The organism is Kordia algicida OT-1 (assembly GCF_000154725.1).
Lineage (GTDB): Bacteria > Bacteroidota > Bacteroidia > Flavobacteriales > Flavobacteriaceae > Kordia > Kordia algicida.
Genome location: NZ_DS544873.1, coordinates 4,291,442 through 4,406,784, shown reverse-complemented (window position 1 = coordinate 4,406,784; position 115,343 = coordinate 4,291,442). Strand labels below are relative to the sequence as shown.

Here is a 115,343-nt window from a genome sequence, read left to right as displayed (position 1 = left end):
TGCTTTCCTGGCTTCATTTTAGGTAAACTTTTAATTACCTTTTCAGCTTCTTTTGCTAATCTTGGGTGCGGTGCTCTTGAACGAACATCTGTAATATTTCCTGATCTATCAATCTTAAATACTACGAAGATTTTTTGCACACCTTCTAAATCTAAGTCAGAAGCAAGTTCTGTATTAAATTTTTTGTTTACGTGTTTTTGTACTTTTTCAGACATACACTTTTTACGTTCCTTTTTGCTGCTGTATTTTTCACAACCTGGGAAAATTGGTGCATCTTCAATTACTGAGAAAGGTACATCTTCAATAATTTCTTCTTCTTCAACAACTTCAACAGTTTCAACTTCTTGAATTACTTCTTCTTCAGTTGTTTCAGTAGATTCAATTACTGTTTCTTCCACTTCTTCTTCATCTTCCACAACTTCGATTATTTCCGGAGCTGGTGGCGGTGGCGGTGGTGGCGGTTGTTGCAATTGTTGTGTCATAATCATTTCCTCATCGTCGTCTTCGATCATGTCAACAACTTCTTCTTTTGCTACTTCATCGTAAGCTGTCCACTCCATACCTTGCCAGATAAGAAATGTCACTAATGCTAGACCAAGGGCAAGATAGAAAAGACTATTTTTCCTTAAATCAACATCTGGATTCTTTTTTGCTTCCATAATAATATAGTTTTAATGGTTGCTAATTTAATTATTTATTAGCAGAAAAAACAATTAATTCTGTGTTTTTAACTTTCTATTGTTTGCAATAAACCATTTTATGAGAAATATTGCAAGTATTGTGCCAGTTGTATTTGCTAGTACATCTTGCCAATCTCCTTGTCGGTTGGTGACTAATGTTTCTTGCATGATTTCGACACAAATACCGTATATAATCGCAAAAATAGCACTTGCTACGATTGCATTATTTTTTAGAATTGTATTGGTTATTCCTTTTGAAAAGGCTAAAAACCAAAGTATAGTAAATACAAAGTATACCAATGCATGCGCTAGTTTATCTGCAAAAGAAAAGCCAAGTTTTGGCACACCTTCTAGCGACATTAAACTCAATATAGTAATGACTATTACCCAAGCAATTGCTGCAAAGGAGAATATGTATTTACGCACCAACAAGCTCTTTATAGGCTTCAAAGTCTAATAAATCGTCAATTTCTGAAGAATCTTTGATCGCAATTTTAATCATCCAACCTTCGCCATACGGATCTTTGTTTACTAATTCTGGATCGTCTTCCAACTTTTCATTCAACTCAATCACTTCTCCCGTAAGTGGCATGAATAAGTCAGATACCGTTTTTACAGCTTCTACGGTTCCAAAAACTTCGTCTTTATCAACTTCTTCATCTAAAGTGTCAACATCAACATATACAATGTCTCCCAATTCGCCTTGAGCGAAATCAGTAATTCCAACCGTAGCAACATCATCTTCAATGGTTACCCATTCGTGGTCTTTTGTATATTTTAAGTTCTCTGGTATGTTCATTATCGTGTGTTATTAAGTGTTATTATTTGAACAAATGTAATTCTTTCTGTTTAAGTTTTCAACCTCAATTATTGTTAATTTCCAAAATTGTATCGCAGTGTAATTCCCGATCTAATGGTTGTTTGTGGAAACGCCGTAGAGACTGCAAATTTTGAGAATGTATGATCGTAGTAGAATAGCGCTGTTAGGTTTCTACTAAGCGCATAATCTGCTGTGAATTTTAATGACCATAACGTTTGTCCCGCAGTTACTTGATTGTTGAATAAATCTAGACTTCTAATAATGGTGATGTTATCTCTTAATGATAAATCTGCTTTTAGGTTTAAGTCACCTTTGAGTGTGGTTTTCTTTCCTGCAATTCGCGTATCTATTCGAACGTCTTTGAAACGATATCCTAATCCCATGATGTATTCGTTTCCTGAAACTTCTGTCAATAAGTTATTATCAAAACTTAAAGACAATGCACGATCACGCTTTACTTCTGCTAAGATTTTGATAGAGTTTTTCATTTCAAAATCAATTCTAATTAATGGATTGAATTGCTCCACCAAGTTGATGTTAGAGAAGATATTTTGATTGTGGAAGTTTCCTCCTTGATCTACGTTTGTATCTGCAAATGGATTCGCCGCATCGTAATCTAAATTATTTCTGAACGAGTTGATGGTATAACTTGAACGATATCCGTGAGATAATGAGAAACGCTTGAAACGTTTTTTGAACCATTTTAATCGCATCAAACCTGTGTATTTTATGGTCCAGTTTGGAATTGGCACATCTCTAAAAGCACCAAGTTTGATGTCGTTAGCATCCGTTCCTGTATATGCTGCCAAGAATGCTGGCAACAATACGGCTTGGTTTGTTTTTCCGTAACCATCTGGGAAACCGTCACCATCTGTATCTGTTAGCGGTTGTCCGTTTGAAACTGCCAAACGACGTGCAATAATTTGCCTATTTTCTTCAAATTGTTCAAAGGTTACAGATCTGTTTTCATCACTTTGCTGGAATGCCGTTCTTAAGAGTAAGGTAGAAATTCCAAAGTTTCCAAAGGTATTTCCTGCACCATTTGGCGATAGTGAAATGTATTCCCCATTTTGAACGTTGAATTGTTCTGAGAAATTTTCTGAATAGTTACGATTGGCAACTACGTCAATTTTTAAATCTCTCATTGGTTCTACCTGCGCCGTTATGTCTAAGTTTTTGTTATGAACTTGCGTAAATTGTTGGTTAAATTCTGTAAATTCTGTCAAATAACCTCTACGTGCCGCTTCGTATCTCACATCTGCTTGACTACCAAATACGAATCCGACAGAAGGTTTTAAGGTTCCAATGAATCCGATAGAAGGTGTATATCCTGGTAAAACTTTACCATTGTTTTCAGAGTAGTTAATGTTGATTCGTTTTACACTTCCTACCACATCTACTAAGGTGTTGAATATTTTTGTTCCGACACTCGCTTTGTTGGAAGTTTTCTTTTTATCCTGATTTGCTGTTGCATTGTCTTTTCCTGGAACTCCTGGTCTTCCTCCACGCAAATTCGTTTTTCTATTTCCTTTACGTTTTCTCACAAAACCTATGTACTTGTAGAATTTTGTCATGTCTAACGAAACATTGATGTTATGCGTGTTTGCGTTTTGAATGGTGTTTAAGCGTTCTCCAGAAACTTCTCGCAACACATCCGAACCACGTTGCCAGTTAAAGTCTCCTGTATAACTATATGTTGCATTTAAGAAACTAAACGTCGGTATTTTATTAAGAGGCAAATCGTATGTTAATTGTAGCGATTGCGTATGTGTGTTCGGATCTCCAATATCCCAGAATCCATCCCAAATTCCGAAATCGACATCTATGTCACCATTTTCATCAAAATAATTGTTGACAATATTATTGTTTGATGCTGTAAAGTTGAAACGCAACGAGTTCGTCAAATTGTAATTGATCGCATACGACCAATCGAATAAGAAGTTACGTTGTTGCAAACGCGGTAAGTTGTCCGTATCTGCATCTGGCAATAATGGATCTCTGTAAATTTGATCGTTAAAACTTCTCGTAATGTTTGAGTTTAACGAAATACTTGTTGGTAATGGATTAAAGTTAAAATCTTTTAACCATTTCCAGTATCTTCCAGTAAATAATGAATCGTTCTTTTTGAAAGGTTCTATTGATTTTGGCTGAAAATTAAAGTTATAATCCATTCCTGCACGAACATTTTGATCGCGTAAAGATTTGATTTCGTAATCGTGGTGTTCCGTTTCGTTGTATGAATAGGAAAGCGTGAAATTTTCTACATCATAGAAACGCGCTTTCTGTTCTGCGCCACGTTCTTTACGAACTCCAATAAAGTTGATGCTTTTTCGTTTCGTATAATCAATTGCTTCTTCAGTGATTCGATCTTTTTCTGCTTGTGTTTCTGCTAAATCCAATCGATCTTCCAAGCGAATATCCTGATAGAATGGATCAAATTCTGGCGTAATAATTTCCTCCCCAACACTATAGTTAAACGGAATTTTGATTCCCCATTTTTTCGGAAGTAATTGTCCAAGACTGATGTTGGTTACTACATCATATTGTTTTACATCTTCCCTACTTCTTTCGTTTGGAGATTGCTCTATGTTTCCAAAACCAACTGTACTGATTCTTCCTGTTGCTGAAACAGTAGCAAAGTCTGCTAAATTTGCATCTAATGAACCAACTGCTGCCCAACCGCCACGGTTTTCTAATTCTGCCAAGCGCAATTCGTTAAACCAAAATTCTCCACAAATTGGAATTCCGCCAATTGGCGTATCGGTTGCATCCAAACCTGTTGCAGTTGAGTTTTTAACACCAACCATTAACGAACGTACACGACCAATTGTTGGATTACCAATAATGGCAATTCGCATGCGCTCATCAGTTCCGTACGGATCAAACTGGTTTGCAATTGGTTCTGCGTTTTCGTTGTAGTACGCTACTTCTGTGGCACCACTCACGTTGTTAAAGTTTGCTGCTTTGATTCGGGTTAATAATGCCAATGGAATGTCGAATTCGTTTTTCCATACATCTTCAGGAGAAGATTCATTATCAAGCGTTACGTTTAGTGGAATTTCTACTTGGTAATAGTTTTGTGTAAAGTCATTACCAAATCGCAAGAAAGCAACTGCTTGCTGGTCGGCAAGTTGTTGTGTTTGTCCCGCTAATGATTCTGCATGCACAAACATTTTAAGATTTTTATATTGTCGTAAATCGATATCAATATTTTTGAACACACCTCTGGAATCTCCTGATTCTAAATCGCAAATTGACATTGCTAGCGATTGTTCATTTTGACGAATTACTGTATTGTTGTTGTTTAATTGTTCACGTACAACTCCTGGCGGAACTACGTATCCAATTGGTGTTTTGTTGGCGTTTTCTTCAATATTTACCGTATTTACATCAAATTGTGTGTTGGCATCTGCTCCATCTTGCGGATCGTCTCCGTTGTCTTGCAAGGTAAGATTGTAACGTCTCCAATCGCCACGAATTAAATCTAACGTAGCAAAACGCAATACTGTTGGCTCTGAAAATCCTGTCATATACATACGTATGAAACGGATAGAACGCAAGTCGTTTAATGGAATTTTCTCATCTGGAGTAACGTTTGCGTCTGGCGATTTGTGGAATTCTGAGATTGGAATTTTGAACTGAATCCAACGTGCATTTACACTTCCACCATCTGGAGTTTCTAACCCTTGTACTTCACGTACATCTGTAATGTAGGTTTGTGATGCTGTACCCAAACCAGCTTGCAACGGAATTCTAAATTGATAGTAATTATCAATAGTATTCATTGTTTGATCTCGGTTGATATCTTCCACATCAGGCACCGTTGTTGATCCTCTGTTGGTGTCTGTTACTGCAATTGGTGAGTTTCCTTGTGTTCCGTTGTAGTTTTTGTATCTGTTTAAAACATCTCCATTGGCATTTAAGAAATATTGATAGTTATCTGCTGCTGGATCGGCTTCTGTTGCATAGTTTGTATATTTTGCTCCTTCTTCATCATCGTCCAAACCATCTAAACCAATATCTTGTGCGGTTCTATTGGCATCATCTGCATCAAACGCATAAACTAACGATTGTGTTTGTGGTACTTCTCCCCAAGCAGTATCAGTAGTTAAAGGATTGACAGCGTCTGCTTCTGGCAAACCATTTTCGTATTGCTTACGACCATCTTTTAAGACATCTTCTGAAATGTTTCCAATGTTTAGTACCAATTCTCCAGAACCTGGAATTGGTGTTCCTGTTTCATCAGAAAAAGGGTCTAATACCCAAAATTGAATGTATTCAACGTTGGCTTGCTCAAAGTTTGTGGTGGTTACTGGTCGCATGATTCCTCCCCAACTTTCTTCGTTTGGCTGCCCTGTAAAGTTTGGATTGTTGTTATACGGACCTCTTTCGCCTGGATAGTATGCTAAATCTAATGTGTTTTGAATGGTAGTTTGTCCACGTGCAATGTCTGTTTGCGGAAATATTTCGTCTACAAATATTCTTCGTGTTTCGTTAGTAGAAATGTCTTCTGGTCCTATTTCGCCTGGTGCTTGGTTTCCGTAAAATACAGGATCAATTGTGTACCAAGCAAGTTTTGCTCTGTTGAATCCGTATTGTAAATCGTCATTTCCAAATTGTCCACCCAAGTTGTCACCGAGTACATCTCCTTGTGTTCCTGGCGTACTTGCTAAGAACCAACCTAATGGTGATTTGATATCGATGGTAGATTGTGCTCCTTCAAAATCATCTACATACGCAGTAGCTTCTCCTTCAAAGTCTGCATTTTTTGGACTTCCTGGTAATAGGTATGCAAATTCTCCACGAACAGATACGTTTGAAGCGACATCAGTATCAACATTTGGAAGTTTGTTTACCAATCGTGTTAGGAAAGGAACTTCTGTTGAGTAGTTTCCGTTAAACCCAAAGATAGAGTTGTTTACAGGTTCTGCTCCGTAGTTTGCTTTTTGCGTTATTGGTCGTTCGTTAAGATTTAAGTATGTTGCTCCAATTAAGAAGTTATCGTTAAATTGATGCTCTACATTAATTCCTGTAAAACGTTTGTTTTGCTGCCCAAATAGCGAGTTATTTTCTACTGAAACGTCAATTGGAGTGTTGGATGCTTTTAGTGCTTCATCTAGTATTTGAACACGTCCTAATTGATAGTTTACCGTATAGTCAATTCCTTCCTGCAATACACGTCCGCCAGCAGTTACCACTACAGAACCTCTTGGTACGTTGAAGGCTCCTAATGGAATTCCGTCGCCACCTTGTGATTTGTAACGTCCTTTTAATTGGAATTTGTTTAAATCGGCATCATCTAAGGCTCCTGCTTTTGTTTCGGTATACATGCTTCGGTATACGTAACGTGTTTGATTGGCATTGTAGTTGGCAGGCGTATCATAATCTTCTGACGCGGCATTTCTTAGTTTTTCAAATAAGAATTCCCCAAAGGGTTCAACCGTTGTAAATATGATTCGTCCAAATTCTTGATCGACAGTAAGTCCTGGATAGTAATCAAAGAAACCATCTCCACCAGCTTGTGGGTTTTGGTATATGTCTAATCGATCTAAATTAAACACTTTTAAAAGTATTTCATCAGCAACATCTGTTGGCAATGCTGGACCACCATCTACGGCAGTGATGTAGTTTACAGGAGAAGGATCGGTATACAGAATGTTTAGTCTGAAATCTTCAGGACTTAATTGATATGCATCCGTTGAATAGATGTTTTTCATCATTAAATCCCAAATTGGATCGTTTACTTCTGTTATTGCGCTTTTTAACAGTTTTACTACTAAGTTTTGATTGTCAATTTGTGTTGGATTCCCGTTGGTATCTGTATTGGTTACCTGCGTTGCGTCAATTCCTCCATTGGCAAATTCACCAACTTGATATACTTGACCATTTGCGGTGTATTGGAAAGCAACTGCTAATACTTCGTCATTACTTAAGCGTTGATTTAAAGAAATGTATCCTAGTTTTGTATGTACTTTGTATTCATTTTCGTTTAGTTTACGAGCATTTTCAAGATATACATAGTCAAATCCTTGTTGCGCATTGATTGTTGCTGGAAATCCATTTTGAATGGTGGCTACATCTCTAATATCGTCAGTTAGTACTGAGTTTGCCGTTCCTATTCCTTCTGGATTGTAATCATTGTTTTCATTATCAGGAAACGCATTTGGATCTGCTGAGTTAAAGAATCCTGGTGGCGCTGGAGTTGGCGGCTGATTGATTCTTGTTTTGTTAGGATCTGCTTCTCCTAAATCCTGCAATCCTACGATGTTACGTACATTTTGAGTTTGCGCCGAACGGTTTGTTACCCAAACTTCTACCCTTGTAATTTCTACTGGAGTGTTTACAAATGGATAGTTTTCTAAGGCTACATTGTATCGATCTCTAAAGTATTGTGATAGGAAAAAGTGACGATCTTCATCATAGTCTAAAGCAAATAAGGCGAATTCTTCAATGGTTCCGCCACCTTGCGCAGTAATGGTTCTTGTCTGTGAACGTTGTTCTGAGAAAACTCCCGTAATACGTGTTTTTCCAAATTGCAATTGTGTTTTGACACCAAATAGACTTTGTGCTCCTGTGATTAGTGAACTGTTGAGCGGCATACTTACGTTACCAATTTCAATTTTTTGCAGGATATCATCTTCTGTAGGCGTGTATTCTAGTTTGATTTGATTTTGAAAATCAAAGGTAGATTCTGTATCGTAGTTGGCGTTAATTTTTAATCGTTCACCTACTTTTCCGAGTAAGCTTAGGCTGATTCGCTGATCGAAATCAAAACTTAGATTACTTCTGTTTCTTGGAGATAACGCTGGATTGTCATTTTTTTGGAAACGAACTCCTAAATCCATTGCTACTGAACCTTGTGGTATGACTTCAATGGTATTTCCGCCAAAGATTGTTTCAAAGAAGTTAGAGTTGATTTCCCATATAGGCAATAGGTTTTTTTGAGCGTCTTTTGAGCCATCTTTTTTTCCATCAATAGCATCTAGTTTTTCTTTAAAATAACCTTTCATGCTTTCCTTTAGCAACAACTCACGATATTGTTGTGGCGTAAGGATTAATGGATATCTGATATCGTATTCACCAACCGTTTGCGTGTAGATGTAGCGGTCAATTTTTGGATCATACGTGTATTTTGAGACAATACTAGAAGGATCTTTTAGTTTTATTTTCCCTATAGCATAACCCGTTTGCGTTTTGGTTGTATCTTGCGGCTGCGTTGTCGGTTCTTGCGCCGTGAGAATGGTGGTAAATAGCAAAGCAAATACGGCAAGCGTATTTTTGAAATACTTTGTTATTAGGTTGGTATTTTTTTTCAAAGTAATTATAAGTTTTTTAACGCCATTTTTATCAACTGTTCTACACTTCCAGCTGGCATTTCTTTAATTATTTTATCGAGGACTCTTTCTGATTGTTTTCGAGTGTAACCCAAGACTTCCAAAGCAGATAACGTTTCTTCTTTGTTTGTATTGTTTTGAGACATCGAAACTTCGTCAAGATCGTATAATTTTAAGACTTTATCCTTTAATTCTATGATAACTCGCTGTGCAGTTTTGGCACCAATCCCTTTTACACCTTGAATGGTTGGTACATCTCCTGAGCCAATTGCTTCACATATTTGTTCGGATGTTAGAGAAGAAAGCATGGTGCGTGCAGTACTTGTACCAATTCCTGAAACAGAAATTAGCAATCGAAATACAGCGCGTTCTGCTTTTTGAAAAAAGCCATACAGGGTTTGTGCATCTTCACGAACATGAAGGTGCGTAAATAGTTTTATGTTTTCTTGATTTGGAATTTGAGAATACGTAGTTAGTGAGATATTTATGAAATATCCAACGCCATTACATTCAATCACTACATCCGTTGGATTTTTCTCTACGAGCTTCCCTTGTATATGAGTAATCATTTATTAGTTGCTAGTTAAAGTTCCAAATGTAATAAATTTATTCACATTTATTTAACCATTTGCACCTTTAATATACTAATATGCTATACTTCTCTTTTTTAGGATTACTCTTTTCGGTGTTGCCACTTTTCTTTTTCTTGTGAGTCAACTACAGCAACAGCTGCCATATTTATGATTTCGTCAACGCTTGAGCCTAATTGCAAGATGTGTACAGGCTTGCTCATTCCTAACATGATAGGTCCAATAGAATCTGCTTTGTTTAGTTCTTTCATCAATTTATAAGTAATGTTTGCAGCATCGAGATTTGGAAATACGAGTGTGTTTACTTCTTTTCCTGCTAGTTTTGAGAATGGAAATTTTTCTGCTAGCATTTCTCTGTTTAAAGCAAAGTCGGATTGTAATGCTCCATCTACGTTGATTTCTGGATAATATCTATGAAGATATTCTACTGCCTCACTTACTTTTTTAGCATTTTCATGTTCCGATGAACCAAAGTTTGAGTATGATAGCATGGCAATATTTGGTTCGAGTCCAAACATTTTTACCGTTAATGCTGTCATTTGTGCAATTTTTGCCAATTCTCGCCCAGATGGATCAATATTTATAGACGTATCTGATAGAAACATAGGTCCACGCTCGGTAATCATTAGGTTGGTGGTTGCTACTCGTTTTACACCTTTTGCCGTTCCGATGAGTTCCAACATAGGTTTTACCACAGTTGGATAGCTTCTGGAATATCCTGAGATTAATCCGTCAGCATATCCATCATTTACCAACATTGCGGCAAAGTAGTTACGTTCGCGCATTTTCTTTTGCGCATCTATAATAGTAACACCTTTGCGTTTTCGTGATTCCCAATAGATATTTGCAAATCGTTCTCTGCGTTCTATTTGTTCGTCGCTTTTTGGATCTATTATTTCTACATCACCATCAAATTCCAACTCATCTCTGAGTTCGTGAATTGTTTTTTCGTTCCCTAATAGGATAGGAATAGCAATTCGTTCATCGTATACATATTGTGCCGCTTTGAGCACGTCTAAATGATCGGCTTCTGCAAATACAATACGTTTCGGATTTGTTCTAGCTCTTTTGTGTAGTAGTCGAATTATTTTATTGTCGGCACCTAATCGGTGTAAGAGTTCGTCTTCATAACGTGCCCAATCTTCTATAGGTTCTGTTGCCACTCCAGATTCCATTGCTGCTTTTGCGATGGCTGGTGGAATTTTGGCAATGAGTCTTGGGTCAAATGGTTTTGGAATGATGTATTCTTTTCCAAAGTTGAGTTTTGTTTCACCATAAGCGATGTTTACTTGCTCTGGAACAGGTTCTTTTGCTAATGCCGCTAATGCTTTGACCGCAGCCATTTTCATTGCTTCGTTAATTTTTGTGGCACGCACATCTAACGCACCACGAAATATGAATGGAAAACCAAGTACATTGTTTACTTGATTTGGATGATCTGAGCGACCTGTTGCCATGATGATATCTTCTCGGGAAGCAATGGCTTCTGCATAAGATATTTCTGGTGTCGGATTTGCCATTGCAAACACAATTGGATTATCTGCCATAGAGCGTAACATGTCTTGCGACACTATGTTTCCTACAGAAAGTCCCAGAAATACGTCTGCATTTTTCATTGCATCTGCTAGCGAGTTGTAGTGTTTTGATGTTCTAAAGCGTGCTTGCATTGGAGATAAGTCCGTTCTACCTTTGTGCAAAAGTCCATCAATGTCAAACATAGCAATGTTTTCCAGTTTCGCACCAAGCGCTACGTATAGATTCATACATGAGATTGCTGCTGAACCTGCTCCTGAAACTACAAAACGTACATCTTCTATGTTTTTTTCTGCCAATTCTAAGGCATTAATTAACGCTGCCGAAGAAATGATTGCCGTTCCATGCTGATCGTCGTGCATTACAGGAATGTCTAATTCTTCTATGAGTCTGCGTTCTATTTCAAATGCTTCTGGAGCTGCAATATCTTCTAAATTGATTCCTCCAAAAGTTGGCGCAATATTTTTGACCGTTTCAATGAATTGATCGACATCTTTTGTATCTACCTCAATATCAAACACATCTATATCCGCAAAGATTTTAAAGAGCAATCCTTTTCCTTCCATGACAGGTTTTGAAGCTTCAGGACCAATATCGCCTAAGCCTAAAACTGCTGTTCCATTTGAGATTACAGCGACCAAGTTTGCTTTGGTTGTGTATTTGTAAACGTTTGCTTTGTCTTTTGCTATTTCTAAGCAAGGTTCTGCAACTCCGGGAGAATACGCTAAGGATAAATCACGTTGTGTAGAATATCTTTTGGTAGGAACAACTTTTATTTTTCCTGGTTGCGGTTTTGCATGGTATATTAGTGCTTCTCTCCTTTTGCGTTCTTTGTTGCTTTTGCTCATATGGATCGGTTTCATCGCTTGTAACTGATTGATGTTTTACAGGCAATATGAATTTACAAATTTAAATGTCTGAGTTTAAAGGAAAAAATTAAATGTGGTTTCTTTCGTTTTATTTAACGTTGATGAGTACGTTTTACTTGCTATTATCATTTTTAAAAAAGCGTTTTCCTAGATAAAATACACTTACAATTAGCGTGAAAATAAGTGTTTTTAGTAGCAATACAGCTATTAATGAAGGAATATTAGTGTATAAGTTTACCGATTCAGGAAGATAATCACGATGTATGTTAATTAGTAACATTGTGATTTTTTCAAAACTAAAGGAAAGAAAGAAGGCAATTAAGATTCTAGGAAAAAGATATTTTGCAATGTATTTTATTCGTAATAACTGCGATAAAATTATCCAAAAGAAAATTTGAAACCACGTTTTTCTGATAAACCAGGATAAATTTTGAGAAAAAGTTGTTGAGCTATCTTCTAATTTCATTTGAACTAAGAATGTGACGATTCCTGTGATTTTGAGAAGAATCCAAATAGTTGCAACCCAAATGGTAAGTTGAATTGCTATTTTATCAAATTCTTTGAGTACTTTTTTGTCTTTATTAAATCTGTAAAGAGTAAAGAATATGATTGAGTATATAGCAAATGGGAGAAAAAAGTTTTCCGATATAAAGCTTACGATATTGTTTGTGTTTTGAACCATTTTTCGAAACTTTAAAATGTCAATTTTCAGTTTTTAAGAACTGAATATTCCGCATCAAACCTGTATATTTTGTTCGTTTTACCGCAGATTTTTTAAAGATTTCACTAAAGACTTCTTGAGTGATTTCTTCCCATTCTTTTTTACTCATGGATAGTAATTCTGGATGCGGATTGAATAAGGGTTCGTTGTGTGGTTTAGAGAAACGATTCCACGGGCAAACGTCTTGACATACATCGCAACCAAACATCCAATTGTCAAATTGCCCTTGCACGTGTGTTGGAATTTCGTTTTTGAGTTCAATGGTAAAATAGGATATACATTTGCTTCCGTCAACCACATACGGTTCTACAATGGCTTGTGTAGGACACGCGTCTATGCATGCCGTACAGCTTCCGCAATGATCGGTGACTGGCAAATCGTATTCGAGTTCTAAATCAATGATGAGTTCGGCAATAAAATAGAACGAACCAACTTTTTGTGTGAGTAAGTTACTGTGTTTTCCAATCCAACCCAAACCACTTTTTGCTGCCCAAGCTTTGTCTAATACTGGTGCTGAGTCTACAAATGCACGTCCTGAAACTTCTCCGATTTCTTCTTGAATGAAGTTTAAGAGTTGTTTTAGTTTGTCTTTTATGACAAAATGATAGTCAGTTCCGTATGCGTATTTTGAGATTTTTGGCGCTTCTGGATCTTTTTGAGTTTCTGATGGATAGTAATTGAGCAATAGTGAAACGACCGATTTTGAGTCGTCTACTAATTTTGTGGGATCTAATCGTTTGTCAAAATGATTTTCCATGTAACTCATTTCGCCATGCATATTTTTATTGAGCCAAGTTTCAAGTCGTGGCGCTTCTTCTTCTAAGAATTCTGATTTTGAGATTCCACACGATAAAAAACCTAAGCGTTTTGCTTCTGCTTTGATGAGTTCCGTATGTTTTTGTGTAGATTTCAAGCGTTTCTTTTGTTGAATTTCAGCGTAACATTGATCGGTTTTAGCGTAATTAATGGTGCGATTTCAACCGTTTCCTGATCGGTTTCTATGCGATATTTTTTTAGCATTTGATAGACAGTTAACATCATTTCGTAAAGTGCAAAACTATTTCCGATACACATTCGCGGTCCGGCGCCAAATGGAAAGTAATAGCCTGCGGTTTCTTTTCGGTTTTCATCGGAGAAACGTTCAGGAATGAAGTCATTCGGATTTTTCCAATAGGTTGGATTTCGATGCAATTCATAGAACGAGATTCCAATCATCGTTCCTTTTTCAATCTTGAAACCTGCAAATTCGTCATCTTCTATTGCAACTCGATCTGTAATCCACGCTGGCGGATATAAGCGCAAGGCTTCTTCCACACAGTTTTTTACATAATTGAGTTTTGCTATTTTTTCCATCGGCGGTAAGCCATCGTCAATTGTATCAATTTCGGCAACAACTTTTTTATATACTTCAGAATTTCTCGCAATGAGATGAAAGGTAAACGTGAGCGCATTTGCTGTAGTTTCGTGTCCTGCTACAAAGAAGATTAGTATTTCATCAATAAGTTGTTCGTTGGTCATTGAAGTTCCATCGTCTTCGTATTTTGCTTTGAGTAGCATGTCTAATAAATCGTCATGTTCTTTGTCGGACACACGACGTTCATCAATAACTTTGTTGATAATGTCTCTACTTTCCTTAACCAATTCCATGTGTTTTTTGACCAAACCACTGATTTGATACCACCATTTTTTGTGTGGCTGACGAATTTCTCGGATGATAAAATCTTGCAAAGTTTCTATAATTTCTTGCAGTCGATGCATGGTATTGTCATCCGAAGAATAATTGAATAGTGATTTTGCTACGACGTGAAACGCCAATTCGTTCATGATTGGATACGAATCGATCACTTTGTTTCGTTGAATGTTTTCGAGTTGTTTTTCGATAGTGCCTTCCATGATCGCGACTAATTTTTGCAGTTTTTCTCTATGAAATGCAGGTTGAATGAGTCGTCGTTGTTTTAACCAATAATCACCACTAGAAGTCAACAATCCTTTCCCAACGTATTTTGAGAGGAATTTCGTTTGAATTTTAGATTTGTTGTAGTTCCGATGATTTTTACGTAGTAAGTGTTTTGTGATTTCAGCATCGCGTGTTAGCATAACTTTTTTTGCAAATGGTGGCGCAATTGCAAATGAATTTCCATGTTTTTCAAAACCACTTTTGTGAAACGGAATTGGGTTTCGCGTGATGGAAGACGATTTTAAGAATAGCTTGAAGAATGGAATTGTATTTGGATAGTTATACATGCTGGGTTTTTGGTGTTGGGTCGCTTTGGATGTTTGTTGTTTGTTGTTTGTTAATGATATATTTTTCAAACTTAGTCGATACCGTTAGGTTTGTAAACTCCTAACTTTCTTATTGATTTTTTGTGTATTTGTTTATGTGATGATTTTATTGCTTAAAAAACTTTTACATTTAAAATTTAGTATTCAGCATCTCGACTGCGCTCGATGTGACACATTTTATATTTATAATTTCAAAACAAACCGCCTTGAATTCCACCTTTTACTCTACCTAGATGTTTGTAAGCAAGTTCGGTGACTTCTCTACCTCTTGGTGTTCGGATGATAAATCCTTGTTGTATTAAGAAAGGTTCGTATACTTCTTCAATGGTTTCGCCACTTTCAGAAACTGCCGTTGCTAAGGTTGTGATTCCGACTGGTCCTCCTTTAAATTTATCGATGATGGTTGATAGAATTCTGTTGTCCATTTCGTCCAAACCATACGCATCTACGTTTAATGCTTTGAGACCGAAACGTGCAATTTCAATATCAATCGTTCCGTTTCCTTTTATTTGAGCAAAGTCACGCACTCTACGGAGTAATGCATTTGCTATACGTGGTGTTCCACGACTTCTTCCTGCAATTTCAATTGCAGCTTCCATACTGATTGGTACATTGAGAATTTGCGCACTTCGCTGTACAATGGTTGATAGCAATTCTGTGGAATAGTATTGCAGTCTGCTTGCGATTCCGAAACGTGCTCGCATTGGCGCCGTGAGCAATCCGGAACGTGTTGTTGCACCTACTAAAGTAAATGGATTTAAGTTGATTTGAACCGTTCTTGCGTTTGGTCCAGATTCAATCATAATATCAATTTTATAATCTTCCATTGCAGAGTAGAGATATTCTTCTACAATTGGGCTGAGTCTGTGTATTTCATCAATGAATAATACATCACGTTCGTCTAGATTTGTGAGCAATCCAGCTAAGTCTCCCGGTTTATCTAGTACAGGTCCAGAAGTTACTTTGATACTTACATCTAGTTCACTCGCTAGAATATGTGCTAAGGTAGTTTTTCCTAATCCTGGAGGTCCGTGAAAGAGTGTATGATCTAATGCTTCTTCACGAAGATTTGCTGCTTGCACAAATACCTGAAGATTTTCTAATACTTGATCTTGTCCTGTAAAGTCTTCAAAGGAAAGCGGGCGCAATGCCTTTTCTATGTCATTCTCCTCAGGTGAATAGTTTTGATTTGTAGGGTCTAAGTTATCATTCATCAAAACAAAGATAAAAAAGAAAAGCCTTTCTATGTAGAAAGGCTTTTTATTATTTGTGAAATCTCTTGGCGAGATTGTTATTTTCGTCTTTATGAGATCTCCATTTTCACGAGATCTCCATTTTCATGGAGATTTTAGTGATGCATTTCTTCTTCACCATCTTTCATTGGAACGTTTTGAGGAACGAAATCGTCATCATGTCCTGGCTTGCTATAGTCATAAGCCCAACGGTGTACATGAGGAATTTCTCCTGGCCAGTTTCCGTGTATGTGTTCTACAGGAGCTGTCCATTCTAACGTATTTGATCTCCAAGGATTTTGTGGTGCTTTTTTTCCATAGAACATGCTTCCGAAGAAGTTGTATAGGAATACTAATTGGAAAGTTCCTCCAATGATAGCAAACATTGTAATTACTACGTTTACGTTTGCTAAATCATCAAATAACGGGAATTCAGAGTTTGTATAGTAACGTCTCGGCAACCCTGCCATTCCGATAAAGTGCATTGGGAAGAATACTCCGTACGCACAGACTGCCGTTACCCAGAAGTGAACGTATCCTAAGTTTTTGTTCATCATTCTTCCAAACATTCTTGGGAACCAATGATATACACCTGCAAACATTCCGTATAGTGCTGAGATTCCCATTACTAAGTGGAAATGCGCTACTACGAAGTATGTATCGTGTACGTTGATATCAAGTGTACTATCACCTAAAATAATTCCTGTTAGTCCACCTGTGATGAACGTTGATACCAATCCGATTGAGAATAGCATCGCTGGATTCATCTGTAAGTTTCCTTTCCAGAGTGTTGTAATATAGTTGAATGCTTTTACTGCTGATGGTATTGCAATTAATAGTGTTGTAAATGTAAATACAGATCCTAGGAATGGATTCATCCCTGAGATAAACATATGGTGACCCCAAACAATTGTTGATAAGAATGCAATTGCTAAGATCGATGCAACCATGGCTCTGTATCCGAAGATCGGTTTTCGAGAGTTGGTAGCAATAATTTCTGAGGTAATACCTAATGCTGGAAGTAGTACAATGTATACTTCTGGATGTCCTAAGAACCAGAATAAGTGTTCGAATAATACAGGCGATCCACCTTGATAGTGTAACACTTCTCCTTGAATAAATATGTCTGATAAGTAGAATGATGTTCCAAAACTTCTATCAAAGATTAATAGTAATGCTGCTGATAGTAATACTGGGAATGATACAATACCGATAATTGCTGTTACAAAGAAAGCCCAAATTGTAAGTGGCAATCTTGTCATAGACATTCCTTTTGTTCTAAGGTTGATAACTGTTACTACGTAGTTTAATGAACCAAGTAGTGACGAAGCAATAAATATTGCCATTGATACTAACCATAGTGTCATTCCTAATCCTGAACCAGGAATTGCTTCAGGCAAGGCACTTAACGGAGGATAGATTGTCCAACCTGATGATGCCGCTCCACCTTCAACAAATAAAGAGATAACCATGATTACACTTGAGATAAAGAATAACCAATATGATACCATGTTTAAGAATCCTGAAGCCATATCACGAGCTCCAATTTGCAATGGAATTAGCAGGTTACTAAAAGTACCACTCAATCCAGCCGTTAATACGAAGAATACCATAATAGTTCCATGAATGGTAACTAATGCAAGGTATTTATCTGCACTCATTACACCACCTGGCGCCCAATTCCCTAAGAATATTTCGAAAATTGTGAATGATTCTTTTGGCCATGCAATTTGCATACGGAAAAATATAGACATCATGATCCCGATAACTCCCATGATAGTACCTGTAATTAGATACTGCTTGGCAATCATTTTATGATCTTGACTAAATATATATTTAGTAATGAATGTCTCTTTATGATGATGTCCGTGATCGTCGTGTCCGTGATCTCCTGCGTGTACTGCTGTTGCTGACATATCTATATATTATATCTTTTAATTATTTTTTTGTTATTTCTTTTCCTCCGAAAGTCTCTTGAGCTGCAATCCACTTGTCATAGTCTGCTTGACTTTCTACGATTACTTTCATTTGCATGTTGTAGTGAGATTCACCACAAATTTTATTACATAGTAAAAGGTAATCAAATTCGTAAGGTTCTAATGCTTCTTCGCTATTAGCTACAAGCTTTTCGCTTTTCGCAGCTCTGATTTCATTGATACGTCTTACTTTATTAATGATTTCAGGCGTTTCACGCATTTGACTCGTTGTTTTTGTTGGAGTCATCGCAAATTCTGTAATCATTCCAGGAACACAGTTCATTTGCATTCTGAAGTGAGGCATGTAAGCAGAGTGTAATACGTCTTGCGAACGCATTTTGAATACTACCTTTTTACCTACAGGCAAGTGTAATTCTTGAACAATGATATCGTCTTGAGCATATTTGTCTTCTCTGTCTAATCCTAAGATATTTGGATTATCACCTAAGTCAATTAAGCGAACGTTTGCTTTTCCTAATACGTTATCTTTTCCAGCGTATCTAGCTTTCCAGTTGAACTGTTGCGCATATAATTCTACTACGATTGGATCATCATCCATATTCACGTCCATAATTTCATTCCAAGTAAATAATCCGTAAAGAATTAAACCTGCTAATGTAATTACGGGAATGATTGTCCAGATAAATTCTAGTTTATCATTATCTGCATAGTATAATGCTTTTCTTCCTTCTTTTCCTCTGTATTTGAAAGCGAAGTAGTGTAGTAAAGCTTGTGTAACTGTTTGTACAAAGAATATCAATACCATTGATATAATCATCAATGTATCTACGCTTGATCCGTGTTCTGAGGCTGAGTTTCCAATTAATGGTAAATCTCCCCATTTTACAAAAGAAATTATCGTGATAATGTATATGAACATCAAGAATCCCATCATAAGGTATCCATTGATATTATTATCCTTGTCATTCGCTACTTGAGTATTATCTGCTTTCGCTTGTGATAAATCAAATATCTTCGTCAGCTGCCAAATTGCGATTGCAATTAGGATAAGTACTATAAACGTTAGTAAACCAGTAGTCATCTTATTTTATACTGTTTTGAAATTAATTAATAATGAAATTGTTTACTTTCCTCAATAAACGGATTTCTTTTTGCCAATAACGGTGCTTTTGTCAATGTTGTAAATACAACAAAGATAAATAGTCCTAAAAACAATAATATTGCTCCTATTTCTGCCAATCCTAGTGACCAGTGTGGTCCAACTGTTGCTGGCATAACCATATTGAATACATCTATGTAGTGACCGAATAAGATCACGATTCCAGCAATTACAATAATCCAGTTAAGTCTTTTGTAATCACTATTCATTAATATTAATAATGGGAATATTAGGTTTAATGCAAGCATTCCGAAGAATGGCAAGTTATAATCTTCAATTCTTGTGATAAAGTATGTTACTTCTTCTGGAATGTTTGAATACCAGATTAACATGAATTGCGAGAACCATAAGTATGTCCAGAAAATACTCACTCCAAACATAAACTTTGCTAAATCGTGTAAGTGACTGTCGTTTACATATTCTAACAATCCTTTAGATTTAAGATATATTGTAATTAAAGCGATTACCGTAATTCCAGATACAAACATGCTTGCAAATACATACCAACCGAATAGTGTACTAAACCAGTGGTGATCGAAAGACATGATCCAATCCCAAGACATCATAGATTCTGAGATTAAGAATAGTACCAAGAATACTGCAGCTGCTCTAAAATTCTTTTTAAAGTTACTATTGTCATTAGCTTCATCTTGACGTAAAGATAAACGTCTAGAGATTTGACGATATGCAATCCAAATTGCACTGTAAATTACTGCTCTGATTAAGAATCCAGTTTCGTTTAACCAACCGCTTTTTCCAACAGTTAGTTTATCATAGTTTTCACTTAAAGGATCTTGTAAACTTGGCTCCATCCAATGGAATAAGTGATTCCAATGCATTGCTGAGATACCAATTAAAACTATCATAATGATTGTCCCTGGAATGATATAAGCAGTAATTCCTTCCATTACTCTAAATAATACAGGAGACCAACCTGCTTGTGCTGCTCTTTGAATAGCGTAGAATGCCAATACTCCAAGCGAGATCATCATAAAGAAGAACGCTGCAATATATATTGCCGCCCAAGGCTTGTTTTGTAGTTGACCTAATTTGTGCGCATCATGATGTGCTGAATCGTGATGACCAGAACCAGCTTTATGATCTGAAGCTAAAGCATGTGCGTCATCGTACGCTGTTTTACTATCGTGATCGCTAGTTGCATGTGCTGCATTTGTTTTATGCTCGTCATGATGTGCTGTTTTACCATCGTCATGTTTAGCATCTCCATGATCTGAACCATGTCCATGTCCATGAGCTGCTTCCATTGCTTTCATATCTTCTACTGAACCTGGCACATTTGCAAAGCTTAGCCCTACCATGATCGCTCCAAGTACGAAGGAGATAATTGCGAAAAGTCTTAATCTATTTGAAAACGTATACATTGTATATAATTTCTATATCGTTATTGGTCTTATTTTAATTCTGCTTTCAATTTTAATACATATTGAGTCACTTGCCAGCGCTCTTTTGTATTTATTTGACTTGCGTGAGATCCCATGTTGTTTTTACCATACATGATTACATGATAAATACTTCCTTCTGTAATCGCTCTAGCTGGATCGTTGTATTTTGGAATTCCTAAGAATTTTTCACGCTTTGCTAAAGTTCCATTTCCATCTCCTTTGGTTCCGTGACAAATTGCACAGTAAATTCCGTACAATTCTTTTCCTGCCATAAGGTTTTCTTCTGTTGCTGGTAACGGATTTATCAATTCTGCTTTTGCAGCTTCATATCCTTCATTAGTATTATCATACTCATATGGCAACCAACCTCTTTTTACACTTCCTTCTGCAGGAATTTGTGCTTCCATGTTGTATTCTGCAAATCCTCCGTAAGGCACTCCATTTACTTCTTGGTAAGCTTCGTATCCTACAGACTCATACATATTTGGAAAATATTGATAGTTTGGCTGCGATTTATTAAAGCATGAAGTCATTAGCAATGCTGCTCCAAAAACGACTCCTATTTTTATAAGGCTCTTCATAATTCTTATTAATGCTTTTCAGTGACTTTAATTTCTGTAGCACCAGTTTCTAACAATAGTGCTTTTAGTACTTCTTCATCTCCATGAACAGATACTTCCATTAAGAAGTGATCGTCTGTTGTTCTTGGATCTGGGTTTTCAGCTTCTTTGAATGGCCATAATTTACTTCTCATGTAAAATGTGATTACCATTAAATGGGCTGCAAAAAATACCGTCATTTCGAACATAATAGGGACGAATGCTGGCATGTTTTCTAAGAAACTGAAACTTGGTTTTCCTCCAATATTTTGTGGCCAATCAACAATCATGATAAAATACATCATTGATATTGCAACTGATAATCCAACACATCCATACATAAATGCTGTAATGGCAAGTCGCGTAGGCTCTAATCCCATAGCTTTGTCTAGTCCGTGTACAGGAAATGGCGTATACACTTCTTCGATATGATGATTTTCTTGACGTACTCTTTTCACTGCTGACATTAGCACATCGTCATCGGTATACATTGCTTGTATTACTTTACTACTCATGGTTACCGTCTCTTAGTTTTTTATATTTTTCTCCTGATGATTTTAAGATAGATTTTACTTCCGCCTGTGCAATTACAGGGAATGTTCGAGAGTATAACAAGAACAATACAAAGAAGAATCCAATCGTACCAATAAATATTCCTATGTCTACAAATGTTGGTGAGAACATCGTCCATGATGATGGAAGGTAATCTCTGTGTAATGATGTAACGATAATTACGAAACGCTCAAACCACATTCCTATGTTTACGACAATAGAGATTATAAAAGAGAACATGATACTTGTTCTTAATTTTTTAGACCACATAAATTGTGGAGAGAACACGTTACATGTCATCATTGCCCAATATGCCCACCAGTAAGGACCAGTTGCTCTGTTTAAGAATGCATATTGTTCGTATTCAACTCCTGAATACCATGCGATGAATAACTCAGTTATATAGGCACATCCAACAATTGAACCAGTAATCATAATTACGATGTTCATTAATTCAATGTGTTGTAATGTAATATAGTCTTCCATATTACATACTTTTCTCATAATGATTAATAGTGTATTTACCATTGCGAATCCTGAGAAGATCGCACCTGCAACGAAGTAAGGAGGGAAAATTGTTGTATGCCATCCTGGAATTACCGATGTTGCGAAGTCAAACGATACAATGGTATGTACAGAAAGTACTAATGGTGTTGCTAAACCTGCAAGTACCAAAGATACTTCTTCAAAACGTTGCCAATCTTTAGCACGTCCACTCCATCCAAAACTTACTAAACTGTATATTTTCTTTTGGAAAGGCTTTACAGCTCTGTCTCTAATCATTGCAAAATCTGGCAATAAACCTGTCCACCAGAATACTAATGACACAGATAAATATGTAGAGATTGCAAATACATCCCAAAGTAATGGTGAGTTAAAGTTTACCCATAGTGATCCAAATTGGTTTGGAATTGGTAATACCCAATATGCTAACCATGGACGACCCATGTGAATAATTGGGAAAAGTCCCGCTTGCACTACTGAAAAGATCGTCATGGCTTCCGCTGAACGGTTAATTGCCATTCTCCATTTTTGACGGAAAAGTAATAGTACGGCAGAAATTAAGGTTCCTGCGTGACCAATACCAACCCACCATACAAAGTTTGTAATATCCCAAGCCCAACCGACAGTTTTGTTAAGACCCCAAACTCCAATTCCAGTAGATACTGTATAGATGATACATCCAATTCCCCAAAGGAATGCTATCAAAGCAATTGAGAATACTATCCACCATTGCTTATTTGCTTTTCCTTCTACTGGAGCGACAATATCAAGAGTTACATCATGATATGATTTATCTCCAGTTACTAAGGGTTTTCTTATAGGTGCTTCGTAATGCGACGCCATAATCCGTTTATAATTGTTTCTTATTAATTATTTTTTATGCTTCTTTAGTGTTTCTAACCTTTACGTGATATTGTACGTTTGGTTTTGTCCCAACATGCTCTAATAAATGATACATACGGTCATCTTCTAATAATTCAGCAACTTTGCTTTCTTTATCATTGATGTCTCCGAATGTCATTGCTCCTGAACTACATGCCGCAGAACAAGCCGTTTGGAATTCACCGTCTTTTACAGGTCTTCCATCACGTTTTGCATCAAGGATTGTTTTTTGTGTTTTTTGAATACACATAGAACATTTTTCCATCACACCTCTAGAACGTACTACTACATCTGGGTTTAATACCATACGACCTAAGTCGTCATTCATGTGATAATCGAACTCATCATTCTTGTTGTATAAGAACCAGTTGAATCGACGTACTTTGTAAGGACAGTTGTTTGCACAGTAACGTGTTCCAACACAACGGTTATATGCCATATGGTTTTGACCTTGACGACCGTGTGATGTTGCTGCTACTGGACATACTGTTTCACATGGTGCATGATTACAGTGCTGACACATTACAGGTTGGAAAGCAACTTGTGGATTTTCTGCTGGATCTTCCATTTCAACAAATCCTCCTAATGAACCATTGTCTCCAAATAGCCCGCCAAAGTTTTCTTTCTTTTCAACATCTTCACTGAAAGTATCTTCAGATGAATAGTATCTATCAATACGCAACCAGTGCATATCTCTACTTCGTCTTACTTCTGATTTACCAACTACTGGCACATTGTTTTCTGCGTGACATGCAATTACACATGCTCCACAACCCGTACAAGCGTTTAAGTCAATAGCTAAGTTGAAGTGATGTCCAATAGAACGATCAAATTCATCCCACATATCCGCACCAGGATCTGTCGCATCAATCATTTCATGATTTTTAGACACATGTGGCATTGGATTCCATTCGTGGTGATCTTTCGTATTGAATATTTCTAATGTTGTTTCTTTTACAATGTCACCTCTACCCATTAGCGTATTGTGCAACTGCACACAAGCAAATTCGTGTGTTCCGCCAGCTAGTGAGATTGAGACGTTTTGAGTTGCATTGAAGTTGTTGTAAATTTTATAAGCGTTTACTCCCGTTTGCATTTCTTCTTTGATTCCGGCTTTTTTACCGTAACCTAAAGCTAAACCAACAGTTCCTTTTGCTTGACCTGGCTGAATGATTACTGGCACATTTTTTATTACCTGACCATTTACAGTAACATCAACATAGCTACCGTTTAATCCGCCATTGGCAACATTCCAGTTTTTGATTTCATTTGCATCAGCATCAGCTTGAGATATGGTTAAGTAGTTATCCCAAGAAGCTCTAGTAATTGGATCAGGGAATTCTTGCAACCAAGGGTTGTTAGCTTGTTGTCCATCTCCCATTCCTGTTTTAGCGTATAAAACCAACTCCATTCCAGAAGCCGCAGGAGTTGAAGCCAATTTTCTAGCTTGCGCACCAACATCTGTGTTTTGCATTGCTGTCGCTCCTACTTCTTCGTCTGTTTGGTTAGCTTCCGCTTCTTCAATAGCAGCATTGGCTTCATCAGCCAAACTTACTTCTGCTGTTGTTTTGAATACACCATCATGAACAGCTATATTCCAAGGAGTTCCTCCAAGAATTTCTGTAGTCCATGTTTCTTTTAGGTATTCGTAGTATGCTTTTTCATTTCCAGTCCACTTTAATAAAGCGTCTTGAAATTGTCTTGTATCAAATAATGGACGAATTGTAGGTTGCATTACACTGTAGTGACCTTTTTTGATCTCTACATCTCCCCAAGATTCTAAATAATGTGGAGCAGCAGCTACGTATTTCGTTTTTAATGCTGTTTCATCTTCTTTTTGCGTGAATGTAACAGCTAAGTCTAATTTACTTAAAGCTTCACCAAATTCTTCTCCATTTGGCAATGTATATACTGGATTTACTCCAGCCATGATGATTCCTCCAACAGTACCAGCTTTCATATCACTGATTAGTTTTGCTACAGCTTTATCATCACCTTGTCTTATTTTACGTGGCGCATCTTTGTCAAACGCTTCACTATTTAAGCTTTCATTGATAGCCAACACTAAGCTTTGCGCATCAACATCATTGATTCCTGATACCACAACTGCTTTAGAATTTGCTTTTTTAAGTTGCGCAACTGCTTTTTTGATCGCATCTTCAACTTTATCAGATAGTTTTCTACCTGAAACACTATTTCCTGTAACTCCTGCATAGATTTTTGCTAAAGCAACTTTTTGATCTGATGGAGATAACGGCACACGCTTATCAGCATTTGCACCTGATAATGTCATGTTTGCTTCAAACTGCACATGTCTAGACATTTTTGCCTGACCATGCTTACCAGTAGGAATTCTACCTTTAGCATAACCATCATCATATCCACCACCTTGCCAATCTCCTAAGAAGTCAGCTCCGACAGACACGATCACTTCTGCTTTAGAAAAGTCGTAATCAGCTAATGCTCTTTGACCGTATTTAGCTTCAAAAGCATCTAATGCTGTAGATTCTGAGATTGCATCGTATACTACATGATTTACGTTTCCATATCTTGCTTTAAATTCTCCAACTAATTTTGCAGTTGAAGGACTTGCAAAAGTTTGTGTAAGTAAAACGATTTGCTTTCCAGAAGCACTTACTTGGTTTAGTTTTTGACCAATTTCAGCATCCAACGTTTCCCAAGAAGCATCTGCACCAGCAATTTTAGGTTGCTTAACTCTCATGCTATCATATAAAGATAATACAGACGCATGAACTCTTGCATTTGCACTTCCTTTAGTTACAGCTTCCTTGTTGTTTTCAACTTTAATTGGACGACCTTCTCGTGTTTTAATTAAAATACTTGCAAAATCATATCCATCAGCAATTGTTGTTGCGTAGTAGTCTGCAACTCCAGGAACAATTGTTTCTGGTTGCACTACATAAGGAATAGATTTAATAACTGGCCCTTCACAGGCTGCCAATGTTGCAGCAGCTGTACTAAAACCAACATATTTAAGAAAGTCTCTACGAGAAGTTGAAGAAGACTCTAAAGTCTGTTTATCCCCTAAGAATTCATCTACAGGAACTTCTTCTACAAACTCATTCTGTCTAAGCGTCTCAACAATAGTGCTATTTTCATTTAGCTCCTCAACACTTTTCCAGTATTTCTTGTTTGATGCCATATTATATATAATTAGCTTCTTATATTACTATTAATAGTGACATTTTCCACATTCTAACGCTCCCATTTGAGACGCTTTGAATGATTCAACACCATATTTTTCTTTTAACTGCTCGTGAATCTTGTCATAGTATGCACTTCCTCTGAAGTTCACATCTGTTTCTCTGTGACAGTTGATGCACCATCCCATTGTTAGTGGAGAGTGTTGCTCAACAATTTCCATTTCTTGAATTTGCCCGTGACATGTTTGACAGTCAACTCCTGCTACAGATACGTGTTGCGAGTGATTGAAGTACACAAAGTCTGGCAAGTTATGAATACGCACCCATTTTACTGGCTTTGGATCATTTACATAATCTTGCTTTGTTGGATCCCAACCTGTTGCCTCATAGAGTTTCTGAATTTCTGCATTGTAGTCAACACCATACTTTACACCTTCTTTCTGAACATCTTCAGATACCTGCGCAATGTTTTTGTGACAGTTCATACATACATTTAATGATGGAATTCCTGAATGCTTACTTACTCTCGCTGACGAGTGACAGTATTTACATTCTATTTTATTATCTCCAGCGTGAATTCTGTGTGAGTAATGGATTGGCTGAATTGGTTGATATCCTTGATCGACTCCAACTTGCATTAGATACCCATACCCAAAATATGCTGAACCTAACAAGAAAAAGATAGTCGCTACAATTACCAAGAATTGATTTTGAACAAATGCTTTCCATATTGGCGTTCCTTTTTCTTCTTCAACAACCAACGTACCATTGGCAACTGCAAATTTGCGAAGTGTTTTATTTACTAAGAACAACCCTAGAGCAAGCAATCCAAATAACACGATTAACGCCCAAAGAATCATTTTGTTTGAGAAACCTCCATTATCTACAACTACTGGAGTCAACTCACCACCACCATTAACCGGCGGCGCTTTTTCCTGAGCAGTATACGCAAGAATATTATCAATATCCTCATTACTTAACTGCGGAAACGCTGTCATTTGACGTTTACCATTAGCTTCGTACACTTTAACTGCATAACGATCTCCCGACTTGATTAGTGCCGAACTGTTTTTGATCCATTTATACAACCACTCACGATCTAAGCCTTCTTCTTCCTCCAAACGTGCTTCCACTCCTCTTAATGCTGGACCCGTAGACATGGCATCCATTTTATGACAAGCAGCACAATTTGCTTTAAACAAAGCTTCACCTTCTTTTATTGCGGCCTCGCCTTGAGCAAAGATAGAAGTTGAAAATGCTAGCATTAGCGCTAGCGCGATTCCTAAAATTCTTGAAATTGAATTACGGTGATTCACCTTTTTCATATTTTAAAGTCTTCTTAATTTGGCATGGTTTTTTCTAAGTTTAGTTTGAACTTAGACGTTCATGCTTGTTCCAAATTTGAGCAAAAATACAAATAGCGTTTAATTTGAGAAATGTTAGTGAACTGTTAATTTGTAATTTATAGTAATTCTAAATAACATTTGTACTCTAAAGTTCGTTAGTATATTTTACATTTGTATAAAATTGTATTCATTATGAGATTTTTAGCTTTAGAAAAGATTGCTATTTTAGCTTTAACAGCTTTTTTTTATTCGGGAGTTGCAACAGCACAACAAGGAGAAATTAACATCTCCAAAGACCCGAAAATTGATAAATTACTTACATATCAGAAAGAAATTAACCAAGAAACGGATAACGACACGCGTTTGAAGATTCAAATCTTCAATGGAAAACTCCGAAATGCTCAAAAAGTGAAGTCTAGATTTGAAGCAAAGTACTATGATATTCCTGCCAATATTAAATTTGAAACTCCAAATTATAAAGTTTGGGTAGGAAATTTTAGAACGAGTTTGGAGGCTGAACGTTATTTAGTAGAAGTACAAAAGACTTTTCCAAACGCTTTTGTTTTTACACCTCCAAAGAAGAAGAAAAAGTAACGATTATTGAATTGATTTAATAATCGTATATCATAAAAAAAGGATCGCAATTGCGATCCTTTTTTGTACATATTTTAGAAAGTTTATTTCAACTTTTTCTTTACTGCAATTTCTTGGAAAGCCTCTACAATGTCACCTTCTTTGATGTCGTTGTAGTTTTTGATTTGCAATCCACAGTCATACCCTTTACTTACTTCTTTTACGTCATCTTTGAAACGTTTTAACGAAGCCAATTCACCAGTAAATATTACAACTCCATCACGAATTAATCTGATGTTAGAGTTTCTAAATATTTTACCATCTGTCACCATACATCCTGCAATTGTACCCACTTTAGAGATTTTGAATGTTTCTCTAATTTCAGCGTTTCCAGTAATTTCTTCTTTCATTTCTGGTGATAGCAATCCTTCCATAGCATCTTTTACATCATTGATAGCATCATAGATGATTGAATACGTACGGATATCGATTTCTTCTTTATCAGCTACCATTCTTGCGTTTCCTGCTGGTCTTACATTAAATCCGATGATAATCGCATCTGACGCACTTGCTAACAACACATCACTTTCTGTGATAGCACCAACCGCTTTGTGAATGATTTTTACTTCAATTTCTTCCGTTGATAGTTTTTGGAATGAATCTGTTAAGGCTTCAACCGAACCATCCACATCACCTTTAAGAATGATATTAAGCTCTTTAAAGTCTCCAATTTTGATTCTTCTACCAATATCACCAAGCGTAGTTCTACGTTGCGTTCTTACAGATTGTTCACGTAGCAATTGTGTACGTTTTGCGGCAATTTGCTTCGCATCTTTTTCATCTTCAAAGACATTGAATTTATCACCTGCTTGTGGCGCTCCATCTAAACCAAGTATTGATACTGGTGTTGAAGGATTGGCAGTTTTTACTTTTTTACCACGCTCATCGTACATCGCTTTGATTTTACCACTGTGCTTTCCAGCCAATAAGTAATCTCCAATTTTTAAGGTACCATTTTGCACAAGAATTGTTGATACATAACCACGACCTTTGTCAAGGAATGCTTCTACTACAGTTCCCACGGCATTTTTATCTGGGTTTGCTTTTAGTTCTAATAATTCTGCTTCAAGCAATACTTTTTCTAACAATTCACCAACACCCAATCCAGTTTTTGCAGAGATATCATGCGATTGAATTTTTCCTCCCCAATCTTCTACCAACAAATTCATTGCTGCTAGTTTCTCTTTAATTTTGTCTGGATTTGCTGTTGGTCTATCAATTTTGTTGATTGCAAAAACAATAGGAACTCCAGCGGCTTGCGCGTGACTGATTGCTTCTTTTGTTTGCGGCATTACATCATCATCTGCTGCGATTACAATAATTGCAATATCCGTTACTTGCGCACCACGAGCACGCATTGCTGTAAAGGCTTCGTGACCAGGCGTATCTAGAAATGTGATTCGCTGCCCATTTTCTAGCTGCACTCCGTATGCTCCGATGTGCTGTGTGATTCCTCCAGATTCACCTGCAATTACATTTTCTTTTCGAATGTAATCAAGCAATGATGTTTTACCGTGATCTACGTGTCCCATTACCGTCACAATTGGTGCTCTTGGAGATAGATCTTCTGGCGCATCTTCTTCTTCTTGGATTGCTTCTTCAATATCAGCAGCGACGAAATCAACTGTAAAGCCAAATTCTTCTGCTACTATTGATAGTGTATCTGCATCCAAACGCTGGTTCATGGTTACCATGATTCCCAACATCATACATTTTGAGATAATGTCATTGATTCCAACATCCATCATTGTAGCAAGTTCACCAACAGTTACGAATTCTGTTGCTTTTAATACTTTGCTTTCTGCTGCTTGTTGTTCTAAATCTTCTTCCGTTTTCTGCCTACGGATGTCACGCTTGTCTCTACGGTATTTAGCTCCTTTAGATTTGTTGCTTTTCCCTTGAAGTTTTTCAAGCGTTTCACGTACTTGTTTTTGTACTTCTTCGTCTGTTGGCTCTACTTTAGCAACAGGTGCTTTTCGCTGTCCACCTCTACGGTTTCCACCACGATTTCCTCCGCCTTTGTTTCCTCCAAATCTATTGTTTCCACCAGAACGGTTATTGTTTCCTGATCCGGTTTTTGAAATACGTTTACGTTTCTTTCTTTTATCTGCTTCCGATTCTTTTTTGGAATCTTCTTTTTTCTTTTTTGCCTTGTTAAATTTTGTCAAGTCAATTTTTTGACCTGTCATTTTAGGACCAGAAAGTTTTTGATATTTTGTTTCAATTACTTTTTTCTCTGGCTCAGATGGCGTTTCCGTTTTAGCTTCCTCTTTTGCAGGAGCTTTTTTTGCAGGCTTTTCTTTTTGTTCAACTTTCTGAACCTGTTTTGGTTTTGAGAAAGTTGGTCTGTTTGAAATTGTCTGCGTTTTTTGCGGTTTTGCTTCTTTTTTAGGAGCAGATTGTTTTGCTTCTTCTTTTTTAGCTTCTTGCTTAGACTCTTTTTGAACAGGAGCTTTTGGCGCTGTTTCAGCTTCTTTCTTTTCTGAAGACGATGTATCTTTTTGAGGGTTTAGATCTATTTTTCCAATCGTTTTCGGTTTAGAAAGGTTTGCTTTTGCGCGCACTACTTTTTCACGTTCTTCACGTAAACGCTGTGCTTCTTCTTGCTCTTTTGCAAGTTGTTCTCTTAGTGCTTCTTTCTCCTTCCTTTTCTCCTCTCCAAGTTCTTTGGAAGCTACTTTTTTACTCTTGTCGGTTTGAAAACCATCAAGTAGCACATTGTATATTTCTTTCGATATTTTGGTCGTAGGTCTTTTTTCCACAGAAAAACCTTTCTGCGTTAAGAAGTCGACAGCTCTATCGATCGAAATGTTTAGTTCGCGTAGTACTTTACTAAGCCTTATTTTGTTTTGTTCAGCCATAAGCTATTTTAAATTTTACCCTCTTTTTAAATAAAAAACTGCTTTTGTTAATCTTCGAATTCTTCTTTTAGAATTCGTATTACTTCCCCAACAGTTTCTTCCTCTAAATCCGTTTGTTTTACGAGGAAGTCCAATTCTTGATCTAGCACACTTTTTGCGGTATCTAAACCAATTTTCTTAAATTCTTCTATTACCCAAGCTTCAATTTCATCAGAGAATTCTGTTAATTCAACATCTTCTTCAACACCTTCACGATATACATCAATTTCATATCCTGTAAGTTGTCCTGCTAATCGAATGTTGAATCCACCTTTACCGATTGCTTTTGATACTTCTTCTGGTTTTAAGAATACTTCTACACGTTTCGCTTCTTCATCAATTTTAAGCGAACTTACTCTTGCAGGACTTAAGGCACGTGTAATGTATAGTTGTAAGTTTGTTGTGTAATTAATTACATCTATATTTTCGTTCCCTAATTCTCTTACAATTCCGTGAATACGAGAACCTTTCATTCCCACACATGCACCCACAGGGTCAATTCTATCATCGTAAGAATCAACTGCTACTTTTGCTTTTTCACCTGGAATTCTTACTACTTTTTTAACCGTGATAAGTCCGTCAAAAACTTCTGGAATTTCTTGTTCAAATAGTTTTTCCAAGAATTCTGGTGCCGTTCTCGACATGACGATCATAGGTTTATTTCCTTTTAAATCTACTCTGTCAATAATTCCTCTTACATTTTCACCTTTGCGGAAAAAATCTGATGGAATTTGGTTTTCTTTTGGCAACACGATTTCATTTCCTTCATCATCTAAGAGTATTACTGCTCTGTGTCTGATATGATGAACTTCTGCCGTGTAAATGTCACCTACTAAATCTTTAAATTGTTTGTAGATGGTTGTATTATCGTGTTCGTGTATTTTTGAAATTAAGTTTTGACGCAAGGCTAAGATTGCTCTCCTTCCTAGGTCGATTAATTTTACTTCTTCAGATACATCTTCTCCAACTTCAAAATCTGGCTCAATTTTTCGAGCGTCTGTTAACTCAATTTCTTGATTTGGGTCTTCTACTTCTCCATCAGCTACTACGATTCTATTTCTCCAAATTTCCAAATCTCCTTTGTCGGGATTTATAATGATGTCAAAATTATCATCTGATCCAAATTTCTTTTTTAATGCATTTCTAAAAACATCTTCTAATATCGCCATTAGCGTTACACGATCTATTAGCTTGTCGTCCTTAAATTCTGAAAACGACTCAATCAATGCTAGATTCTCCATGACATGTCTTTAATTAAATGTTACCATAACTTTTGCTTTTACAATATCTTTATAAGGTATTTCTTGTTCTTTTTGAACCGTTATTTTACCTTTTCCAATGGGTTTTGGCTCGCGCGCTTTCCATTGCAGTTTTACTTTTTCATCGTCAGCTTCTACCAAAGTACCTGTTACTTTTTGGTTATCTGCCATGATGATTTCTAATTTTCTACCCACATTTTTCTTGTACTGACGAATGTGTGTAATTCCTTCAGAGATTCCCGAAGATAATACTTCTAACGAAAAATCTTCTTCTTCTCGATCAAGGTTATGTTCTATATGACGACTCACTTTCATACAGTCATTTAACGTTACACCATTATCGCCATCAATCACAATTACAATCTTGTTTCCAGCTTGTATCTCTTTAGAAATCAGGAACAATGAAGATTCTTCTTCTAGTACTTCCTGCAATAATTTTGTAACTTTTTCTTTAAACATTTTTAGTATGAAAAGAGGGGACTTCTGTCCCCTCATTTGTATTCTTTTCGTCTTATAACGGTGCAAATATACACATTTTTTCTAATCTTAAAAACTATTCAACCAAAGGATTTTATTTGTAACTTTAGTTATTATACTAAAAACTTAATAGTTAGATGAAAAAAATTCTACTTCCAACCGATTTTTCAGAGCAAGCTGATTATGCACTGAAAGTTGCCGCTTCATTAGCCAGACAAAATAATGCAACCATTTATTTGATGCACATGCTCGAAATGCCTTCGCATCTTTTGTCGGGAGACACAAATTTAGATGTGCCCGAACAATTACTTTTTATGAAAATTGCCAATGAGCGTTTTGAGAAAACAATGCAGCAAGATTTTATGCAAGGAATTAATGTAGAAGTTACTGTGGAATCTCACAAAGCTTTTGATGGCATCACGATGGCAATTAGACAGTATGACATTGATTTGGTTGTGATGGGTTCTAGTGGTGTTTCTGGCATTAAAGAAATGTTTATCGGTTCAAATACTGAGAAGGTTGTTCGTACTGCAGATGCGCCTGTTTTGGTAATTAAGAATGATATTGAAAATTTTAATGTGAGCAATTTTGTGTTTGCTTCTGATTTTACCGACGATCAAAAATTGGTATTCGAACAAGCCGTAGATTTTGCAAATAGCTTTAACGCAAAGCTTCATTTGTTGTTTGTAAATACACCAAATCGTTTTGTGACTACTGCTGCTGCAGAAAAGAAAATGAATGATTTTATTGCGAGTTATGATGAACTTGGCGAACATGAAACACATATTTACAACGATGATACTATTGAACACGGAATTTTGAATTTTTCGCGCGCCATTGATGCCGATTTAATTGGAATGAGCACACATGGACGACAAGGTTTGGCGCATTTTTTTAATGGAAGCATTAGTGAAGATTTGGTAAATCATGCGTTGCGCCCTGTGATTACTTTTAAGATTTAAAGATTGAATGATTGAATAACTAAAAATATTATTAAAAAATCCCAATCTGTGACGATTGGGATTTTTACTTTTTCTTTTTCATTTTACTACAACAAATTCGCCATAATATTGAATAAACTTGCTTTGGTTTTGAAATATTTGTTTTCCAAATCAATGGCTTTTATTTTGTTTTCTATTAGCTTTGCTTCTCGCGAATTTACTAGAAACAACGAGCTTTCTCCTAAGAAAAATTTACGTTCTTCCGCTTGCAACATGACTTCATAGTCATTTACCAATTGTTCCGTAAGTTGATTTTGCAATATGTATGAATTTATTTCCTGTGTTACAGCGTCAATTTTGTTTTTGAGCGTGACGCGTGTGGTGGTTCGTTCAAATTCTAAGTCTTGTAGTTTGAGTTTCGCCAAGCGCAAATCTCCGCGTTCTTTTCGTAAGAATAACGGAAAACTGATGTTTAATCCTGCTTTATAGTTTTGCGTATTAAAGGTTCCTACTTCGTCTGGTGTTTGCGACAGAAAGTTGTATTGCAAGTCAATTTTTGGCAATAACATATTTTGTTTTAATCGCCTGTTGAGTTGTAAACTTTCATATTTGAGGTTGAGCGACTGAATTTTTGGATGCGCTTCTACATCAAAATCTTCACTATCAAACGCAGTTACATTCAAAATTTCGTCAATACGTTCAAACGTAGTTGTATCTGGCTGAATATTTTCTCTGAGTTCAACAGGCGTGTTGTTATTTAGCCATAAAAAATTAGAGAGTTCCAATGACGATTTTACATAGTTGATCCGCGCTTTTTCTAAGTCTAATTTTCTGGTGTTTAAGGTCAATCGCGCTTCAAGCGTATCAATTGCGGCTTTTTCACCTTCGCGAAAACTTCTTTTGATTCCGTCAAAACGCAATGCCGCATTCGACAAAAAGGATTCGTATACTTCTTTGTTTCTATAAGATTTTAACCATTTAAAATAGGTTATTGCGGCTTCGTACAGTATTTCATTGACCAATAGTTGCTGATCTACTTGCGCTTGTTGTGTGAATAGTTTGGCTTGTTTGAGCATTGCCATTCGTTCATTAATTAGTAAACCTCTTGCGAGCGAAACCGAAACTCCTGCGCTGTATAAGCCATCGGTTGGCACGGTTAACTCAGGATTTAAGAACTCACCTGTATTTTCTTCAAAATTTGCTTTGAATTCGACACCATACCACGTTGGAATTTTAAATGTCGCATTAAGTTTGTCGTAATATTCTGTGTTTTTGAATTTTTTACGATTGTAATCGACTTCCAATTTCGGGTCAAACGCACCACGAGCTTTTAGCAATTTGGCTTCACTTTCGTTGATAATCAAATTTGCCTGTTTCACGATAGGATGATACGTTTTTACATACCCAAGATATTCATCTAAAGACAATATAGAGTCCAACGGATTTTCTATTTGAGCCGTAACATTTCCACTGAAAAGAAATACAAGTAAAAGAAAGATGTATCTCATAGTTATTTCTTCTTAGCTGTTTTGTTTTTTGCGCTTGTTCCTTCTGGCTGATAGTAGTTTGGTGGAAAACTGTTGAGTTGTCTCCACAATTCAAACCAAATTGGCACATCGTCTAATAGCGCGATTGTTTTTGCTCCTGAACCCACTCGAATTGCCGTTGGCCAATCGTGATCGTTTTCGTCTGGGGCAAGTAATATTCTGTATTTTCCGTTTTCACTGATAAAGTTTTCAATTGCAACTACTTTGGCTCCATAAGTTCCGTAAGATACATTTGGCCAACCACTGAAAATGATTGCAGGCCAACCATCAAATTGTATACGGACTTTTTCGCCAATGTGAATTAATGGCAAATCAATTGGACGCACATAACTTTCTACTGCCAATTCATAACTTGCAGGCATGATTCCTACCAATTCTTCCCCTTCTTTAAAGGTTTCTCCAATTCCACCTTTTAAGGCTTTGTTGATAAAACCATCTTGCGGCGCTAGAATGTACTGCAAACCATTTCGGATTTTGTAATTGGTATATTGATTTTCTAATTTTGTCACTTGCGCTTCTGTATCAAACTGACTTGACTGCGCTGTAAACATATCACTCTGCGCTTTTGAAATTTTGTCTGCGTATGCCGCTTTTGTTTTAGATAATTCGATTTTTGCGTTGATAAGGTCGTTTTTGTTCGCCAAAAATTTATTTTCAAGTGAAATTAATTTTGCCTCCGTTTCTTGCAATTTTAAACGCTTTTCCTCTACATCTTTTACCGCTTTTAAACCTTCTTTTTGCAACGTTAACGTTCGGTCATACTGACGTTGCGCAATGTTTTTATTGATGCGAGCAGCTTCTACATCGATACTATCGCCTTTAATTTTCAGCTTTGCTTGCAAGAGTTTGTTTTGCGTTTGTTCTAGTTTTAAATCACGCTCACGTAACAAAGCGGAAACTTGTCTCTCCAAAGCACTAATTTTTCCTTTGTAAGCAACTACCGAAGAAGATTTCGCTTTGATTTGATCGCCTGTTCTTTCAACCAATTTATCGTCAAAGTATTCACTTTTTACTTCAGATATTTTTAAAATAGTGTCTCCTTTGCGTACTGAATCACCTTCACGAACATACCATTGCTCAATTCGCCCAGGAATTTGTGATTGAATTGTTTGCGGACGCTGATCTGGTCGCAAGGTTGTGACTTGTCCTTGTCCAGAAATATTTTGTGTCCAAGGAAGGAATAGCACAATAATTCCCACAATGGCAAAGGTTAACAAAAACTTATTGAGTTGCTTGTAATATTGTTTATTAAAGACAAGCTTACCAGATGCAAACTGCGTAAGTTTTACTTTTTTATTAAGCTGATTATTTGAAATATTTAGCATGCCTTTCTATCTTTAATTTCTCCTTTATCTAGTGTAATTATTCCGCCACAATTTGTTTTCCAACGTTCGTTGCTACTCACAACAATTAGTGCCCACGGATTTGATTTGTCTGTTATAAAGTCAATAATTCTATTACTTTCATCTTCATTAAATTGATCGAGTGGATCTTCTAGAATCAACACCTTTGGTTTTTTGATGATGGCTCTTGCCAATACTATTTTCTTGGAAATATTGTATGAAATTTGTTTTCCTTCAGGATTTAAAATGGTTCGCAAACCTTGTGGTTGTTCTTTAATGAATTGTGTTAAGCCTACTTTTTCAAGTGCCCAAAAAATTGTTTCATCAGAGATATTTTCGTTTCCAAATGCGAGATTTTCCCTGATTGTTCCTTCAAATGGTGTTTCTTCTGAAAGTGATAATCCTAAGTGTGTTCGGTAATAATTTAAATGTAAACTTTCTATTGAAAATTTATTGACATACACACTTCCTGAAGTTGGCGCATTTACTCCTGCGATCAATCGTAACAAACTCGATTTTCCAGAACCGCTTTCACCTTGAATTAAAATTCTGCTTTTGGGCGTGATTGTAAATGAAATATCTTTTAAGATTGGTTTTTCTCTGTTAGAAACTTCATACGAAACATTGTCTAACTCAATTTCCATTTCTTCTTCAAAATTTGGCGTTTCGCCTTCTTGCGGTTCCAAACCTTTGTCTACTACTTGCCCTAATTTTTCTATAGAAGTTAAAACGTCGTAGAACGATTCTAAACCTACAATTAATTTTTCAACCGAACCAATGACTAATAAGATAATGATTTCGGCAGCAACAAACTGTCCAATGTTCATTTCTTGATTTAGCACCAAAGCACCACCAATTAGTAGCAAAGAAGCAGTTACTAATACTTTAAATGAAATCATTTGAATGAATTGCATTACCAGAACACGGAAATGACTTTCACGAGCTTTGAGATATCCTTCTACCAATACATCATTTTTTTTGAGTGCGAGATTGGTATTTCCTGAAAGTTTGAAACTTACCATGGTTCTGGCAACTTCCTGAATCCAATGAGCTACTTTATATTTATTTTTCGACTCGTCTAAGCTGGTTTGCAAACCTCTCCTTGCGGTGTATTTGAATACGATAAAAATCAACGCAACTAGCAATACACCAAATATGATAAAAAACGGATGATAAAATGATAGTAGAATTAAAGCAAATAAAATTTGTAGCAATGCTGATGGCACGTCTATCAAAATTTTAGAAAGTCCTTTTTGAATGGTTAATGTATCAAAGAAGCGGTTTGCCAATTCTGGCGGATAGTAATTGTGTAATTCGTCCATTCTAATTTTTGGAAAACGATAACTCAATTCAAAAGAAGCTCGCATAAAAATACGCTGCTGAACCGTTTCTATAATTCGCAATTGCATTAGCTGTAAAGCTCCAGAAAAAATTACACCAAGTGTTACCAAAACGACCAATACAACCCATGAAGTAGACACCTGCGCGCCTTGTATAAGGTTGATAATAGACTGAATTCCCAACGGAAGCGACAATGCCACGATTCCTGCAAATATGGCATAATATAGAATCTGCAAAATATCTTTTTTCTCTAATTGAAGTAAGCCAACAAAACGTTGCCAAGGTGATAATTGAGTATTTGCCATTTTTTTTACATTAAAAACGTTCCTTTTTATATTTGTAAATATACTGCGAAACATTTAAGAATTCACTATTTCAATATTTACGAACGCAAAGATAATAGTATTACTATCAACATTGCATATAAACGTATTAATATTAACATTAAATTAATTTATAATATTGATATACAATTACTTATTTGTTAAAGAATTTTAGAAATTTTAACATTTTTATAAAGCACAATACCTTGAATGACAATAATTTCCATGATTTTAGTTTTAAAAAAAATATATAAAACTTAAAAAAATTTATGTTTTCCAGAAGAATTACGGCTTTAACCACTTAAAGAAAAATATTTTAAACGTAATTTATTGATGAAGATATTGGATAAAAAAGTTTTTTCTGCTTTTTAGAGAAGCTTTTCACTTTACCTATAGAAGTATATGACGATATATACTATAAGAACTTATCTCAGCGTTAACAATGTAAATTATTACAAACAAAAAATCCCGATTAAATGATCGGGATTTTGCTTTGTTGGCCTACTAGGGCTCGAACCTAGACTCTTCTGGACCAAAACCAGACGTGTTGCCAGTTACACCATAGGCCAATTGCTGTAATGCGGTTGCAAATTTAAAACAAAGTTTGAGAAGTCCAAATATTTTTTTCATTTATTTTCACAAAATGATTCTTAACGTTTTCCAAAAAAATACACTTCTTATGTGATAAATTCTTAAATTCGCCGTTAGTCTTAATTAAAAGGTATTACATGACTTCTTTGAACTTTAAAAAATGGAACACCATTTTAGGATGGGTAGTTTTTTTAATCGCATTAATCACTTTTAGCTTAACTGTTGAACCAACAGCAAGTTATTGGGATTGTGCTGAATATATTGCAACTTCTGCAAACCTTCAAGTTGGGCATCCGCCGGGAGCGCCTTTTTATCAAATGATGGGCGCCATTTTTGGCACATTTGCTTCCGGACCTGAACAAGTTGCATTGATGGTAAATTACTTGTCTGTTTTTTCGAGCGCTTTTACCATATTATTCATGTTTTGGTCGATTACCAATTTGGTTCGTAAGGTTGCTCTGAAAAAAATAAATACTTCAGATCCTAACAACGAAGATGTAAAATTCACACAAGGAAAAAAGATTGCTGTTTTAGGAAGTGGACTTGTAGGTTCATTAGCTTTTACGTTTTCAGATAGTTTTTGGTTTAGCGCCGTAGAAGCTGAAGTATACGCTATGGCAATTTGCTTGATGGCAGTATTATTCTGGTTGGTATTGCGTTGGGCAGACGAGATGCACAAACCAAGAGGAGACAAATGGCTTGTTTTAATTTCGTTAGTTATTGGACTTGCTTTTGGAGTTCACTTGATGGGATTATTGACAATACCTGCGTTGGGAATGATTTATTATTTTAAAAATTACGAGAAAACCACCATTCCAGGCTTCATCTTAGCAAACGTTATTTCTGTTGCAGTACTCATGTTTGTGTTTAAATTTATTCCGCCAACTACACTGAGTATCTTCTGGGAAATGGAAGTGTTTTTTGTAAATACGTTTGGATTGCCATTTAATTCAGGATATATCATTGCAGGCTTAACCTTTATTGCAGTATTTTACTTTGCGATCAATTATACAAGGAAAAAAAATTACCGCTTACTTAATACCATTACACTTTGTTTGGCGTTTATATTGGTCGGATTTTCTACTTGGTTTATGATTCCAATTCGTGCCAACTCTGATATTGTTGTAAATGAAAATCAACCTTCAAACGCTCATTTATTATTAGCATATTACAATTTAGAGCAATATCCTGAAACACATGTATTATACGGACCTATGTATACCGATATATATGGCGGATTGGACGAAAAGCAACCATATATTGATGACAAACCTAGATACGAGAAAAGTGAAGCATTAGATAAATATGTTATTGTAAACCAATGGAAAGGAGCAAAACAAAACTCCGATAGCCGACACAGAGGCTTTTTACCACGCATGTGGAGTTCCGAACACGCTGTAAACTACATGGAATATAGTGGTTTGTTGGATTTTGAGATTAAACCCGAATATCGTAGTGAGCCACAAATCGTAGAAATTATCAATGATTTCAAAAAACGAGCTGCCAACGGTGAAATTTATGCAGAAGATTTTGAAAAGTATCTAAAAAAGATTCGAGAATACATCAATGTAAAACCACCTACGTTTGGACAAAATCTACATTACCTACTCAACTATCAAATGGGCTATATGTATTGGCGCTATTTTATGTGGAATTTTGTTGGACGACAAGACGATATTCAAGGAAAACTTGACAATCACGGAAACTGGATAAGCGGAATTAAATTTATTGATGAAATTCATTTGGGCGCTTCTCAAGACAATCTTCCATCTGACGTTTTAGAAAACAAAGCAAGAAACACCTATTACTTTTTGCCTTTAATTTTAGGGATTATTGGGTTTGTATTTTTACTGCTGCGCGCGCCAAAACAATTTTGGGTATTGCTAGTATTCTTCCTGTTTACTGGACTTGCCTTAAAAATATTCTTAAGCGAACGACCTTTTGAACCAAGAGAACGTGACTATGCCTTAGTAGGTTCGTTTTACGTATTTGCTATCTGGATAGGTTATGGAGTCTACGCACTTTTTGATTCTTTAAAATCATATCTTGATGGAAAAATTGCCGCAGGAGCAGTTACTTTAGTCACACTATTAGCAGTTCCATTGTTAATGGCAAGTCAAAACTGGGACGATCACGACAGATCAAATCGATATACAGCACAATCTACTGCAAAAGCTTACTTAAACTCCATTCAGGAAGATGTTGGTTCTATCATATTTACTATTGGTGACAACGATTCTTTTGCTCTTTGGTATGCGCAAACTATCGAAAATTATAGAACTGACGTACGAACGATAAATACAAGTTTGCTTGGAACAGATTGGTATATCGATCAAATGAAAAAGAAAGCGTTTGACAGTGAAGCCGTTCCTTCAGAAATGACGCACGATCAATACAAACACGGAACCCGAAATTACCTACGTTACGAACGCCATCCTGCCATTGCAGATAGTACTGTTTGGGAATTAGATCGTTTTATGAAGTGGGTTTTAAGTGATAAAAAAGAAACTAAATACGGGTATTTAATTGATGAAGTATACGAAGTAGATGATACCAATATTCCTGATAGCCAACGAAATATTGTGTATTATCCTGTGACCAAAATCCGAGTTCCTGTCAACAAGGAAAATGCTAAGAAATATGTAAGTCCAGAAGACCACGATAAAATGGTCGATTATATTGACATAGAACTTCCAAAGACAGCGATTTATAAGAACAACCTAATGATGCTTGATATTTTAAACCAAAACGACTGGGAACGCCCAATTTACTTTACAGGTGGAAGTTTTGACAAAGCAGAATACATTTGGATGAAAGATTACCTTCAACTAGATGGTTTGGTGTATAAACTGATTCCTATAGAAACAAAATTGCCTAGCAATTACGATATGGGACGTGTAAATACAGACCTTATGTATGACAACGTGATGAAATGGGATTGGGGAAATTCTGGAAGTGATGATATTTACCACGATCCGCAAACACGTCGTCAGAGTATTTCATATCGTACCAACCTTGCAAAATTGGTGGAACAATTGGTAAAAGAAGGTAAAAATGATAAAGCAGAAGACATCATCGATCTTGCTTTGGAAAAAATGCCAATCAAACATTTTGGATATTACATCTTTACAGAGCCTTTTATTGATGGATATTTTAAAATTGGAAAAACGGAAAAAGCACTCGCAACCTACAATCAAGTAAAAGAGAAATATTTAGAATATCTCGATTATTATAAAGGCGTTCCACTTAGTGAACAGAGTAATGCACTTGAAGAAATTTACGGGTATTTAGAAAAATACAAGAGTCTTACCGAATTACTTGATGCCAACGGACAAAAGGAACTTTTTGAAAAAGAAGTTACCGTTTTTCAAGGATATGTTGAGCAATTCCAGCATCTTTTTGCAGGACTTGAAGAATAAACAAATGAAGTTTTATACTGTAAAAACTCCCAAAATAGTCACTTGGTTATTTCCAAAGCTACTTTGGGAGTTTTCAGTTTCTGAAAAGAAAATTTTTTTAACCTTTGATGATGGACCAATTCCCGAAGTCACACCTTGGGTTTTAGAGCAACTCGCAAATTACAACGCAAAAGCAACGTTTTTTTGTATTGGAAATAATGTGCGAAAACATCCAGATATTTACAACAGGTTGATTGTGGAAGGACACACGATTGGAAACCACACACAACATCATGTAAACGGCTGGAAAGTTGCTGCACCAAAGTACATTTCCAATACAATTGAAGCTACAAAAACCCTTGAAAAGACTGCGGAAGTTTCTTCAACAGCAGTGACAAAACTATTTCGTCCGCCATACGGGAAATTAACACCTCAACTTTCTAGAAAACTTAGAAAACTAGGCTATAAAATTGTCATGTGGAATGTATTGAGTGGCGATTTTGACACTAAATTAACTCCAGAAGAATGTCTTGATAATGTATTGAATGCTACGAAAGCAGGAAGTATTGTGGTATTTCACGATAGTTTGAAAGCATATGACAAACTACACTATGTGCTTCCAAAAGTATTGAAGCATTTTAGCGATTTAGGATATACGTTTGAGCGTATTACGTTTTAAGCGTGTTCAGAAATCAATCCGATCAATGTATTAGCATCTTGTTCTCCACTTTGTCTCCACACCATTTCTCCACCTTTATAAATCATTAAAGTAGGAAGTCCTTTTACACGTAAAGCTTCTGCTAATTCTTTATTTTTATCTACGTCAATCTTAATTACTTTGGCTCTGTCGCCAACCGCAGCAGCAACATCGCGTAACACCGCGTGCATTGCTTTAGATTGCTCGTTCCATTCTGTATAAAAATCTAACAAGATTGGAATATTTGCACTAATTAATTCACCAAATTTTGACATAAGCGAATGTTTTAATTTTTACTGAATTACTATTTTTTTAACTAAAAAATCTTTAATTCTCTACTACAAATGTACTATTTTCTTGCGATTATGCTACTTTCTGACGTTTTTTCAATGTTATCACTGTAATTTCTGGCCAAATTCCGACACGTCCTGGAAACGCCAAAACACCAAATCCGCGGTTTACATGCAAGTATTTTCCAGCTTCTTCATACAATCCTGCCCAACGCGGATATCTATATTTTACAGGGCTCCATTTAAAATTTAAAAACGGAATTTCAATCCCAAACTGCATTCCGTGCGTATGTCCAGACAAGGTAAGCTGAATCTTTTTTTCAAAATTGAGAATATTTGGTTCATCCGTAACTACCTCAGGATCTTTCTTTTCGTGTTCTCTAATTTCCATTTCCTTGTAATCAAAGTGAGAAGGATCATGCGATAATAAAATATTGAATTCTCCATCTACAACACCTTCCGTCGCTTTTCGTAAACTTCCTCGCTTTGGAAAATGACGTGAAGCTCCCCAATTTTCAACACCCAAAATATGTAGTTTTTCACCATTTCGTTCAAGCGTACGCTTTTCGTTCAACAATAAATCAAATCCAATGGCTTTGTGAACTTCTTCCATTTTTCGATGATTTTCATCAATTTCTTCTTGACTATTATATGCATAATAACCATAATCGTGATTTCCCAACACAGAATATGCTCCATCTCTGGCTTCAATTCGTTTAAATGTATCAATCCATGGATTCATTTCTTCTGCTACAGCATTGACTATATCTCCCGTAAAAAGCACCACATCACTTTTTTGCTCGTTAATCAAATCTACAGCATATTCAATCTTTTCTTTATTGTCAAAACTTCCTGAATGAATGTCTGAAATTTGCGTGAGCGTGTAGCCATCAAAAGCTTTAGGAAGGTCATCAAAATACATGGTGTGCTTTATAACTCTGTAGTCGTATCTTCCTTTAAAAATTCCATATAAAAATCCAGCAAATGGCACAGCGGCTATTCCTAATGCTAATTGACTTATAAATTTTCGTCTTGACGGAATGGCTTCTCCAACGGTCATTCCATTATGTTGAAAATAGTTGAATAACGACGCAAAAAAGCGTAAAATATCTTCTATAAATAAGATCGCAAAAATGAATAGTTTAGGCACTACAAACGTGAGCGCTAATGCAATCGCATATCCTGTAGACAAACTAAAACGACCTTCGCGCTGTGTGAGACTCATTTGGTAAAAAAAGATTCCGTACACAATAATCGTAACTAGCCAAAAACCTATGAGGATGAACTTGTTTGTTGTTAAGGCGCGTACAGAAAAGAAGGTATACAACTCTAAAATGAGCAATATCACAATTGGAATTAAAAATCGTAGCATTGATATAATTTTAACAAAAATACTTGTTATTTACGTATTGATTTGGCGTTTTACGGGAATTTTAACATTGAAGTGATTTAAACTTTTAGTTTTGAAGCGAAAATTTAAGATTTTTTGGGGAGATGAAGTCTTTTTTGAGTGGCATAGCTGTAGCTACGACAGGAAAAAAAGTCAAAATCAGCGCAAAACAAGATGAATTTACAGCCAGAAGAAAAAGTTTAAACCACTTCATTCCTAAAAAAAACTCCCGAAGGTTTTCGAGAGTTTTTAAATTTGTTGTTATGGTAAGTTCGGAATGTCGTCAGGTGTAAAATCATACAACTCATTCGATTCTTCTTCTTTTAGTTTTTTGACTAAATCTAGCGCATCTGGTACTACATCACTACATAGCACAATTAGAGTGCCTTTTTTTGCATTTTTTACTGCGTGTAGAATGGCTTTTTTTTCTGATGGAATAATGGTTGTTTTCTTGTTTGGATCGTGCATTTTTATTCCATCATCCAACATTTTAATCAATTCTTCTTCCGTTTTTCCGCGCAAGCGTTTGTCTTGACGAATGATTACTTCATCAAACATTTCTGCTGCCAATGCGCCCATTTCGTTGTTATCTTCCACTCGCCTATCGCCAATTCCTGCAATGATTCCAATTTTTTCAGTCGCGTTTAAATTGTCTACAAATTGTTTTAAAGCACGCATTCCTGCTGGATTGTGCGCGTAATCGACTAATATTTGGAAATTTTTAAACTTAAACAGATTTAAACGTCCTGGTGTTTGTGAAGCAGATGGAATAAAGGTTTCTAACGCAGCACGCATATCTTCTAAGGTAAATCCTTTTAAGTATGCAGTAATAACGGCTGGCAATACATTTTGAATCATAAATGTAGCTTTTCCACCAAAAGTTAACGGTACATTTACGGCTTTGATGACACGCATTTTCCATTCGCCTCTACATAAAGTTATATATCCATTTTCGTAGATGGCACAAATTCCACCACGTTTTTGCATGGCTTTGATGTGCGGATTGTTTTCATCGAGTGAAAATAACGCCACATTACATTCAACATTTTTACGCATTGCATACACCAATTCGTCATCTGCATTTAAAATTGCGGTGCCATCTGGCAATACCGTTTCTGGAATGACACCTTTTACTTTGGCTAATTGTTCTATGGTGTGAATTCCTTTGAGTCCTAAATGATCGGCAGCTACATTGGTTACGATTCCAATATCACAATTTTTAAATCCTAAACCTGCACGTAATAATCCGCCACGAGCACATTCTAACACAGCATAATTTACAGTTGGATCTCTCAGTACGAACTCTGCACTTGCTGGACCTGTACAATCGCCTGTCATTAACAATCTATTTTGAATGTACACACCATCACTTGTCGTGTAACCAACTCGGTAGCCTTTCATTTTCGCCATGTGCGCAATTAGACGCGTTGTTGTTGTTTTTCCATTCGTTCCTGTTACGGCAATGATTGGAATTCGTGACGTTGATCCTGGAGGAAATAATTTGTCTATTACAGGAGAAGCTACGTTTCTTGGCAATCCTTCTGTTGGCGCCAAGTGCATACGGAATCCTGGACCTGCATTTACTTCTAAAACAGCGCCGCCAGTTTCTGCAAGCGGCTTGCTTATGTCAGACGTCATTACATCAATTCCACAAATATCTAAATCAATGATTTTGGAGATACGTTCTGCCATAAATACATTGGCAGGATGCACGATATCTGTAACATCCTCGGCAGTTCCACCAGTACTTAGGTTTGCCGTGTCTTTTAACACCATTACTTCGTCTTTTTCTAAGACAGTTTCTAAGGTATATCCTTTGGCAGCAATTAAGGTTTGTGTTAAATCGTTTACCTTAATCATGGTTAAGACCTTTTCGTGTCCGTAACCTCTGCGTTCATCTTTGTTTACTTCATCGATCAACTCTTGAATGGTGGATGTTCCATCTCCAACAACATGAGCAGGTGTACGTTTTGCCGCAGCGACCAATTTATTATTAATGACAAGCAAACGGTAATCGTCTCCTGTAATGTATTTTTCTACAATCACTGATCGAGATACTTCTTGTGCCGCTTTAAAAGCAACCAAAGCTTCATCGTATGTATTGATATCAACTGTAATTCCACGTCCGTGATTTCCGTTGATCGGTTTTATCACCAAAGGAAAACCAACATAATCACACGCACCTTGCAGGCTTCTTTCTCTACGGATAATATCGCCACGTGGCACTTCAACCTCAGCTTGTTCTAATAAGTATTTTGTGTCTTCTTTATCGCAGGCAATTTCAACACCAATATTACTGGTTTCGCTGGTTACAGTTGCCTGAATGCGTTTTTGATTGGCGCCGTAACCTAATTGACAAAGTGAATATCTGTTCAGGCGAATCCATGGAATTCCTCTGCTTGCTGCTTCTTCTACGATAGAACCTGTACTTGGTCCAAGACGTTCTTCTTCACGAATTTCGCGCATATCCTGAATGTCACTAGCTAAATCGTATTCTTCCCCAGCAATTAAGGCTTCACAAATTCGCACCGCTGATTTTGCTGCATAACGACCTACTTTTTCTTCCATATAAGAGAATACCACATTGTACACACCTTCTTCTCCATAACCGCGTGTTCTACCAAAACCTGTGTCCATTCCCGCCAAGGTTTGTATTTCTAGTGCAATGTGCTCAATTACGTGTCCCATCCAAGTACCATCATCCACACGCATAAAAAAACCACCTTCACAACCTTCCGAACAACGATGTGAATACATGGAAGGAAACATGGCTTTTAACCGATCTCCGAAGCCATCGACTTTATTGGTAGGATATTCTTCCATTTCTTGAAGATCCAATACCATTACGATTAACTTATGTCTTCTTACAGACCAATAGTTTGGTCCGCGCATTGCGTTTATACTTCTTATTTCCATGTGTTGTTGGTTTGGTTAATTGAAAGATTTGTTTTTATAACAAGTCCGATCATAAATATAGAAAAATTTCACAGACTTATGTCTTCTTTTCAATATTCTATATACATCATTTAAGATTACATTAAAAAAAGATACACAGACAGAAAATTATTTTACTTTTGCAATCACAAAAAATCATAAGAACATGCAGCAGATTAAAGGTACTTTGATTCCAATTGGAGGAAATGAAGATAAAGGTATTGAAGAAAATGAACAATATACACTAGAGTTTATTGATGATGGAATTTTATTTCATGTTGTAAAAGAAGCCGGAGGTATTGATGCAAAAATTGTGGTAATTCCGACAGCTTCAAGCATTCCTGTAGAAGTTGGAGAAAATTATTTGAATGCTTTTGATAAATTGGGTTGTACAGATGTTACCGTATTGGACATAAGAAGCAAAGAAGATTCTGAGAAAGAGACTGCTATTGGATTGGTTAAGACCGCAAACTGTATTATGTTTTCTGGTGGCGATCAGTCAAAGATTACAAATAAAATTGGCGGAACAACGATTCATAATATTTTAGCTGATCGTTACAAAAATGAAGAAGGTTTTGTAATTGCAGGCACAAGTGCTGGCGCAATGGCAATGGCAAATGAAATGATAGCTGGCGGAAGTGCTTCGGAAGCATTTATTAAAGGTGCAGTAACGATGTATAAAGGATTAAGCCTGATTCCTGAGTTGGTTATTGACACACATTTTATTCGCCGTGGACGTTTTGGGCGTCAATCGGAAGCTGTGGCAAAATTTCCAAATTTGATCGGAATCGGATTGGCAGAAGATACTGGAATGATTATCAAAAATGGAAACGATTGTACCGTGATTGGTTCTGGAATGGTGATTATTTTTGATGGTGCAACCTTAACGCACAATAATGAAAAAGTATTGAAAGAAGGAACGCCAATGACGATGGCAAATATGACGATTCATGTATTGTCTAATGGAGATCAGTTTGATATTAAAAATCGTAAAGTTTCTGTATTACCGATTGAAGCACCTTTTATTTAGGCCGCTTCATTTCGACTTCGCTCAATGTGAACGCTTTTAGATGCTTACTCATACTTTAAAATTGTTTTTACTCTTATAAGAAACGTCTTGATTCTTGATTCTAAAAATCCTGATTCTTTTTTTAGATCGCTTTGCTGCTAGACCGCTGCGCTATTGGATATTAGATCGCTAACGCTTATTAGATATTAGACCGATTCTAAAATTATCAGAGGTTTTGTTTAAAAATTTATTAACACATTTTCAAATTATCAAATTAGAAGAACTCCTATTTATAAATAGCCACTTCTTCCATTCCATTTGAAGATTTACACGCTCGGTACATGCCTTCGGTATTAAATGGCATCGCAATGTTTCCTTTGGCATCAACCGCGATCAATCCGCCATCACCACCAATTTTTAGAATACGCTTATTGATAACCTCATCAGCTGCTTTTTCAAGTGAATAGGCTTTGTGTTCTATTAAAGCAGATACATCATACGCCACAACTCCACGAATGAAATATTCGCCACTTCCTGTACAAGACACAGCACAAGTTTCGTTGTTTGCGTAGTTTCCTGCTCCAATCATTGGAGAATCGCCCACACGACCAAAACGTTTGTTGGTCATTCCGCCTGTAGAAGTTGCTGCCGCAATGTTTCCGTTTTTATCGCAAGCAACTGCGCCCACAGTTCCGAATTTTGAATCTTTTTTAAGCGAATGATCTAATTGAAAAGTATCACTATCTTTTATTTCTTGCCACTGATTGTATCGTAATTCATCGTAAAAATACGATGAATCTTCTATTTTGTAGTTGTGCATTTTTGCAAAATACATCGCGCCTTCGCCCGCCATAAACACGTGTTCACTTTTTTCCATGACATCGCGTGCCAATAACACTGGATTTTTGATTCCTGTAATAAGTGAAACCGCACCTGCATTCAAAGTTTTTCCTTCCATAATAGCCGCATCCATTTCGTGTGTTCCTTGCGCGGTAAACACACTTCCTTTTCCAGCGTTGAACAAATGCGAATCTTCTAACAAACGTACAGCTTCTTCTACGGCTTCTACCGAAGATTTTCCTTCTTCCAATAGTTGGTAACCTGCATCCAAGGCTTTTTGTAAAGCTGCTTTATATTCCGCTTCTAGTTGCGGCGTCATCATTCCTTTTACTAATGTTCCTGCGCCACCGTGAATGGCAAGTGAAATGGTTTGCATTTTTGTTGAATTTAAAGCACGAAATTACAAATTGTAATTCAATTAATTTTAATTCGAGCTGTAAGTTTCACAGTTTTAATTTTAGAATTCATTTTACTTAGATTTAGTAGAGAAAAGATCATAAAAAAAGCGCTTTTGTTACGTAACAAAAGCGCTTTTTTTGAAGTAAATAACGATTACCAGTTTTCTAATTCTTTCTTTAATTCTTCTTTCGTTTTTCCATATTTCTCTTGCACTTTACCAGCAAGTTTTTCCAAACTTCCTTCTGCTTCATTATACTCGTCGTCTGTTATTTTTCCGTATTTCTTCTTAAAGTCTCCTTTAATTTGTTTCCATTTACCTTCAAATTGATCTTGATTCATAATAGCTATTTTTTTGATTATTATTGATTTTACTTAAAGTTATGAATAATAGCATGGCTTTTAAAAAGATAGCCCAAGATTTAGCATACTTTAACGATTGTAAGTTGCATTTTAACATTTTTGTTAAATTGACTATCAAGCGTATTTAAACACGAATGAGTAATCGCCTAAAAGGTTATAAAAGTTCTGAATGAAGAAGTTATAAAAGAAGTATGTTCCTTCTAAAAGAATAGTAATTGCTGTTTATTTTGAAGCGTCTTCAATAAAAATTATATTCTGAAACCTAACATATAATAATTCACTTAATCTACTAGCTAAAATTTCTGAGGCATCAAACCTATTTCCATTAAAAGTACTGGCTTTCCATTCTTTACCATTCATAAATGTCTTGATGGTAATTTCATAATCTAATTTCAAGAGTATCTCAAATGTAATATTTACCTGTTTACACAGCACAAAGATTGCATCGTATTTAGTAAAACCCTTAGAAATTAAATCTTCAAAAGTAGCTCGAATTCTAAAACATGCTGTACTGGTTTGTTTATCATGATACCAACCTTCAGGACCATAACAATCACAAATGTACATTTCAAATGTTTCAACAAATTTTTCTTTATGCAAATAATCCATAACTCTGAAAATAAATTATAATCCAAATATAGAAAACTTGTGGAGCTTTTGTAAAAAGAAAAAACGAACCGAAGTTCGTTTTATATACTAATTTTTCTTCGGGAAAACTTAGAAAGGAATACAAACGGAAAACTTACATGATTCTGATCCGCAATTCTTCCCAATTGAGCAAAAGAAATGCGACGGACGTGCTCCTCCGTTAATGTCGTTTTTAAACTTTTCATTTAACCTAGATACTTTTGATTTTTGTAAAGACAGTTTTGAAATCTTTTTTTTCATAATTATAGAATTTTAAGTTTATGTGAGAAAGTTCAAAACAGCAAACTTTGTTACCCAGAATATTTTCTGAATTTTATGAAAAAGCATTCTCCTTGTGAATAATTAGTCTATTTATGATAGAATTTAGCTAATATTCTTAAATTTGGATTTCCATCAAATTTACGATACATGGCAGCTCAAAAACGACTTTTTCTACTCGATGCGTATGCACTTATTTTTAGAGGATACTACGCTTTTATTAAAAACCCTAGAATCAACTCGAAAGGATTTGATACCTCAGCAATTTTAGGTTTTACAAACTCATTACTAGATGTCATAAAACGTGAACGTCCAGATCATTTGGCGGTTTGTTTTGATAGAGGCGGTAGTGTAGATCGTGTAGAAGTATTTCCTGAATATAAAGCAAATAGGCAAGAAACACCAGAGCCAATTACGCTGGCAATTCCATATATAGAAAGTATTTTAAAAGCCATGAAAATTCCTGTAATCGTAAAAGAAGGTTATGAAGCCGACGATATTATTGGAACACTTTCTAAAAAAGCAGAAAAAGAAGGATACCAAACCTTTATGGTAACGCCCGATAAAGATTTTGCTCAATTGGTTTCTGAAAATATCTTTATGTATCGACCAAAATTTGGTGGTGGTTATGAAACGTGGGGAATTACCGAAGTACAAGAAAAATTTGGCGTAGAACGCCCAGAACAAGTCATTGATTTCTTAGGAATGATGGGCGATTCTGTCGATAATATTCCTGGATTGCCTGGTGTAGGAGAAAAAACAGCTAAGAAGTTTTTAGCCGCTTACGGAAGTATGGAAGGCTTGCTTGCCCATACACACGAACTGAAAGGAAAGATGAAGGAAAAAGTAGAAGCCAATGGCGAATTGGGCATGCTTTCCAAACAATTGGCAACAATTATGCTCGATGTTCCTGTAGAATTCAACGAAGAAGATTTTGAAATGTGCGATCCTGATTTGGAAGCTGTCACAGAAATTTTTAACGAATTGGAGTTCCGTAGATTGCTTGACAATTTAACCAAAACGTTTGCGAAATCCGATGAAAATTCCGCGGAAGCGAACACAAAAACTACATCAAAAGCAAATCAAAAAGCATCTACCACAGGACAATTTGACTTATTTGCCACGCCAGGAGGAGGAAATGCTACAGAAGCAACCAACATTTCAGGCTACCAAACAATAAAAACAACCGATCATTTTTACCAATTGGCAAATACGCCGTTGTCACGAAAAATGTTGCTTCAAAAATTATTGAAACAGCAAAGTGTGTGTTTTGATACCGAAACTACAGGTTTAAAAGCACTCGAAGTTGAGTTGGTCGGAATTGCATTTTCATGGGAAAAAGGCAAAGGATATTATGTTGCTTTTCCAGAAGATCAGTCAGAAACAACAGCAATTTTAGAAGAATTCCGCCCATTTTTTGAAAGTACTACGATTGAAAAAGTTGGACAGAATTTAAAATATGATATTAAAGTATTGTCAAATTACGACATGCCTGTAAAAGGGCAACTATTTGACACCATGATAGCACATTATTTGATAAATCCAGATATGCGTCATAATATGGACGTTTTATCAGAAACGTATTTAAACTATCAACCCGTTTCTATTGTGGAATTGATTGGTAAAAAAGGAAAAAACCAGCTTTCTATGCGACAAGTTCCGTTGGAACAACAAACAGAATATGCGGTGGAAGATGCAGACATTACGTATCAGTTGAAGGAACATTTTATCAAAGAATTGGAAAGTGGTCATTTGACTAAATTATTTTCGGATGTAGAAGTTCCGTTGGTCAGTGTACTTTCGGCAATGGAAATTGAAGGAATCAACTTAGATCCAGACTTTTTAGGCGAATTGTCAAAAGCATTGGCAGTAGACATTGATCGTTTGGAAAAAGATATTTACGAACAAGCTGGCGAAGAATTTAATATTGGTTCGCCAAAACAATTAGGTCCAATTTTATTTGATAAATTAAAGTTGGTCGACAAGCCAAAGAAAACGAAAACTGGGCAATATTCTACCGCAGAAGATGTATTATCATATCTTGCAAAAGATCATCAAATTGTTGCTGATATTTTAGAATGGCGTCAATATCGAAAACTACAAAGTACGTATGTTGATGCCTTACCAAATGAAATCAATCCGAAAACAAATCGTATTCACACGGTATACGCGCAAGCGGTTGCAGCAACGGGAAGATTGAGCTCTAACAATCCTAATTTACAGAACATTCCAATTCGTACAGAACGCGGACGACAAGTTCGAAAAGCCTTTGTGCCAAGAGATGAAAATTATGTGTTGCTCGCTGCCGATTATTCTCAGATTGAACTCCGAATTATTGCAGCTTTAAGTAAAGAAGACACCATGATGCAAGCCTTTAAAGATGGCGCAGATATTCACGCTTCTACAGCTTCTAGAGTATTCAATGTTCCATTGGAAGAAGTAACGCGCGAACAACGTAGCAATGCAAAAACGGTAAACTTCGGAATTATTTATGGTGTTTCTGCTTTTGGATTGAGCAATCAAACCGATTTGACTCGAAGTGAATCTAAAGAATTGATTGACACGTATTATGAAACTTATCCAAAACTAAAAGCATATATGTCCAATCAAGTTGCGTTTGCTCGTGAAAACGGTTATGTGGAAACAGTTTTAGGAAGACGTCGTTATTTAAAAGATATCAATTCAAGAAACGCGATTGTGCGTGGTGCCGCAGAACGAAATGCAGTAAATGCTCCAATTCAAGGAAGTGCAGCAGATATTATAAAACTTGCCATGATAAACATTTACAATCGTTTTGAGGAAGAAGGTTTCAAATCGAAAATGCTGTTGCAAGTACATGATGAATTGGTGTTTGATGCACACAAAGACGAATTGGAAATTATAAAACCAATCATCAAAGAAGAAATGGAAAATGCCTTTAAAATGGAAGTTCCTTTAGATGTTGAAATTGGTGTTGGGCAAAATTGGCTAGAAGCGCATTAAACGAAGTGTCATTCCGCACCAGATGCGGAATCTTTTTGTTTGGTTGACGATTGTTGAATTATTATAACAATAAAGAAGGGTAAAAAGAAAGCGAACCGAAGTTCGCTATAATGTTAACATCCAATTAAAGTGTCGTAACATGGAGTCTCGTGTGGATACTGTTGCTCAGGACCATCACACTGACATTCGAATCCGCCTCTTATGGTAGATTGCTTTTTTTTATTCAATAATTGAACTCCTTCAAGTTTTAAAATGTTGTTTAACATAAATTATAAATTTTTGGTTAAAAACATAAGATAACACAACAAATTATAAATCAAATACGGTTTTACCATACTTAACAGTAAGACAGTAGATTTCTATCATCATAATAAGTAAGTAGTGACACATGATGTTAAATGACAAAGTAAATCATAGAACCATAAACACCGAGCGAAAACGAGTAAACTTATAAACTCATAAACAATGAGCATAACGAGTAAACTTATAACCTCATAAACCAATAAACATCAAAGTACAAAGCGATACGTAAACTTCATCAAGAAGATATTTTCAGGTTGTTGCCCTAATATCTGATTGTCTAAACTTCGTAATAAATGATCTCTCGTGTTTCCAAAACCTGTCGTTCCTTGCGACCAAACTAAGAATAATTCTGAACCAGGAATGTATTCCCAACGCAAGACTAAATTTGAACGAAATTGCACAAAAGCAAAATCAGGATTTCCAATAGAATAGTTTACATTTCCATCTGCATTTTCTTCAATCATGTATGAATCTGAAGCAGCATCATAGGAAATTTCATTAGGTTGGTATTGATAAAAACGATCATTTAAATCGTCTGCAATCGAATTGGTCACATATTTAAAATCTTTATAACGTCCGATAGACACAAAAGGTTGCCCGTAATACTGAATCGACAAATTTGGATTGATCGTATAATTGAAACGAATGGACGCACTTAACGTCTGATTGTCAATATCTCCCAAAATATAACGCGTAGTTCCGTTGTTATCTGCCTGCGTAACATACTGCGTTTTATTCGGATTGTAATTGTATTGCGGACTGATAGAAATTCGCATCGCATCCGTTGGTTGATACGTTACATCGCCACTAACTTCAATAAATGTAAAGTTGTCTTGTTTTGCTTTTGAATACACCATTCCCCAACTTGTACGGAGTTTTTTACGTTCGTCTGTTCCAAAAAAAGCATAGCCAAAATTTTCTTGCGAATAACGCCAACGCGGTCCGCCACGTAAAAAGGTATTGATAAAAATTCGAGGTTTGTGCGCGGCACCAAAATCAATCCACCAATTGTTTAGAAAGCGTAAATTTCCGTTGATTTCATATTGAATGCGATTAAAGTTTCCTTCAAAATCATACGTTGAAAATTGTGAAAATCGACCTGAGATTCGTCTAAAGTTTCCAACTGATTTTGTCGTTTGATACCGTATATTGGCATACTGACGAACTTCATCCGCCTGACGCAGAAATCCAATATCATTCAATTCCAATTCTGGCGAACGCCAAATCATTCCTGCATCATAACGCCACGTTCCGCTTCCAGCTTTTCCAAACTCCATTCGTCCTCCAGTTCCTGTCAGCGACGTTCTATTCGGATCAACATTTACATGTCCTGCATCTACACGTTGAAACAAATGTGTTAACGAATTTTGTGTAGCTGTAATCGCTTCTTTGCTTCCTTCTATATGACTTGCCACGATATTTCCCTCCACATAATACGTTCTGTCTTTCCAATTGTGTCTAAAGTCCAATCCGCCAGTATACGCAGCGCGATGCAAGAAATTTAAGTTGTCTTCCAAACGGCGATTGGTAGCTGTAAAAATTCCGCCAATAAACGTATTTCGTTCGTTGAAATCTTTTTGCAAACGACCCACAAAATAATTCGTCAACGGTTCTACCAATTCTTTTCGACGCGCTCCATTGGCATCAATTTCAGCAAATTCTTTTCCTGTCACACTTTCCAACACACCAATTGACCAACCATTTTTGGTTTTTCCACTAAACTTTGCGGCACCTAAAATGGTAGAATTTTGTGGCTGATCTACAAATTCGCCCGAAGCTAAGTTTGGAAAACCTTGCGGATTTCTTCCAATACGGCGCGAATAGAACACATTGTCTTGTCCGTTGGCAAATTCGTAATCGAAAATATTCTTATTTTCCACAAAAAACGGTCGTTGTTCTCGGAAGAAAATCTGAAAACCATCCAACGCAATTGCCGCAGGATCAGCTTCAACTTGTCCAAAATCTGGATTGATGGTAAAATCTAAAGTTAAGTCGTTTGTGACTCCAATTTTCCCATCAATTCCGCCATTTAGAGTAAAATCGTCACCATCGCGAAACGGATTTCCGTTTTCTTCAGGATACGTATCATATTGTGTGACCACATACGGTTGAATTTCCAATTGTCGTTGCGGTTCTATATTTTTTAATCCGTGTAATTCTCCAAATTCACTTACCCAACCTGGCGCATCTAGTGGAATTCGTTGCCATGTAGATCGTTCTTCTTTTCTAAAAAAACGACGTTGTACTTGCAATCCCCAAATTTGTTCGGCACTTTTTCCAAAGCGTAATTGACTGAACGGAATTTTCATTTCGGCTGTCCAACCTTCACTATCTACATTTGTTTTAGTATACCAAATTGGATTCCAGCTTCCATCCCAATTGTTACCATTACTCGAGATAAATTCGTCTCCTTTTACACCAGCAGCAGTTACTGTGAATGAAAAACCAGTTCGTTTATCGTGATAACTATCAATATTAATTTCGACCCAATCGCCATCAAAACCATCACGGCGCGATAAACGTCGTACAATTTTATCAGGATCTTTGTCAAAGGCACGAATTGCCACATATAAAAACTTGGCATCGTACATAATTTTAAACTGCGTTTGTTCGCTTGGTGGTGTATTTTCATCAGGACGATTTTCTATAAAGTCGCTCGCCCACATAACAGAATCCCAACTGGCATCATCGAGAATACCATCAATTTTAGGAGATTCGCCTTTTACTAAGTTTGTGGTGTAAATTCTCTTAGGAATAGTTGTTGAAGATTCTTGTGAAAACCCCACAATGGGAATACACAAAAGACCAATAATTGGCCATAAGATTGATTTCATTAGTCGTTTTTTGATTGATTGATTGTTATAAATGTAAGAAACCTAGTAAAATCATGTTTACATTTATATCAAAATTAACATTTATTAAGAAGTAAGATAAATAGAAAATACGCCATTTTTTATTGAAAATACATACCTTCAAAAGTATTATTTTAAGTATTTTTGAAGCTAAACACCAAAACTACGTGAGTGCCTTAAAAACCATATTATATTTTTCCCTTTTTAAATATCCGTTGACGAGAACTGAAATTTTTCAATTCACTGATACAACAGATCAGAAGGTGATTAATAGCGAAATTGATATGCTACTCGACAAAGGTGTCATTTTTAATTTTGATGGTTTTTATATTGATGTCAATGATCCTGATCGTATAGAGCGCAGATTGAAAGGAAATGAAATGGCGAGAAACATTATGCCAAAAGCAGTAAAAGTCTCTAAAAAAATAGCCAAGTTTCCGTATGTAGAAGGTGTTTGTTTGTCTGGCGCACTTTCTAAAGGTTTTTATGATGACGATGGTGATTTTGACTTTTTTATCATTACCAAACCCAATCGTTTGTGGGTTGCAAGAACGCTACTTGTGTTGTACAAAAAGATATTTCTGCTGAATTCTAAAAAATATTTTTGTGTCAATTACTTTATTAGCACAGATCAATTGGAGATTTCAGAACAAAATCTTTTTACGGCAACAGAAATTGCCACCTTAATTCCGTTGTACGGTAAAGATACTTTTAAAGCATTTTTGGAATCAAACCCATGGGCGCATCCGTATTTCCCTAACAAACCTTCTCATAAGTTAAGTACCATCAGAGAAACAGAAAAAAGTGGTCTATCGAAGTTGATTCAAAAATTATGCAATGGTTCATTGGGATTAAAGTTAGATCATTTTTTACAAAAGCTAACGATAAAAAAGTGGCGTAGAAAGTTTACACATTTGGCAAAAGAAGATTTTGATATTGCGATGAAATCTACCAGACATGTTTCTAAACATCATCCGCAAAACTACCAAAATAAAGTTATAAAACGACTTGGCGAACGTTACAGTGAAGTTGTAGCGCAGTACAATTTGAAATATCCAGAAACAAATGCTTGATGTTGTTTTTTCACATTCGTATTATTATAAGTTTGATGCCAAACAATGGAAAAATCAAACACCTTATCCGCCATTAGGAACACTGTATGCTGCTTCTTATTTACGTGAAAACGGTTATAAAGTTGGTGTGTTTGATGCGAATTTATTGGACGATCCAAAAACCATTCAACCATATTTAGAAACGCAAAAACCTTCCATATTTGTGTTATATGACGACGGTTTTAATTATTTGACAAAAATGTGCCTAACTACCATGCGTGAAGCTGCTTTTGAAATGATTAAAATTGCCAAAAACCTAGACTGTCAAGTAATTGTTTGTAGTTCAGATTCTACCGATCATTATGAAAAATATTTGGCGGCAGGCGCAGATTTTGTCATTCAAGGTGAAGGCGAAATTTCGTTGAAAGAACTCGTAGATGCATTATCCAATAATGAAGATACTTCACAAATAAAAGGACTCGTTTTTGAAAAAGATGGTGAGTTTGTCAAAAACCCAAAACATCCTGTATTACGCAATTTAGACGAATTGCCAATGCCTGCGTGGGATTTGATTGACATTGAACCATACCGAAAAATTTGGGAAGCTGGCGGCAACGAATTCACGCTGAATATGGCAACCACACGTGGTTGTCCGTTTAAATGCAATTGGTGCGCCAAACCAATTTATGGAAATCGTTACAACTCGCATTCTCCAGCATACATTACAAAACACATTAAATATTTAAGCGAAACCTATGGTGTACATCGTTTTTGGATGTGTGATGATATTTTTGGCTTAAAACCGAATTGGGTTCAAAATTTTAATAAAGAACTCAAAAAAGAAAACCTTACTATTTCGTATTACATACAAAGTCGTGTTGATTTATTATTAAAAGAAGACACGATTGAAGCACTAGCGGAAAGCGGATTGGAAGAAGTTTGGGTTGGTGCAGAAAGTGGCTCGCAAGCTATTTTGGACGCGATGGATAAAGAAACCAAAGTAGAACAAATTTATGAAGCAACACGTTTATTGAAAGAAAAAAACGTACGTGTGGCGTTCTTTATTCAGTTTGGTTATTTGGAAGAAACCAAAGAAGATATTCAAAAAACAATTGATATGATTAAGGAATTAGTTCCTGATAATATTGGTGTTTCGGTATCCTATCCGCTCCCGGGGACGAAATTTTATGACAAAGTAAAAGATGATTTGAAATTGAAAGCAAATTGGACAGATTCTGACGATTTGGCAATGATGTTTAAAGGAACGTACAACACACAATTCTACAGAAAATTACAACGTTACGTTCATAAGGAATTTCGAAAAAGTCAAGCGACTCAGAATTTTAAAAAATTCTTTAAAAGTCCGTTTTCAATTTCAAAAGCAGAATTGCGTTCCATGATTTTATTGGGTTATTATGTTCCTGCGGCTTTTTTAGATAAAATGCAACTTAAAAATATGGAGAATACTAATGCATAGTGATTTTGATGTAGCCGCGCCACAATACGATGATATTTTTACGTATTCTAACATTGGAAAAGCGCAACGAAAATTCGTTTTTAAGTATATAAATCCAATCATAAAACAAGGAAAAAAACTTTCTATTTTAGAGTTAAATTGCGGAACTGGCGCAGATGCCATCGAATTTGCAAAACAAGGTCACGATGTGATTGCAACAGATATTTCCGAAGGAATGATTGAAGTTGCCAACGCAAAATCGCATCCTGAAAATCTTCAATTTAAAGTGCAAGATATTAACAAGCTTACGAAAGATACGTTCAATAAGAAGTTTGACTATATATTTTCAGATTTTGGCGGCATCAATTGTTTATCAACAGAACAACTAGAAAAGTTCTTTCAAAATGCTTCTGATTTGTTGCTTCCTAACGGAAAAATGACCATTGTATTAATGCCAAAAAACTGTTTGTGGGAACGTTTCTATTTTACGTTAAAAGGTGACAAAGCAAAAGCCAATCGAAGAAATACGACAGAAAGTGTTGTCGCCAATGTAGATGGTGTTGGTGTAGCAACTTGGTATTACAATCCGCAAGACGTTTCTGCGGCAGCGAACAAATTTTTCAACACAACAAAAGTAAAACCTATTGGAGTAACCATTCCGCCATCATATTTAGAAAGTTCGTTTGTGGCAAAATTTCCAATCTTGAATATTTTCAAAGGATTGGACACGTTATTAACCGCTTCTTCCCTAGCAAAATACGCCGATCATTTTTTGATTACTTTGGAGAAGAAATAGTTGGTTGCTGGTTGCTGGTTGCTGGTTGCTAACTGCTAGTTAGTTTATTGATTTTCGGTAAATTTATTTTCAAACTCCCTATTTATAGGGACTTACACTTATTTTCTTAAAATCGTATTTTCTTGATTTTTATGAGAGTACCGCCAAAGAGTACCGTTTTCTAGTTTTTTAATCTTCAAATATATCTAATTCTTTGATAGCTTTGTCTACGATTCGCTCGTCAATATAGTGCTTTTTTAAGACTGTATCTGTTGCGTGCGAAGATAGACGTTTTGCATCTCCTTTCAAAGTAGATGATAGATAGGTCAAGTATGTTTTTCTAAGGCATTTAAACTGTAATTCTCTACCTGTGTTTAATTGCTTGTAGAAATGTGAAAATCCTAATGATAAAGCGTCATTCATTGATTTGGTGGACGATGCCGTTCTTTTGTCTGGATTTAATAGATATCTATCCTTTCCTTTGTTCATATCATATCCTAAGCGATATAAGATATTCTTTAGACTTTTTGTTACAGGAACTATCTTTGGTGGAACGTTCTGATTGAAGTATTCTCCTTTTTTTCTCTTTACTTTGAGATTGGGAACTTCTATGTAGACTGGTTCGCCATTCTTTTCGCGAATCATATTCCATTTGAGTCCTACTACTTCTTCACGTCTTCCGCCTGTATGCAACGCTAGTTCTAAAGCATCTTTTAAATACAGCTTGTATCTGTTTCGTTTGTACTTTCCTTGAATTTCTATTCCATTTTCGGGTTTTATGATTTTTAATAGGTTTTTAAATTCTTCTTTTGTAATCGTATCACGTTTGACCATGACAGGAATCATTCTAACCTTTTCAAAAGGGTTTTTCATGTTTATATTATACCGATCAATTGCCCAGCTTACAAACGTTTTTAAAACGCTCATTTTACCGTTGTAGGTGTTTCCCTTGTAATTCTTATCAACTAATAAGTAATCATGGAATAAACCTACGTGTGCATCGTTAAGACGATTAATAATAAATAGCTTTTTATTGATATTGTATTTTGCTAATGCCTGATTAAATATTTTTAAACAGTTTACAATTTCATTTTTACGCTGTTCAGACAGCGTGTTTTTTTGATGTTCAGGAACATCTATATTATCTAAAAAATCAATGTACCGTAATTGTATATCAAATAAATATTGCCTATTTCTGATTTCAATCGGTTGCCCCCATCCCTGTAATTCGGCTTTGAATTCTTTTTCAAAATCAATTGCTTGAATTACTGCATCGACATAATTAGTAGCATCGTGTGTTTTACTCGCTTTACGTCCTTCACTTCCTGGAACGTGCAATCGAGATTTGTAACGATGCTTTTCAAAATGTTTGCAGGTAGAATAATTTTTGCCCGATTCTCCACAAGTAGGTTCTTCCTTTACTTTTTTGGTGTTTCGTAAAACTGTTTTTCTAGTCCATGAGAAATGCTTTTTACAGACATGACAGTAAATAAAGAGTCCTTTGTGTTTGTTGTTAGGCATGTGCTTTCGTTTTGCCATATAGTTTTCTCCTTTGTTTTTAAATTTTAATTGCGTTATTAAATTCTTTTTGGGAATAGGAAGTAATTCATGTATTATCTAAATATTGAATTACTGTGCTAATCACTCATCGCTGATGCTCTCTAAAACATCACGAAAACAAAGTTTTGAAATAGTGGTCAAATATCATTTGTCAGCTTTTGTCACTCGGACAATTAAAAATCATAATGTTCTAATTTTTAAATATTTATATTTTTAAAGTGCGACAATTGAGAACAAATCGGTATCGCTTTGGTTAATAAAAAAGCCTTTCTTAATTAGTTACTATTTCAATTCGATGATTGGAGATACTCTCTAAAGTATCACAGTAGTAAAGTTTTGAAATACTTTTGAATAAACATTTGTAAAAAATTGTGGAATACACACAAAAAGTAAGAATAAATTGTAGGAATCAATGAAAAGAAAGATTTTTCCTTTATAAGAAGAAGTGTATTTATAGGCTTTTATTCAATTAATTATGAAAAAAAAGTTGATTTAACAAGTATTTTACGATTCCAACTTTTTCCACCTGTTTTTTGCAAGAATCTAAATTACAGGCAATTAATTATTTTGATGAAAAATTTTTGTGAAGTTTTTTTAAATTTTCGCTTGCAATTTTCACAATGATTAAGCGAGGTAATTCTCTTGAAATAGGTTTTACAATATAACTGCTCACCTGTTCATGTTCTTTGGCTATATGGATATTCGGAATAAATGGATCAGGAGACTATAAATAGCTTTATTTTTTTCTTGTTTGGAATTTTGACAAACTCATCTAAAAATTTCCAACCATCTATGACAGGCATCTGGAATGCCAACATCCCATTCTATTATTTCCTTTAAAGTTTAAATCGCTATTTGTCAATTATTATAAACCAAAAAACTATTACAGAATTTCAAATTAAGATTTCTCAATTGGTTTCTAAAAATAAATTGATCGTTTAGCAATTTGTGGAAAAGAAAAAAATTGTTTGCTTCATGGAATTTGAAAATCTACAACTAAAAATTCGCTCATGACTTAGCGATTAGCTGGAAAATTGAACTTATCGTTTAGCAACTAGTGAAAAAGAAATAAATTATTTGCTTCATGAAAATTTGAAAATCTGCTTCTAATAATCTGCTCATCACTTAGCGATTAGTTGGAAAATCGAACTTATCGTTTAGCGACTAGCGAAAAAGAAACAAATTATTTACTTCTTGAAAATTTGAAAATCCATCATTAAAAATCTGCTCATCACTTAGCGATTAGTTGAAAAATCGAACTTATCGTTTAGCGACTAGTGAAAAAGAAACAAATTATTTACTCCATGAAAATTTGAAAATCCATCATTAAAAATCTGCTCATCACTTAGCGATTAGTTGGAAAATCAAATTTATCATTTAGCAGTAAGCTAAAAATCTGATATAAAAAAACAACTAATCATTAAGTGATTCGTTTAAGGATAATATTTTCTTTTGCTCAACTCATTGCTTAGCAGTAAGCTGAAAATATTTGCTAATCACTGAGCAATCAGCTAGAAAAAATATAGATTTATATTTGCTTTTTTCATAGAACATGATGAGAAAAAATTAACTTACCGCTTAGCGATAGGTTGATAATTGATTTCAAAAATTCCGCTTATTATTTAATGATTTATAAAAAAATTAATTTACTACCCAACAATTATTAAATAATACTTAATTGAAAAAGCTCCAACAATTACAGTTGAAGCTTTTAGCATACAGATAATTCTAGTTTTACGATAATTTAGGGTTTCTAGGAAATTATTCTGTTTATTTTAAATAGAAAAAATACACAGCGATAAAAAAGAGAACTTCTACAATCATTGCTGATATAAAACCAACTATAAACCATTTTAAGCGCTCTAATTTTTGTTTACTCATCATTATTTATCATACTTTTGTTAAAGTAGCAAGACGATGATTGTCTGCATAGAATCTATCAATCGTCTTGCCCTAAACAGCGAAGTCAATGAAAACTTCACAAATAACACGTCTTGAATATTAGCACTTTAAAAAGGGAAAGTGCTTCTAGTAGTAGCTTAATTGAAAAAATGATACTTTCTTGACGTGTTATTTCTTCCTCCATATCAGAGATCAACCAAAAAATTATTATGAAAAAAAGTCTTTTCCTTTTTTACTAAAATCATATTCATCATTTATCAGTACACGAAGTTTTCTAAAAACTTTGAAAAATTTATACAAGAAAATCAAAACTATTACCGTCAAAAAAACGTTTATTGACGCAGTGATTAGTATTAAAAATTCAGTCATTATATTGCTTTAAAATTCAAATAAAATCAATGGCTATTTCTATCAATTTGTGTTGAATTTTGATAAATAAACTTAGTTATAAACCTAATGTATAACAGGGTTTACGTAGCTTTTAATATATTTGGTTTAAAGGCTTAGCTAATATAGTAAAAGTTAATTAAAATAACTAAAAAGTTTATTATAAATATAAAATAAGTTTTATAAAAATATGATTGATCGCATCCTTCAGATAATTAAAGAACAAAAAATCACGTCCTACAAAATTGAAAAAGGGACTGATCATCATATTTCAAGTGTAGCTGCCAGAAAAATAATGATTGGTGAGACTACAAAACCTAGACGTGCTACTATTGATATTTTGGTGGATTTTCTTTGTGCTGAATATAATGTTTCGCGACAATGGATTAATGATGGTACAGGAGATATGTATTTGAAAGATGAAGCTGATTATTATATTGAAAAGCAAGGAGTGCGATTTGAACTTGATGAACTAACCACACATTTTATTGATAATCAGGAAATGTATTTAGAAAAATCAGATACGATTCGCTTACTAATTATTGATAATATTGTCAGGAATAAGGATTTTTACTTGAATAATTCTGAATATTTTAGACTGTTTGTGGATGACTTAGTAGAGAAACGAATTGAGAAGCGCTTACAAGAGTTGAAAGATTTAGGTGTAATCGTAAAGGCTAATAAAAATACTTAACTTTAGGTCATGTTTGTATTTCAAAATTACCCAGTTGAATAATTAAACCTTTTGGTAATTTGCTAAACTCATCGTTGTTGGAACTTTTCCTTTTATTAATTTCTTGAGATAGCTTTCTTTTTTGCTTTTCTACTTTAGCAGAAATATCTTGATGTGCTTTTTTAACGTCTTTATCAATTAATTCGTCATTAAGAAGCTTGTCTAAATTTTTATGTATTTCATCACTCATATCAATCTATTTCTTTGGCTACTTTATTAATGACTTCATTATTTGAATCTGTAAATTCAATCATTTTATCTTCTTTCACATAACCTTTCTTGGGAATTGTGAATAATAGTTGTCTAAATAATAATCGAATGATTTTCTTATATTTTTCTTTTTCGAGAAAATCTACATTGAATAGATAACGCGTAAGCTTATTTAATCCAAAAGTTGCAAAAATACTCGCAAAGATTAAGCCAACTATATAATACACTTTGTGAATCTCTAATGAATTTGAAAACGCCCATATTAGATATACAGAAGCAACAAATAAATACATTAAACCTAAATAGATAAAAGCTTTTGAAAGCTTTTTCCAATCAATACTATTTCTAAGAATGTAGAAAATAATAAATAATATTCCTGTGATTAGTATTAAAACTGGATTCCCTATAGCATCTGCAAAAGAATTATAATTAGGAAAATTTCTAACTCTTTGGGCATCTTTTAAGTTTAGTAGTTCAGCATATAAAACTTCTGATTTCTTTTCTATTTTTTGATGTTCTGAAACTAATTTAGCTACTTTTTTATTAAGTGAATCTGGCAATACGTTCATAGCCTGAATATCGCTTAATATGTTCATTCCCAAAACTCTTTTGGAATCTCGGTCTTTTCGTGCTGATTGCTGCTCTTTTCGTTTTTCGATGACAGCTTCACTATTTACATCAAAAAATAGTTGTGACATTGCCGCAACCACACCAATAGCTACGGCAATGATTAAGAAATATTTTCTAATTGTAATCTTCGTCTGGATCTTGTCCGCTACTATTGCCGATGGTTCCGTTGTTGTTTTTATCGGTTGCTTGGATTTGCTCATATTCTTGATCTGCTAAACTCTCTGGTTCACAACTTGTTAAATTCATCCCTAACAAAAACAAACAAACTAATGCTACTTTTCTCATAATATTTTGATTTAAAGATTAATACTTCAAATCAAATGTATCTAAAAAAGAACCTGTCAGAAAGTTCATTCTGATTAAGGAAGTAAATGTTTTATAATATAATAATAAGTTAGTGCTATATAATTAACTTTAAGACTCTATTAATGAAATTACGGTTTCACCTTTTGATTTTTACGGTTTGAGGATTTTAATTATAATAATTAGTGTAAGAAAATCCTAACTCGTCTCTATATTGTAATATTCTATAGTCTTTTGTTTTAAAGGATTCGTTGACCATTCCGACCATTCATTTGTGTATGGATTGTACCCACATTTTAAGGGTTTTGAGTAGTTATCTTTGGGATTTTCCGTAAATGCACGACAATCTGTACATATATGCCTAAACTCACAATCTTTACAGACTTCAATATGATCTTTGGATATGCTCCATAATTGCTTATAACCTTGTGTATTGATGGCTTCTGTTAGTGTTACGTCTTTGATGTTTCCAAAATTATTGGGTATTGCAGGACAGTTTTTAATATTTCCTTGAGAGTCAATGGAAATTTTCTGATTCAGACATGTATTGTGATTCTGAGATTCCACATAATGCTCTAAACTTGGAGAAAAGAATTTTTTACTAATATTTCCACAATATGAAAAGTTGGTAAACTCTTTATTTACATATATTATTTCTGTAAGACCTAAAGTTATATTTTTAGGCTTTTCCTGTACTTGAACATTATGTACTAATATTTTATTCAGTCGTAAGTTTTGTGAACATATTTTTTTGATAAATTCAGGAGTTTTTGTGCTGTCATAAGGAATAATCAAGCCTATAAATTTTATTGATGACAATTTGAAAAGAGATAGAATATTTGTCAAAAACTCATTGGATGTATTATTATAGAATACAAGTTCTACGTATTGACAATCTAATGCTTCTAGTTGTGAAATTACCTTTTTATATAGCTTCATGTCTCTCATTTCTTCAAGTACACTATTAGTAATCTGAAAAGGAGAATGATATGCCGTGTTAATCTCTGGAAAAAAATCTCGTTCTTTTTCTGACATATAAAAACCTAATTCACTTTCAATTAATGAATCAAAATATTCATCAATGATTTCTTTATTATCAATTCCATATTCCTCATAAATTTGTTGAATACTTATACTTTTTGCCTTAATAACAATATCATACATATCATTAGGAACAAAAACAGTCTTCATTCTTTGTGAGTCAAAAATCAAACTACGATTGTATCCTTTGACTATAAAACAGTTAGCAAAAAGGTTGAAATACTTTTTATTCATGTGGAAATCGTGTTACGTGTTTCAAATAATTTGAAATTGAAATTCCAGACGTTTTGTAACTAGGTACAGTAATGAGTTTTCCCGTTACTTTGTTATTTTTCTCAATTACAGTGACATTCACATCATGTAGAATTAAAGGTAGAATACCTTTTGTTCTTTCAAGATGTTCAACTATTTCTTCTTTTGTTTTTTTAGCTTCCATGTGATAGGGTATGTAAATGTTGAGCAACTTCTCGATGTAAATAATAATTGCAAGGGTATGAAACCATTCCAAACTGTCCAACGGGATTTACTTCAAGAAAAACAAACTCAAGCTGTGGTGTTACAATCATATCTATTGAGCCACAATTCAAATCAAGTTTTTCCATAAGTTTTATTATTTTTTGTTTGATGTGATGCGGAACATTAAAAGGAATATTTCTATTGGGTTTAACTATATTGTAGTTTCTAAAGTCGACTTCCGTAGTATCATCACTCTGTGAAAATATTGCCATTGACCAGAATTTTCCGTGCATATAGAAAATACGTAATTCATATCTTTTTTCGATATATTCCTGAACTAAACTAGGAAAGAAGTTTTCTGGTGTGCTATTAGCATCATCAAGCTTTTTGGTTAGAATCTTATAGTTAACAGTATCGGAAGAAATTGTACCATAACCTGAAATTGATTTTGTTGCATGCTCTGTATTTGTACTTGTTAGTATTTTTTGAAGAATTTCTTTATTACTTACTAAGTATTCCTTTGGAGTTAACAATCCTACTTCACTTGCTTTTTCAGTTACAATTAGTTTGTTAACATCAGCATTTTCAAATCGGTTAATATTTGGTAATTGAGATAACTTGTAATAAATGTATTCTTTTAGTTTTTTTAGTTCAATTCTTCTAAACTCATCAACATCAAAAAGTTTTGAGATAAAAAATTTAAAGTTTAAAAAACCTCGTCGATACCAAACTACTTTGATTTCAGAAAGTAAAAATGAGAAAGATTCCAATTGAAATTTTATATCATTTTCAATAAATGACAATTCTATCGCATCTTTCTCATTTATACGAATCCACGGAAGACCTATATGATTTAACCAATCAATTACTAAAAGAGAAGAATGATCTTGTTCTGATGTGATAATTAGTAGCATATTTATCTCCCGTAGATTTATTTATTGACCTTGACCACAAGTTTCATCGCAGTCAGTAACAGTATCAGTAATGACTACACCATCTTTGGTACGAGTAAAATGAACATCTGAAATACCATCATGGCAAGTATCGGTTTTAGACCAACACCAGCTTGTTCTTTCTTCTCCACCAGTAATGTAGAATGCTTCTCCTGTATTTAATACATTCGTTTCGCTAAGCTTTTTGCTTAGTTTTTGAAGTTTTTTCATGTTATATATTTTTTTAATAATTAGACATTAATTAGCACTCAAACTCAACAATTGTAACTGTAGTCGTTGTTGTTCCGTCCTCATAGTCCTTAGTTTTTGTATGCTGATTATCACAGCCGTTCTCACCATCGGTAGAGTCAATACAGACACTATAAGACTTGTAACGATTTTGCATCCCTGTTATGTAATACATTTGATTTTCAGTAACAAGGTTTTGCGTACTAAGCTTATTCTTAAGCTTTTGAAGTTTTTTCATATTTTGAAAATTTTAAATTAATAGATAACCATACATAATTAAATGTATAGCGAGTGTACTGCACCTTTTTTGAACTCAACTAGTATTCGTCAAAGTCTGGATACAATATGTTGTTTCTCCAATCTTCATATCCTAACTTGGATAATCCGATTGAATCTCTCCTTTGATTAATTTCTTTTGGTGTGGCTGTCATTGGTTTGGAAGAGTTGTAAGTGCCATAGTACTGCTCATCTCCATTATACAGTAGAAGTTGATCGTACATGAATCCTACAAGACGAGGGTTGGCTTTCCCCTCTCTAACATAACTTAATATTTTAGGAATAAAATAATGCTCTCTTATAGAATCGTCTGTATGTAACAACAATGTACTTATACTCGCGTGTTGACCATCAACCAGAGAACTTCCTATCATTTTTTTTGATGGAAAACCATACGTATCAAAAATATTTATGAGTTCTTGTGTGTTGATTGAGTCAATTTTATTTTGCTTGTCCCAATTACCTCCACCATTTCCTCGAAATCGTTGATCTTCGACTTTCATTCTTAAAATCTTATTCCGTAAGTCCATATTCAAAGATGAAGTGTATGCTTCTTTTAAAACAGGGATTTCTTCGTCTAATTTATCCTTAACGCGTTTATAATATATCTTTAGAACAGAATCCTTTTTCAAAAAAATATCAGGATAGCCATATATAGACATCAAATCTGTGTATTCTTTATATTTTAAATCCTTGTCAAGAATTATCTTCAATTTGACATACGTAGAGACCTCATTGTAAACATCCATATCAATAGGATCAAACTTAGAAAATACCTTCTCGAAAATCTCATAACTTTTCTCGTACTCTTTTTCAATGTAAAGACTATCAGCTTTGTAAATATTTGAATAATAACCATCAGCCAAATAATCAACTTTGGAATCTGTGAAACATGATGTTAAAAAGAATGCTACCATGCTAAGTAATATAGAGTGTTCTATTTTCATAAAAAAACATAAAGGATTACCTCAAATAAAAGAAATAGATTACAAGTATACAAATAAACTTCATAAGCGTTAGAAATATTGTATAAGCGTAATATTAAACTAATTTTCTGACACAAATATAAAATATGTTTATTAAAAATATGTAATTTATTTTACACATAATTACTTTTTTATTATTAAACCGTAGTCTAGCTACGTTTAAAACGTAAGTCAAATTGATTCTCATATCAATATATTTTGTTAAACAGATATCCTCTTACGGTTTCCCGTAAAAGATAAGTTCAATAACATATTAAATTTGTTAATTATGCTATTTTACAAATTAGTATTAAAGTATTTTTTTCAATAAACTTTAATGTTGTAAATTTCGTGACAATATGAAATTTCCTATAATTTAGATGAAAAAGACAAATTATATTATTGAAGAAATAATCGACCAATATACCATAGATGACAATAATCGACCTTGGATAATTGGTTTTAGTGGTGGTAAAGATTCAACTGTAATGTTAACTTTGGTTTGGTTGAGTTTATTGAAAATTAAAAATGATATTGATGAAAAGTTTCTAAAAAGAGAAGTCTGGGTTGTATGCAATGATACTTTAGTTGAAAACCCTATAATAACAAATTATGTTAACGGAATATTAGAAAAAATTAAAACTGCCGCTGTTAGACATAATTTACCTATTAAAGTGAAAAAGACTATACCAAGATTGGAAGACTCTTTCTGGGTAAATTTGATAGGCAAAGGATATCCTGCTCCTAATAACGCTTTTAGATGGTGTACCGAAAGATTAAAAATAAAACCAACTTCAAGATTCATTGATGATATTGTTAACAGTGAAGATAATGAACACAAAGAAGCAATTGTTTTAGTAGGAACAAGAAAAAGTGAAAGTGCCTCCAGAGCAAAGTCTATTAAGAAACATGAAATTAAAGGGAAGCGTTTGACTAAACATCCGCTTCAAAAAAATGTATTCGTTTATTCGCCCATTAAGGAGCTTTATTTAGAGGAGATTTGGTATATTATTAACACATTTGAATCTCCCTGGGGAGCAGAAAAAAATCAATTGTTTAACATTTATTCTGACGCAAGTGCTGATGATTATGAATGTCCAACGATGGTATCTAATAAAGAACATAAATCTTGTGGGCAAAGTAGATTTGGATGCTGGACTTGTACTGTTGTAAGGAAAGATAAATCAATTTCGGCTCAAATAGAAAATGGTCAAGAATGGCTAGTTCCTTTAAGAGATGTTAGAGACTGGATTCAAGAACAACGAAATAACCCTGAAAACAGGTCAGATTATAGAAGGAATGGAACTCTAGCCGCAGTACCCAATGGTGGTTATGTAATACAAAAACATAGAGTAGAAATATTAGAAAAAGTTTTTGAGGCTCAGAAGAAAATCAATGATATGGGAATTGATATAGAGTTGATAAATAATCAAGAACTAATAGCAATTCAAGTTACATGGTACAGAGATTTATATTTTGATTTTAAAGTATCTGACATATACAATAAAGTTTTTAATAAAGACCTTGATATGAAACAACACAACGAACTAATAAGAAAAGAAGAAGAAATTTTATTGTCAGCTTGTGAGAATGACAAAAAACATTTTAGTCTTATTCAAGATTTATTAAAGCTTGAAAAATCAAAAACTATTATGATGAAAAGACGAGGTTTAATTGAAGATATTGAAAATAGATATAAACAATTTATTACTAATTAAATGATAATAAAATCCATTGAACTAGATAATTTCAGAATCTATAAAGGGAATAATATTATTGATTTGTCAGTAACAGATGATGAAAATATTATTATTGTTAGCGGTAAGAATGGTTTTGGAAAAACCACATTTCTGATGTCTTTAGTATGGTGTTTATACGGGCGTCAAATGAGTGATGTAGATGACATCTATAAAAACGAAATCCAAAATAATGGTAATTATCGTCAATACATAAAGAGTAGCTTAAATAAACAAGCTGAGTTTGAAGGAAAAACTAAATTCTCAGTATCTGTTACATTTTCAGGCATTACTACAATACCTGATGTTACCTGTAATGAACTAAAGATAACGAGAACTTATTTTACAGAAGGAAATAAAGATGAAAACTTAGATATACTAATTGATGGCTATGAAAGTGAATTAGTGAAAAATATAGGTGCAGAACACTTTATACGTGATTTCATTATGCCTATGGAAATCGCAAAGTTTTTCTTTTTTGATGCAGAAAAAATAGTTTCATTAGCCGAAATTCATACTGCTGAACAAAGACAAAAATTAAGTAATGCTTTTTCTGAGGTTTTAGGAATTAAGCAATATCAAAGTCTGAAAGAAGATTTAGAGCAATATTTGGAAAAATTGAAATCTGAAACTGCTAATGCGAAAGAAAAAGCCGAGTTGAAAAGGCTAAAAACTGATGTGGAAATTGCTGATGACAGAATAAAGGAAATCCAAGATGAAACCAAGAACCTAGAAGAAGAAGCTTCTGGAATGAAATATGAGATCAATAAATTACAGGAAAAGCTTATAAAGCAAGGTAGTGTTATTACTGTTGAACAACTAAATGAATTAAAAGCGAGAAAAGAAGATTTAGAAAAACAAGTAGGTATTTTAAATTCTGAGTTGAAGAAGCATTATGAAATAATTCCTTTTGCAATCGCTGGCAATTTATTAACTGAAGTTTTGGAACAAATTATAATTGAAAGGGATTTAATTAGTCAAAAATTTAATGAAGATAAAGTTGAAAAAATAACAGATAACATAATTAATGACCTCATAAAAATACCCCATCCTGACGACCTTGTAATAAATTATAAAGTACAAGAATATTATATTGATAATCTAAAACAACTAATACAGAAGCATATTGGAGGGGAATCAGAAAAACAACCAAAATCGGAAGCCTCTATTGAAATCATACATAGCTTTTCTGAATCAGAAAAATCAGAGTTAAATCAATTTATTAATAACATAAAATTGTCTTTTAAAGAAACGTTCAATCGAATTAACTCTGATTATATTAGATCAAAAAATGAGTTAAACGACATTAATAAACAAATTAAATTAGCCGAAGAAAAATCAGAAAATCCACTTGTAAAAGCTGATAGGGAGAGAAAACATCAATTAGAAAATGAATATGATGCAATTCTTAGGAATATTGGTGTACTTGAACAGGAAATTGAAACAAATAATGATGTCAAGATAAAATCAAAAAAAGAGATTAAAAGAATATCTGATAAACTAAAAGTATCAAAAGGTAAACAACAAATTAGCCAAGAAGTAGAGAAATCAATAAAATATCTAAAGAAATTCATTGGAGACTTTAAAATTGAGAAAAAGCACAGTCTATCCAAAAGAATAAAAGATGGTTTAGATATTCTACTTCATAAAAGAAGTTTTATAAGTGACGTTCAAGTAGAAATTTTGGGCGATGATATAGAAATCAATCTAATTGACGGAAGAGGAAAAGAAATAAATAAGGATTCGCTTTCCAAAGGAGAGCAACAAATGTATGCAACCGCTTTATTGAAAGGACTTGTGGATGAATCTAATATAGATTTCCCTGTATTTATAGATTCTCCGATGCAGAAGTTTGATATAGATCATTCCAATAGTATAGTGAAACATTTTTATCCACATGTGTCAAATCAAGTAATTATCTTCCCTTTATTGAAAAAAGAAATGACCGAAGATGAATTTAATATCTTATTGCCTAGTATAAGTAAGACTTACCTAATTAAAAATACGGATAACGAGCGATCTACTTTTGAACAAGTTGAGAATAAAGAAGAATTGTTTGACGTTTTTGAAAAAGATTATCAAGATGCAATTTAATATAAGTACATCGCCAGAAAATGAGCCATTAGTAAAATCCTTAACCCAAAAAATAGGTCTTGGTTCAGAAAATCACATATCTAGGATAGCTTTAGCTTATTCTTTAAGCAAAGGTTATAGTTTGGATTTAGAAAGAGATTTACAACCCTTTGGTGGTAAAGAATATAAAGATCATACTTTATTTGGAAGCTTCAAAGAGTATTATGTTGCATTAATCTGTCAAAGATATCAAATACACAAGGACGACTCCAATATTAGAAAGTATCTCAAAATGCACATAGATCAAGGATTGGAATTGATAAATAAGTTTTTTGAAGATAACCAAAACTTTTCTGGTATTGAATTCTTGCTAGACAATATTGAAATAGGTATTGATTCAATGAATGAGCATGAAAATTCATTTGAATTTACTAAAAACAATAACTCTTCATTGAATGAAAAAGAGAGTTTTACCAAGCCTATCAAAATTTTAGTTGGAGAAACTGAAAATGGAGATGAAATTTATTTCACTCCCAATAACACATCAATTTACGGCAATTGTCATATTGCGGTTGCTGGAAATTCTGGAACAGGAAAGTCATATTTCTCAAGAAAAATTTTAGAACGCATAGTGCAAGGAACTAATGGCAGAGTTAATTTTTTGTATCTTGATTTTAAAGGCTTAAATGAAAGTGATAAATCAAGTACTGACTTTAAAAGCTTTTTCAAAACTACTAATGCTCAATTGGTTGATACGCCACAAAATTCTTTCCCTGTAAATCCTTTATCATTTATAGATAATGTCAATGAAAAAAATAAAATTGTGGGTATTGGTAGATTTGTAGATATAATTACCAAATACGCTAATCTTGGGAATGTGCAAAAACAAAATCTTAAAGATGCTACAATAAATGCTTTTGAAGATAGAAATGACGGTTCATACCCAACATTGAAAGATGTTTTAGAAAATGTTTATGAAATTGCAGGAGATAAGCCCACATCACTCACACAAATATTGATCGGATTAACTGAGATCGAGTTATTTGATAACGAAAAATATGGAGACTTCATCAATTCAAATTATTATTTAAGTCTTTCGGGAGATTTGAGTAAAGAAGTACGTTTTACAGCGACATTCCTAGTAATTTACTATCTGTATAACACATTTATGAATATGGATAAAGCTCCTATTGAAGATGATTATAGCGGATTACGCTACGTTCTCTTAATTGACGAAGCGCATAATGTATTCAAAGAAAAGAAATCGCAAGAAATACTTGAAAAATTACTAAGAGAAATACGATCGCAAGGTGTAGCTGTGATGTTAGTTTCACAAGGAATCGAAGAATTTAATCAGCCAACCTTTGATTTTTCTTCTATGTGCCAGTCAGCATTCTTAATGTCAATCAAAGATGGTAACAACTGGAAATCAATAAGTAAATTTCTTGGCGCTGGGGAAAAACAACGAACCAAAATAAATCGTTCTATGGAAACAATTAACCCTCGACAAGCTATTACCAATATTAAGGAGTTTAATTTTGGAGAGATTTTTAATACTAAATAATTATTTATGCCAGCTCTTTCTTTAGATGAATTAAATAGTGTTAATCCAGAAAAAATCTATGATCTTCCTTTAACAATGAATATAGATCTATGGAACAGATTTAATTTACCAATAGTATTACCAAATCCAGTCAAGATTGCATTTGATGAGAACATCAGAGAAAACCTACCACGGAACATTAAAAATAAAAAAGGTATTTATATGTTTGTTGTTGAGCCTAATTTCCCTTTTTCTCCAGAAATAAATTATTTAATCTATATTGGTAGAGTAATTAATAATAATACTTTTTTTAAGCGTTTCTATGAGTATGTTAAGGCAATTGGTAATATGAATATTAAAAGAAATAGACAACTAATGGCTAATGCTTGGTATGGCTCAACCAATGTCTATTTTTATGATTTAAGTGAGATAAGTGATAATGACATTGCAGATATAGAAAATCAATTAGTTAATTATATTATCCCACCTTTAAATGTTCAATACAGAATTGATGAGGCTCAGAATACAAGAAGTTTATACAATTAGATTATGGCAAAAATTAATTTACCTTGTTTAAGAGGTCGTATTGGAGAATGGACTTATTTTTCTACAGTAATGAAAATAAAAGACATTGTTGAAGGTAATAGGATTATTACTGTTGCAGAGTCTGAACTTTACACAGAAAATATTAATCGGGTATTACAAAGAGAAATAAATAAAAAACGTATTTCTCAAATATCTAAATATTTACTAGAAAATGATGAACACTTTTTTAGTAGTATTATTGTTGGAATACATAAAGGAAATCCTGAATGGTCTGATGTATCAATAAACAGTCTTTTTTCAATAAAGGGAGAAAAATTAGATGATGAAAGTTTAAGTTTTATTGAAAATAAGTTTGGGATATTAACTTTATCAGGAGAAGAAGAAATATTTGCGCTTGATGGACAGCATAGATTAAAAGGTTTAAGAGATGCTTTCAGAAAAAATAATGAAATTGGAGAAGAAGAAATATCATTAGTGTATGTTATACACGATGATAGTTATATAGAAAAAACCAGAAGACTATTCACTGTCTTAAATAAATATGCTGAAAAACCAAAAGAAGCTGAATTAATAATTTTAGAAGAGGATGATGTAGCAGCTATAAATTCAAGACGTTTAATAACAGAACATCAGCATTTATCTAAACAAAATAGTCTTAGTGATACCAAAACTGGTAATATTTCAGCAAATGATTTTGATAGTTTCACAACCTTAGTTACTGTGTATAGGATAAATAAAGTTCTTTATAACAAAAGGAATAGCTTCTATACAGTTAGACCAACAGATGAAGATATAGAAGAATATTATCAATTATCTAAATCATTTTGGGATTTTTTATTTGAAGTCTTCCCTGAAATAGCAAGATTCATTGATGGTGAAAGAAATATTTTTTTGAATGAAGATTTATTTGATAGAAATCCTAATAGTGGTGGGAGTCTTATTTTAAGACCAGTCGGACAACATTTCATTGCAAAAACCTATAAACACTTTATGGATTCTAATAATTTAGATTATTTAAAAGAGAATATTAGAAAAATAGATTTTAATCTTTCAGGAGACACATTAAATTATATTTTTTGGAATAATGGAAGAATGGTACCAAAAGAATTAAGATTAAAGGAGAGACTATTTTTGCACCTTTTGGGAGATTTGAATATTGACAACTATGATATTCAAGGTCGTATCAAGGAAATTTATGAGAATTATAATGAAGATTATTACAATCATATAGTTCCTGTTACAGATTAAAGTTAGTATCCTAAAACTTTAACGAATAAATGAGAAACACCAATTTGGAAATAGCTAATATTCTAAAAATATGGTATTAATAAGTATAGTCAAGTCTTTTAGCTAAGGTTATAATGAATTACTCTACAAAGGTTTTACGACAATAAAGATATTTTGGCATTTTATGATATATATCTGATTCAATACTCTCCCCTTTCTTTTTACCCTTTTTTGACAAGAGATAAATTTGTGTTTGATTGACAGTGTGCATTTCACTATCAATGTTATAAATGTCCAATATTATACTTTTTGAATTTCGCTTAAATATTGAATCAATCAAATTTTCAAAGCTATCAACTAATATATCCGTTGTAAACAAGGCTAATTGATTTTTATCTTGAATTTCACTTTGAACATATTTTGAGTACAAAAGTAAAGCACTGATTCCGACTTTTGAATTCTTATAAAAATCTGGTTTTTCCAATATAAGTCTGTTAATAAACTTTTGAATAAAAATAAAAGAGACATTCTTTTTTATAAATATTGAAATTAATTCACTGAAATATAGGCTTGGATTGGAGGAAATCGTAATACTTATTGCTAATTCATTAGGTAGCATTTCTATTAATCTTTTATTTCCTATTATATTTGGTAATTTAACTAGATATTCTGCTGTCAAAAACTCTTGAATAGATTTATGCGCAAACTCATAAAATTCAAAACCAGATTGAACAAATAAACCAGTATGAGATTCAATATCATTGATGACACTTTTAGCTTCATTATAATCTAAGTCAAAATCATGATAGATAACTCTATAAACAATTTCTAAATCCTTTTTAGAAAATATTACCTTGTTATTTTTAGTTGTTAAATGATAAGATAAGTTAGATAAAAACTCAAATTTTCTATCAATTTCAAACATAGCATATTTTGAACTTCTTTTTATTCTTCTTTGCTCATCCCATTCTTCAAGTAGTAAGTTAACTATTTTTTTATATACAGTTTTTGGTTTGTCAGGAATTTTACCAAGTCTTTCATAAATAGCACATAAATGTGCAATAGTTAATGGTCTTATTGATGTATCATTGTATGGAGACTCTCTTACCTCTTCGAGAAATTTTTTTGCACTAATAACTCCAAGCCACTTTTTAGCAAAATTTTGAATCTGAATTTCATTTAATGGACATATTTCATAAACTGATATGCTTTCATTACTGTAGCTAAAATCTGCTGTTCGTGAAGTAAGTATTAATTTAGAATTCTCTAATTTTGATGCGATATTAGTAACTTCATCTAGAATAATCTCCTTATGACTCTTAAAATGTAACTCATCGAAACCATCTATAATCAGCAAAACATTCAGTTTTTCTAATATTTCGATGACTAAGTTTGATTTAACTCGGTTTAAATCTTCTGCTGTTTGTATGATTTTGTTATCATCATCACTGATTTTTAATCCTAAAACACCAAACAAATACTCTATTATTATACCTGAAGAATCTTTACTTCTATTCTTATTAAATTCACGTAGTTTTACTAAAATTGGATATTTAAACCTATTTGGAAAAAAGTTCTCGTCAAAAAAAATAGATTGGCATAAATGCTTCATTGAAGTGGTTTTTCCTGCTCCAGGCTGACCTAGAATTGCCAAATGATTTTTTTCTCTTTCCAAAGCCTGCAAAAAGGGAATTACAGTAATTTTTTCTTCTTCTACAATTCTTACTCTTTTAGGATAGATATACAGATCTAAAGGTATAAAAATTCTTGAAGTTTGTTTAGAGTTTTTTAAATCTTTAAATGTTATTTCATTAGACCAATTCTTAACATATCTAATATGATTATTAATTGATTTTTCAATTTCCTTCTTATCAGATTTTATTTTTATTTTTTTAAACCTGTTACTTACAATTGCTGAAATTAAACTAACAGATTCTTTAATTATTGTTTCTTTAATCATAAATTCAATATACTAAATACTACATTCAATAAAGTGAAAAATTACAAAATTATAATATAAACACATACATTTAATATAGCAAACTGTCATTAACGTATTGCAATAAAACTAAAATCCAATTATATGAGCAAAGAAAAATTAACTCGAAAGCAATTATATGATTTGGTATGGTCTAAACCTTTAACTAAACTTGCTAAAGAATATGCTATTTCTGATACAGGTTTACGTAAAATTTGTAAAAAGCATAATATTCCACTACCAAAACTAGGTCATTGGCAAAAACTTCAATATGGAAAAAAAGTTGTAATAATTGCTCTTCCTAAAATTAAAGATGATACTTCTTTAATTGAGTTATCAATTAGAAAAGAGGGAGAAGAAAATAGTAACAGCTACCTTTCAGATTATCATAAACTGAAAAAAGAAATAGAAAATGATAAAACGTTAAAGACTACTGTTCCAGATAAAATCTCGAAATATGATCCACTTATTACATTAGCTAGAAAAGATTTACAAAATAAAGAACCGTCAAATTGGAGAAATTCTAAAGGATTGATAATTTCCTCGAGTGATGTGTTGAACATAGAAGTATCAAAATCTAATGTAAAAAGAGCACTGAAATTTTTAGATACACTAATTAAACTTTTAAAAAAACGAGGTCATGAAATCAAAATTGACAATGGAAAAACTTATGCCATTATAAATAATGAAGAATTAGAATTAAGATGCAGAGAAACTATAAAAAGGGTTAAAATTGAAAGGAATAGTTGGGAGAGTTATGATTATACTCCTTCTGGTAGACTGACTTTAAGACTTGAGAATAATTATCCAAACAAAGAATGGAAAGATGGTAACAAGAGGAAGCTTGAAGATCAATTACCAAATATACTAACTAGCCTAGAATTAAGAAGTAAAAAAATAAAAAAGGAGCGTATAGAAAGAGAGGAAGCACAAAAGCAATATGAAATTGAAAGACAAAAAAAAGAACTATTAAAACAAAAGATAGATAATGAATTAGAAAGTTTCAAAAAACTTTATTTTGCAACTGAATTACATCATAAAGCAAATGTAATGCGAAACTATATCAACAAGGTAAAAGAAAAGGCTATTCAAAAAAATGACCTTACAGTTCAATTAACAGAATGGATTGATTGGGCTTCAAAGAAAGCCGATTGGGTTGACCCTCTAACTGATTACAATGAGGACGAATTACTTGGAGAATTTGAAGACAAGTATTTTGAAAAAGAAAAACCGAAATACTCTTGGTATTCATAGCTGAAAAATGATTAAACAACATTGTAAAGTTTTGTTATTTAGTATTTTACATGAAATTTTGTGTACTACACAATTTTTTACAAATGTTTTTCCAATTTCCCTTTGTAGCTTAGTGTTTGAAACACTAAGGAAACAAAAATCAAAAGATCATGATAACTAACGAATAGAACTTTTTTTGTCGCATTAAATAATTACATTTACATCAATCAAAAAAATGTAAACTCAATGTTTAGAGTGCTTTACAAACGTTTATTAGTACATAATCAAAAGGTGTAAACATGCTAATTGTCCGAGTGACAAAAGTTGACAAATGATTTTTGAAATATGCTTTTTAGCTTAGTGTTTTCAACATTAATTGATATTATTATGAATGTACAGATAACACATAATACAGCTAAAAATGGAATTGAAATGCTGTTTTCAAAGCCAATAGAGAATGAACTGCTTTTATTCCTTGAAAAGCTCGGTTTCAAGCACGCTTTTAATAATAAACTGAAATGGTATGCCGATTTTCATCCGCCGTATGTAAAGTTTGCGAATAGCCTTGAAAGTAATACTGATTGGAAGTCAATACCTTTACATACTTCTTTTGAACCAACTTATGACAATGCAGATAATTTGAAATTTTGTATTACAGAAATAAATGTCAAAAAAGATGATACTGTCATTATGGGCGAATATCTCATTTTTGAGAATTACAAGCGAGTTGCCACAATTATTGCCGAACGCTTTGCCAAAGAAACCTTTGGTCATTATGTTGATTCAATTGTTATTTTACCAAGAAATTATAAAACGAGAGCGCAAAGGTTATTGAGGAAAAATAAAGTCATAGAAGTCGATGAAAAGGGAAGTTTTGTTCCTTTTCAACTTTCAGATTCTTTGTCTGAAATAGCCGAAGAAGTTTCCAAGAATAGAGTGTCTATTAATCTTGAAAACGTTTCTATTAATAATGAAGCTTCTAAATTTGTTGCATCTGGAATTTTAGAAAATGAAACTGATTTTCAAAAACTGTTACTTTTGGAAGTAATTGACAAATTAGCTTCGATAGAAATAGATACTAATGGTAATTGTAAAGATATTATTCAAAACCTAACAACTGAAATAGAAGAAGCTTCAGCAATTGGTATTGATTCAATTCGTCGTGAAAAAATATCCCAAATCATTCGTTTATACAAAGATTGGTTTAACGATCTTGATAGTAGCTGTAAAACAAGTGTAGCAATTACAATGCGACCTTTATTAAACATTATGAATGAGAAATTGAGTTTCAATTCATGTGCTGTGAGTCTACATTTTGAAACACACAAAATACAAAACGTTCTTGTTCCGATCTATGTGCAGGAAGTATTTCACAATGGAATGATTCCTAAAGAACAAATAGCTACACTTAAACCAAAGTTTCCGTACTTATTTGAAACCAATAATCTAACATTTGATAAGCTTTCAGCCTTTCAACTTTTTGAATTATCACAGTTGGAAGATCATATAGAAAATGGTATAAACATCTCAAGAATCCGATTGAATAATTATTGGCAAGACAATAGTAGTAAGATATTTAAAGAAATAGACTATCCTATTGATAAACAATATCCTTACGTTAGTTTATCTCATGGATATATTCATGTATATACTCTCGAAGAAATTTTAGTAAAAGACAACAAATTATGCAATTGGTTGCACCTACTTCAAAACTATCGTCCAATTGCTGATCTATCTTTTGGGATTGATATTATAAACAAAAAGATAAATAAATTATCAGAACAGCTTACTGAACTGAAAAAAGGAGAAAGTCTAATTAATATGCCTTATCAGGAGAACGTTTCTGAAAGAAAAGCTATTGAAAAGGACATAGCATCTCTATTTTCATCTAAACAGGTAATTGAACGCTTCATTGAACAATCACTTACAAAACAACTTCATGAAGATAACTTTGTAGATTCCGATAATGAGTATGCTAAGTTGGATGTTCCTGAGTTTAATCGAGATAGTTTTGTAGCAGGTATATCCTTGATTTATAGCAAACACAAAAAACCAACCGAAGCACAAATAGAGGATTTTAGTAAAAAGTTTCATGTGCTTAATGACGAAGTATTACAAGAATCTATAGAACTGAGCGCAATTGCGTTTTTTAGAAATGGATATAATCATTTAAGAGAAGAATTTTTGGTAGGCGCAATGAGCCATTTTTGGAGAAATTTACAATACGAAAGAAGCTTTGCCAGTGATAAAGAGCAATATGAACATAGTCATATACTGCCCTTGCCAATTGCTATGATGATTGGTAAGTACATTCAATCTAGTAAAATTACTTCGATCTATGATCCAACAGCAGGAAGTGGTCATTTATTGGTTGGACTAGAAACGAAAAAAGTTCACGCCAACGAAGTATCAGAACTCAAAAGAACTTCACTAGATTTTTTACGTTTTAAGAATATTACTAGTTACAATCCATTAGAACCGACACCAAAAGAAATGCACAAATCGTTTGATGCTGTTATATGCAATCCACCAAACATGATATCAAACATAACAACAAACCAAAAAGATGATATTATTGATAAGTATATTGAAAACAAACATTTCCTAAATCATTACCTTAGACAAAAGGCATATATCATTGCACTAGCGTTATTAAATCTGAAAAACGATGGGAAAGCTGTCATCGTATTAGATGGACATATCATTTTTGATGAAGAAGGACGGATTAAATACTATCGAGGTTTTTTAAATTGGTTGTATAAATATTATTGTGTTCGTGACATCATCAACCTAGACAGTTTTATCCTCTCAAAAGATACCACTAAAACACAGAAAAAAATGCTAGTCCTTATTGAAGGAAGAAAAGAGAATCCACGCTATGATACTCCAACAAAAGAAAACCAACCACATTTAGCTAACGTAGTTGGTTCTTTAGATAAACTCTGGGAGCGTTTTAAAACAAATCAAATCCCAATGATAGATATTATTATAAAACAGCTTAAAATTGCCAATAAGCAATACGAAAAGTAAAAGCTTTCGATCTGTTTATTATCTACGAGCATCGCTCAAATTCTTTGATGCTCTAATAAGTTCTGCATAGGCATTTACAAAGTATTTTGAAACTTTAAGGATTCCATAAATTGCAACACCACAAATAATTACTTTAGTCACAGGATGCTTTAATACTTTTTTCGTATCAACGAGTGGCTTTGTAGATTTAGGAATCGAATCCAAATCTAATTTGTCTAAAATTGACTTTCTTTTATTTTGTTCTTTACGTACCATTTTTTCGTGTATTTTTATTGTAATTACATGAGAAAACTGATACTTTTTCAGCGATAGATATACAGCTAAAAATCAATCGAAAATTTAGTAATTTTGAGGTAACAAAAGAGTACCGTTTCCGAGTACCGAAAAGCATAGAAATAGACACTTTTTCGGACTCCTTATTTTGTAAATTACTGAAAATCAGACATGCAAAACTTAACCAACTGTTGGTTGCTGGTTGCTGGTTGCTGGTTGCTGGTTGCTGGTTGCTGGTTGCTGGTTAAAACTATCTTTTTTCAACATATAAATAATTTTAAATCTTACTTATCCTTTTTACTTTCTAAATAAGCTTTTTTCCTATTTTAATTTGCTAGATATTGTTTATTCGTTAGTATATTTGAGAAGTAAATTATTATGGAAAATAAAAGTTACAGAGACTTACATATTTATAAAAAAGCTTTTAAATTAAGTTTAGAAACACACGAAATTTCGTTGTCTTTACCAAAATATGAATTGTACGAACAAGGCAGTCAGGTAAGGAGATCTTCAAAATCTATTACAGCAAATATTGTTGAAGGTTATGGAAGAAAGAGATACAAAGCTGATTTTATAAAGTTTCTAGTTTATGCACAAGCCTCATGTGATGAAACCATAAATCATTTACACTGTATTGCAAAAATTCATAATAAAGAAAGTGAAATTAACTCAATCCTAAAAGAGTATGATATTCTAGGGAGACAAATCAACAAGTTTATTACTTATGTTGATGAAAAATGGAATTATAAAACGATGTGATTTAGTTATGAGTTAAACCAGAAACAAATAACTTAGCATAGACAATATCAATTACAAGAAAATAATAAATTACAGACAGCAAGAAACAAAGCAAACAGAACAAGAAACTAGCAAAACCCAGCAACCCAAAACATGAGCATCATTCTCACACATACATATTATCTTTTTGAAGATGAGAAAGAACAAAGCATCATGCGTCCGTATGCGCCGTTGGGATTGTTGTATATTTCTTCGTATTTGAATGAACATAAAGTAGAAAATCATGTGTATGATTCTACATTTTATTCCAAAGAAGAACAGTTGCGATTTATTGAAAAGAAACAACCAAAAGTTATTGCAATTTATACCAACTTAATGACAAAGATTAATGTAATTAAGTTGATTCAAATTTTAAAAAGTGATGAAATTTATGGTTTTCCCAAAGTGATTTTGGGCGGATCAGATATTACTTATAATTGTGAAAATTATCTGAAAACTGGCGCAGATTTTTTGATTATTGGCGAGGGCGAACAAACAACTTTAGAATTGTATCAGGCAATTATAAATGATGCTGATTATAGTGAAATTCATGGAATTGCATATTTAGAAAATGGTGAAGTCAAAAAAACACCAGCCCGAATGCGCATGAAAAGTCTCAAGGAATTGCCATTACCAAACAGAGCCGCCATTCCTGTTGAAAAATATCTGGAAACTTGGAAAACACACCACGGTAAAAGTTCGATGACCGTAAGTACGCAACGCGGTTGTCCGTATACGTGCAAATGGTGTAGCACGGCGGTTTACGGACAAAGTTACCGCAGACGTCCGCCAGAAATGGTTGCCGCCGAATTAAAAATGTTAAAAGAAACCTACAATCCTGATAGTATTTGGTTTGTAGATGATGTATTTAGCGTGAGTCATAAATGGATTGAAAAATTCCATGAAGAAGTCATCAAGCAAGACGCCATTATTCCGTTTGAATGCATCACACGTGCAGAGCGCTTAAACGATGAAATTTTACAACTACTGAAAGAAGCTGGATGTTTCCGAATTTGGATTGGTGCCGAAAGTGGTTCGCAAAAAATCATTGATGCAATGGATCGTCGCGTAGATGTCGATGTGGTAAAAACTGCCATTCAAAAAACCAATGAGCTTGGTATGGAAACAGGAACATTTATCATGGTGGGGTATCCTGGCGAAGATGAACAAGATATTGAAGAAACGATTGAGTATCTAAAAGCTGCAAATCCGACACATTTTACCATTACAGTTGCGTATCCAATTAAAGGAACTTCGCTATACAATGAAATTGAAGATAAAATTACAATTCAGCCTGAATGGAATACTTCTACCGATCGTGAAATCGATTTTACTCGAACGTATTCGCGAAAATTTTACGATTTTGCTGTCCGTAGAATTGTCAATGAAGTCAATTACAACAAAGAAATTCTCAAAGGAAAAGATAGAAGTTTGCTTACTTCCATGAAACTAAAAACCAAGTCAATATTGGCACAAACTGCTATGAAATTTTATAAATAAACAATGGATTTCAGTCGCGTCATACAACAACAAAATGTATATTATTTAACGCCAGAAGATACTGGTTTTTCCAAGTATTATCTTGCCGTACGCAAAAAAGAAGAACGTATTTTAAAGGATGTCGAAGTTCGAAAGCTTCCAAATTTAGATCGTGACGAATGGCCATATCGCATCAAATCTACAGCACGTTTTACCAACTATATTGCTGCAAAAAATGATGGTTTACAAATTCTGACGCTTGGTTGTGGAAATGGTTGGTTTGCCAATAAAATTGCCGAAGTTTCTACAAAAAATGAAGTCATTGGTTTAGATGTGAATCGAGAAGAATTGGAACAAGCCGCAAGAATATTTCGTGCTAAAAACATCCGTTTTGTGTATGCTGATATTTTTAAAGCTTCGGAACTGTTTGAAGCACAATTTGACATTATTACCTTAAATGGCGCGATTCAATATTTTGAAGATTTTGATGGATTGATGCAACTTCTGAAATCATTCTTAAAACCAAAAGGAGAAATTCATATCATAGACAGCCCGTTTTACAAAAGTACTGAAATTGCTGCTGCGCAAGAACGTACAAAGGAATATTACACAACACTTGGCGTTCCCGAAATGGCAAATCATTATTATGCACACGATGAAAATTTATTGCAAAATTTCGATACCTTATACACTTACAAACGCAATATCATTTATAAAATTTTAGGTAAAAAAGACTCGCCTTTTTCTTGGTATCGATTCAAAAAACAATAAACGAATGGCTGGCAAAGGACTTTTCAAAAAAATAAAATATTACACTGTTTCTACTGTCGTAATACTTATAATAGCCGAAATTGTATTGTCATTACTGAATATTTACCCAAATGATTATTATACCAACACACCAAATGTAAGTCAAAAATATGACGAAAACCCAAGTAAAATAGCTGGTATTTCAGGATTTTACGAAATTGCATATGATGCGTTAGGTTCACGGTCCGTTTCAGAGTACTCAAAAGCTTCAAACAAGATTGTTGCTATTGGCGGAAGTACAACCATCTGCGCTGTGTTGACGCAAGAAAAAACGTGGACAGCTATACTCGATAAAAAATTAGGAGATTCCTATTGGGTTGGAAATTTTGCCAGAAGCGGAAACAGTAGCAATCATCATCTATTTCAATTTCAGCATATTCTTGACAAACCCGAATTAAAAGACACAAAAATAGTATTGATGTTGGTTGGTGTAAACGATTGCCGAGGATATTTAATATCGAAAGATATGTACATGAACATGTATGAACTAAATATTAAAAAAAGTGCTTTTGCACATCTTCCAAATTCTGAATTACCATTTTTAAGAAGACTCACGCTAGCAAAACTAGCAAGACAAGCAAAACAAAGAATTCTTTTTTACTCGCAGCCCAGAAGACCGCTTGATTATTTAGAAACTTACGAAAGTACTACAGAACCTATTACTAAACTTCCAGATTTAACCGATGGTTTAAATCATTATGAGAAAAATTTAAAACAATTAATCAAAGAAGCAGAGAAACGAAATGTTTCAATAATTTTCATCACACAACCTACACTTTGGCAAAAAAACTTACCTGAAGAATACAAAACGTTACTTGCTTCTAGAGCGCATTACAACAAAACACCTTTGTATACTGGCGAAGCTTTAAATGAAATTATGACTATTTTTAATCAACGTTTATTAACTGTTTGTAAAACGCATAACATTCCTGTAATTGATTTACAATTGCCGAAAAATAAAACGATCTTTTACGATGATATGCATTTTAACGAATCTGGTGCAGAAGTAGTCGCAGAAAAAGTGTATGATTTTTTAAAACAAAACAACCATATATCAATTGATGAATAGCAAAGTGTATGAGTAAAAAAACTAGAAAAATTTTTAAAAAATTAAAATACTACAGCATTTTCACAATTATCATTTTGGTCATTGCCGAAGTGATACTATCGCTTCTTGAAGTTGTGCCTGACAATTACTATGTAAACACACCGAACTCTGGTTTTGTTTGGGAAATTAACCATGATGAAATTACAGGAATTCATCAAGATTCAGAAGTTTTTTTTGATGAATTGGGCGCACGTTCCATTTCAGATTATGAAAATAAAGATCACAAAATTGTCGTTTTCGGCGGAAGCACTACTGCATGTTTCGCCCTTACGCAACAAAAAACGTGGTCCGCTTTATTAGAAAAAAAAATGGGCAATTCGTATTGGGTTGGAAATTTTGGAAGACCAGGAAACAGTAGTAATCATCATACATTACAATTTAAACATGTACTAGAAAAACCAGAATTGAGCGATACCAAAACGGTGCTTATCATGCAAGGTGTCAATGACTTTGTAGCTTATTTGATTTCTTCTGAACGATATTTAAATTCCCCTGAACAAAAACTGAAAAAATTTGCCTTTCAACACATTCCTGACGATCATTTGCCTTTTTACAAACGACTTACCTTGTATAAATTAGCTTCCAAAGCGAAAAGAAATCTTGCTTTTTACTTTAAACATCAAGATCATTTGACAAAAACGGTTGTCAGCATTAAAGAACTCAAAAAACAATCGAAAATCATTGAAGAATTACCAGATTTACAAGCAGGTTTAGCGCATTATGAAGCAAACATAAAAAACATAATTCAACAAGCAAAAGCAAAAAATATCAACTTGGTTTTTATCACGCAAGCCACGATGTGGAAACCAAATTTGGAGCCAAAATATGAAGACTTAATGTTGACAAGTGGTTTTCAAAACAATGAAGCTTTTTACAGCACAGAAGCGTTGTATGCTGGTATGGAAATTTTTAATGAACGTTTGATTAATATCTGCAAACAAGAAAATATTCCATGTATTGATTTGAAATTACCAAAAACTACGGAATCATTTTATGATGATTTTCACTTCAACGAATCTGGTGCAGAGTTGACTGCGGAACAGGTTTCTAAAGAATTAAAGGTTATTTTGGAGTAAATAATTTGATGATTTGAAAAATGTGTGAATTTGATAATTGCATTCGTAGAAAACTAGACTCTTTAATTGACTTTAACAACTTTGAGCGTCATTTCGTAATGAAATGAAAATAAATTGTATCGCGAAATACTTTGATTTTCCGAGCACTTCTTGATAGCTCTGTTGAGCGCTAGTCGAAATACAAATTTGCAAAGCAAATTCACTCGAAATAACGTTGTTTTGAGTAATTTAAGAAGATCAGCAAAGCGATCCAAAAGCAAAGCGATCCAAAAGCAAAGCGATCCAAAAGCAAAGCGATCCAAAAGCAAAGCGATCCAAAAGCAAAGCGATCCAAAAGCAAAGCGATCCAAAAGCAAAGCGATCCAAAAGCAAAGCGATCCAAAAGCAAAGCGATCCAAAAGCAAAGCGATCCAAAAGCGAAGCGATCCAAATTACGCCAATTGCTGTTTCTTAAAAAACTTATCCACGATTTTCTTCTCTACAGGAACATTAAAATATTTATGCTTACAACGCCATCTTGCCAACAACTGCAACGGTTTGTAAATCCACTTTTGATTCGAATAAGCAAATTTTAAATAGAATTTAAATTTCTCAAAGAAATCATACTTTTCTTCGCTTACCCAAGGTCCAGACGAACCCACAAAATCAAAATCTGACCATTCATGAACGGTTTCTGGAAGTTTATAACCTTCTTTTACCACATTATCGGTAATCGTGGTTCCAGGATACGGTTTGAAGTAAAAAATTGGCGTGTGAAAATTTGGATGCATGCTATTCAAATCGAGTGCAACCTTTACCGTTTCTTCAATACTTTTGTCCGTTTCTTCAGGGAAACCAACAATAAACGGGAACTGAACTGCAATGCCTAAATCTTTGCAACGTTCGGCACACATATACACTTGCTCAACTTTGATGTCTTTTTTTAGCCAATTCATCATTTCTTGCGAACCAGATTCAACACCAATCAACAATCTTCGCAATCCAGATTTCGCACAAATTTTAAAATCTTCCACCGACATTCGTGAACCTTGATCGGCGCGCATGGTTGCTGCCCACGTAAAATTTAAGCCTTTTTCAATCATACGTTCAGAAATTTCAATCACACGATCTCGGTACGTGAAATAGGTTTCGTCTTGAAGATTTAAATCGGTAAACTTATATTTTTCATGAAGTTCTGCTAATTTATTCACCATAATTTCAGGTGAGATTGCCGTCCATTTTCTATTATAAACAAAAGGATCTGCACAAAAAGTGCATCTAAAATAACAACCTGTTGAAGAAATATAATCGAGTTGTCGTCTTCCTTTCTTTTCAAAATATTTCTCAACATCAATCAATTCATAATTGATATCAGCAAAAGTGTCCATCGCTACAATTGTACGTGGCGGATTTTTCACAATTTCGCCTTCGTCATTACGATAGCAAATTCCTTTTATTTCAGAAATATCGCCTGTAGTTGCATACGCTTCCACTAATTCCTTAAACGTATCTTCTCCTTGTCCTTGCGCCGTTACATCAATACAAATTTCATCTTTCAATGTTTGTTTTGGAAATAATGATGTATGCCATCCGCCCCAAATTACAGGAATATCTTTACGCATCTTTTTCACGGCTTGTGTTACAACCAATGCATCTTTTATAGGTCTTCCTGTCAACACAGTGGTTCCAAAACACAACGCTTCATCAACATGCTTTTCTATGGTTTCCAACGGATTTTCGTCAATACGACCGTCCACAATGATGACTTCATATTTCTCAGGATCAAGCACAGAACCGATTGCCAACAATGCTAGTGGCATGTCAAAAAATACGGCTATCGGATTGTATAGTAAGATTTTACGCTTTTTCAAAACGAGCAATTAAATTTTTATAAATATACTGACTATTTAAATATTTGAAATGACTTTATTTTCTTTTTATGTAAAAAATATTGAACGGATACTTTTAACACGCCCAAACCATACGTCATGCTTCTTTGAAAATTGATTGAAGAACTTTCTTCCGAATACGTTGTTGGACAGGTAATTTCAGCAATTTCATAACCTTTATTAAAAATTTGACACAACATTTGATTGTCAAAAATAAAATCGTCTGAATTGTGTTCTAAATTCAAGGAATTTAACACTTCTGCAGAAAACGCTCGGAAACCTGTGTGGTATTCGGATAATTTCTGACCAATCACAATGTTTTGGAATAAGGTTAAAAAACGATTTGCGATGTATTTATACATGGGCATTCCACCACGCAACGCACCTTTTCCCAAAATACGCGATCCCATGACAACAGGATACACATCATTGGCAATCAAATACGCCATAGAATGTATCAGTTTTGGTGTGTATTGGTAATCTGGATGCAACATAACCACAATATCGCCATGTAACGATAATGCCTTTTTATAACAGCTTTTCTGATTTGCCCCGTATCCTTTATTCTGATCGTGTTTAATGATGTGTTTGATACCTAATTCTTTGGCAACACGCAATGTTTCATCAGTACTATTATCGTCTACCAAAACCACTTCATCAACAATATCAAACGGAATTTCGTTGTATGTTTTTTGCAACGTTTCCGAAGCATTATAAGCAGGAAGTACAATAATTACTTTCTTTGAATCGATCATGGATTTTGGCTTAATTTGGTATAAAAACGCAAAAAATAATCCTATTTTTTTACGATCGACAATTTAACAACTATATTTAGATACGCAAAACAAAAACTATATTGAAACCTTCTAAATTAACCGCTTTTTTTTACCAGAACTTGACGCTTTTTTGCATTCCATTGCTCTGCATGTTGGCATTGAGAATTGTTGGTTTTGATGGTTTATACGGTCAAGATTCTTATGAATATTTGCGGTATGCAAATGCCATTCAAACATATATTACTGATGGAATTCATCCTGGAAATTATTTTTGGCCAGTTTTATATCCGACGTTGGGAAGTTTGCTTGGTTTTCTCTTTGGAAGTACCGCTTTTGCATTGCAATTGATAAGTTGTTTGAGTTTTTCAATTGCTTGTATTTACATCTACAAAACGATTCGATTATTATATCCAAAAACTGATTTTCGCTTTTATTATGTGCTCATTTTTGGTGTTTTTTGTCCGTTTCTACTAAAAATGGGCTTGATTGTCATGTCGGATGCACTAACCTTAGTTTTTGTGGTCTTGGCGTTCTATTTCTTCTTTAAATCATATTACAAAAATACCAGTTTAGCGCCTATTTTCATCTTTGCTACTTGTGCGTTGATGACGCGTTATGCTTCAATATTCATCACTTTTCCAATCATTGTATATACATTGTATTTAATATGGAAACGAAAGCAATTTATACAACTTGGAATTGCGGCATTGTTGAGTATTTTCGTATCAATTCCGTTTCTTATTTTTCAATGGAATGCTCTATTTGAAGCGTCTTCCAATCCATTTTTAAAAATGTGGTCTGTAAGCAACTTTTTCCAATCAAGTTTTACCACACAAGATGGTGTGACAGATTATACCTTTCCAAATTTCATTTACACATTATACCTGTTTTTTCATCCTGGATTCATCTTTTTAGGAAGTATTTTAAGTGTGATAACGCTTAGAAATTACAAATCACTTTTCAGCTTTCATCAAAAAATATTACTGATTTGTAGCGCATTATATATTTTCTTTTTGGCGGGAATTCCGTTTCAAAATCCACGTGTGCTCGGTTTGGTATTTCCGTTAATTTTGATCGTACTATTTCCAGCTTTCGTACGGTTGATGCAACTCAAATACATAAAACAACTCGTCATTGCCCTCGGAATATTTTTTGTAGCCTTGCAACTATTCTTTTTCAGTATGACATTCAAGTTAATTTTTGAACGAACCATTATTGAAAAAGAACTCGAAACAATGATAAAACCGTATGAAAACAATACTTTATATAGTTTTGATGTAGATTTGGCAATGCAAGGTCGCGGTTTGAATTTTGAATATAAAAATATGTTCTTAGAACGTTACGAGAAGTTTCAACCAAACGATTTAATTTTGTTTGATTCTGAACGTTATCAAACACAATGGAAAGACAAAACTCCGATGCAAAACTGGGAATTTATTGAGCAGAATTATCAATTAAAAATATTGGAAACTCATCCTGAAGGTTGGAAATTGTATCGGATAATACAGAAAAAATAATATCAAAGGCATCTCGACAGAGATCGATGTGACAAAATTAATACTAATATATATGCTTTGGATGCGTATCAAATATCGGCTTGGATTACTCTACAAAACGGTTTTGTTCAAACTTGGTTTTGGAAAGTTGTTGTTGAAAGATCGTTATGGCGAACGCATTCTAGTCTATCACGGAATCGATGAAGTTGGCGAAACGAAATACAATAGCCGATTCATTTCAAAAGTCTTCTTTGAGGAATTTATCAAGCATATTACCACACATTACAACGTGATTTCTTTAGACGATTTTTATCAGAAGAAATTCAAAAAAGATACTTTAAATATTGCGCTTACGTTTGATGATGGTTATTTAAATAATTACAAATACGCAGTTCCAATTCTGGAAAAATATAACGTTCCTGCCTGTTTTTATATTACAACGATTCACGAAAAAGCACCGTATTTATGGGCAGATTTTTTAGATCTTGTGTCATATCATACCAAAAAAAAGGAAGTCATTTTAGAACGAAATCTCTATCAAAAAAATGACAAAAATGAATTTATCTGGAACGGAATTTCCATGAAAAATGTTGCCAAAGCGTTGCCATACGATGTCTTAAAAATGATCTATGAAATTTTTAAAGACGATTGGGAAAGCTTGCCACCAAAGAAATACGAAGATTATTGGATGTTGATGAACGCGCAACAAATCAAAGAAATTGCAGACAATCCGTTGTTTACCATTGGCGCACACGGAGAAACGCATGCAAGTTTGGTAGACATTCCTGTAGAAGAAGCGAAAAAAGAAATTTTACTCAGCAAACAACAACTTGAAAAAATATGCGAGCAACCCATTACCGAATTTGCTTTCCCGTTTGGCTATTACAATCAAGAACTAGCAGATTATTGTGAAGAAATCGGTTTTGAACGCTTATTATTGGTAGATTACAATACTAAAAAAGATACTAAAAACGAAGCTTCTCAACACCGTTTTGTGATGAATCCGTACATTTCTATGGAACAACAATTGGCATGTTTATTAAAAGGTTCTTACTTTTAGAAAATATATGCAGTACAAAGAAATATATCGTCTTAAACGTGTGGATAACAATGATTTTCCTGCAATCAAAGAACTCTTTTGGAAAGTTTTTAAAAAAAGAGTTTCGCTCCAGTATTTGCAGAACAAATACAACACTTCGCATGTGGGCGTCAACTATATTTGTAGCATTGCGTATTGCGGAGATATTCCAGTAGCTTTCTACGGAGCTATTCCACAAAAATTTAAAAATAATAAAGGCGAACTATTTGTTGCGCATGCGTGTGATTCTTACACATTGCCGAATCATCAGCGAAAAGGATTGCACAACGCTTTGGCGAAATTCGCTTATAAAATTATGAAAGAATACGACATGAAATATGTGTATGCTTTTCATAGTGAAAATACGTATCGAAGCACCAAAAAACTAGGTTGGAAAGAACACAAAAACTTACAACGATTTCATATAAAAGTAAACACACTTCCTCTTGGAAAAGTGCTCAATAAGTTGCGTTGGACAAATCTCTATGACGTTTTTTTCAAGCAAAAAGTGTCGCAAGAAGCCATTGAAAAACTAACTTCCGAACACAAAGAAAAGTACCGATTGAAGTTTGACAACAACTTTATCGATTACAAAAATAGTTTCAAAAGTCATTATTGTGTAGAAATTGACGATTGCGTATTTTGGTTAAAAATTCAGGCGATTATTCACGTGGGAATGTTCTATGCGCCATCTGCGGAAGCGTTACAAAAAGCCATGAAAAAGTTAAAACGAAAAGCATTTTTCTTGGGAATTACTGAGTTTTTATTTCAGGTTGATGCTGATGCTACCATGGCGACTCAGCTAAAAACCATCACAAAACCAAAAGAATCGTGGTTGGTGGGTTATCTCGATTTTGATCCTGAAATTGACCTCAACGATTTTATATTTACCTATTCAGATTTAGATACATTTTAAATGCAAGTACAACTTAAAAATCATACATTTCAGATTGATCCTGGACAAAACAAACACTATTGGTCGTACATCAATTCTATTGATTGGGAACCGCATACGTTTGCTATTTTCGATCATTTTATCAATGAAGATTCAGTAGTTTTAGACATTGGTTCGTGGAGTGGCGTGTTGACGTTGTACGCAGCAAAAACTGCCAAAGAAGTACATGCGCTCGATCCTGATCCTGTGTGTTTTAGTGAATTGAATCGGAATGTGCAATTGAATCCAGCTGTGGCTGATAAAATAAAAACGTACAAAACAGCAATTTCAGCACAAAAAGAAACCGTTCGCTTGTCTGCGCGCGAAACCTATGGCGCTTCGTCAAGTAGTATTTTAGAACGCAAACGTGATGCTGAAAATTCGCTGGAATTAGAAACGATTTCCTTAGCTGATTTTTTAGAAAAAGAAAATATCCAAAAAGTAGATTTTATCAAAATGGACGTGGAAGGTGCCGAATTTAAAATTCTACCAACGATCGGAAAAGCGATTGAAAAAATCAACTATCCGACGTTGTATATTTCATTTCATTACAGTTTTTTAAATGAAAATATATATCACAAAAACATTCCCTCCGTATTTTTAAATAAATTATTCATGCGATTGGAAAACACTTTTGGCTTTTCACGCTATAAAAGTAAAATTCGAAAAGAAATAGCAAATTTATACGACGATTTAAAAGCGTATACATACATTTATAAAAGTGATGGAACTCCAATTTCCTTTGAGGATTTGGCAAAAAAACCTGAATTGATTAAGGAGACAGATTTGGTATTTACAAATGTGGAATGGCGTGCTTCGACTCCGCTCAGCGTGCCGAAATAGGAATAGCAAGATTTCCGTTTACATGGAAACTAAAGATGAAAGAAATAAAGCAACATATCGTATTCTTAACACCAGGTTTTGCGAAATCTGAAGTAGATTCTACCACAATTCCTGCGTTACAAGTGTTTCTTAAAAGTATGCGAAATGCCTTACCTGAAGCAAAATTGACATTGCTTGCGTTTCAATTTCCGTTTACAAGAAAAAAATACAATTGGCACGGAATTGAGATCATTCCGCTTGACGGAAGAAATAAAAAGTTTCAAAAATTACTTATCTGGAGAAAAGCTAGAAGAACACTTCAAAAACTCCACAAAAAAGAAAAAATTGATACTATTCATAGCTTTTGGATTGGCGAATGTTCGCGTGTTGGACAAAAGTTTGCCAAAAAACACAAAGTGAATCACGTTGTAACTGTGATGGGACAAGATGCTTCTATCAAAAATTCGTACGCAAAAAATTTGATGAATTCCAACGTAAAAATGGTGACACTTTCCGAGAATCATCAAGCGAAATTGACAAAGACATACAATCTAAATTCCACTATAATTCCTTGGCATTTAGATGTTTCAGAGTTTCCACCATTGACAGAAAGTACGATTGATATTTTGGGAGTTGGTTCGCTCAATACAATCAAAAATTATGTAGATTTTATCGATGTCATTTCCGCTGTAGCGAAAACACACAAAAACCTCAAAGTTACTATTATCGGCGATGGAAGTATGCGAAGTGAACTCGAAACGAAAATTAAAAATTTACAACTCGAAAACACGATTTCATTGCTCGGTGAGTTGCCCAGAACAGAAGTTTTAAAGAAAATGGCGCAAGCTAAAATTTTGTTACATACTAGCATGTACGAATCATTCGGATTTGTGTTTTTGGAAGCTTTGTATTCAGGAATGCAACTCGTTTCACACAATGTCGGACTCGCAAAAGCTAGCGAAAATTGGCATGTTGGTACAGATAAAATTGATCTCATTGAAGCTTGTAAAATCTTACTTTTAGAAAAAAATCGACAGAAAAAACGCGTCATATTAAGTACCGAAACAGAAACTATCAACGCTTACTTATCTTTGTATCATGCGTAAATTGATGACCATAGGAATCAACACGATTCAAGGATTTGCCAATCCAGCTTTCAACTTTTTAATTGTTGTTTTTGGCGTAAAAATCTTTGGAAAAACGGAATGGGCAAGTTTGATAAACGTGATGTTATGGGTTTTATTTACCACATTCATGTTTGGCTGGGGAAATCGCGATCATTTACTGAGAGCATACAGCAAAACACCTTCCAAAATGTATCATGCTTTTTTTAGTAATTTTTTATCGCGCTGTTTATTATTGCCATTTTCATTGCTGTTATTTATATTTTTTCCAACAACAATTGCCATATGGGCAATTGTACTTGTGTTGCTCACATTTACATATTCATCATTGAGTACTTTGGTCGTATATCATCAAAAATTTGGCGCACAATTATTGGCAGAAGTGATTGCTTTTGTGATAATTTCTGGAAGTATTTTTTATTTTGAAAGTTTTGATTTAGAAAGTTTTCTGAAAATTTATACCATTGCGATACTTATAAAATTGATTGTATTAAGCGCACAACTCAATTTTTGGAAAGAATCGTTTTCTGCTAAAATTTCACTGCAAGAATTCAAATCAGGATTGCCTTTTTTCATTCTCGGATTGAGTGGTTGGCTGATTTCTAAAATTGACATTTATGTGGTTGATTTGTACCTAGAAAAATCGCAATTAGCCGAATACCAACTTTTAATTACGGCATTTTTAATGCTGCAAGCGTTGGCGGCGTATATTACCATTCCGTTTACAAAACATGTGTATCGCGTTTCAGACGAAGTGGTACAAAAAATCAAATACAAATTGTATATGGCTTCGCTTCCACTGACAGTTCTTGGCGGATTTTCAATCTGGTTTGTCATGGAATATTTTGTAAAATTGGGTTTCACTTATGAATATTATATTGTTGGCGGATTGATCGCATTTCCTTGTTTTTTTTACACGTTAAACGTGATGGAACTCATGAAAAATCAACAAGAACGCACTATAATTTATATTAGCTTTTTTGGTTTTTTTGCAACTATTAGCTTACTTCTCCTTTTAATAGAAACCTATGAAATTTTTGGAGTTTTGGTAAGTGCAGCGATCGCACAATGGATGGTATTATTGGCGTATAAATTGCATCGAAGATTTTCCTAAAAGTAGAATATTCTGCAGCAAAGAATGTTTCTTGGAAGCAAAAAAAATCAGGCATTAGCTTTTGGGTATTAGGTATTAGTCAAGTCCTAAGAGTAATTGGAAATTCAAACTAAAATACGAATATACTTTAAGCGACAGCAATACTTAAATTTTAATGAAGCAATTTGAAAATTTGAAAATGTATCAATTAGTTTCAAATAACACTCAAATTTGTCAGAAGCACATTTAGCATTTAAAACTTAACATTCAGCATTTCATACAAAATCAAATAATGATCTCAGAAACAACCCTGAATTATTAAATTTTAAATCTTTGAATTGAGCGAAGCGAAAAGAATAGGCATTAGCTTTTGGGAATTAGGTATTAGCCAAGTTCTAAGAGTAATTGGAAATTCAAACTAAAATATGAACGTACTAATAGCAAAGCGATACCAAAATACTAAAAGCGTAAGCGTGTCTAACAGCAAAGCGATACTACTTTTTCCTTCGAAACAAATTCAACACTTTACTCACAAAATCATCATTGATTCCAAAAGTGCCTTTGATCCATGTATAAATTGCGATCATTTTTTTATCTAACCAAATAAAAACAGCTTTAAAACCATCATTTGGACGTGCGCGATAGTTGGTAGACTTTCGTCGGAAGGAACCCGTTTTTTCTTCTGTAAAGTAATACAAGGCAATGGACTTTCGTGTCACATCTTCTGGACACTGAATCGGATCTGGGAAACCGTGATACGAATCTTCATCCGTATTAAAAATAACGATTCTGTTGAAAATTGGTGCAACTTTTACAACACATTTCGACATGTCTTTCTCCCACAATTCCAACGCGCCACCATAAGAATCCTCCCAATTTTTATTTAAATAAACTAATACGTTTACGCGACGTCGCCATGTTTTTTTGTGTGGATGTACGGTAAAATCTGCATGAATATTCAAATAACCACCATTTTCACTTTGATGAATTCCGCCACCTTCAATTGTCGTATCTGGTAATAAATTCGAAATTCCTGTGAGTTGTTCTAGGTATTGAAGAAATTCAGGTGAATTCAACTCTTTAATGATTCCATCACGAATAAACTCCGGAATCAACTCTAGTTTGTTCAATCCGTGTTTTTTTTCATTCACATGCACGTAATGAATCCAACCTTCATCTTTGATTTTCGGAAACACTTCCAGTGCTTTTTCGGCGGAAGCCGTTTCTAAAAAATCATCTGCTACCATATGCGGATACGGCGTTGCATTTTGATACTTTTCTGTATCAACAGCTAATCGTGCATTCCATTTTGAATAATCAAAAATCATTGATGAATTTTGTTGAATTTGCCGATAAATGTACATAAAATATAAGATTCTTGCCTAGCAATTTTAGCTACTTTTTCACAATTGATGTGTTCAAAAAATACAATCGGTTGCTTTTTTGTTTGTTGTATATTTTTAGTTCCTTTGTTTTTATGAAATATCTACGGCTTATTGGAATCAATTTGTTGGTCTTGTGTGGGCTTTTGCTGATTTTGGCTGTGATTGGATATTTTATTGAAGCCAATCGGATCAAAACTTTTTTTACGTTTACAGCGCCAAAACAAGCAACTTATTTTCAACCTGATTCTACTGCCCTTTTTATTCACAAGCCAAATATTCATTTATATGATAATTGGGGAACGCCTGAGCAAAAAATTTCTACAGAAAGGCGCACCAATAATCTAGGTTTTCGCGAAGACGCAGATATTACCACGAAACAAGAAAACGAATATCGTATTTTGGTTACGGGCGATTCGCATACGGATGGCGTTCTGAAACACAACAACCAATCTTTTGTAAATGTTTGGGAAGAAAAACTAAATGCTTCCGATAGTACTTACGTATACAATTGCATGAATGGTGGTGTTGGTTATTATACCTTTCGGAATTATCATGGTTTTTTAAAGAAATACTATCAAGAATTACAACCAGAAGTATTTTTGATAAATATTTTTACGGGAAATGACTTCCGAGAAGCGGCAATTTTTGAAGACGATCGTACGAGTATTGCTAATGTATATCGGAGTTTACGGATGCGCTTCCGCAGAAAGTTTCAATCGGATGCACAAAAGGCAATTCCGTACAATCAAGGATTAGAACAAACCTTGTTTTTTGAGTCGTTTCCAGCAGAAAAAGAACGCACTATGAACATTTCAAAGCAATATTTATCACAAATTAAAGCTTTGTGCGAACAGGAAAATATTCGGTTAATTATTACCTTATTGCCTTCTAAATTAGACGTAAATCCTACCTTCCGAAAAGAAGTGCAAAAATTACACAATTTGGATGATGAAACGATGAGTATCAACCAAGAATTGACAACACAATTGATTGCTTTTTTAAAAGCAGAACAGTTTGAATACATTGATTTAAAACCCGCACTACAAAACACTTCCGAAAAAGTGTATTGGGATCAAGATTTACATATTAACAAGAATGCACATCGTATTATTGGTGAGTTGTTGTATAAAAAAATAGCATTAGAATAGTACAAAGTTTTACATAATTATTGATGATTATATATTCTTAGAAAACTTGAGACACCAGTGCATGAACGTTATTAAATGATTCAAAAATCAAAACACCATGAGCAAAACATATATTATTGGCGATATTCACGGATGTTATGACGAATTTATCGAACTAATGAACCAAATTGGCGTTACTGATGATGATTTGGTGGTTTCGCTTGGTGATATTGTTGACAGAGGAAATAAATCGCTCGAACTCTATCATTATTTTAAAAATAGAAAAAACGCCATTGTTCTCATGGGAAACCACGAACGCAAACATTTGAATGGAATTTTAAGCTATTCGCAAGAAATTGTAAAAGTTCAATTTGGAGACGAATATGAGGAATTTTGTGATTGGCTAAAAACACTTCCTTATTATTACGAAACGCCAGAAGCGATCATTGTTCATGCCTTTTTTGAACATGATAAAACGCTGTATCAGCAGAAAGAAGAAGTACTCGCCGGAACCACTTCAGGAAGTCGCTATCTAGAAACGAAATACGAAGAAGGAACCTATTGGTCAGATTATTACACAGGTAAAAAACCAATCATTTACGGACATCACGTCGTTGGAGAAACGCCTAAAATAAAAAATAATACCTACGGAATTGATACTGGCGCATGTCACGCAGGAATGTTGACTGCAATAGAATTGCCAAGTTTTAAAATTCATCAAGTACGTGTAGAAACCGATCATTGGAAAGCACAGCAATCAGCTTGGCAAATTCCTGTCTTGGAAGCGAAAGATTGGGAACATATGAAAATCGATCAAGTATATCGTCAAATTGACAAACTTGCGTATAAAACGGAAACAGAAATTCAGGAATTTCTAGCCAAACAACGAAATTGGATTCAGCAAATTGAAGCGTTACGCATCAAAATTCAATCAAAAATTGAAATATTGACAAAAGAATTGATCGTTCAACACAGAGAAGATTTCAACAAAGAAGTCGCCAAACTCAATTATCGTTCATTCGTATTCAAAGCAAAAGCGGGCACTTTAGTAATAAACGATTTAGAAAAAACCTTGCATACGCCACAGAAAATAATCGATTTAGCGCACGAACTCCATATTGAAAACATTCCGCAGCGAACCTCTTGACTCTGATCATAAATCATCTATCAATACAATCGCCGAATTGCATATGTTTTAGGTTTATACTACATTTATGAAAAATAGCAATGTTTTGCGAGACAAGTTCCTCAAAAACAAACATTCCCGAATAATACAAACCTACTTTTAACATCAATCTATGCACTTTTCTGATTACATGATTGCAGCGCTTATTCTTTTTGGAGCTTTTATTATGTTGATGAGTGCCGCGTATACCAAAAAAATATTCAACATTCTTCCCAACAACGATTTAAGAAGAAGTTGGAAAAAATTACGCTTTCTCATGTTGCTCTTTTTAGTTGGCTATTTGGTGGTTGCTACGGTTGTAATTTTGGGACAAACAGAATTGTTGGCGGTATTATCTGGAGTGATCTTTTTTATGGGATCATTATTTGTATTTCTGGTGGTTCGCACCGGATTGGATAGTTTCAGAAAACTCAAAGAACTCAATCAAAACTTAGACGACACCGAATTAAAAAATAAAGAACTTGAACAATTTGCCTATATTACTTCGCATGATTTAAAAACACCGATTAGAGGAATTTCTAGTTTGGCTTCTTTTATCAAGGAAGATTTGGAAGCTGGTCAAACAGAAGATGTGTACAAGCATTTGGACACCATGCAAGGACGCGTGAAGCGACTCGAAAGTTTGATAAATGGAATTTTGCAATATTCAAAAATTGGAAAAATTATTCCTGAAGCTGTCGATCTGAACAAAATGATGCGTGGAGAAGCCAAAAATTATCAAGATCCAACGGCGGTAAAATTTATTATTAAAGGTGAACTTCCCACAATTACAGGAGATAAAATACAACTATCGCAAGTTGTTTCAAACCTCATCAGCAATGCCGTAAAATACAATGACAAAGACGTTTGCGAAATTACAATTTCAAGTGAAGAAACAACCTACGCTTACGAATTCACTTTTGCTGATAATGGACCTGGAATTGATCCGAAATACCATCAAAAAATCTTCGAAGTCTTTCAAACACTCGAACAAAAAGATACGTATGAAAATACGGGAATCGGACTTGCCATCGTAAAAAAGATTATTGAAAAACACGAAGGCAAAATTCGAGTAGCATCTGATGGGAAGTTGGGAACAAAGTTTATTATTAAATATCCGAAAATGTTGGAGCGATAAACAATCAAACTAAAAATCTAAAATAAGAAGATTGAAGATCATAGAATTGCCAAAAAAAGTTATCTCCTTACTTGAACACTACGAGGCGCCGCAAAGACTCATCAGGCATTTGACTATTGTGCATGCGACTGCTTTTTATCTATCGGAACAATTCAATAATACATGGCAACAATTACCTTTCAACAAAGCAGAAATTTTATTTGGAGCTGCCACACACGACATCGGAAAAATGATTGTGACGGATGAAATCTACCAAAAAGGGAAATTGCACGAAGCAAAAGGTTTTGCTCTATTAAAACAACACGGTTTTAGCGATTCTGAAGCACGATTTACCATCACTCACGGAAACTGGAAAGCAGAAACAAACACTTTAGAAGATTTAATTGTTTGTTTGGCTGATAAAGTCTGGAAAGGAAAACGAGTCTCCGAATTGGAAGAAGAAATTGCCAAACGTATTTCTACGATGACCAATAATGATTTTTGGGAAGCATTTATGCAATTAGAAGCTATTTTAGAACAAATTGTAATTGGTTCAGACGACCGAATTGCTTGGCAAGGGATTTGAAGATATCGATTAAAAAAAACTAAAATAAAACGATTTTATCTTATTCTATAATTTTGCTAATTACCTCAACTTCGGAAGTTCTAATTTTATGAAAGAAATCATGAAAAACCCAAAGTATAAAGTTATAGACAACAATTCTAATTATTTGATTCAGAAGGTGAAATTTTAAGGAGAGTTTGTTTTTGTGGTGTTTTTTGTATATTTGATAAAAGCAGTTTAATCATGACTTTGGAAGCTAGAAAAATAAAATTTGTTCGAGAATTCTTAAATCTTCAAAATGAAGAAATAATTTCAATGCTTGAAAACATATTGGCAAATAAAATTTCTGAAAATCAAGAACTCAAGGGAATGACAAAAGAAGAACTTCACAAACGAATTGACCAAGCTGAAAATGATTTCAAAAATGGACAATTTAAATCTAGCGACGAACTTTTAGAAAAGTACCAATAATGGCTTTTAAAATTATTTGGTCTGCTTTTGCAGAAACACAACTTGATGAAATTTACCAATACTACAAAGATGAAGCAAGTGAAACCATTGCTAAAAAACTACTCCAAGAGATCATTCAAGCACCAAATCGTTTAATTAATAACCCACACATTGGACAGGAAGAATTATTACTAAAAAATCGTGAAATCCAGTATCGTTATTTAATATATAAAAACTACAAAATCATTTATGCTATTGATGATAAAAATAGTCTTCTAAAGATAGCTGATGTTTTTGACTCTCGACAAAACCCAACAAAGTTAAAGAGAGTTAAATAAAATTAATTGATAAAAATGAGTTAATCAAATTACATGAAAAACAGATTGAATCCTTGAAAGAGATTTGCCTGTTAAGAAAGTATTAATTTTAAAAAAACACAATCCTCTCTACTCCACCAACCAAAAAACACCATCACCAAACAACCAACGATCATAAGTGTACATTTTCACGACTTTCTGTTCGTCAGTAGGTTTAAAAACTAAGGTATACTTTGGCGTCACACTTTCCCACCATTTTTCTTTTTCTTCTGAAAAGAAATTCCATGTCACATATTCCACACCTCCTTGAATTTGGTTTTTTGGAATTCCTGAGTCAACAAGTTCATCAAGTGCTTTCCATCGTGCACGATTCCAAGATAAATGATCGTGTACTGCACACACCGAAAACCACGTCATTAATATCAAAAAGCTAAATGCGAAATATTTATACATTTTTTTAGGAACTTTTGTAGAATTTGTCGCTAAAAAGACAATTGCAATTGGAAACAACGGCAGTAAATATCGATCGTACACACCAACAATTAAAAATGGTGTTAAATACACGACATAAAATACAAACGACAATACGACTAACGAATTCACTTGTCGCTTTTTAAACACCGAAGCGATCATTTGACGAATATGAAATAACAACGCTACACTTGAAAACACACCAATTGCTGTCACCATTTGCCAAAATAATTGTGGCGCACGCGGTTCAGGACTTGTGGTAAAGTTTCCTGCATGATCGGCTAACGTGGTTGGTCCGACGCCGAAGTCAATCCAGATATTATCCAAACTTGGCAATACTTTTCCAATCTGAATTAAAATTCCTGTCACGAGAAGCGTCCACACAATTGCTGAAATTTTATAACCTCTAAATGTATAGCGATTCATATAAAAAATATGAATTGGCGCCAACAGAAATCCAAGATACGCCATGCAACGAAAGAAATACGAAAAGATTAAAATAATCAGATTTTTATCTACATTTTTGATGTTTTCTAGTAACAAACCAAACTTCGAATTGTAACGTTCTTGCAACAAATCATTCGATTCCATGATGTATGAAAAGACTAACGAAAACACAATCAACGTGCATAAAGGCGCAATGGCTTTCGCCAGATTTTGCAAGTTTCGTTTTTTCGAAAGTAACATCGTCACTAAAAATACAATTGGAAAAACCCATGCCAATTGACGAATGGTAAATGCCCAAAAACAGAAGAAAATCGCCCAGAGAATCGGTTTCCAAGAATCCGTTTTCAACGCTTTCGCAAAAAAATAAAATGCCCAAATGGTGACACAGAAAAAAGGAATGTCTGTCATAAACGAAAACGACAAAGACAGAAATATCGGATTTACCATACATAAAATAGTTCCGAAAATTGCCATCCAACGAGAAATATTGGCGAGTTTACAGAGTTCGTAAATTCCGAGAAGCGTCGCAAATCCTAAAATCAAGGTTGACCAACGCAATACGGTAAAGGAAAAACCGAAAATTTTAGTAAATAAAAATCCCCAATATACGTGACCAACTAAGGTCATTTCTCCCCAATTATAGAGTTTTAAATAACCATTTTCCGTTAAGGTTTTTACAGATTTTCCGTAACACCAATCGTCGTTCAGTGGAAAATCGCCTATCGGATTGATGATGAAAATCAGCAACAACCACAACAGCAACAATCCGAGTTGATCTTGGTATTTTTTGAGAAAATTCATCATCTTTTGTAATAGCTAAAAAATGATTCAATATGTTTCTTCGCAAACGCATTTCCAGCTTCGCTCCAATGTCCGTCACAAGACAAAAACAACGCTTTGTATTCGGCTTCTGTAAAACGATCGGTTTTGGGTAACAAGTCTAAATATTCTACATTGATACTATCGCAAACCGCTTGAAGTCTCTTTGCCAGCGGATTTTTCCCGTGTTCGCGATACGCTTTGATTTCTTTTTCAATCGGAATACTATACACCATCACAGGACGATTTCCTGCCAATTTTTTAATTTCTTCTATCGAATACCGCATGCGATTGAATTGCTTTTCCGTAAAGTTGAAATAACTCGGAATTTTAGATGCATCTAGTAATTTATCTTCTGGAATAGCTTTTACACGCTGCATTACACGCAAATAGCGATACATATTATATGAATGTGTAAAATTTTTCAATAATTTATGAATAAAACTTTGCTTTATTGGACGTGCTTTCGATTTGTGAATGCTGTCTGTATGATACATCAATTCGTAACTTGGATAATCGCCTTTTAAAAACGGTTGATAACGATCGCCACCAACTTTCAAACTCACTTCGTAATCGTCGTCTATAAAATCATTAGAAGGCAAAATTCCCACCAAAACCGCTTCATGCGAATAATTGCGCGCAAGCGTTTTATACATCATTAAATATTGTGTAGGTCCAAAATTTCCTGCCAAGCCGAAATTTAAATGCGGAATGTTTTTATCTTTTTCAAGAAGATTCGTCAAGCGATTTTCAACTTCTACACCAATTCCTTCGGTAAACGAATCTCCCAAAGCAATAACGCGTTTTGCTGTTGTATTTAGTTCGCGTTCTGCATCACGAAAACCTGCTGAATTTGTGCTATAAACGACGTCAAAGCAGTACTTTTTCTGTCGATATTCATCATTTGGTAAATGCAGTGTTCCGAAGTTTTCATCCAAATCAAACCAAAAATTCTGCGTATTTTGAAACGTATAGGTTGGTAATTCTATTTTGATTTCTGCGGTACGAATATAAATTGCCAATATAATTTCCAACAATAAAAAAGTTATCCCAACAATAATAATTAGGTTTTTAATTGGTTTAAAAAGGTATTTTTTGAGCAAAATAGTTCTTTTGGCGGTTGCTGTGATAAAAACAAATATACAGTCTCTAGGAAAAGAATCTGTGTGAAATAGAAAAAAATAAATTGTTCCCTATTCTCAAAACAAAACCTGCAATTTCCCAATTTGGAATTGATTCACTTTTGGTGTAATTTTACACCAAACTACAATGATATGGCAAGACAAAGTATTTCGCTTACAGAGCCAAATGATGAATGGCTGAAAAATCAAGTCGATAAAAAAGAATATTCAAGTAAAAGCGAACTTGTAAATGACTTGATTCGACAAGCACGAAAACAACAAGTTCAAGTAGATTGGATTCGTGCCAAAATAGAAAAAGCAGAAGCCAACGGATTTACAGAAGATAGTAAAGAAGCAATTTTGGCTCAGTCAAAATCTCTATTAAATGGCTAAATATTGTTTGAGCAATGAAGCTAAAAATGATCTAATTCGGATTCATCAATACGGAGTTCAAAAGTTTGGAATTACCCAAGCGGACGCGTATTTTAATTCTTTTTTCACACATTTCGACATCATAGCTAACAGACCTTTTTCTTTTGAAGCCGTTGATTTTATAAAAACAGGATATAGACGATGTGTTTGTGGAGCAGATAGTATTTATTTTAGAATACAAAATAATACTGTTGAGATAATGACCATCGTTGGCAGACAAGATTTAAAGGATAAATTATAGCGCAAAAAGTCACTATTTAGACTTCCTTTAAACAGATGGCTTATTTTATCAATTTAAAATGTAAATTTGAATATAAATTTTGCTATTTGATTTGTATGTTTACAAATTCGAAGAAAAGAAGGAATTATGAGTGTTGCCACATTTAAAAAAATAAACAAAAAAGTACTTCCTAGCAAGTATCTTTTTCCTCCAGAATGGATCATTTTGGGCGTGAATAATGTGTGCAACTTGCATTGTAAAATGTGTGATGTTGGTACGAAAAGTTTGGATACGAATTTTGCACAAAACTTAGTAGGAACGCATCCGATAAACATGCCGTTACCGTTGATTGAAAAAATTATCGATCAAATGGCGGAATATTATCCGATTTCAAAATTGGGATATGCTTTTACAGAACCGTTGGTATATCCGCATTTAGAAGCTTCGTTACAATATGCAAAACAAAAAGGAATTGAAACTTCTGTAACTACAAATGCGCTTACCTTAAAACAGAAAGCGAATGTGGTTGCCGATACTTCTATTTATATTTCACTTGATGGTCCGCAAGACATTCACAATGAAATTCGCGGACACAAAAAGTCATTTCAAAAAGCAGTAGAAGGTATTGAAAAAGTGCTTTCTATCAATCCGAAAGCGACGATTGCTATATTTTGTGTCATTACTGAATGGAATATTGGATATTTAAATGAATTTCTAGATTTCTTTAAAGACTATCCATTGCAACAAATCGGATTTATGCATTCCAACTTTACCGAACAACGCATTGCAGATGTTCATAATGAAGTTTGGGCAAATTCCTATCCTGCAACAGCTTCTAATGTTGATGAAGTAAATATTAATAATTTTGATTTGGATGCACTTTGGGACGAAATTGCTATGATAAAATCTAGAAATGATAAATTTCCTGTGAATTTTTCTCCAGAAATTGCTTCAAAAGAAAAGCTAAAGGAATTCTATTATAAGCCAGAAATCAAGATTGGGAAAATGTGCAATGATGTGTTTACCAACGTGATGATTAAATCGGATGGAAGTGTAATTCCTGCACACGGACGTTGTTACAACTTGGAACTTGGCAATATTTACGAAGAAAATTTAAAGCAAATCTGGAATGGACGCGTCTTGTCGAAATTCCGTGCTACATTATCTAAAAACGGAGGTTTATTGCCTGCGTGTAGTCGTTGTTGCAGTTCTTTTTAAATCAAAAATACGATACTAAATTAATGGGAAATAAGATCATCATATTCAATCCGAGAAGCGCGAATGCAAAGCATCGTTTGCCCAATACCATCATTCAGGTTGGCGCGGCAATTCATGGAAAATATGACTATGTTTTTGTAGATGGAAACATGGAAACCGATCCTTGGAAAAAAATTTCAGGTTATTTTGCTACAGGCGAATTTAAATATTTCTGTCTCACTGTAATGCCCGGACCACAATTGAAACAGGCAATTCCGTATGCAAAAAAGATCAAGGAATTATACCCAAATGCTATAAATATTTGGGGCGGCTATTTTGCTTCCAATCAATACAAAGTATGTTTAAATTCAGGGTATGTTGATTATATCATCAACGGACCTGGCGACAATACGTTTCCAAAATTATTAGATGTTTTAGAAGGAAAAAGCGATGAGAAATTACAACTCATTCGCAACTTAATCTTTAAAGATGAAAACGGGAAAATTGTGCAAACGGTAAAAGAAGCCTTGCTCGATCAGGATTCTTTACCTCCATATCCGTACGAATATTTCAATACGTTTTATCCGCTAGAGCGTTATTTGGCAAAAACGTTTATGGGACAAAAAACCTTTGCGTATCACTCAAGTATGGGTTGTCCGTTTACCTGTTCTTTCTGTGCGGTTGTGCCAATTTACAATGCCAAATGGAAGGCAAAAGCAGCTTCAACCATTTATAAAGATTTAAAATATTTTAAAGAAAAGTATCAGATTGATGCGGTAGAATTTCACGATAATAACTTTTTTACGTCTCGAAAACGTGTGATGGAATTTTCCAAACTTGTGATGGATGATAATATCGAATGGTGGGGCGAAGGTCGCATTGATACGATTAATAAATATTCTGACGAAGATTTGCATTACATGCGAAAAGCAGGTTGCCGCATGATGTTTTTAGGAGCTGAAACTGGAAATGATGAAGTGTTGAAGCAAATGAACAAAGGTGGCACACAATCTGGACAGATGATTAAGGATTTTGTGAAACGCATGAAAGATGTTGATATTATTCCTGAATTGTCCTTTGTACTAGGTTTGCCTGGCGAAAACGAACAAAAAGTCTACGAACAGATTTTGTGGGACATCAATTTTATTCGTGAAATAAAAGCGATTAATGCGGATGCGGAAATCATCATTTATTTGTATAGTCCGGTGCCAACAGAAGGTTCGGAGTTGTATCAACAAATTGTAGATGCAGGATTTTCTTTTCCTGAAAAATTAGAAGAATGGATTGAACCGAGTTGGGAAAAATTTGACTTGCGAAGAAATCCGCTAACACCTTGGTTGAAACCGTATATGATTGATAAAATCCAGAATTTTGAAACAGTTCTCAACGGTTATTATCCAACTGCTTCCGATTTTAGAATTAAAGGCTACAAGAAAAGCTTGCTAAAATTAGTTTCAGGATATCGCTTTAAATATGGTTGGTACAAATTTCCGTATGAAATTAAAGTATTGCATAAAATTTGGAAATACCGTCAACCAGAAATTGAAGGTTTCTACTCAGAATAATCCGCAGAAAATATGTTTAAGAAAATTAAAAAACACATATTTCCTGTTGCGAAATTTTTCTTTGATAAATATACGTTAAAACAGCGAAGCTACACGTATGAAGGTATTACGGTAAACGTCAGCGCAGAAGTATTTCCACCACATTTTACGATAAGCACCAAGATTTTTCTAGAATTTATAAAACCTTTAGATTTAAAGAATAAAAACTTTTTAGAACTCGGTTGTGGCTCAGGAATCATCTCACTTTTTGCGGCTTCTAAAGGTGCAAATGTCACCGCTTCTGATATTAATAAAATTGCAATTAGTGCGTTGAAAGAAGCTTCTGAAGCAAATGAAATTCCGTTAAACGTTGTGTATTCAGATTTGTTTGAAAACTTATCCAATCAAACGTTTGATTATATCATCATCAATCCGCCATATTATCCAAAAGCGCCGCAAAACGATAAAGAACGTGCATGGTTTTGTGGTGAAAATTTTGAATATTTCGAAAAACTATTTGCACAACTTCCTCAACACTTAGCACCAAATACTTGGATGATTTTATCGGAAGATTGTGAAATTGAACATATAAAAAAAATAGCTTCCAATAACAAACTTAACTTTGAACTGATTTTGGAAAAAAGTGTCTTAAAAGAGAAAAATTATATCTTTAGTATTCAAAAATCATAACCGATTTGCAGAAAACTTCGCGAAACATACTGTTAGATATTTTTAAAGTCATCGCTGCGCTATTTGTAATTGGCACACATTGTGGCTTTTTATTTGAATACAGCGAAGTAGCTTCGCAAACTATTACCAACGGCGTTTTTAGAATTGCTGTTCCGTTTTTTTTCTGTGTCAACGGTTTCTTTTTATACAACGTATTTAATGATGATCGTATACAAAAATGGTTCAAACGTGTTGGAATTTTATACTTGATTTGGATGTTATTTTACACTTATTTTTGGGCGTATTTGAATGATTTTAACCTAATGAAAATGATTTTAACAATAATATTTGGTTTCAATCATTTATGGTATTTGGCGGCACTTCTTTTGGGCGGATTGCTATTATATCAACTTCGAAATATTTCAAATAAACTATTAATTGTAGGAACGTTTATTTTGTTCTTAATCGGGATTATCATTCAATATTTGGGACAGCTTCATGTGTTTTCGGAACAACTTTTATTAGATAAATTGATGAATTATCCGCCGTTACACCGAAACTTTTTGCTATTCGCATTGCCACTTTTAAGTATTGGTTATGTCATCAAACGCGCAAATTTTCACACCAAACTCAGCAAATCATTTGCCATAAGTCTTTTGATACTAAGTTTGGTTCTTTTGGTTGCTGAAAACTTAATCACCTACTACTTTATAACTGGTGAAGCAATTTTAAACACTTACATTTCATATATATTCTTAGCGCCTGCTTTACTGATTACTGCATTTACGTTTACAGTTTCATCCAATCTTAATAGCAAATTACTATCGTCCTACTCTATCGCACTCTATTTAATACATCCATTAATTATCTTTTTAATTCTTCGTTTTTTTAAATTAGATTCGACACCTTTGACGTTTATAACAATCATACTCTCTGTAATTGCGAGTTATGCATTGATTCAACTCAACAAGAAATTAAAATATATTTTATAAACTCCCGTATTTGTGAAAAGTAAACTCAAATTTGCCTATATATTATTCAGAAATGTGCTGATTATTTTTCTTTTGCTAGAAATAGGATTGGGCATTTTTTACAGTTACCACGACGAAAGTGGTATTGATAAAAACACCGAACGTATTATTGCGTCTGGTTTGTATGATGAAAGCTTGGATGACGAAACAATCAAGGAAATTCACCGTGAACTTCGCCTACAAGATATGATGTGGGAACCGTTTTTGCATTATCGTTTTAAACCGATGAACGGAAAACACAACACGATTTACGAAAATGGACTGCGAAAAACGATCAATCCGAGTTTAAAAGATTCGGCAACAGCCTTAAAAATATTCTGTTTTGGTGGTTCTACCATGTTTAGTTCTGGTGCAAGAGATGCATACACCATTCCATCAGAATTATCAAAGTTGATTCACGAGAAATTCCCAAATCAAAACGTAGAAGTCACCAATTTTGGTTGTCACGGATATACGCGTGCTACAGAGAACATTCAGCTACAGCGAGAACTGGTAAAAAACAACATTCCAGACATTGTTATCTTTTATGATGGTGTGAATGAAGTGATTTCAGGACATCAAAACAACGAAGCCGGTTCGCCCACAAATGCCTACAACCGAAAGAAAGAGTTTAAAATTGCACACAGTTACAAAAAGCGCATCAAGTTGATGATTTATTCCAGCAATTTATATCGATTTGTCACAACAATGCAACGCAAACTATTTACCAATTCTGCTTACAAACAATTGAGCTCTCGATCAGACGAATTGGCAACAGACATTGCTGAAAACTATATTGGTTTGGTAAAAATTTCAAAAAGTTTAGAAAACGAATACGGTTTTAAAGTATTCAACTTTATGCAACCTAATATTTACTCCAAAAAGTTTTTAACTGAGTACGAACAAAAATATTACGAAATGCAAGAATACTATGAGAATTTATACCGATTATCGTATGAAGCTGTTCGTAAAGATTCACTTATGCAGACAGATGCTACTTTTATAGACATTAGTGATGTATTTGATACTGCGAGTAAAACCATTTATTTTGATTTTTGCCATACGGGCGAACTTGGAAATCGTATGGTTGCTTACAGGATGTTAGCAAACATACAATGGACATTACTATCAAAAACAGAAAAAACTGTAACAGAACCCGAAACGGAACAACTAACAAACAACAATAAATAATTACCTAAAAATATGGAACAACTCTTAACCTTAGATAGTCTTTTTACCTTATTCATGCTTGTATTGTTGCAGGCTGTGTTGGGATTTGACAACCTATTGTACATTTCATTAGAATCGCAAAAAGCACCGAAAGACAAACAATCGTACGTTCGAAAAATGGGCGTTGGCTTGGCAATTATTTTACGAATTGTATTATTATTTGTGCTATTGCAATTGATTCAATATTTCCAAAATCCTTTCTTATCCATGCACAGCAATACGATTGTGGAATTTGATTTAACTGGACATAGTTTGATTGTATTAGCAGGTGGAATTTTCATCATTTACACCGCAGTAAAGGAAATTTGGCACATGATGCTGATGAAAGAACACGAAAAGGTAGAAGGTGCTCAAAGTAAAAAATCTGTCAAAAGTGTAGTGACTTGGATTGTAGTGATGAACTTGGTTTTCTCGTTTGATTCTATCTTAAGCGCTATGGCATTGACAAGTGATATGGACTACATGCCACAATTAATTTTAATGACTATTGCCATTGTATTAGGTGGATTGTTAATGATTGTGATGGCAGATAAAGTTTCGGACTTCTTGCAGAAAAACAAAATGTATGAAGTACTCGGATTATTTATTCTGTTCATTGTCGGAATCATGTTGTTATCAGAAGGTGGACATTTGGCAAAATTGAAATTCTTCGGAAACGATGTAGAACAAATGAGCAAAGCAACTTTCTATTTTGTGATTATCACATTAGTGATTATTGACATTGTGCAAGGTCGTTACCAAAAGAATTTATTGGCAAAAAAAGCGGCACAAGACAAAGCGATTGAAGAAAAACAAGAAGCTAGTGATTTTTGATTGACGATTTTCTCAAAAAAACGCCTTCAATACGTCATTATGAACGCAGTGAAGTAAACTGTTTCTTGTAGATAAAAAAAATGATATTTGAAATGCATTGCTACATTTTCAAATTAACAAATTGATACATTAAAAAAGAATTTCAGACTCCAAAAAATCACGCAACACTACATTTCCATTATCATTAATATGTGGATCGTTGGCAAAATACAAACGATTTGAAGGTGAATCATTCATCTGAAATGTCTCTAAAGGATTTAATTGCACCACATTTGTGAATGTTTTTAAGTCCTTTTTAGCTTGCGCGAAGAATGGATATTCCGTTTTCTGAATTGCCACTTCATCTTCAAAAGTAGCTCCTAAGGCATTCAAATTACTCATATAATAGGAGTTCACTTGTGAACAATGCGGAATCCACACCAAATACACAGGAACATCATTCGGAATTGTTTCTAAAAAAGTCTTCATATACGAAAGCCAAGCATCATAACGTTCCTTAAAAGGAGCTTTCAACAGCAATGTATTATTAAAATATGCTGCATCAAAATTTACAAAACGTTTCGTTCGCTGATCGTAATATTCAGGTTTAAAAACATCTGTTGCCATGGTTTTGGTTCTATTATTTACGCGCGGACTAAACACTGTTGCTTTATGATTCAAATAAGACAAACTCAAAAAATAATCGGATGCTTCCCAATACAAATTCCGAGTGACCGAAAACTTTTCCCAACTCCACAAATGGTTTACATCGGTCAAATCGTTCCCAACATATATCTGATATATAATCGCTTTGGGTTGGTGTTTTTTAATTTTTGCTTTCGCGAATGTATTCACTTGCCGAATTCCAATTCCGGGAACACTCACATTTACAATCGTTGTATTCGGATTATTTTCTCGTAACTTATCTACATAAT

At 34.1% G+C, this 115,343-nt stretch carries 93 protein-coding genes and 1 tRNA gene (2 of these 94 running past the window's edge); 42 read left to right on the top strand and 52 right to left on the bottom strand.

The genetic code is table 11. The features are described from left to right. From KAOT1_RS18790 to KAOT1_RS18705, 18 genes are all read right to left on the bottom strand, one after another. Positions 1-659: the 5' portion of an energy transducer TonB gene (locus KAOT1_RS18790; protein ID WP_007096481.1), read on the bottom strand. It extends 58 nt beyond the left edge of the window; 659 of the gene's 717 nt are visible here — the first part of the coding sequence; the start codon lies at positions 657-659; its stop codon lies off the left edge, out of view. 54 nt (positions 660-713) lie between these two features. Beyond that, positions 714-1,106: a VanZ family protein gene (locus KAOT1_RS18785; protein WP_157560197.1), complete on the bottom strand. Its 393-nt coding sequence runs from the start codon at positions 1,104-1,106 to the stop codon at positions 714-716. After that, complete coding sequence (gcvH, locus tag KAOT1_RS18780) at positions 1,099-1,479, bottom strand: glycine cleavage system protein GcvH (RefSeq protein WP_007096479.1); 381 nt, start codon at positions 1,477-1,479, stop codon at positions 1,099-1,101. Before gcvH ends, KAOT1_RS18785 begins: the two co-directional genes overlap by 8 nt. 74 nt (positions 1,480-1,553) lie before the next feature. Beyond that, a complete protein-coding gene (gene sov, locus KAOT1_RS18775) occupies positions 1,554-8,816 on the bottom strand; it encodes a T9SS outer membrane translocon Sov/SprA (RefSeq protein ID WP_007096478.1) in 7,263 nt (2,420 codons plus the stop codon). Positions 8,817-8,821: 5 nt separating this feature from the next. Continuing rightward, the gene (gene ruvA, locus KAOT1_RS18770; RefSeq protein ID WP_007096477.1) at positions 8,822-9,403 is read right to left on the bottom strand and encodes a Holliday junction branch migration protein RuvA; all 582 of its coding nucleotides are present in this window, start codon (positions 9,401-9,403) and stop codon (positions 8,822-8,824) included. A gap of 104 nt (positions 9,404-9,507) precedes the next feature. Beyond that, on the bottom strand, positions 9,508-11,805 hold the full coding sequence (locus KAOT1_RS18765) for an NADP-dependent malic enzyme (protein WP_007096476.1): 2,298 nt from the start codon (positions 11,803-11,805) through the stop codon (positions 9,508-9,510). Between the two features lie 133 nt (positions 11,806-11,938). Beyond that, the gene (locus KAOT1_RS18760) at positions 11,939-12,508 is read right to left on the bottom strand and encodes a hypothetical protein (protein WP_007096475.1); all 570 of its coding nucleotides are present in this window, start codon (positions 12,506-12,508) and stop codon (positions 11,939-11,941) included. 19 nt (positions 12,509-12,527) lie between these two features. After that, a complete protein-coding gene (gene queG, locus KAOT1_RS18755; RefSeq protein WP_007096474.1) occupies positions 12,528-13,460 on the bottom strand; it encodes a tRNA epoxyqueuosine(34) reductase QueG in 933 nt (310 codons plus the stop codon). Next, positions 13,457-14,791 carry a cytochrome P450 gene (locus KAOT1_RS18750; protein WP_007096473.1) on the bottom strand — a complete coding sequence of 445 codons (1,335 nt, stop codon included), beginning with the start codon at positions 14,789-14,791 and terminating at the stop codon, positions 13,457-13,459. The genes queG and KAOT1_RS18750 overlap by 4 nt, the downstream gene beginning before the upstream one ends. 230 nt (positions 14,792-15,021) lie before the next feature. Beyond that, entirely contained in the window at positions 15,022-16,044 is a 1,023-nt protein-coding gene (gene ruvB, locus KAOT1_RS18745; RefSeq protein ID WP_007096472.1) for a Holliday junction branch migration DNA helicase RuvB, read from the bottom strand. A gap of 134 nt (positions 16,045-16,178) precedes the next feature. Next, positions 16,179-17,978: a cytochrome c oxidase subunit I gene (locus tag KAOT1_RS18740; protein WP_007096471.1), complete on the bottom strand. Its 1,800-nt coding sequence runs from the start codon at positions 17,976-17,978 to the stop codon at positions 16,179-16,181. Positions 17,979-18,000: 22 nt separating this feature from the next. Continuing rightward, positions 18,001-19,080, bottom strand: coding sequence for a cytochrome c oxidase subunit II (locus tag KAOT1_RS18735; protein WP_007096470.1), 1,080 nt, complete (start codon positions 19,078-19,080; stop codon positions 18,001-18,003). 26 nt (positions 19,081-19,106) lie between these two features. Next, positions 19,107-20,540, bottom strand: coding sequence for a hypothetical protein (locus KAOT1_RS18730; protein WP_007096469.1), 1,434 nt, complete (start codon positions 20,538-20,540; stop codon positions 19,107-19,109). A 29-nt stretch (positions 20,541-20,569) separates the two neighbouring features. After that, the gene (locus KAOT1_RS18725; protein WP_040559706.1) at positions 20,570-21,142 is read right to left on the bottom strand and encodes a c-type cytochrome; all 573 of its coding nucleotides are present in this window, start codon (positions 21,140-21,142) and stop codon (positions 20,570-20,572) included. Positions 21,143-21,150: 8 nt separating this feature from the next. After that, complete coding sequence (locus KAOT1_RS18720) at positions 21,151-21,675, bottom strand: DUF3341 domain-containing protein (protein ID WP_007096467.1); 525 nt, start codon at positions 21,673-21,675, stop codon at positions 21,151-21,153. After that, the gene (gene nrfD / locus KAOT1_RS18715; RefSeq protein WP_007096466.1) at positions 21,668-23,059 is read right to left on the bottom strand and encodes an NrfD/PsrC family molybdoenzyme membrane anchor subunit; all 1,392 of its coding nucleotides are present in this window, start codon (positions 23,057-23,059) and stop codon (positions 21,668-21,670) included. Before nrfD ends, KAOT1_RS18720 begins: the two co-directional genes overlap by 8 nt. Before the next feature lie 34 nt (positions 23,060-23,093). After that, positions 23,094-26,261 carry a TAT-variant-translocated molybdopterin oxidoreductase gene (locus tag KAOT1_RS18710; protein WP_007096465.1) on the bottom strand — a complete coding sequence of 1,056 codons (3,168 nt, stop codon included), beginning with the start codon at positions 26,259-26,261 and terminating at the stop codon, positions 23,094-23,096. A gap of 30 nt (positions 26,262-26,291) precedes the next feature. Beyond that, positions 26,292-27,587 (bottom strand): cytochrome c3 family protein, encoded by a 1,296-nt coding sequence (locus tag KAOT1_RS18705; protein WP_007096464.1) that lies wholly within the window; start codon positions 27,585-27,587, stop codon positions 26,292-26,294. Positions 27,588-27,800: 213 nt separating this feature from the next. Here KAOT1_RS18705 and KAOT1_RS18700 point away from each other — a divergent pair, with 213 nt between their 5' ends. Then, positions 27,801-28,202 (top strand): SPOR domain-containing protein, encoded by a 402-nt coding sequence (locus KAOT1_RS18700; RefSeq protein WP_007096463.1) that lies wholly within the window; start codon positions 27,801-27,803, stop codon positions 28,200-28,202. Between the two features lie 83 nt (positions 28,203-28,285). Here the strand turns inward: KAOT1_RS18700 and infB are convergent, their stop codons facing one another. From infB to rimP, 3 genes are read right to left on the bottom strand one after another with little or no spacing between them, the layout of a single operon-like run. After that, a complete protein-coding gene (gene infB / locus KAOT1_RS18695; RefSeq protein ID WP_007096462.1) occupies positions 28,286-31,102 on the bottom strand; it encodes a translation initiation factor IF-2 in 2,817 nt (938 codons plus the stop codon). A gap of 47 nt (positions 31,103-31,149) precedes the next feature. Then, on the bottom strand, positions 31,150-32,382 hold the full coding sequence (gene nusA, locus KAOT1_RS18690; protein ID WP_007096461.1) for a transcription termination factor NusA: 1,233 nt from the start codon (positions 32,380-32,382) through the stop codon (positions 31,150-31,152). Positions 32,383-32,391: 9 nt separating this feature from the next. Then, complete coding sequence (gene rimP, locus KAOT1_RS18685; protein ID WP_007096460.1) at positions 32,392-32,859, bottom strand: ribosome assembly cofactor RimP; 468 nt, start codon at positions 32,857-32,859, stop codon at positions 32,392-32,394. A gap of 155 nt (positions 32,860-33,014) precedes the next feature. Between rimP and KAOT1_RS18680 the strand changes: the two genes are divergently transcribed. Continuing rightward, complete coding sequence (locus KAOT1_RS18680) at positions 33,015-33,839, top strand: universal stress protein (RefSeq protein ID WP_007096459.1); 825 nt, start codon at positions 33,015-33,017, stop codon at positions 33,837-33,839. Positions 33,840-33,925: 86 nt separating this feature from the next. On the opposite strand, the gene KAOT1_RS18675 is transcribed toward KAOT1_RS18680, so the two are convergent. The 4 genes from KAOT1_RS18675 to KAOT1_RS18660 all read right to left on the bottom strand — a co-directional run bounded on the left by KAOT1_RS18675 (position 33,926) and on the right by KAOT1_RS18660 (position 38,941). Then, positions 33,926-35,326, bottom strand: a complete 1,401-nt coding sequence (locus KAOT1_RS18675; protein ID WP_007096458.1) for a TolC family protein — start codon at positions 35,324-35,326, stop codon at positions 33,926-33,928. Positions 35,327-35,328: 2 nt separating this feature from the next. Continuing rightward, positions 35,329-36,690, bottom strand: coding sequence for an HlyD family secretion protein (locus KAOT1_RS18670; RefSeq protein ID WP_007096457.1), 1,362 nt, complete (start codon positions 36,688-36,690; stop codon positions 35,329-35,331). Continuing rightward, the gene (locus tag KAOT1_RS18665) at positions 36,684-38,354 is read right to left on the bottom strand and encodes a peptidase domain-containing ABC transporter (protein WP_007096456.1); all 1,671 of its coding nucleotides are present in this window, start codon (positions 38,352-38,354) and stop codon (positions 36,684-36,686) included. The genes KAOT1_RS18670 and KAOT1_RS18665 overlap by 7 nt, the downstream gene beginning before the upstream one ends. Before the next feature lie 514 nt (positions 38,355-38,868). Continuing rightward, positions 38,869-38,941: transfer RNA gene (locus KAOT1_RS18660), tRNA-Gln, on the bottom strand. 159 nt (positions 38,942-39,100) lie between these two features. On the opposite strand from KAOT1_RS18660, the gene KAOT1_RS18655 reads away from it, so the two are divergent. Both KAOT1_RS18655 and KAOT1_RS18650 read left to right on the top strand, forming a co-directional pair. Next, positions 39,101-42,382, top strand: a complete 3,282-nt coding sequence (locus KAOT1_RS18655) for a glycosyltransferase family 117 protein (RefSeq protein WP_007096454.1) — start codon at positions 39,101-39,103, stop codon at positions 42,380-42,382. A 4-nt stretch (positions 42,383-42,386) separates the two neighbouring features. Further along, positions 42,387-43,040, top strand: coding sequence for a polysaccharide deacetylase family protein (locus tag KAOT1_RS18650; protein ID WP_007096453.1), 654 nt, complete (start codon positions 42,387-42,389; stop codon positions 43,038-43,040). Here KAOT1_RS18650 and KAOT1_RS18645 read toward each other — a convergent pair. The 3 genes from KAOT1_RS18645 to cphA form a co-directional block, all read right to left on the bottom strand. Further along, positions 43,037-43,333: a thioredoxin family protein gene (locus tag KAOT1_RS18645; protein ID WP_007096452.1), complete on the bottom strand. Its 297-nt coding sequence runs from the start codon at positions 43,331-43,333 to the stop codon at positions 43,037-43,039. The genes KAOT1_RS18650 and KAOT1_RS18645 overlap by 4 nt on opposite strands. A gap of 88 nt (positions 43,334-43,421) precedes the next feature. Further along, positions 43,422-44,720, bottom strand: a complete 1,299-nt coding sequence (locus tag KAOT1_RS18640; protein ID WP_007096451.1) for a metallophosphoesterase — start codon at positions 44,718-44,720, stop codon at positions 43,422-43,424. A 279-nt stretch (positions 44,721-44,999) separates the two neighbouring features. Continuing rightward, the gene (cphA, locus tag KAOT1_RS18635; RefSeq protein ID WP_007096450.1) at positions 45,000-47,654 is read right to left on the bottom strand and encodes a cyanophycin synthetase; all 2,655 of its coding nucleotides are present in this window, start codon (positions 47,652-47,654) and stop codon (positions 45,000-45,002) included. A 184-nt stretch (positions 47,655-47,838) separates the two neighbouring features. On the opposite strand from cphA, the gene KAOT1_RS18630 reads away from it, so the two are divergent. After that, on the top strand, positions 47,839-48,702 hold the full coding sequence (locus tag KAOT1_RS18630) for a cyanophycinase (RefSeq protein ID WP_007096449.1): 864 nt from the start codon (positions 47,839-47,841) through the stop codon (positions 48,700-48,702). A gap of 265 nt (positions 48,703-48,967) precedes the next feature. Here the strand turns inward: KAOT1_RS18630 and KAOT1_RS18625 are convergent, their stop codons facing one another. The 4 genes from KAOT1_RS18625 to KAOT1_RS23790 form a co-directional block, all read right to left on the bottom strand. After that, positions 48,968-49,897, bottom strand: a complete 930-nt coding sequence (locus KAOT1_RS18625; protein WP_007096448.1) for an isoaspartyl peptidase/L-asparaginase family protein — start codon at positions 49,895-49,897, stop codon at positions 48,968-48,970. A gap of 176 nt (positions 49,898-50,073) precedes the next feature. Next, positions 50,074-50,259: a CsbD family protein gene (locus KAOT1_RS18620; RefSeq protein ID WP_007096447.1), complete on the bottom strand. Its 186-nt coding sequence runs from the start codon at positions 50,257-50,259 to the stop codon at positions 50,074-50,076. Between the two features lie 243 nt (positions 50,260-50,502). Then, positions 50,503-50,889, bottom strand: a complete 387-nt coding sequence (locus KAOT1_RS18615; RefSeq protein ID WP_007096446.1) for a hypothetical protein — start codon at positions 50,887-50,889, stop codon at positions 50,503-50,505. A gap of 108 nt (positions 50,890-50,997) precedes the next feature. Continuing rightward, positions 50,998-51,168, bottom strand: coding sequence for a class I lanthipeptide (locus KAOT1_RS23790; protein WP_193363742.1), 171 nt, complete (start codon positions 51,166-51,168; stop codon positions 50,998-51,000). A 168-nt stretch (positions 51,169-51,336) separates the two neighbouring features. On the opposite strand from KAOT1_RS23790, the gene polA reads away from it, so the two are divergent. Continuing rightward, positions 51,337-54,168, top strand: coding sequence for a DNA polymerase I (gene polA, locus KAOT1_RS18610; protein ID WP_007096445.1), 2,832 nt, complete (start codon positions 51,337-51,339; stop codon positions 54,166-54,168). 113 nt (positions 54,169-54,281) lie between these two features. Here the strand turns inward: polA and KAOT1_RS23085 are convergent, their stop codons facing one another. Next, positions 54,282-54,434 carry a hypothetical protein gene (locus tag KAOT1_RS23085; protein WP_007096444.1) on the bottom strand — a complete coding sequence of 51 codons (153 nt, stop codon included), beginning with the start codon at positions 54,432-54,434 and terminating at the stop codon, positions 54,282-54,284. Positions 54,435-54,677: 243 nt separating this feature from the next. Then, the gene (locus KAOT1_RS18605; RefSeq protein WP_007096443.1) at positions 54,678-57,305 is read right to left on the bottom strand and encodes a DUF5916 domain-containing protein; all 2,628 of its coding nucleotides are present in this window, start codon (positions 57,303-57,305) and stop codon (positions 54,678-54,680) included. Between the two features lie 185 nt (positions 57,306-57,490). Here KAOT1_RS18605 and KAOT1_RS18600 point away from each other — a divergent pair, with 185 nt between their 5' ends. The 3 genes from KAOT1_RS18600 to KAOT1_RS18590 are packed head-to-tail and all read left to right on the top strand — an operon-like array spanning position 57,491 to position 60,627. Then, positions 57,491-58,396, top strand: a complete 906-nt coding sequence (locus KAOT1_RS18600; protein WP_157560196.1) for a nucleotidyltransferase domain-containing protein — start codon at positions 57,491-57,493, stop codon at positions 58,394-58,396. Next, entirely contained in the window at positions 58,389-59,852 is a 1,464-nt protein-coding gene (locus tag KAOT1_RS18595; RefSeq protein WP_007096441.1) for a B12-binding domain-containing radical SAM protein, read from the top strand. Before KAOT1_RS18600 ends, KAOT1_RS18595 begins: the two co-directional genes overlap by 8 nt. Next, positions 59,845-60,627, top strand: a complete 783-nt coding sequence (locus tag KAOT1_RS18590) for a class I SAM-dependent methyltransferase (RefSeq protein WP_007096440.1) — start codon at positions 59,845-59,847, stop codon at positions 60,625-60,627. The genes KAOT1_RS18595 and KAOT1_RS18590 overlap by 8 nt, the downstream gene beginning before the upstream one ends. Before the next feature lie 168 nt (positions 60,628-60,795). Here the strand turns inward: KAOT1_RS18590 and KAOT1_RS18585 are convergent, their stop codons facing one another. Next, positions 60,796-62,145 (bottom strand): tyrosine-type recombinase/integrase, encoded by a 1,350-nt coding sequence (locus tag KAOT1_RS18585; protein ID WP_007096439.1) that lies wholly within the window; start codon positions 62,143-62,145, stop codon positions 60,796-60,798. Between the two features lie 2,500 nt (positions 62,146-64,645). Here KAOT1_RS18585 and KAOT1_RS18580 point away from each other — a divergent pair. Then, positions 64,646-65,149 carry a hypothetical protein gene (locus KAOT1_RS18580; RefSeq protein WP_007096438.1) on the top strand — a complete coding sequence of 168 codons (504 nt, stop codon included), beginning with the start codon at positions 64,646-64,648 and terminating at the stop codon, positions 65,147-65,149. Between the two features lie 7 nt (positions 65,150-65,156). On the opposite strand, the gene KAOT1_RS18575 is transcribed toward KAOT1_RS18580, so the two are convergent. The 9 genes from KAOT1_RS18575 to KAOT1_RS18540 all read right to left on the bottom strand — a co-directional run bounded on the left by KAOT1_RS18575 (position 65,157) and on the right by KAOT1_RS18540 (position 70,232). Beyond that, positions 65,157-65,378 (bottom strand): hypothetical protein, encoded by a 222-nt coding sequence (locus KAOT1_RS18575; RefSeq protein ID WP_007096437.1) that lies wholly within the window; start codon positions 65,376-65,378, stop codon positions 65,157-65,159. Position 65,379: 1 nt separating this feature from the next. Then, entirely contained in the window at positions 65,380-66,096 is a 717-nt protein-coding gene (locus KAOT1_RS18570) for a hypothetical protein (protein ID WP_040559705.1), read from the bottom strand. A 46-nt stretch (positions 66,097-66,142) separates the two neighbouring features. Next, positions 66,143-66,313, bottom strand: coding sequence for a hypothetical protein (locus KAOT1_RS23370; protein WP_007096435.1), 171 nt, complete (start codon positions 66,311-66,313; stop codon positions 66,143-66,145). A gap of 216 nt (positions 66,314-66,529) precedes the next feature. Then, entirely contained in the window at positions 66,530-67,606 is a 1,077-nt protein-coding gene (gwsS, locus tag KAOT1_RS18565; protein ID WP_007096434.1) for a grasp-with-spasm system SPASM domain peptide maturase, read from the bottom strand. Continuing rightward, complete coding sequence (locus KAOT1_RS18560; protein WP_007096433.1) at positions 67,599-67,808, bottom strand: hypothetical protein; 210 nt, start codon at positions 67,806-67,808, stop codon at positions 67,599-67,601. Before KAOT1_RS18560 ends, gwsS begins: the two co-directional genes overlap by 8 nt. Further along, on the bottom strand, positions 67,798-68,742 hold the full coding sequence (gene gwsG / locus KAOT1_RS18555; RefSeq protein ID WP_007096432.1) for a grasp-with-spasm system ATP-grasp peptide maturase: 945 nt from the start codon (positions 68,740-68,742) through the stop codon (positions 67,798-67,800). The genes KAOT1_RS18560 and gwsG overlap by 11 nt, the downstream gene beginning before the upstream one ends. Positions 68,743-68,763: 21 nt before the next feature. Beyond that, positions 68,764-68,991, bottom strand: a complete 228-nt coding sequence (locus KAOT1_RS18550; protein WP_007096431.1) for a grasp-with-spasm system A modified peptide — start codon at positions 68,989-68,991, stop codon at positions 68,764-68,766. A gap of 31 nt (positions 68,992-69,022) precedes the next feature. Continuing rightward, positions 69,023-69,247, bottom strand: coding sequence for a grasp-with-spasm system A modified peptide (locus KAOT1_RS18545; protein WP_007096430.1), 225 nt, complete (start codon positions 69,245-69,247; stop codon positions 69,023-69,025). A gap of 79 nt (positions 69,248-69,326) precedes the next feature. Next, on the bottom strand, positions 69,327-70,232 hold the full coding sequence (locus KAOT1_RS18540) for a hypothetical protein (RefSeq protein ID WP_040559704.1): 906 nt from the start codon (positions 70,230-70,232) through the stop codon (positions 69,327-69,329). A gap of 398 nt (positions 70,233-70,630) precedes the next feature. Here KAOT1_RS18540 and dndC point away from each other — a divergent pair, with 398 nt between their 5' ends. The 5 genes from dndC to KAOT1_RS18515 are packed head-to-tail and all read left to right on the top strand — an operon-like array spanning position 70,631 to position 77,396. After that, complete coding sequence (dndC, locus tag KAOT1_RS18535; protein ID WP_007096428.1) at positions 70,631-71,968, top strand: DNA phosphorothioation system sulfurtransferase DndC; 1,338 nt, start codon at positions 70,631-70,633, stop codon at positions 71,966-71,968. Further along, positions 71,969-74,080 (top strand): DNA sulfur modification protein DndD, encoded by a 2,112-nt coding sequence (gene dndD, locus KAOT1_RS18530; RefSeq protein ID WP_007096427.1) that lies wholly within the window; start codon positions 71,969-71,971, stop codon positions 74,078-74,080. After that, positions 74,070-75,623 (top strand): DndE family protein, encoded by a 1,554-nt coding sequence (locus KAOT1_RS18525; protein ID WP_007096426.1) that lies wholly within the window; start codon positions 74,070-74,072, stop codon positions 75,621-75,623. Before dndD ends, KAOT1_RS18525 begins: the two co-directional genes overlap by 11 nt. Before the next feature lie 6 nt (positions 75,624-75,629). Beyond that, positions 75,630-76,148, top strand: a complete 519-nt coding sequence (locus tag KAOT1_RS18520; protein WP_007096425.1) for a hypothetical protein — start codon at positions 75,630-75,632, stop codon at positions 76,146-76,148. Between the two features lie 3 nt (positions 76,149-76,151). Beyond that, positions 76,152-77,396 (top strand): DNA sulfur modification protein DndB, encoded by a 1,245-nt coding sequence (locus tag KAOT1_RS18515; RefSeq protein WP_007096424.1) that lies wholly within the window; start codon positions 76,152-76,154, stop codon positions 77,394-77,396. Positions 77,397-77,514: 118 nt separating this feature from the next. Here the strand turns inward: KAOT1_RS18515 and KAOT1_RS18510 are convergent, their stop codons facing one another. Then, positions 77,515-79,335 (bottom strand): NACHT domain-containing protein, encoded by a 1,821-nt coding sequence (locus tag KAOT1_RS18510; protein WP_007096423.1) that lies wholly within the window; start codon positions 79,333-79,335, stop codon positions 77,515-77,517. Positions 79,336-79,458: 123 nt separating this feature from the next. Between KAOT1_RS18510 and KAOT1_RS18505 the strand changes: the two genes are divergently transcribed. Further along, positions 79,459-80,607, top strand: a complete 1,149-nt coding sequence (locus tag KAOT1_RS18505; protein WP_007096422.1) for a hypothetical protein — start codon at positions 79,459-79,461, stop codon at positions 80,605-80,607. A gap of 339 nt (positions 80,608-80,946) precedes the next feature. Then, positions 80,947-83,616: a DNA methyltransferase family protein gene (locus tag KAOT1_RS18500; protein ID WP_238528714.1), complete on the top strand. Its 2,670-nt coding sequence runs from the start codon at positions 80,947-80,949 to the stop codon at positions 83,614-83,616. A gap of 18 nt (positions 83,617-83,634) precedes the next feature. Here KAOT1_RS18500 and KAOT1_RS18495 read toward each other — a convergent pair whose 3' ends face one another. After that, the gene (locus KAOT1_RS18495) at positions 83,635-83,871 is read right to left on the bottom strand and encodes a hypothetical protein (protein ID WP_007096420.1); all 237 of its coding nucleotides are present in this window, start codon (positions 83,869-83,871) and stop codon (positions 83,635-83,637) included. A 396-nt stretch (positions 83,872-84,267) separates the two neighbouring features. On the opposite strand from KAOT1_RS18495, the gene KAOT1_RS18490 reads away from it, so the two are divergent. The 5 genes from KAOT1_RS18490 to KAOT1_RS18470 all read left to right on the top strand — a co-directional run bounded on the left by KAOT1_RS18490 (position 84,268) and on the right by KAOT1_RS18470 (position 89,139). Beyond that, positions 84,268-84,648 carry a four helix bundle protein gene (locus KAOT1_RS18490; RefSeq protein WP_007096419.1) on the top strand — a complete coding sequence of 127 codons (381 nt, stop codon included), beginning with the start codon at positions 84,268-84,270 and terminating at the stop codon, positions 84,646-84,648. Between the two features lie 132 nt (positions 84,649-84,780). Continuing rightward, on the top strand, positions 84,781-86,166 hold the full coding sequence (locus tag KAOT1_RS18485) for a B12-binding domain-containing radical SAM protein (protein WP_007096418.1): 1,386 nt from the start codon (positions 84,781-84,783) through the stop codon (positions 86,164-86,166). A 3-nt stretch (positions 86,167-86,169) separates the two neighbouring features. Continuing rightward, positions 86,170-86,916, top strand: a complete 747-nt coding sequence (locus KAOT1_RS18480; RefSeq protein ID WP_007096417.1) for a class I SAM-dependent methyltransferase — start codon at positions 86,170-86,172, stop codon at positions 86,914-86,916. Between the two features lie 4 nt (positions 86,917-86,920). Beyond that, entirely contained in the window at positions 86,921-88,024 is a 1,104-nt protein-coding gene (locus tag KAOT1_RS18475; RefSeq protein ID WP_007096416.1) for an SGNH/GDSL hydrolase family protein, read from the top strand. An 8-nt stretch (positions 88,025-88,032) separates the two neighbouring features. After that, positions 88,033-89,139, top strand: coding sequence for an SGNH/GDSL hydrolase family protein (locus KAOT1_RS18470; RefSeq protein ID WP_007096415.1), 1,107 nt, complete (start codon positions 88,033-88,035; stop codon positions 89,137-89,139). Positions 89,140-89,570: 431 nt separating this feature from the next. On the opposite strand, the gene KAOT1_RS18460 is transcribed toward KAOT1_RS18470, so the two are convergent. Further along, positions 89,571-90,989, bottom strand: a complete 1,419-nt coding sequence (locus KAOT1_RS18460) for a B12-binding domain-containing radical SAM protein (RefSeq protein ID WP_157560194.1) — start codon at positions 90,987-90,989, stop codon at positions 89,571-89,573. 32 nt (positions 90,990-91,021) lie between these two features. Beyond that, positions 91,022-91,762, bottom strand: coding sequence for a glycosyltransferase family 2 protein (locus KAOT1_RS18455; RefSeq protein WP_007096412.1), 741 nt, complete (start codon positions 91,760-91,762; stop codon positions 91,022-91,024). A 170-nt stretch (positions 91,763-91,932) separates the two neighbouring features. On the opposite strand from KAOT1_RS18455, the gene KAOT1_RS18450 reads away from it, so the two are divergent. From KAOT1_RS18450 to KAOT1_RS18425, 6 genes are read left to right on the top strand one after another with little or no spacing between them, the layout of a single operon-like run. After that, the gene (locus KAOT1_RS18450; RefSeq protein ID WP_040559701.1) at positions 91,933-93,300 is read left to right on the top strand and encodes an ArnT family glycosyltransferase; all 1,368 of its coding nucleotides are present in this window, start codon (positions 91,933-91,935) and stop codon (positions 93,298-93,300) included. A gap of 52 nt (positions 93,301-93,352) precedes the next feature. Next, positions 93,353-94,339 carry a polysaccharide deacetylase family protein gene (locus KAOT1_RS18445; protein WP_007096410.1) on the top strand — a complete coding sequence of 329 codons (987 nt, stop codon included), beginning with the start codon at positions 93,353-93,355 and terminating at the stop codon, positions 94,337-94,339. A 7-nt stretch (positions 94,340-94,346) separates the two neighbouring features. Then, positions 94,347-95,273 (top strand): GNAT family N-acetyltransferase, encoded by a 927-nt coding sequence (locus tag KAOT1_RS18440; RefSeq protein ID WP_007096409.1) that lies wholly within the window; start codon positions 94,347-94,349, stop codon positions 95,271-95,273. Continuing rightward, on the top strand, positions 95,274-96,134 hold the full coding sequence (locus KAOT1_RS22150) for an FkbM family methyltransferase (RefSeq protein ID WP_007096408.1): 861 nt from the start codon (positions 95,274-95,276) through the stop codon (positions 96,132-96,134). After that, complete coding sequence (locus KAOT1_RS18430; protein WP_083777327.1) at positions 96,098-97,219, top strand: glycosyltransferase family 4 protein; 1,122 nt, start codon at positions 96,098-96,100, stop codon at positions 97,217-97,219. Before KAOT1_RS22150 ends, KAOT1_RS18430 begins: the two co-directional genes overlap by 37 nt. Positions 97,220-97,223: 4 nt before the next feature. Continuing rightward, a complete protein-coding gene (locus KAOT1_RS18425) occupies positions 97,224-98,351 on the top strand; it encodes a lipopolysaccharide biosynthesis protein (protein ID WP_157560190.1) in 1,128 nt (375 codons plus the stop codon). A 473-nt stretch (positions 98,352-98,824) separates the two neighbouring features. On the opposite strand, the gene KAOT1_RS18420 is transcribed toward KAOT1_RS18425, so the two are convergent. Then, entirely contained in the window at positions 98,825-99,658 is an 834-nt protein-coding gene (locus KAOT1_RS18420; RefSeq protein WP_007096405.1) for a 2OG-Fe(II) oxygenase, read from the bottom strand. A gap of 149 nt (positions 99,659-99,807) precedes the next feature. Here KAOT1_RS18420 and KAOT1_RS18415 point away from each other — a divergent pair, with 149 nt between their 5' ends. The 6 genes from KAOT1_RS18415 to KAOT1_RS18390 all read left to right on the top strand — a co-directional run bounded on the left by KAOT1_RS18415 (position 99,808) and on the right by KAOT1_RS18390 (position 104,477). After that, entirely contained in the window at positions 99,808-100,863 is a 1,056-nt protein-coding gene (locus KAOT1_RS18415) for an SGNH/GDSL hydrolase family protein (protein ID WP_040559699.1), read from the top strand. Between the two features lie 97 nt (positions 100,864-100,960). Continuing rightward, on the top strand, positions 100,961-101,989 hold the full coding sequence (locus tag KAOT1_RS18410; RefSeq protein ID WP_007096403.1) for a metallophosphoesterase: 1,029 nt from the start codon (positions 100,961-100,963) through the stop codon (positions 101,987-101,989). A gap of 151 nt (positions 101,990-102,140) precedes the next feature. Further along, positions 102,141-103,145 carry a sensor histidine kinase gene (locus KAOT1_RS18405; protein ID WP_007096402.1) on the top strand — a complete coding sequence of 335 codons (1,005 nt, stop codon included), beginning with the start codon at positions 102,141-102,143 and terminating at the stop codon, positions 103,143-103,145. Between the two features lie 31 nt (positions 103,146-103,176). Continuing rightward, entirely contained in the window at positions 103,177-103,710 is a 534-nt protein-coding gene (locus KAOT1_RS18400; protein WP_007096401.1) for an HD domain-containing protein, read from the top strand. Positions 103,711-104,004: 294 nt separating this feature from the next. Next, positions 104,005-104,160 (top strand): hypothetical protein, encoded by a 156-nt coding sequence (locus KAOT1_RS18395; protein ID WP_238528713.1) that lies wholly within the window; start codon positions 104,005-104,007, stop codon positions 104,158-104,160. Continuing rightward, positions 104,160-104,477: a type II toxin-antitoxin system RelE/ParE family toxin gene (locus tag KAOT1_RS18390; RefSeq protein WP_007096399.1), complete on the top strand. Its 318-nt coding sequence runs from the start codon at positions 104,160-104,162 to the stop codon at positions 104,475-104,477. The genes KAOT1_RS18395 and KAOT1_RS18390 overlap by 1 nt, the downstream gene beginning before the upstream one ends. 108 nt (positions 104,478-104,585) lie before the next feature. Here KAOT1_RS18390 and KAOT1_RS18385 read toward each other — a convergent pair whose 3' ends face one another. Both KAOT1_RS18385 and KAOT1_RS18380 read right to left on the bottom strand, forming a co-directional pair. Next, a complete protein-coding gene (locus KAOT1_RS18385) occupies positions 104,586-106,178 on the bottom strand; it encodes a glycosyltransferase family 39 protein (protein WP_083777325.1) in 1,593 nt (530 codons plus the stop codon). Beyond that, positions 106,175-107,230, bottom strand: a complete 1,056-nt coding sequence (locus KAOT1_RS18380; protein ID WP_157560186.1) for an SGNH/GDSL hydrolase family protein — start codon at positions 107,228-107,230, stop codon at positions 106,175-106,177. Before KAOT1_RS18380 ends, KAOT1_RS18385 begins: the two co-directional genes overlap by 4 nt. A gap of 237 nt (positions 107,231-107,467) precedes the next feature. Between KAOT1_RS18380 and KAOT1_RS18375 the strand changes: the two genes are divergently transcribed. The 8 genes from KAOT1_RS18375 to KAOT1_RS18340 all read left to right on the top strand — a co-directional run bounded on the left by KAOT1_RS18375 (position 107,468) and on the right by KAOT1_RS18340 (position 114,429). After that, positions 107,468-107,707 (top strand): ribbon-helix-helix domain-containing protein, encoded by a 240-nt coding sequence (locus KAOT1_RS18375; protein ID WP_040559698.1) that lies wholly within the window; start codon positions 107,468-107,470, stop codon positions 107,705-107,707. Continuing rightward, positions 107,700-107,987 carry a type II toxin-antitoxin system RelE/ParE family toxin gene (locus tag KAOT1_RS18370; RefSeq protein WP_007096395.1) on the top strand — a complete coding sequence of 96 codons (288 nt, stop codon included), beginning with the start codon at positions 107,700-107,702 and terminating at the stop codon, positions 107,985-107,987. The genes KAOT1_RS18375 and KAOT1_RS18370 overlap by 8 nt, the downstream gene beginning before the upstream one ends. 126 nt (positions 107,988-108,113) lie before the next feature. Further along, a complete protein-coding gene (locus KAOT1_RS18365) occupies positions 108,114-109,184 on the top strand; it encodes a radical SAM protein (protein ID WP_007096394.1) in 1,071 nt (356 codons plus the stop codon). A gap of 23 nt (positions 109,185-109,207) precedes the next feature. Beyond that, a complete protein-coding gene (locus KAOT1_RS18360) occupies positions 109,208-110,728 on the top strand; it encodes a B12-binding domain-containing radical SAM protein (RefSeq protein WP_007096393.1) in 1,521 nt (506 codons plus the stop codon). A gap of 12 nt (positions 110,729-110,740) precedes the next feature. Continuing rightward, a complete protein-coding gene (locus KAOT1_RS18355; RefSeq protein ID WP_007096392.1) occupies positions 110,741-111,397 on the top strand; it encodes a methyltransferase in 657 nt (218 codons plus the stop codon). Positions 111,398-111,402: 5 nt separating this feature from the next. After that, positions 111,403-112,368, top strand: a complete 966-nt coding sequence (locus KAOT1_RS18350) for an acyltransferase family protein (protein ID WP_007096391.1) — start codon at positions 111,403-111,405, stop codon at positions 112,366-112,368. A gap of 12 nt (positions 112,369-112,380) precedes the next feature. Further along, positions 112,381-113,577: an SGNH/GDSL hydrolase family protein gene (locus KAOT1_RS18345; RefSeq protein WP_007096390.1), complete on the top strand. Its 1,197-nt coding sequence runs from the start codon at positions 112,381-112,383 to the stop codon at positions 113,575-113,577. Between the two features lie 12 nt (positions 113,578-113,589). After that, a complete protein-coding gene (locus KAOT1_RS18340; RefSeq protein WP_007096389.1) occupies positions 113,590-114,429 on the top strand; it encodes a TerC family protein in 840 nt (279 codons plus the stop codon). A gap of 129 nt (positions 114,430-114,558) precedes the next feature. On the opposite strand, the gene KAOT1_RS18335 is transcribed toward KAOT1_RS18340, so the two are convergent. Then, positions 114,559-115,343, bottom strand: the 3' portion of a protein-coding gene (locus KAOT1_RS18335) for an SGNH/GDSL hydrolase family protein (protein ID WP_007096388.1). Its footprint extends 214 nt past the window's final position; 785 of the gene's 999 nt are visible here — the last part of the coding sequence; its start codon lies off the right edge, out of view; it ends in the stop codon at positions 114,559-114,561.

Excerpts from the sequence above, each read along its gene's own strand:
- gcvH (WP_007096479.1), bottom strand. The coding sequence starts at position 1,479 with ATGAACATACCAGAGAACTTAAAATATACAAAAGACCACGAATGGGTA.
- ruvA (WP_007096477.1), bottom strand. The coding sequence starts at position 9,403 with ATGATTACTCATATACAAGGGAAGCTCGTAGAGAAAAATCCAACGGAT.
- KAOT1_RS18765 (WP_007096476.1), bottom strand. The coding sequence starts at position 11,805 with ATGAGCAAAAGCAACAAAGAACGCAAAAGGAGAGAAGCACTAATATAC.
- KAOT1_RS18760 (WP_007096475.1), bottom strand. The coding sequence starts at position 12,508 with ATGGTTCAAAACACAAACAATATCGTAAGCTTTATATCGGAAAACTTT.
- KAOT1_RS18750 (WP_007096473.1), bottom strand. The coding sequence starts at position 14,791 with ATGTATAACTATCCAAATACAATTCCATTCTTCAAGCTATTCTTAAAA.
- ruvB (WP_007096472.1), bottom strand. The coding sequence starts at position 16,044 with ATGAATGATAACTTAGACCCTACAAATCAAAACTATTCACCTGAGGAG.
- KAOT1_RS18740 (WP_007096471.1), bottom strand. The coding sequence starts at position 17,978 with ATGTCAGCAACAGCAGTACACGCAGGAGATCACGGACACGACGATCAC.
- KAOT1_RS18735 (WP_007096470.1), bottom strand. The coding sequence starts at position 19,080 with ATGACTACTGGTTTACTAACGTTTATAGTACTTATCCTAATTGCAATC.
- KAOT1_RS18730 (WP_007096469.1), bottom strand. The coding sequence starts at position 20,540 with ATGTATACGTTTTCAAATAGATTAAGACTTTTCGCAATTATCTCCTTC.
- KAOT1_RS18725 (WP_040559706.1), bottom strand. The coding sequence starts at position 21,142 with ATGAAGAGCCTTATAAAAATAGGAGTCGTTTTTGGAGCAGCATTGCTA.
- KAOT1_RS18720 (WP_007096467.1), bottom strand. The coding sequence starts at position 21,675 with ATGAGTAGTAAAGTAATACAAGCAATGTATACCGATGACGATGTGCTA.
- nrfD (WP_007096466.1), bottom strand. The coding sequence starts at position 23,059 with ATGGCGTCGCATTACGAAGCACCTATAAGAAAACCCTTAGTAACTGGA.
- KAOT1_RS18710 (WP_007096465.1), bottom strand. The coding sequence starts at position 26,261 with ATGGCATCAAACAAGAAATACTGGAAAAGTGTTGAGGAGCTAAATGAA.
- KAOT1_RS18705 (WP_007096464.1), bottom strand. The coding sequence starts at position 27,587 with ATGAAAAAGGTGAATCACCGTAATTCAATTTCAAGAATTTTAGGAATC.
- KAOT1_RS18700 (WP_007096463.1), top strand. The coding sequence starts at position 27,801 with ATGAGATTTTTAGCTTTAGAAAAGATTGCTATTTTAGCTTTAACAGCT.
- infB (WP_007096462.1), bottom strand. The coding sequence starts at position 31,102 with ATGGCTGAACAAAACAAAATAAGGCTTAGTAAAGTACTACGCGAACTA.
- nusA (WP_007096461.1), bottom strand. The coding sequence starts at position 32,382 with ATGGAGAATCTAGCATTGATTGAGTCGTTTTCAGAATTTAAGGACGAC.
- rimP (WP_007096460.1), bottom strand. The coding sequence starts at position 32,859 with ATGTTTAAAGAAAAAGTTACAAAATTATTGCAGGAAGTACTAGAAGAA.
- KAOT1_RS18680 (WP_007096459.1), top strand. The coding sequence starts at position 33,015 with ATGAAAAAAATTCTACTTCCAACCGATTTTTCAGAGCAAGCTGATTAT.
- KAOT1_RS18675 (WP_007096458.1), bottom strand. The coding sequence starts at position 35,326 with ATGAGATACATCTTTCTTTTACTTGTATTTCTTTTCAGTGGAAATGTT.
- KAOT1_RS18670 (WP_007096457.1), bottom strand. The coding sequence starts at position 36,690 with ATGCTAAATATTTCAAATAATCAGCTTAATAAAAAAGTAAAACTTACG.
- KAOT1_RS18665 (WP_007096456.1), bottom strand. The coding sequence starts at position 38,354 with ATGGCAAATACTCAATTATCACCTTGGCAACGTTTTGTTGGCTTACTT.
- KAOT1_RS18655 (WP_007096454.1), top strand. The coding sequence starts at position 39,101 with ATGACTTCTTTGAACTTTAAAAAATGGAACACCATTTTAGGATGGGTA.
- KAOT1_RS18650 (WP_007096453.1), top strand. The coding sequence starts at position 42,387 with ATGAAGTTTTATACTGTAAAAACTCCCAAAATAGTCACTTGGTTATTT.
- KAOT1_RS18645 (WP_007096452.1), bottom strand. The coding sequence starts at position 43,333 with ATGTCAAAATTTGGTGAATTAATTAGTGCAAATATTCCAATCTTGTTA.
- KAOT1_RS18640 (WP_007096451.1), bottom strand. The coding sequence starts at position 44,720 with ATGCTACGATTTTTAATTCCAATTGTGATATTGCTCATTTTAGAGTTG.
- cphA (WP_007096450.1), bottom strand. The coding sequence starts at position 47,654 with ATGGAAATAAGAAGTATAAACGCAATGCGCGGACCAAACTATTGGTCT.
- KAOT1_RS18630 (WP_007096449.1), top strand. The coding sequence starts at position 47,839 with ATGCAGCAGATTAAAGGTACTTTGATTCCAATTGGAGGAAATGAAGAT.
- KAOT1_RS18625 (WP_007096448.1), bottom strand. The coding sequence starts at position 49,897 with ATGCAAACCATTTCACTTGCCATTCACGGTGGCGCAGGAACATTAGTA.
- KAOT1_RS18620 (WP_007096447.1), bottom strand. The coding sequence starts at position 50,259 with ATGAATCAAGATCAATTTGAAGGTAAATGGAAACAAATTAAAGGAGAC.
- KAOT1_RS18615 (WP_007096446.1), bottom strand. The coding sequence starts at position 50,889 with ATGGATTATTTGCATAAAGAAAAATTTGTTGAAACATTTGAAATGTAC.
- KAOT1_RS23790 (WP_193363742.1), bottom strand. The coding sequence starts at position 51,168 with ATGAAAAAAAAGATTTCAAAACTGTCTTTACAAAAATCAAAAGTATCT.
- polA (WP_007096445.1), top strand. The coding sequence starts at position 51,337 with ATGGCAGCTCAAAAACGACTTTTTCTACTCGATGCGTATGCACTTATT.
- KAOT1_RS23085 (WP_007096444.1), bottom strand. The coding sequence starts at position 54,434 with ATGTTAAACAACATTTTAAAACTTGAAGGAGTTCAATTATTGAATAAA.
- KAOT1_RS18605 (WP_007096443.1), bottom strand. The coding sequence starts at position 57,305 with ATGAAATCAATCTTATGGCCAATTATTGGTCTTTTGTGTATTCCCATT.
- KAOT1_RS18595 (WP_007096441.1), top strand. The coding sequence starts at position 58,389 with ATGCTTGATGTTGTTTTTTCACATTCGTATTATTATAAGTTTGATGCC.
- KAOT1_RS18590 (WP_007096440.1), top strand. The coding sequence starts at position 59,845 with ATGCATAGTGATTTTGATGTAGCCGCGCCACAATACGATGATATTTTT.
- KAOT1_RS18585 (WP_007096439.1), bottom strand. The coding sequence starts at position 62,145 with ATGGCAAAACGAAAGCACATGCCTAACAACAAACACAAAGGACTCTTT.
- KAOT1_RS18580 (WP_007096438.1), top strand. The coding sequence starts at position 64,646 with ATGATTGATCGCATCCTTCAGATAATTAAAGAACAAAAAATCACGTCC.
- KAOT1_RS18575 (WP_007096437.1), bottom strand. The coding sequence starts at position 65,378 with ATGAGTGATGAAATACATAAAAATTTAGACAAGCTTCTTAATGACGAA.
- KAOT1_RS18570 (WP_040559705.1), bottom strand. The coding sequence starts at position 66,096 with ATGTCACAACTATTTTTTGATGTAAATAGTGAAGCTGTCATCGAAAAA.
- KAOT1_RS23370 (WP_007096435.1), bottom strand. The coding sequence starts at position 66,313 with ATGAGAAAAGTAGCATTAGTTTGTTTGTTTTTGTTAGGGATGAATTTA.
- gwsS (WP_007096434.1), bottom strand. The coding sequence starts at position 67,606 with ATGAATAAAAAGTATTTCAACCTTTTTGCTAACTGTTTTATAGTCAAA.
- KAOT1_RS18560 (WP_007096433.1), bottom strand. The coding sequence starts at position 67,808 with ATGGAAGCTAAAAAAACAAAAGAAGAAATAGTTGAACATCTTGAAAGA.
- gwsG (WP_007096432.1), bottom strand. The coding sequence starts at position 68,742 with ATGCTACTAATTATCACATCAGAACAAGATCATTCTTCTCTTTTAGTA.
- KAOT1_RS18550 (WP_007096431.1), bottom strand. The coding sequence starts at position 68,991 with ATGAAAAAACTTCAAAAACTAAGCAAAAAGCTTAGCGAAACGAATGTA.
- KAOT1_RS18545 (WP_007096430.1), bottom strand. The coding sequence starts at position 69,247 with ATGAAAAAACTTCAAAAGCTTAAGAATAAGCTTAGTACGCAAAACCTT.
- KAOT1_RS18540 (WP_040559704.1), bottom strand. The coding sequence starts at position 70,232 with ATGAAAATAGAACACTCTATATTACTTAGCATGGTAGCATTCTTTTTA.
- dndC (WP_007096428.1), top strand. The coding sequence starts at position 70,631 with ATGAAAAAGACAAATTATATTATTGAAGAAATAATCGACCAATATACC.
- dndD (WP_007096427.1), top strand. The coding sequence starts at position 71,969 with ATGATAATAAAATCCATTGAACTAGATAATTTCAGAATCTATAAAGGG.
- KAOT1_RS18525 (WP_007096426.1), top strand. The coding sequence starts at position 74,070 with ATGCAATTTAATATAAGTACATCGCCAGAAAATGAGCCATTAGTAAAA.
- KAOT1_RS18520 (WP_007096425.1), top strand. The coding sequence starts at position 75,630 with ATGCCAGCTCTTTCTTTAGATGAATTAAATAGTGTTAATCCAGAAAAA.
- KAOT1_RS18515 (WP_007096424.1), top strand. The coding sequence starts at position 76,152 with ATGGCAAAAATTAATTTACCTTGTTTAAGAGGTCGTATTGGAGAATGG.
- KAOT1_RS18510 (WP_007096423.1), bottom strand. The coding sequence starts at position 79,335 with ATGATTAAAGAAACAATAATTAAAGAATCTGTTAGTTTAATTTCAGCA.
- KAOT1_RS18505 (WP_007096422.1), top strand. The coding sequence starts at position 79,459 with ATGAGCAAAGAAAAATTAACTCGAAAGCAATTATATGATTTGGTATGG.
- KAOT1_RS18495 (WP_007096420.1), bottom strand. The coding sequence starts at position 83,871 with ATGGTACGTAAAGAACAAAATAAAAGAAAGTCAATTTTAGACAAATTA.
- KAOT1_RS18490 (WP_007096419.1), top strand. The coding sequence starts at position 84,268 with ATGGAAAATAAAAGTTACAGAGACTTACATATTTATAAAAAAGCTTTT.
- KAOT1_RS18485 (WP_007096418.1), top strand. The coding sequence starts at position 84,781 with ATGAGCATCATTCTCACACATACATATTATCTTTTTGAAGATGAGAAA.
- KAOT1_RS18480 (WP_007096417.1), top strand. The coding sequence starts at position 86,170 with ATGGATTTCAGTCGCGTCATACAACAACAAAATGTATATTATTTAACG.
- KAOT1_RS18475 (WP_007096416.1), top strand. The coding sequence starts at position 86,921 with ATGGCTGGCAAAGGACTTTTCAAAAAAATAAAATATTACACTGTTTCT.
- KAOT1_RS18470 (WP_007096415.1), top strand. The coding sequence starts at position 88,033 with ATGAGTAAAAAAACTAGAAAAATTTTTAAAAAATTAAAATACTACAGC.
- KAOT1_RS18455 (WP_007096412.1), bottom strand. The coding sequence starts at position 91,762 with ATGATCGATTCAAAGAAAGTAATTATTGTACTTCCTGCTTATAATGCT.
- KAOT1_RS18450 (WP_040559701.1), top strand. The coding sequence starts at position 91,933 with ATGTTGGCATTGAGAATTGTTGGTTTTGATGGTTTATACGGTCAAGAT.
- KAOT1_RS18445 (WP_007096410.1), top strand. The coding sequence starts at position 93,353 with ATGCTTTGGATGCGTATCAAATATCGGCTTGGATTACTCTACAAAACG.
- KAOT1_RS18440 (WP_007096409.1), top strand. The coding sequence starts at position 94,347 with ATGCAGTACAAAGAAATATATCGTCTTAAACGTGTGGATAACAATGAT.
- KAOT1_RS22150 (WP_007096408.1), top strand. The coding sequence starts at position 95,274 with ATGCAAGTACAACTTAAAAATCATACATTTCAGATTGATCCTGGACAA.
- KAOT1_RS18430 (WP_083777327.1), top strand. The coding sequence starts at position 96,098 with ATGGCGTGCTTCGACTCCGCTCAGCGTGCCGAAATAGGAATAGCAAGA.
- KAOT1_RS18425 (WP_157560190.1), top strand. The coding sequence starts at position 97,224 with ATGACCATAGGAATCAACACGATTCAAGGATTTGCCAATCCAGCTTTC.
- KAOT1_RS18420 (WP_007096405.1), bottom strand. The coding sequence starts at position 99,658 with ATGATTTTTGATTATTCAAAATGGAATGCACGATTAGCTGTTGATACA.
- KAOT1_RS18415 (WP_040559699.1), top strand. The coding sequence starts at position 99,808 with ATGAAATATCTACGGCTTATTGGAATCAATTTGTTGGTCTTGTGTGGG.
- KAOT1_RS18410 (WP_007096403.1), top strand. The coding sequence starts at position 100,961 with ATGAGCAAAACATATATTATTGGCGATATTCACGGATGTTATGACGAA.
- KAOT1_RS18405 (WP_007096402.1), top strand. The coding sequence starts at position 102,141 with ATGCACTTTTCTGATTACATGATTGCAGCGCTTATTCTTTTTGGAGCT.
- KAOT1_RS18395 (WP_238528713.1), top strand. The coding sequence starts at position 104,005 with ATGCTTGAAAACATATTGGCAAATAAAATTTCTGAAAATCAAGAACTC.
- KAOT1_RS18390 (WP_007096399.1), top strand. The coding sequence starts at position 104,160 with ATGGCTTTTAAAATTATTTGGTCTGCTTTTGCAGAAACACAACTTGAT.
- KAOT1_RS18385 (WP_083777325.1), bottom strand. The coding sequence starts at position 106,178 with ATGATGAATTTTCTCAAAAAATACCAAGATCAACTCGGATTGTTGCTG.
- KAOT1_RS18375 (WP_040559698.1), top strand. The coding sequence starts at position 107,468 with ATGGCAAGACAAAGTATTTCGCTTACAGAGCCAAATGATGAATGGCTG.
- KAOT1_RS18370 (WP_007096395.1), top strand. The coding sequence starts at position 107,700 with ATGGCTAAATATTGTTTGAGCAATGAAGCTAAAAATGATCTAATTCGG.
- KAOT1_RS18365 (WP_007096394.1), top strand. The coding sequence starts at position 108,114 with ATGAGTGTTGCCACATTTAAAAAAATAAACAAAAAAGTACTTCCTAGC.
- KAOT1_RS18360 (WP_007096393.1), top strand. The coding sequence starts at position 109,208 with ATGGGAAATAAGATCATCATATTCAATCCGAGAAGCGCGAATGCAAAG.
- KAOT1_RS18355 (WP_007096392.1), top strand. The coding sequence starts at position 110,741 with ATGTTTAAGAAAATTAAAAAACACATATTTCCTGTTGCGAAATTTTTC.
- KAOT1_RS18340 (WP_007096389.1), top strand. The coding sequence starts at position 113,590 with ATGGAACAACTCTTAACCTTAGATAGTCTTTTTACCTTATTCATGCTT.